This is a genomic window from Novosphingobium sp. GV079, from assembly GCF_003058045.1.
GTDB classification, from domain to species: domain Bacteria; phylum Pseudomonadota; class Alphaproteobacteria; order Sphingomonadales; family Sphingomonadaceae; genus Novosphingobium; species Novosphingobium capsulatum.
The window spans coordinates 57,672-173,014 of the sequence record NZ_QBUE01000001.1 but is presented as its reverse complement, the minus strand read 5'-3'; the positions used below and the strand labels follow the sequence as shown (position 1 = coordinate 173,014).

At 67.8% G+C, this 115,343-nt stretch carries 89 protein-coding genes (2 of these 89 cut by a window edge); 47 read left to right on the top strand and 42 right to left on the bottom strand.

What is annotated here, in order from left to right; translation table 11 throughout:
• Both C8K14_RS00680 and C8K14_RS00675 read left to right on the top strand, forming a co-directional pair.
• On the top strand, positions 1–17 hold the 3' end of the coding sequence (locus C8K14_RS00680) for an MFS transporter (protein WP_233250827.1). Its footprint begins 1,231 nt before the window's first position; only the last 17 of its 1,248 coding nucleotides appear in the window; its start codon lies beyond the left edge, outside the window; its stop codon occupies positions 15–17.
• An 8-nt stretch (positions 18–25) separates the two neighbouring features.
• Complete coding sequence (locus tag C8K14_RS00675) at positions 26–1,276, top strand: arsenic transporter (RefSeq protein WP_107715464.1); 1,251 nt, start codon at positions 26–28, stop codon at positions 1,274–1,276.
• Position 1,277: 1 nt separating this feature from the next.
• Here the strand turns inward: C8K14_RS00675 and C8K14_RS00670 are convergent, their stop codons facing one another.
• The 4 genes from C8K14_RS00670 to C8K14_RS00655 form a co-directional block, all read right to left on the bottom strand.
• Positions 1,278–2,276: an alpha/beta hydrolase gene (locus C8K14_RS00670; protein ID WP_107715291.1), complete on the bottom strand. Its 999-nt coding sequence runs from the start codon at positions 2,274–2,276 to the stop codon at positions 1,278–1,280.
• A gap of 34 nt (positions 2,277–2,310) precedes the next feature.
• The gene (locus C8K14_RS00665) at positions 2,311–4,674 is read right to left on the bottom strand and encodes a TonB-dependent receptor (protein WP_107715290.1); all 2,364 of its coding nucleotides are present in this window, start codon (positions 4,672–4,674) and stop codon (positions 2,311–2,313) included.
• Between the two features lie 190 nt (positions 4,675–4,864).
• Positions 4,865–5,854 carry a LacI family DNA-binding transcriptional regulator gene (locus C8K14_RS00660; RefSeq protein ID WP_107715289.1) on the bottom strand — a complete coding sequence of 330 codons (990 nt, stop codon included), beginning with the start codon at positions 5,852–5,854 and terminating at the stop codon, positions 4,865–4,867.
• 90 nt (positions 5,855–5,944) lie between these two features.
• A complete protein-coding gene (locus C8K14_RS00655) occupies positions 5,945–7,048 on the bottom strand; it encodes an alpha/beta hydrolase (protein WP_233250826.1) in 1,104 nt (367 codons plus the stop codon).
• A gap of 107 nt (positions 7,049–7,155) precedes the next feature.
• Here C8K14_RS00655 and C8K14_RS00650 point away from each other — a divergent pair, with 107 nt between their 5' ends.
• Positions 7,156–7,692 (top strand): DUF3237 domain-containing protein, encoded by a 537-nt coding sequence (locus C8K14_RS00650; RefSeq protein ID WP_107715288.1) that lies wholly within the window; start codon positions 7,156–7,158, stop codon positions 7,690–7,692.
• Here the strand turns inward: C8K14_RS00650 and C8K14_RS00645 are convergent, their stop codons facing one another.
• The 6 genes from C8K14_RS00645 to C8K14_RS00620 form a co-directional block, all read right to left on the bottom strand.
• Positions 7,693–9,420, bottom strand: coding sequence for a tannase/feruloyl esterase family alpha/beta hydrolase (locus C8K14_RS00645; protein WP_199223614.1), 1,728 nt, complete (start codon positions 9,418–9,420; stop codon positions 7,693–7,695).
• Between the two features lie 94 nt (positions 9,421–9,514).
• Complete coding sequence (locus tag C8K14_RS00640; protein ID WP_133726736.1) at positions 9,515–11,374, bottom strand: aspartyl protease family protein; 1,860 nt, start codon at positions 11,372–11,374, stop codon at positions 9,515–9,517.
• Positions 11,375–11,517: 143 nt separating this feature from the next.
• A complete protein-coding gene (locus tag C8K14_RS00635) occupies positions 11,518–12,054 on the bottom strand; it encodes a hypothetical protein (protein WP_233250825.1) in 537 nt (178 codons plus the stop codon).
• A gap of 147 nt (positions 12,055–12,201) precedes the next feature.
• Positions 12,202–15,192, bottom strand: coding sequence for a TonB-dependent receptor domain-containing protein (locus tag C8K14_RS00630; RefSeq protein WP_133726735.1), 2,991 nt, complete (start codon positions 15,190–15,192; stop codon positions 12,202–12,204).
• A 28-nt stretch (positions 15,193–15,220) separates the two neighbouring features.
• A complete protein-coding gene (locus C8K14_RS00625; protein ID WP_107715284.1) occupies positions 15,221–16,171 on the bottom strand; it encodes a FecR domain-containing protein in 951 nt (316 codons plus the stop codon).
• Entirely contained in the window at positions 16,168–16,773 is a 606-nt protein-coding gene (locus C8K14_RS00620; protein WP_062784214.1) for an RNA polymerase sigma factor, read from the bottom strand. The genes C8K14_RS00625 and C8K14_RS00620 overlap by 4 nt, the downstream gene beginning before the upstream one ends.
• 219 nt (positions 16,774–16,992) lie before the next feature.
• Between C8K14_RS00620 and C8K14_RS00615 the strand changes: the two genes are divergently transcribed.
• The 4 genes from C8K14_RS00615 to C8K14_RS00600 all read left to right on the top strand — a co-directional run bounded on the left by C8K14_RS00615 (position 16,993) and on the right by C8K14_RS00600 (position 21,839).
• Positions 16,993–19,827, top strand: coding sequence for a TonB-dependent receptor (locus tag C8K14_RS00615; protein WP_107715282.1), 2,835 nt, complete (start codon positions 16,993–16,995; stop codon positions 19,825–19,827).
• Between the two features lie 148 nt (positions 19,828–19,975).
• Positions 19,976–21,226 carry a histidine-type phosphatase gene (locus C8K14_RS00610; protein WP_233250824.1) on the top strand — a complete coding sequence of 417 codons (1,251 nt, stop codon included), beginning with the start codon at positions 19,976–19,978 and terminating at the stop codon, positions 21,224–21,226.
• Positions 21,227–21,304: 78 nt separating this feature from the next.
• The gene (locus tag C8K14_RS00605) at positions 21,305–21,511 is read left to right on the top strand and encodes a DUF2945 domain-containing protein (protein ID WP_028658256.1); all 207 of its coding nucleotides are present in this window, start codon (positions 21,305–21,307) and stop codon (positions 21,509–21,511) included.
• A 4-nt stretch (positions 21,512–21,515) separates the two neighbouring features.
• Positions 21,516–21,839: a hypothetical protein gene (locus tag C8K14_RS00600; protein ID WP_107715281.1), complete on the top strand. Its 324-nt coding sequence runs from the start codon at positions 21,516–21,518 to the stop codon at positions 21,837–21,839.
• On the opposite strand, the gene C8K14_RS00595 is transcribed toward C8K14_RS00600, so the two are convergent.
• From C8K14_RS00595 to iolC, 4 genes are read right to left on the bottom strand one after another with little or no spacing between them, the layout of a single operon-like run.
• A complete protein-coding gene (locus tag C8K14_RS00595; protein WP_233253881.1) occupies positions 21,836–22,249 on the bottom strand; it encodes a hypothetical protein in 414 nt (137 codons plus the stop codon). The two genes, C8K14_RS00600 and C8K14_RS00595, sit on opposite strands and share 4 nt — an antisense overlap.
• A gap of 6 nt (positions 22,250–22,255) precedes the next feature.
• Positions 22,256–23,173 carry a myo-inosose-2 dehydratase gene (gene iolE / locus C8K14_RS00590; protein WP_107715280.1) on the bottom strand — a complete coding sequence of 306 codons (918 nt, stop codon included), beginning with the start codon at positions 23,171–23,173 and terminating at the stop codon, positions 22,256–22,258.
• Entirely contained in the window at positions 23,170–24,993 is a 1,824-nt protein-coding gene (gene iolD / locus C8K14_RS00585) for a 3D-(3,5/4)-trihydroxycyclohexane-1,2-dione acylhydrolase (decyclizing) (RefSeq protein WP_107715279.1), read from the bottom strand. The genes iolE and iolD overlap by 4 nt, the downstream gene beginning before the upstream one ends.
• On the bottom strand, positions 24,984–26,888 hold the full coding sequence (gene iolC, locus C8K14_RS00580) for a 5-dehydro-2-deoxygluconokinase (protein ID WP_107715278.1): 1,905 nt from the start codon (positions 26,886–26,888) through the stop codon (positions 24,984–24,986). Before iolC ends, iolD begins: the two co-directional genes overlap by 10 nt.
• A gap of 157 nt (positions 26,889–27,045) precedes the next feature.
• Between iolC and iolG the strand changes: the two genes are divergently transcribed.
• A complete protein-coding gene (gene iolG / locus C8K14_RS00575) occupies positions 27,046–28,029 on the top strand; it encodes an inositol 2-dehydrogenase (RefSeq protein ID WP_107715460.1) in 984 nt (327 codons plus the stop codon).
• Positions 28,030–28,035: 6 nt separating this feature from the next.
• Here the strand turns inward: iolG and C8K14_RS00570 are convergent, their stop codons facing one another.
• The 3 genes from C8K14_RS00570 to C8K14_RS00560 form a co-directional block, all read right to left on the bottom strand.
• On the bottom strand, positions 28,036–30,387 hold the full coding sequence (locus C8K14_RS00570) for a GH92 family glycosyl hydrolase (RefSeq protein WP_199223612.1): 2,352 nt from the start codon (positions 30,385–30,387) through the stop codon (positions 28,036–28,038).
• 92 nt (positions 30,388–30,479) lie between these two features.
• A complete protein-coding gene (locus C8K14_RS00565) occupies positions 30,480–33,293 on the bottom strand; it encodes a TonB-dependent receptor (RefSeq protein ID WP_158271840.1) in 2,814 nt (937 codons plus the stop codon).
• 156 nt (positions 33,294–33,449) lie between these two features.
• Positions 33,450–34,370, bottom strand: coding sequence for a MurR/RpiR family transcriptional regulator (locus tag C8K14_RS00560; protein ID WP_107715275.1), 921 nt, complete (start codon positions 34,368–34,370; stop codon positions 33,450–33,452).
• 114 nt (positions 34,371–34,484) lie between these two features.
• On the opposite strand from C8K14_RS00560, the gene C8K14_RS00555 reads away from it, so the two are divergent.
• The 5 genes from C8K14_RS00555 (at position 34,485) to C8K14_RS00535 (ending at position 42,576) form a co-directional block, all read left to right on the top strand.
• Positions 34,485–35,882 (top strand): APC family permease, encoded by a 1,398-nt coding sequence (locus C8K14_RS00555; RefSeq protein ID WP_107715459.1) that lies wholly within the window; start codon positions 34,485–34,487, stop codon positions 35,880–35,882.
• Positions 35,879–36,814 (top strand): carbohydrate kinase family protein, encoded by a 936-nt coding sequence (locus C8K14_RS00550; RefSeq protein WP_107715274.1) that lies wholly within the window; start codon positions 35,879–35,881, stop codon positions 36,812–36,814. The genes C8K14_RS00555 and C8K14_RS00550 overlap by 4 nt, the downstream gene beginning before the upstream one ends.
• Positions 36,798–38,177 (top strand): hypothetical protein, encoded by a 1,380-nt coding sequence (locus C8K14_RS00545; protein WP_199224942.1) that lies wholly within the window; start codon positions 36,798–36,800, stop codon positions 38,175–38,177. The genes C8K14_RS00550 and C8K14_RS00545 overlap by 17 nt, the downstream gene beginning before the upstream one ends.
• 3 nt (positions 38,178–38,180) lie before the next feature.
• Entirely contained in the window at positions 38,181–41,078 is a 2,898-nt protein-coding gene (locus C8K14_RS00540) for a glycoside hydrolase family 2 TIM barrel-domain containing protein (protein WP_107715272.1), read from the top strand.
• A gap of 106 nt (positions 41,079–41,184) precedes the next feature.
• Entirely contained in the window at positions 41,185–42,576 is a 1,392-nt protein-coding gene (locus C8K14_RS00535) for an FAD/NAD(P)-binding protein (RefSeq protein WP_107715271.1), read from the top strand.
• 6 nt (positions 42,577–42,582) lie between these two features.
• Here C8K14_RS00535 and C8K14_RS00530 read toward each other — a convergent pair whose 3' ends face one another.
• From C8K14_RS00530 to C8K14_RS00510, 5 genes are read right to left on the bottom strand one after another with little or no spacing between them, the layout of a single operon-like run.
• Complete coding sequence (locus C8K14_RS00530) at positions 42,583–43,395, bottom strand: copper resistance protein B (RefSeq protein WP_107715270.1); 813 nt, start codon at positions 43,393–43,395, stop codon at positions 42,583–42,585.
• Positions 43,392–45,176, bottom strand: coding sequence for a copper resistance system multicopper oxidase (locus C8K14_RS00525; RefSeq protein WP_233250823.1), 1,785 nt, complete (start codon positions 45,174–45,176; stop codon positions 43,392–43,394). The genes C8K14_RS00530 and C8K14_RS00525 overlap by 4 nt, the downstream gene beginning before the upstream one ends.
• Before the next feature lie 4 nt (positions 45,177–45,180).
• Positions 45,181–45,759 (bottom strand): RNA polymerase sigma factor, encoded by a 579-nt coding sequence (locus tag C8K14_RS00520; protein ID WP_233250822.1) that lies wholly within the window; start codon positions 45,757–45,759, stop codon positions 45,181–45,183.
• A 14-nt stretch (positions 45,760–45,773) separates the two neighbouring features.
• Entirely contained in the window at positions 45,774–46,232 is a 459-nt protein-coding gene (locus C8K14_RS00515) for a periplasmic heavy metal sensor (RefSeq protein WP_107715268.1), read from the bottom strand.
• Positions 46,232–46,537, bottom strand: a complete 306-nt coding sequence (locus tag C8K14_RS00510; protein WP_107715267.1) for a hypothetical protein — start codon at positions 46,535–46,537, stop codon at positions 46,232–46,234. Before C8K14_RS00510 ends, C8K14_RS00515 begins: the two co-directional genes overlap by 1 nt.
• 160 nt (positions 46,538–46,697) lie before the next feature.
• On the opposite strand from C8K14_RS00510, the gene C8K14_RS00505 reads away from it, so the two are divergent.
• Positions 46,698–47,075 (top strand): copper resistance protein CopC, encoded by a 378-nt coding sequence (locus tag C8K14_RS00505; protein ID WP_107715458.1) that lies wholly within the window; start codon positions 46,698–46,700, stop codon positions 47,073–47,075.
• A gap of 346 nt (positions 47,076–47,421) precedes the next feature.
• Here C8K14_RS00505 and C8K14_RS22545 read toward each other — a convergent pair whose 3' ends face one another.
• The 5 genes from C8K14_RS22545 to C8K14_RS00485 form a co-directional block, all read right to left on the bottom strand.
• Positions 47,422–47,613, bottom strand: coding sequence for a hypothetical protein (locus tag C8K14_RS22545; RefSeq protein ID WP_133726734.1), 192 nt, complete (start codon positions 47,611–47,613; stop codon positions 47,422–47,424).
• 553 nt (positions 47,614–48,166) lie between these two features.
• Entirely contained in the window at positions 48,167–49,426 is a 1,260-nt protein-coding gene (locus C8K14_RS00500; protein WP_107715266.1) for a replication initiator protein A, read from the bottom strand.
• A 283-nt stretch (positions 49,427–49,709) separates the two neighbouring features.
• Positions 49,710–50,888 carry a ParB/RepB/Spo0J family partition protein gene (locus tag C8K14_RS00495; protein ID WP_107715265.1) on the bottom strand — a complete coding sequence of 393 codons (1,179 nt, stop codon included), beginning with the start codon at positions 50,886–50,888 and terminating at the stop codon, positions 49,710–49,712.
• Positions 50,889–50,952: 64 nt separating this feature from the next.
• The gene (locus C8K14_RS00490) at positions 50,953–52,155 is read right to left on the bottom strand and encodes an AAA family ATPase (RefSeq protein WP_028658115.1); all 1,203 of its coding nucleotides are present in this window, start codon (positions 52,153–52,155) and stop codon (positions 50,953–50,955) included.
• A gap of 288 nt (positions 52,156–52,443) precedes the next feature.
• Entirely contained in the window at positions 52,444–53,451 is a 1,008-nt protein-coding gene (locus tag C8K14_RS00485; RefSeq protein ID WP_107715264.1) for an MBL fold metallo-hydrolase, read from the bottom strand.
• Between the two features lie 266 nt (positions 53,452–53,717).
• Here C8K14_RS00485 and C8K14_RS00480 point away from each other — a divergent pair, with 266 nt between their 5' ends.
• Both C8K14_RS00480 and C8K14_RS00475 read left to right on the top strand, forming a co-directional pair.
• On the top strand, positions 53,718–54,416 hold the full coding sequence (locus C8K14_RS00480) for a hypothetical protein (protein ID WP_062784330.1): 699 nt from the start codon (positions 53,718–53,720) through the stop codon (positions 54,414–54,416).
• Between the two features lie 703 nt (positions 54,417–55,119).
• Entirely contained in the window at positions 55,120–56,715 is a 1,596-nt protein-coding gene (locus tag C8K14_RS00475) for a PAS domain-containing hybrid sensor histidine kinase/response regulator (RefSeq protein ID WP_233250853.1), read from the top strand.
• Between the two features lie 494 nt (positions 56,716–57,209).
• Here C8K14_RS00475 and C8K14_RS00470 read toward each other — a convergent pair whose 3' ends face one another.
• On the bottom strand, positions 57,210–57,848 hold the full coding sequence (locus tag C8K14_RS00470; RefSeq protein WP_062784258.1) for a response regulator transcription factor: 639 nt from the start codon (positions 57,846–57,848) through the stop codon (positions 57,210–57,212).
• On the bottom strand, positions 57,845–59,509 hold the full coding sequence (locus tag C8K14_RS00465) for a histidine kinase (RefSeq protein WP_158271839.1): 1,665 nt from the start codon (positions 59,507–59,509) through the stop codon (positions 57,845–57,847). Before C8K14_RS00465 ends, C8K14_RS00470 begins: the two co-directional genes overlap by 4 nt.
• 179 nt (positions 59,510–59,688) lie before the next feature.
• Here C8K14_RS00465 and C8K14_RS00460 point away from each other — a divergent pair, with 179 nt between their 5' ends.
• From C8K14_RS00460 to C8K14_RS00450, 3 genes are all read left to right on the top strand, one after another.
• Positions 59,689–62,115 carry a TonB-dependent receptor gene (locus tag C8K14_RS00460; RefSeq protein WP_107715457.1) on the top strand — a complete coding sequence of 809 codons (2,427 nt, stop codon included), beginning with the start codon at positions 59,689–59,691 and terminating at the stop codon, positions 62,113–62,115.
• Positions 62,116–62,268: 153 nt separating this feature from the next.
• On the top strand, positions 62,269–62,613 hold the full coding sequence (locus C8K14_RS00455; protein ID WP_062784262.1) for a helix-turn-helix transcriptional regulator: 345 nt from the start codon (positions 62,269–62,271) through the stop codon (positions 62,611–62,613).
• Positions 62,614–62,699: 86 nt separating this feature from the next.
• Positions 62,700–63,128 carry a hypothetical protein gene (locus tag C8K14_RS00450; RefSeq protein WP_062784264.1) on the top strand — a complete coding sequence of 143 codons (429 nt, stop codon included), beginning with the start codon at positions 62,700–62,702 and terminating at the stop codon, positions 63,126–63,128.
• Positions 63,129–63,130: 2 nt separating this feature from the next.
• On the opposite strand, the gene C8K14_RS00445 is transcribed toward C8K14_RS00450, so the two are convergent.
• Complete coding sequence (locus C8K14_RS00445) at positions 63,131–64,702, bottom strand: ATP-binding cassette domain-containing protein (protein WP_107715261.1); 1,572 nt, start codon at positions 64,700–64,702, stop codon at positions 63,131–63,133.
• Positions 64,699–66,366 carry an ATP-binding cassette domain-containing protein gene (locus C8K14_RS00440; RefSeq protein WP_107715260.1) on the bottom strand — a complete coding sequence of 556 codons (1,668 nt, stop codon included), beginning with the start codon at positions 66,364–66,366 and terminating at the stop codon, positions 64,699–64,701. The genes C8K14_RS00445 and C8K14_RS00440 overlap by 4 nt, the downstream gene beginning before the upstream one ends.
• 259 nt (positions 66,367–66,625) lie before the next feature.
• Here C8K14_RS00440 and C8K14_RS00435 point away from each other — a divergent pair, with 259 nt between their 5' ends.
• From C8K14_RS00435 to C8K14_RS00420, 4 genes are all read left to right on the top strand, one after another.
• Positions 66,626–68,206, top strand: a complete 1,581-nt coding sequence (locus C8K14_RS00435; protein WP_107715259.1) for a cytochrome ubiquinol oxidase subunit I — start codon at positions 66,626–66,628, stop codon at positions 68,204–68,206.
• A gap of 12 nt (positions 68,207–68,218) precedes the next feature.
• The gene (gene cydB / locus C8K14_RS00430) at positions 68,219–69,367 is read left to right on the top strand and encodes a cytochrome d ubiquinol oxidase subunit II (RefSeq protein WP_107715258.1); all 1,149 of its coding nucleotides are present in this window, start codon (positions 68,219–68,221) and stop codon (positions 69,365–69,367) included.
• Between the two features lie 12 nt (positions 69,368–69,379).
• Positions 69,380–69,490, top strand: coding sequence for a cytochrome bd-I oxidase subunit CydX (gene cydX / locus C8K14_RS00425; RefSeq protein WP_022674874.1), 111 nt, complete (start codon positions 69,380–69,382; stop codon positions 69,488–69,490).
• 229 nt (positions 69,491–69,719) lie between these two features.
• A complete protein-coding gene (locus tag C8K14_RS00420; protein ID WP_107715257.1) occupies positions 69,720–72,038 on the top strand; it encodes a TonB-dependent receptor in 2,319 nt (772 codons plus the stop codon).
• A gap of 65 nt (positions 72,039–72,103) precedes the next feature.
• Here the strand turns inward: C8K14_RS00420 and C8K14_RS00415 are convergent, their stop codons facing one another.
• The gene (locus C8K14_RS00415) at positions 72,104–73,408 is read right to left on the bottom strand and encodes an amidohydrolase family protein (RefSeq protein ID WP_107715256.1); all 1,305 of its coding nucleotides are present in this window, start codon (positions 73,406–73,408) and stop codon (positions 72,104–72,106) included.
• A 173-nt stretch (positions 73,409–73,581) separates the two neighbouring features.
• On the opposite strand from C8K14_RS00415, the gene C8K14_RS00410 reads away from it, so the two are divergent.
• Positions 73,582–74,940 carry an amidohydrolase gene (locus tag C8K14_RS00410; RefSeq protein ID WP_107715255.1) on the top strand — a complete coding sequence of 453 codons (1,359 nt, stop codon included), beginning with the start codon at positions 73,582–73,584 and terminating at the stop codon, positions 74,938–74,940.
• A gap of 16 nt (positions 74,941–74,956) precedes the next feature.
• Here the strand turns inward: C8K14_RS00410 and C8K14_RS00405 are convergent, their stop codons facing one another.
• The 4 genes from C8K14_RS00405 to ptsP are packed head-to-tail and all read right to left on the bottom strand — an operon-like array spanning position 74,957 to position 81,603.
• Positions 74,957–76,345 carry a carbohydrate porin gene (locus tag C8K14_RS00405; protein ID WP_107715254.1) on the bottom strand — a complete coding sequence of 463 codons (1,389 nt, stop codon included), beginning with the start codon at positions 76,343–76,345 and terminating at the stop codon, positions 74,957–74,959.
• Between the two features lie 45 nt (positions 76,346–76,390).
• A complete protein-coding gene (locus C8K14_RS00400) occupies positions 76,391–78,022 on the bottom strand; it encodes a PTS fructose transporter subunit IIC (protein ID WP_107715253.1) in 1,632 nt (543 codons plus the stop codon).
• A gap of 42 nt (positions 78,023–78,064) precedes the next feature.
• Complete coding sequence (pfkB, locus tag C8K14_RS00395) at positions 78,065–79,015, bottom strand: 1-phosphofructokinase (RefSeq protein ID WP_062786473.1); 951 nt, start codon at positions 79,013–79,015, stop codon at positions 78,065–78,067.
• Positions 79,015–81,603 (bottom strand): phosphoenolpyruvate--protein phosphotransferase, encoded by a 2,589-nt coding sequence (gene ptsP, locus C8K14_RS00390; protein WP_107715252.1) that lies wholly within the window; start codon positions 81,601–81,603, stop codon positions 79,015–79,017. The genes pfkB and ptsP overlap by 1 nt, the downstream gene beginning before the upstream one ends.
• A 162-nt stretch (positions 81,604–81,765) precedes the next feature.
• Between ptsP and C8K14_RS00385 the strand changes: the two genes are divergently transcribed.
• Positions 81,766–82,752 (top strand): LacI family DNA-binding transcriptional regulator, encoded by a 987-nt coding sequence (locus tag C8K14_RS00385; protein ID WP_107715251.1) that lies wholly within the window; start codon positions 81,766–81,768, stop codon positions 82,750–82,752.
• A 114-nt stretch (positions 82,753–82,866) separates the two neighbouring features.
• Positions 82,867–83,127 (top strand): substrate-binding domain-containing protein, encoded by a 261-nt coding sequence (locus C8K14_RS00380; protein ID WP_369974023.1) that lies wholly within the window; start codon positions 82,867–82,869, stop codon positions 83,125–83,127.
• On the opposite strand, the gene C8K14_RS00375 is transcribed toward C8K14_RS00380, so the two are convergent.
• Complete coding sequence (locus C8K14_RS00375; protein ID WP_107715250.1) at positions 83,124–84,296, bottom strand: acyltransferase; 1,173 nt, start codon at positions 84,294–84,296, stop codon at positions 83,124–83,126. The two genes, C8K14_RS00380 and C8K14_RS00375, sit on opposite strands and share 4 nt — an antisense overlap.
• Positions 84,297–84,781: 485 nt before the next feature.
• On the opposite strand from C8K14_RS00375, the gene C8K14_RS00370 reads away from it, so the two are divergent.
• The 3 genes from C8K14_RS00370 (at position 84,782) to C8K14_RS00360 (ending at position 88,224) form a co-directional block, all read left to right on the top strand.
• Positions 84,782–85,858, top strand: a complete 1,077-nt coding sequence (locus C8K14_RS00370; RefSeq protein WP_107715249.1) for a class 1 fructose-bisphosphatase — start codon at positions 84,782–84,784, stop codon at positions 85,856–85,858.
• A gap of 41 nt (positions 85,859–85,899) precedes the next feature.
• Positions 85,900–86,844, top strand: a complete 945-nt coding sequence (locus C8K14_RS00365) for a LysR family transcriptional regulator (protein WP_107715248.1) — start codon at positions 85,900–85,902, stop codon at positions 86,842–86,844.
• Between the two features lie 147 nt (positions 86,845–86,991).
• Entirely contained in the window at positions 86,992–88,224 is a 1,233-nt protein-coding gene (locus C8K14_RS00360) for an MFS transporter (protein WP_369974022.1), read from the top strand.
• 99 nt (positions 88,225–88,323) lie between these two features.
• Here C8K14_RS00360 and purU read toward each other — a convergent pair whose 3' ends face one another.
• Positions 88,324–89,211 (bottom strand): formyltetrahydrofolate deformylase, encoded by an 888-nt coding sequence (purU, locus tag C8K14_RS00355; protein WP_166643320.1) that lies wholly within the window; start codon positions 89,209–89,211, stop codon positions 88,324–88,326.
• A gap of 158 nt (positions 89,212–89,369) precedes the next feature.
• Here purU and C8K14_RS00350 point away from each other — a divergent pair, with 158 nt between their 5' ends.
• From C8K14_RS00350 to C8K14_RS00330, 5 genes are all read left to right on the top strand, one after another.
• Entirely contained in the window at positions 89,370–90,656 is a 1,287-nt protein-coding gene (locus C8K14_RS00350) for a sarcosine oxidase subunit beta family protein (protein WP_107715247.1), read from the top strand.
• Between the two features lie 15 nt (positions 90,657–90,671).
• Entirely contained in the window at positions 90,672–90,935 is a 264-nt protein-coding gene (locus C8K14_RS00345; protein WP_107715246.1) for a sarcosine oxidase subunit delta, read from the top strand.
• Entirely contained in the window at positions 90,932–93,811 is a 2,880-nt protein-coding gene (locus C8K14_RS00340) for a 2Fe-2S iron-sulfur cluster-binding protein (RefSeq protein ID WP_107715245.1), read from the top strand. The genes C8K14_RS00345 and C8K14_RS00340 overlap by 4 nt, the downstream gene beginning before the upstream one ends.
• Positions 93,804–94,298, top strand: coding sequence for a sarcosine oxidase subunit gamma family protein (locus tag C8K14_RS00335; protein ID WP_158271838.1), 495 nt, complete (start codon positions 93,804–93,806; stop codon positions 94,296–94,298). Before C8K14_RS00340 ends, C8K14_RS00335 begins: the two co-directional genes overlap by 8 nt.
• A 181-nt stretch (positions 94,299–94,479) precedes the next feature.
• Positions 94,480–95,838, top strand: coding sequence for an MFS transporter (locus tag C8K14_RS00330; protein WP_233250821.1), 1,359 nt, complete (start codon positions 94,480–94,482; stop codon positions 95,836–95,838).
• Here the strand turns inward: C8K14_RS00330 and C8K14_RS00325 are convergent.
• Entirely contained in the window at positions 95,835–97,418 is a 1,584-nt protein-coding gene (locus tag C8K14_RS00325) for an AMP-binding protein (protein WP_107715243.1), read from the bottom strand. The genes C8K14_RS00330 and C8K14_RS00325 overlap by 4 nt on opposite strands.
• Before the next feature lie 237 nt (positions 97,419–97,655).
• Here C8K14_RS00325 and C8K14_RS00320 point away from each other — a divergent pair, with 237 nt between their 5' ends.
• Genes C8K14_RS00320 through C8K14_RS00300 form a run of 5 tightly spaced genes read left to right on the top strand, consistent with a single transcriptional unit; the run spans position 97,656 to position 104,694 of the window.
• Positions 97,656–99,923 carry a TonB-dependent receptor gene (locus tag C8K14_RS00320; RefSeq protein WP_107715242.1) on the top strand — a complete coding sequence of 756 codons (2,268 nt, stop codon included), beginning with the start codon at positions 97,656–97,658 and terminating at the stop codon, positions 99,921–99,923.
• Positions 99,924–99,940: 17 nt separating this feature from the next.
• Positions 99,941–101,179 (top strand): cytochrome P450, encoded by a 1,239-nt coding sequence (locus C8K14_RS00315; RefSeq protein WP_107715452.1) that lies wholly within the window; start codon positions 99,941–99,943, stop codon positions 101,177–101,179.
• Positions 101,180–101,211: 32 nt separating this feature from the next.
• Entirely contained in the window at positions 101,212–102,096 is an 885-nt protein-coding gene (locus C8K14_RS00310; RefSeq protein WP_022676838.1) for a helix-turn-helix domain-containing protein, read from the top strand.
• Between the two features lie 7 nt (positions 102,097–102,103).
• Complete coding sequence (locus C8K14_RS00305; RefSeq protein WP_199223610.1) at positions 102,104–103,570, top strand: aldehyde dehydrogenase; 1,467 nt, start codon at positions 102,104–102,106, stop codon at positions 103,568–103,570.
• Between the two features lie 23 nt (positions 103,571–103,593).
• The gene (locus C8K14_RS00300; protein WP_107715241.1) at positions 103,594–104,694 is read left to right on the top strand and encodes an NAD(P)-dependent alcohol dehydrogenase; all 1,101 of its coding nucleotides are present in this window, start codon (positions 103,594–103,596) and stop codon (positions 104,692–104,694) included.
• A 12-nt stretch (positions 104,695–104,706) separates the two neighbouring features.
• Here the strand turns inward: C8K14_RS00300 and C8K14_RS00295 are convergent, their stop codons facing one another.
• A complete protein-coding gene (locus C8K14_RS00295) occupies positions 104,707–105,243 on the bottom strand; it encodes a TlpA disulfide reductase family protein (protein ID WP_022677949.1) in 537 nt (178 codons plus the stop codon).
• A gap of 195 nt (positions 105,244–105,438) precedes the next feature.
• Here C8K14_RS00295 and bchI point away from each other — a divergent pair, with 195 nt between their 5' ends.
• Genes bchI through C8K14_RS00275 form a run of 4 tightly spaced genes read left to right on the top strand, consistent with a single transcriptional unit; the run spans position 105,439 to position 109,209 of the window.
• Positions 105,439–106,434, top strand: a complete 996-nt coding sequence (gene bchI, locus C8K14_RS00290) for a magnesium chelatase ATPase subunit I (protein ID WP_107715240.1) — start codon at positions 105,439–105,441, stop codon at positions 106,432–106,434.
• Complete coding sequence (locus C8K14_RS00285; RefSeq protein ID WP_107715239.1) at positions 106,431–108,143, top strand: magnesium chelatase subunit D; 1,713 nt, start codon at positions 106,431–106,433, stop codon at positions 108,141–108,143. Before bchI ends, C8K14_RS00285 begins: the two co-directional genes overlap by 4 nt.
• Complete coding sequence (bchO, locus tag C8K14_RS00280; protein WP_107715238.1) at positions 108,140–109,033, top strand: alpha/beta fold hydrolase BchO; 894 nt, start codon at positions 108,140–108,142, stop codon at positions 109,031–109,033. The genes C8K14_RS00285 and bchO overlap by 4 nt, the downstream gene beginning before the upstream one ends.
• Entirely contained in the window at positions 109,030–109,209 is a 180-nt protein-coding gene (locus C8K14_RS00275) for a hypothetical protein (protein ID WP_022677068.1), read from the top strand. The genes bchO and C8K14_RS00275 overlap by 4 nt, the downstream gene beginning before the upstream one ends.
• 182 nt (positions 109,210–109,391) lie before the next feature.
• Here C8K14_RS00275 and C8K14_RS00270 read toward each other — a convergent pair whose 3' ends face one another.
• Both C8K14_RS00270 and crtD read right to left on the bottom strand, forming a co-directional pair.
• Positions 109,392–110,165 carry a hydroxyneurosporene dehydrogenase gene (locus C8K14_RS00270; protein WP_369974021.1) on the bottom strand — a complete coding sequence of 258 codons (774 nt, stop codon included), beginning with the start codon at positions 110,163–110,165 and terminating at the stop codon, positions 109,392–109,394.
• A gap of 65 nt (positions 110,166–110,230) precedes the next feature.
• Positions 110,231–111,787, bottom strand: a complete 1,557-nt coding sequence (gene crtD, locus C8K14_RS00265; RefSeq protein WP_107715237.1) for a 1-hydroxycarotenoid 3,4-desaturase CrtD — start codon at positions 111,785–111,787, stop codon at positions 110,231–110,233.
• 90 nt (positions 111,788–111,877) lie between these two features.
• Between crtD and C8K14_RS00260 the strand changes: the two genes are divergently transcribed.
• The 4 genes from C8K14_RS00260 to bchY all read left to right on the top strand — a co-directional run.
• Positions 111,878–113,017 (top strand): methyltransferase, encoded by a 1,140-nt coding sequence (locus C8K14_RS00260; protein WP_107715449.1) that lies wholly within the window; start codon positions 111,878–111,880, stop codon positions 113,015–113,017.
• A gap of 125 nt (positions 113,018–113,142) precedes the next feature.
• Positions 113,143–114,102, top strand: coding sequence for a chlorophyll synthesis pathway protein BchC (gene bchC / locus C8K14_RS00255; protein WP_107715236.1), 960 nt, complete (start codon positions 113,143–113,145; stop codon positions 114,100–114,102).
• Positions 114,099–115,085, top strand: coding sequence for a chlorophyllide a reductase iron protein subunit X (locus C8K14_RS00250; protein WP_028658065.1), 987 nt, complete (start codon positions 114,099–114,101; stop codon positions 115,083–115,085). Before bchC ends, C8K14_RS00250 begins: the two co-directional genes overlap by 4 nt.
• On the top strand, positions 115,072–115,343 hold the beginning of the coding sequence (gene bchY / locus C8K14_RS00245; RefSeq protein WP_107715235.1) for a chlorophyllide a reductase subunit Y. 1,273 nt of this gene lie beyond the right edge of the window; 272 of the gene's 1,545 nt are visible here — the first part of the coding sequence; it begins with the start codon at positions 115,072–115,074; its stop codon lies off the right edge, out of view. Before C8K14_RS00250 ends, bchY begins: the two co-directional genes overlap by 14 nt.

Sequence of the window (115,343 nt, the reverse complement as noted above, 5' to 3'; positions counted from 1 at the left end):
GCGCCGGGCGGCCATGACGGCGTCGATGCCAACTGCAACCGGCGCCATCTGGGCGATCGCCAGCCTTGCCACCGCCGGCGTGATCGCGCGCCCGATGCGCTGGCCCGAATGGATCTGGGCCGCCAGCGGCGCCGCATTGCTGGTGCTGACCGGACTGATGCCGCTGCCCGCCGCCGGCGCCGCCGTGGCCAAGGGGCTCGACGTTTACCTGTTCCTGACGGGCATGATGCTGCTGAGCGAGGCGGCGCGCCAGCACGGCGTGTTTGACTGGGTCGCCGCTGCCGCCGTCAACCACGCCGGCGGATCGCGCGCGCGGCTGTTCACGCTGGTCTATGCCACCGGCGCGGTGGTCACCGTGTTCCTGTCCAACGATGCCACCGCCGTGGTGCTGACCCCGGCGGTCTTTGCCGTGGCGCGCAAGGCGCGGGCAGAGCCTTTGCCGCTGCTGTTTGCCTGCGCGCTGATCGCCAATGCCGCCAGCTTCGTGCTGCCCATCTCCAACCCCGCCAACCTCGTGCTTTATGGCGGGCACATGCCGCCGCTGGGACCGTGGCTGGCGGCCTTTGCCCTGCCCTCGCTGGCGGCAATCGGCACCACCTATGCCGTGCTGCGCTGGTATTTCCGCCGCGATCTGGCCGGCACGTGCGCCGCCGTGGTGGAACGGCCCGCGCTATCGCGCGCGGGCAAGGCGGCAGTGCTGGCGATCGTGCTGACGGCCGGCGTGCTGCTCGCCGCCTCGGCGCTCGATCGCCCGCTCGGGCTGCCCACGGCCGTGGCGGGCCTGGCCTGCGCCATCGGCGTTTCGCTGTTCGCGCGGCAATCGCCGCTGGGCCTGGCGCGCCACGTGTCCTGGGGCGTGTTGCCGCTGGTCGCGGGCCTGTTCGTGGTGGTAGAGGCGGTGGATCGTACCGGCGCGATCGGCGCCTTGGCGCGGATGCTGTCGCAGGCCACGGCCCAGCCGGCAACGACGGCGCTGGCCGCCGGCACGGTGCTGGCGTTTGTGTGCAACATCATGAACAACCTGCCCGCCGGGCTGGTCGCGGCCGGAACGGTGGCCCTGGCACACCCGCCCCGCGTGGTCGTCGATGCCCTGCTGATCGGCGTCGATCTTGGGCCAAACCTGTCGATCACCGGCTCGCTCGCCACGATCCTGTGGCTGCAGGTGATCCGGCGCGAGGGCGAAGACGTGGGCTTTGCCACGTTTTTCAAGCTGGGCCTGATCGCGATGCCGCCTGCCCTCGCCCTCGCGCTGCTGTGCCGGGTGTTTCTGGCCTAGCCTAGCCCAGCTGGCGGTCGAGCCAGCTTGCGGCCAGGTTTGTCCACTGCCCGGCCGGCGCATTGGCCGGGCCGGTGCCAAAGCCGTGGCCGCCTTCCTCAAAGAAGTGCGCCTCCACCGGGCGGTGGGCAGCCTGCATCGCTTCGATGAACAGCGTGCTGTTCTGCCATGGCACGGCCGGATCATCGAACGAATGCGCCAGCATCACCGGCGGCGTCTGCGCGCCAACATGGCGCGCCGGCGAGCGCCGCGCGATCAGCGCCGCATCGGGATGATCGCCCAGCAAGCGGCTGCACGAATAGGCGTGGGTATAGGGCGGCTCCATCGCGATCACCGGATAGACCAGCACGCCGCAGGCCGGCCGCGCATCCAGACGGTCGATCGCATCGCCCGGCGCGAACAAGACCTCGTCATACCCGGTCAGCAGCGAAGCGGCGAGATGGCCACCGGCGGAAAAGCCGATCGCCGCCACTTGCGCCGGATCAAACCCGTGCGTGCCGGCCAGGGCGCGGATCTGCCGCATCGCGCGCTGGGCATCGGCCAGCGGCACATCGGCGCGCGGCGTCCAGCCTTCGCCGGGCAGGCGATAGACCAGCACGAACACGGTATAGCCCAGCGCGGTAAACCGCACGGCCACGTCCACGCCTTCGTTGCGCACCGAAACGAAGGTATAAGCCCCGCCCGGAATGACCAGCAGCGCGCGACCATTGCCTTGGTGCGGGCGGAACACGCGCAGTTCCGGCGCAGCCACGTCGGTCACGAACGTGGCCGCCAGATCGGCCGCGCGCCCGGCCGGGTGAAAGGTTCCACCCGGCGCCACGCGCCCCTGCCACAGCGGCACGGCCTCTGCCGCCTGCCACGCCGGCGGCAGGGCGCTCGCCCCGATCGGGGTTTGCAGCGGCGCGCGCGCATGGCCCGCCGCGGCATCGGCAAACGAACCGGCCATCATGGCGCCCCCCAACAGGCCCAGCATGCCCCGCCGGTTGATTGCATGGTCCATCGCCCTTCCCTTCGCACGTTCGCGCTTTCCAGCGTCAATACTTGAAGCCGATGCGAATGCCATAGGTGCGCGGCGGCGCATAGCTTGCCGTGGTCGAACTCCACACCGGCGTCACCAGCGTGGGAATGCGGCGATCTTCCAGATTGTTGACGAACAGGTTGACATAGGCATGGCCGCTGGCCTCGTCGAACTGCAGGTTGAGGTCGGTCTTGGTATAGCCATCGATCAGGCCCTGCGCGATGTTCTGCGCCGTGGCATAGCTGTGGGTCTGGTAATAGAAATCCACCGCCGGCGTGATCTTGGCGCCAGAGGCAAATGTGAACGTGTGGCCATAGCTGGCGCGCGCGCTGAACGTCGGGGCATTGGGCAGGCGCTTGCCGGTGTTGTCGGTCGTGGCGGCATTGATAGGCGCATAGCCCAGCAGCGGCGCAAAGATGTTGTACATCGTGTCGGCATAGAGCAGCCCATCGGGCGTATTGGCAAAGCTGCGGAACTTGGCGTCCATCAGCGAGATATAGCCCGAGAAGCGATCGGCCGAGGTCGGCCGGAACGTGGTTTCCAGCTCAACCCCGCGAATGCGCGCCTTGGCGGCATTGGTCGTCACCGCGATCGGCCCCTGCACCGGATCGACGATGATCGTCGAAACCTGCAGGTCGCGATAGTCCATCTGATAGGCGGTAAGGCCCACGAACAGGCGGTTGTTGAGCAGGTTGGCGCGCAGGCCCGCTTCATAGTTGGTCACGGTTTCAGGCGCATACTGGCGGAACGCAGCGGGGTTGGTGCTGGCCTGCAGGCCACCGCCGCGATAGCCGGTCGATACCGAGGCATAGCCGATCACGTCAGGCGTGATGTCGGCATCGAAGCCGATCTTCCAGTTCACCTTGCTGAACTTGGCCGCCGGACGGTTGCTGTCGTCGGTATAGGCGAGGGCAAAGGTCGGGCAGGTGGTGGAGCTGATATTGGCGCGCGTCACCGTGTCGCCCTGGCAGACCAATTGCTGCTCGCGCGAGAATACCTTGTCCCAGGTCGAACGCAGGCCCAGATTGATGCGCAGGCCCGCGACCGGCTTGAGCGTCGCCTGGCCGAACAGCGCCTTGGAACGGCTGCCCGTGCCCGAATAGGTGTTGACCACGTCCACCGCGCTGATCGTGGAAATCTGGTTGCCGGTGCCGGCCACCTTGGCGCCAAAGATGTTGTACACGCTGTTGAACGGTGCCGGCGCGGTGTTGCCGGCGTGCAGCAGGCGCTGGCCCGAGGGCTGCTTGTCTTCCGAGATATAGGCGCCGGCAACCAGCTTGATCGGCCCGCTTTCATAGTTCACGTCCAGTTCGTGCGACCAGGTCTGCATGCGCTGGTTGATGTATTCCTGCGAGAATACGCCGCTGGTTGCGGTCACGCCGTTGTTCTTGAGTTCGGAATAGCCAGCCAGCCAGGTCAGGCTAAGCGCGCCCGATGCGCGCCACACCATCTTCGAGCGCACGTCATAGCTTTTGACCGCCTGGCGATTGTTGGTCACCAGATCGAGGCCGGGATTGACCGCATCGCTCGGCACGATCACGCCCTGGCCAAACGTGCCGGCCTTGAGATCGGCATTGGGATAATAGGTATAGTTGCGCAGATAGACCGCCGGCACGGTGCTGTTGTTTTCGCCATAGGCGCCCGAAACGCGCCAGCTCAGGTTGGGCGTGATATCCCACTTGGCAGTGACGCGCACGGCCGAGAGATCGGTCTTGTCAAAGCGGTCGGTCTTGAACTGCGGGCCATAGCCGTCGTTGATCTGATGGAAGGCGGCAATGCGGATGCCGAACGTATCGGCAATCGGCAGGTCGATCGCGGCCTGGGCGCGGATATCGTTGAAGCGGCCATACTGCACGCTGGCGCTGCCACCCAGGTTGCGCCCCGGATCAGCGGTATTGATGTTGACGACGCCAGCCGTGGCATTGCGGCCATAGACCGTGCCCTGCGGCCCGCGCAGCACTTCGATCGAGGCCACGTCGAACACCGCCATGGTCAGCGCGGCGGAAAACGGATTGTAGATGCCGTCGATCTGCGTGGCGACGGTGGAATAGCCGCTGAAGCCGTTGTTGCTGCCGATGCCGCGAATGGCAAAGCCGTTCTGCGACAGCTTGAGCGAAGGCACCGTGGTGGCCAGCTGTTCGCCGGTGGTCAGCCCTTGGCGATCGAGCAGGCCCTGCGCGACCACGCTGACCGCGATCGGCGCCTTGCTGATGCGCTCGCTGCTCTTTTGCGCGGTAACGACGATTTCGGCGGGTGGCGTATCGGCCACTGCCTCGGGCGCGGCCTGCGGGGCGGCTTCCTGCGCCAAGGCGGTGGTGGGCGCCGTCAGGGCCAAAGCCAGGATGCCGGCCGAGCCGAGCAGGATGGTGCGATGGATCATGTGTCTCTCTCCCTGGTTGGATCGGCGCTGCACCGGCCGGGCCGGCGCGTGGTCGTCCGCGATTCGACGCTACGCCTACGCCATCATTTTCGTTTGCGCAATCGATTGCGCATCGATGCGCAAAAATTGCCTTGGCCGCCTTGGCGGGTGTCTCACGCTGTCACATTGGCTGTTTTCAGGTGGTTTGCGCTCAGGTTGACTGGCGCACCAGCAGGCGCGGCTCGATCCGCACCGAGGGCGCGTCTTCGCCGGCAATGCGCCGCATCAACAGATCGACCATGATCCGCGCCCCTTCGCGCAAGTGCTGGTCGATCGTGGTGAGCGCTGGCACGAGATGCCCGGCGATCGGCAGCCCGTCATAGCCGATGACCTTGATCGTGCCCGGCACGTCACAGCCCATTTCGGCCAGCGCCTTGAGCATGCTGGCGGCCGTCACGTCGGCGCCGGCAACGATGCCGTCGGGCATGCTGTCGAGCGCGCCCAGGTGCTTGGCCAGATCGCGATAGGCGGCATCGGGCTCGAAGTGCGAGGGCAGTTCCACCGGCGGCGGCAGGCCGGCAGCGGCCAGCGCGGCGCGCACCCCGGCCAGGCGCTCGCCAAATTCCACCCCCAGCCCCGGCCCGGCAAAAGCCAGCAGGCGGCACCCCCGCGCGATCAGGTGTTCGGCCGCCATCTGCCCGCCGCGGAAATTGTCCGATCCCACCGCGCAATGGCGCTGCCCTGGCATCTGCCCGCCCCACACCACCATCGGGCGATAGCGGCGGGCCATGCCCTCGATCACATGGTATTGATCCGATTGGCCGATCACCAGAATGCCATCGACCCGGCCGGTGCCGATGTAACGATCCAGCCAGCGCTCATCATCGGGCAGCACGCGCGAGAGCAGCAGGTCATAGCCATGCTCGACCAGGGCATCGGCGAGGAAGCCGATCATCGTGTTGAAGAACGGGTCAGACAGGTGCTGCAACGCATCGTGGCCCATTGGCACCACCACGCCCACGGTCATCGTGCGCTGGGTGCGCAGGTTGCGGGCGATGGCGTTGGGCTGATAGCCCAGCTTTTCCGCCAGGGCGACGATCCGGCTGGTGGTCTCTTCGCTGACCCGGCCCGTCCCGCTCAGCGCGCGGGATGCGGTTGCGGTGGAAACCCCTGCCAGTTCAGCAAATTGCTTGAGATTCATGTGGTCCGTTTCATCGTATCGCCGCTGCCGCCGGCACCATGGCGCGGCGGCTATCCCACGGCAAGGCCATGCCTGTGCCCAGGCGGGCGCCTATCCCGCCGGCTGGCCAAACGCGCGGCGCAAGGCCGCCAGCCGCGCCGCGATCAACCGGCGCGAGGGCGATGCATCGGGCACCACGCGGTCAAACCCGTGATAGGCGCCGGGGATCACCAGCAGTTCGGTCGGCACGCCGGCATCGGTCAGGCGCCGGGCATAAGTGATGTCTTCATCCACGAACAGATCGATCCCGCCCACCGCGATGAACGCCGGCGCCAGGCCGGCCAGGCGCGCACAGCGGGCCGGCACCCCGGCCGCCGGCACCGCACGCGATCCCGGCGTGGCGCCCAGGAAACTCTCCCAGCCAAAGCGATTGGCCTGCGCGTCCCAGCCCAGCTTGCCGATGCCCGGAGGCGGCATCACCGTGCTGCCGGTGCGATCATCGAGCATGGGATAGGTCAGTACCTGCAAGACCAGCGGCACCTCGCCCCGGTCGCGCGCCTGGATCGCCAGCAGGGCGGCATGGCCGCCACCGGCGCTTTCGCCCATCACCGCCAGCCGCCGCCGGTCGACGCCCAGCGCCTCGGCCTGGTCATGCAGCCAGCGCAGCCCGGCATAGGTTTCCGCCACCGATCGGGTAAACCGTGCCTCGGGCGCCAGGGTATATTCCACCGAGACGATCACGCAATCGAGGGCGTGGGCAAAATCCTGCAGATAGCCGCGCTCGGCCAGGGCGGAACCGGCCACGAACCCGCCGCCATGGGTGTGCAGGATCGCCGGGCGCGGGCCACCGCTGGCCCGGCTGCCGGCCCCGCTGCTGGCATTGATCACCTGCACCGTTACGTCGGGAATGCCTGGCCCCACCGCGATCTTGCGCGCTTCCACCGGCACATCGGCGCGCAGCGGCCCGGCCATCGCCGCCCCGCCGGCGCGCAGGATCGGCAGCCGCGCGGTGGTCAGCGGGGAAAGCTTGGCCCCCATGGCCAGGACAGTGGCCGCGCCAGCGCGCAACTCGGGATCGACGCCGGCGAGCGGATCGGCCGCCGCCGCGCTGGCAAAGTCCAGCCCGCCGATGCCCAGGCTGCTCAGGCCCATCCCACCCAGGCCAACCCCCAGCGCCACGCCACCCCGGCGCAAGACCGACCGTCTGTTGATCATCACCTTCTCCCTCGCCGTCGCGGCCATGCCATCTTGCATAAGGCGGCTATTTGCACAATCGTTTACTCAAACGCGCAAGAGCGCCATCCTGAAAGGCCCACCATCCGATGTTCGCAACCCTGTTACCACGCCTTGCCGCCCCGGCGCTGGCCCTTCTCGCCGCCCCTGTCGCTGCGCTGCCCGCCTTGGCCCATGCCGATGCGCCCATGGCACCGCCCCCCGTGCTGGAGCCGGCGTTCCGCGCGCATGTCCTGTTGGGCGAAAGCCTTGACGTGGGCCAGACGCCGCGCGGCGGGCGCAGCCTGGTGCGCATAACCGGGGGCACGGTCGATGGGCCCATGCTGCACGGCGTGGTGCTGCCTGGCGGGTGGGACTGGCAGTTGCACGGCGCGGGCGGCTGCATCGAACTGCATGCCGACTATATGCTCAAGGCCGCCGACGGGGCCGTGATCAACGTGGTCAACCACGCCAAGGCCTGCCCCGGCCCCCACGGCGAAAAGCCGCAGATGGTGGGCATGCCTATGTTCGAGGCGCCGCTCGGCCCGCAAGGCTGGCTCAACAGCGGCGCCTATGTCGCCACGGTCACCGGCGGCAATGACCCGGCCCACCCGGCCGTGGACATTGCCGTCTACAAGGTGCGCTGATCAGCGGCGGGCGGTCTTGGGTGGCATGGCGCAGGCCGTCACGCCGCCCTTGGTCTTGGCCACCAGCGGATAGCGGCACAGCGGCCGCTCCCGCCCGGGCCAGGGCGTGGCTGGGCCGGCCTTGGCCGCCAGCGCTTCGGGCGCCTTACCCTGCTCCACCCAATCGACCAGCGCGCGCAACGCGTCATAGCGATCGGTGGCCGGGCCGCCGGCGCAATGCGCCATGCCCGGCACCGGAAACACGCGGGCATAGCTGGCCGCACGCCCGCCACTGTGGCGATCGAGCGCGCGCCACCAGCCCAGCGTATCGTTGAGCGAAAAGACCGGATCGGATGCGCCATGCGGCACGATCAGGCGGCCGCCGCGCGCTTGGAAGCGATCGAGATCGGGCACATGCGCGCCCACGTCCTGCCAGGCAGAGCGCGGCCAGCCCGGCGCGGTGGCGGTCACCGCCGCGGCATCGCGCGCCGGATCAAACGCCAGTTGCGCCGCCAGGATGGCATCGGGGGCCAGCGGCACATTGCCCGGCGGCGTGGCAAACAGCACCACGCGCGATGGCCCGCCCAACACAACGTTGAGCGCCGGCACGCGACCATCCGGGCTGCCGGTCATCCAGATGCGCCAGCCCGGATCGAACCAGCCGGCATCCCAGCCAAAGCCGGGATAGATCTGCCGCCCGGCGCCATCGCGCACCCCGTCGTGAATCTGCTCCAGCGCGGTGACCTGGGCCGGGCTCAGTCCGGCGGCGCGCAATTGCGGCACAACCAGCGCGCTGGTGCAGCGCGCGCCATCGGCGACGATGCCATCCTTGGCACCATCCAGTCCGTCGCACGCCGCCAGGATCGCCTGGCGTACGCGCGTGCCATCTTCCACCGAAAAGGCGCGCGCAAGGTTCGCCACGCTGGGCGCGTCGCCGCGCGCGGCCAGCACGCCGCCCATCGCCTTGGTATTCCACGCCTCTGCCAGGGCGGCGCGCGGCAGGGCAAAGCCCGGCGCCGCAGCGACGATGCCGTTGTAGAGATCGGGCTCCTGCTGGGCCAGGACCATGCCTTCCTGCCCGCCCTTGGAACAGCCATAGAAATAGCTGAAGCGCGGATTGCGCCCGTAATAGGCCGCAACCAGCGCCTTGGCCGCCAGGGTTACCGGGCGCAGCGAAGCGCCGCCGTAATCGGCGCGGGCCTGGGGATCATGGGCAAAAGCCACCATGCCGCCGCGCGCGGGATCGGTGTTGGTGGCATTGTCATGCCCGGAATCCTGCGCCAGCACGGCAAAACCCTGGGCAAGCGCCGGTGCCTGGTCCATGCTGACCTTGCCGATCGCATCGCCCACCGTGCCGTTGGTGCCGCCCCCGCCCTGCATCAGGAAGCGCCCGTTCCAATCGCTCGGCAGGCGCAGGCGGAAGCGGATGGCATAGGCCTGGCCATCGACGCCACGGCGTTCGTGCATCACGCCTTCGACCTCGCAATGGGCTGGCAGCACGGCCTGGGTGGGCGGCGCGTCGGGTTGGCCCACCAGCGGCACGGCATAGCCCGCCGGGCGCCAGGTTGCCGCAACGATCCGCGTGCCGGCCTCGGGCCAGGCAACATGGCCTGGCTGGGTCAGGGCGGCGCAGCTATCACTGCCCAGCGGCGCCGGTGCAGCCGCGGCGGCATGGGCCAGCGGGGTGAACGCGAAAACCGACATGCCGGCCAGCAAGCCGCCAAGACAACGCAGGGACACGCGCATCATTACCTCTTCCCGCCCGATCGGGGCCTTGTCATATCGTAATGACACATAGCAGTTGATCGGGCCTTTGCAACGCAGTGGCCGCGCCTGTGGCGTCTTATTCGTCCTCGTCCTCTGCCTCGTCCGCGTCACCCGCAGGCGGCTTGGCCGGCGCGGCATGCGGCGCTGGCGGGGCGATCAGGCCATAGGCCCTGTAGCGCCGGTCGATGCGCGGCGCGATAGCGCGGGCGGCGGCCAGATCGGCCGCCCCGCCGGTGGCATCGCCGCTGGCATCGCGTGCCAACCCGCGCACGAACAGCGCCGCGGCCAGGCGCGGGTTGCTTGCCAACGCAGTTGTTTCGTCGGCAATCGCGGCGGCATAGGCCTTGCGCCGGTATTGCACCAAGGCGCGGGTATCGAGCATGGCCGGCTGCGGCCCGGCTTTCTTGATCGCCAGATCACTGTCCTTGAGCGCGCGATCGAGATCGGCATTGGCCAAGGCGCGGTTCCAGCTGCGCGCGTTGAGCAGGCTGGGATAGACCGAATCGTCGCGGTGCAGCGCCACTACTGCATCGATCAGTGCCAGCCCGTGATCGGCCGCGCCCAGCCGCTCATAGAGATTGACCACCTGCATCACATCGAGCGAGCCGGGGGGAAGATGCGCGGCCGCTGCATCGGTATCGGCGCGCGCACCGGCGCGGTCACCGGTGGCCAGCCGGAGCTGCGCGCGCCGGGTCAGCAGGCGGTGATCGGTAGGGCGGATCGCCAGGCCGGCATCGAGATCCTGGCGCGCCAGATCCAGCTTGCCGCTGCGCAGATAGGCATTGGCGCGATGCTCCAGCAGATCGGCCCGCGTCGGCGCCAGGCGCAGCGCCTCGGAAAAATCGGCAACCGCGCCGGCGGTATCGCCGCGATCCATCCGGCCAGAAGCGCGCCCGGCAAATTCGTCCGCCGTCTTGGGATCGGCCGTGGTTTCGGCCTTGCCCATGTTTTCCGCGCGGGTTTCCAGCCGCCCGATTTCGCCATCGGTCGTCGCGGAAAAAATCGGCCCGCCGTTATACGTCAGAAACATCAGCCTTTGCGCGCGCGACACGATAATGTGGTGCGACAGCAGAAAGTCGACGCCCAGGATCATGTCGGTCGAGCGATCGTCGTCGGCATCGTCGATCACCCGGATCGGGCTGTTGCGGATTTCCTCGCCCCCGATCGAGATGGTTTTGGTGCGCACGATCCAGCTTTCCCGCCGCTTCATGCCGATGCCGCCCATGCGCATCGAATTGACCACATCGGGCGCCGACATATCTATGCCAGCGCGCTCGGCCGCCCGGCGGCCCAGCAGAGTGGTGGGCGCCCCGGTATCGAGCAGGGCGTGCATCGACTGCCCGTTGATCATCACTTCGACGATGATGTGATAATCATGCTCGTCGGTCGGGCGAAACACGCGCGCCTCGCCCACCGACATGCCCTTGCCCCAATAGGCTAGGCTGATCCCGTCGCAGCCGCGCTCCTGGAACAGGTTGACCACGCCCTTGGCAAGATCGAACTCGGTGGTCTGCACGCCCAGCAGGTTGGCGCCGAGAAAGCCGTTGCCGGCATCGCTACCGCCCACCAGGAACTGCACGTTGTGCAGCGTGACATCCACGATGCCAAAATCACGCACTTGCGCCAGTTCGGGCGTCACCGTGCCGCCGATCCCGGTCATGTAAAACCCCATCGGCAGCGGCTCGGTCCGCAGGCCCAATTCCACGGCGCGGGCCTTGGGCATGAAGTTGAAGAACGCCCCGCTATCGAGCCAGACGCGGGTTTCCTTGCCGTTGACGGTTACCGGCACGCTGGCGCGGGTGTTTTCCATCACCACCGGCAGCTTGGCGATCAGGCCCACCTTGCACTTGTTCGCGCCCTCGGCATGGGCAGCGGGCGCGGCCAGGCCAGACACGGCAACCCACAGCCCTAAGCTGGTCAACAACACCCGATTCATGGTGGCATGCCCCTTGTCCAAGCGACACGCCGTTTGATCACGAATCCCGGCAAGCGGCCAGAGGCAAATAGCGCCAAATCAACCGTTTTTCCGGTTACATCGAAGCGTACCCGGCCCGCCCCGGGGCAGGCCGGGCCACCGCATTATGCCCCCGGGGCAGCCGCCTTGGTCGCCGCATCCAGTTCGGCGGCGGTCATCGAGATGAACAGGCCATCCGCACCCAGGCCAAACGCCGTCTTGGGCAAAGCGACTGCACCGGCGCTGCGCGCCACGATCACCTGGTCGCCCTTCACTTCCTTGACCGTGCCGATCGCGCCGCCGGCCTTGCCTTTCACTGCGGCGCCGGGAACCATCGCCGCTTCCACGGCCGCGCTCGCCTTCTGGTTGGCAGCGGCCACCTGTTCGTCGATCTGGGCCTTGGTCATGGCGATGATCGGACCCTTGGGCCCAGTGCCGATGGCGCTCTTGGGCAAAGTGGCCTTGTTGGTCCCGGTATCGACCACCACGGCATCACCGGTCATGCTCACGATCTTGCCCACTTCGCCGCCCTGCGGATCGAAGATGGTGCCACCCACGGCCACGGTTGCCGCAGCGTTCGCCGCCGGTGCGGTCTGGGCCTGGGCCAGCGCCGGAACACTGGTCATCGCCGCTGCTGCCACCAGGAAATGGAAAACCTTCACGTGTCGAACTCCCATCTTGCCATAGACTTAGCGCTCGACCGGAAAAACCCGGCCTGGTTTCGCAACCGGCCATCACCCGATGTGGTTCCCAAGATTGTGTCGACAATCTTTTTCCTGAAAAGAAAACGGACGCAAATTCGCGTCGTTTCAGAAGCCCGCCGACCAGGTCAAGAGCAGTTGCCGCCCGCCCAGGATCGTCTGCGGCACGGCGTCGCTATAGCGGCCGATCGTGGCGCGATAGGCGGTATCATCCAGCGCGTTGCGCAGTGCCAGGCGCAGCGTCTGCCGGCCCCAGTGCCGCGCCATGGCCAGGTCAACCTGGCGCGATGGGCGCACCCAGGTATCGAGCGCGCTGCCCGATAGCGGCGCGGTGCCGGCAAAGGTCGGCACGTCGATTCCGTATTCCTGGATGTAGGCGCCGGTCAGCCGGCAGGCGGCATCGGCAGACCAGCGGCCATCATCATAATGCAGCCGCAGCAAAAGGTTGCTGGCCGGGGCATATTGCGTGCGCTCCACCCGGTCGAGCGCGGGATTGTCGAGATGCACCGCGCTGTGCAGCAGCGTGAGATCAGCCGCAACGGCCAGATGGCGCAACACGCCAGCCACCAGGTCCAGCGGCACGGCCATGCTCGCCTCCAGCCCCAGAATCGTCGCGGTGCCGCCGTTTTCTGGGCGGATCAGGCGGATCGCGCGGTATTCCATCACGCTGGCCGGATTGTTGAGATCGTTGCCGGTATCATTGAGATAGCGCGCCAGGTGCTTGGCAAAGCCGCCCAACGCCAGGTGCAGCCCGCCCGGCCCCTGCCAGGCCACGCCCAGATCGGCATTGGTGCCGCGCACGGATTTGAGATCGGGGTTGGACAGCTGGATTTCGGTCACCCCCTGGCTGTCGCGCGTGGCGCTGCCACCGCCGGTAAGCTGATAGGGCGATGGCCGCGTCAGGCTGGTCCACAGCGCTGCATCGAACGTCCATTGCCGATCGGGCCGCCAGTGCAGCGTGGCGCTGGGCAAGAGCGCGGCATAGTGGGCCGACAGGTGGTTCCAGCCATAGGCCACGCCATCGGCCGGCACGCCATCGTTGCCCGCCAGCCAATAGCGCCCGCTCACGCCAGACCATTCGCCGCGCAGGCCCAGCGACAGGTCAAGCGCGCCCTCCCCCGCATCGTCATCCCCGCCCAGGTGCCGCGTCACCATGGCATAAGCGGCCAGGCGGTCTTCGTGCAGAGCATAGGCATTGGCGTTGCTGTCATCGATCGTGCGCGGCTGCACGCTGGCCCGGCCGATCGCACGCAGCAGCGCGGCATCGGCGATGGTCGGGATGGCATAGTCATAGACCCCGCGCAGCACCGGCCCGATCTGCCCATCGACCAGCCCGCTGTTGCCCAGCGTGGTGCCGGCGGGCAGCGTATCGGCATAGAGGAAATGCGCGGTCTCCCGGCTGCGCCACGATCGCAGCGCCAGGCCGCCAATCTCTGCCTGCCAGCCCGGCGCTGGGCTCGCCTGCACGCGCCAGTCCCCGCCCAGGCGGTGGTCCTGGCTCGTCTCGCTTTCGCGCTCCCCCTGGTTGTGCACCGGAAAGGCGAGTGGATTGGCGACCAACGCGGCATCGGCCGGGGCGAGCTTGAGCACGGGAAAGCCGCGCACATCGGCCACGTTGACCCCGCCGGAAAGCCGCGTGGTATCCGCGTCCCAGAACGAAATCTCGATATGGTCGGGTCGGTCGGTGCGGCCCAGCGCGGCAAACACGCGGGCCTGCGCCTTGGTCGCGCCAGCGTCCCACGCCAGCGCGGCCTGGGCCATGCCCAGCCGGTCGCGCTCGGGATTGGTTTCGAACCAATAGTGTGCATCGGCGCGCACGCTCTGGGTGCGCAGCAGGCCATCAGCCGTGGGCGTCTGGGCAAAGAACCCGGCGGCGCGGCCGCCCTGCACGCTGACCTGATAGACATCCTGGGCAATCGCGCGGCTTGCCCACATCGCACTCGCCGTCAGCGTCAGCCGGTCGCTCGCCCGCCACCCCAGCGACAGGAACGCGGTCTCTTCGTGCGCGGTGCCGCGCGTGACCTGTGCGTTGACCGAGGCGAGCAGCAGATTGGCCGCCGGGTCCAGCCCTGGCGCGCTGTTGCCCTGCGCATCGGTCAGGGCATAGGCCAGGTTACCCGATTGATAGGTCTGCTCCACGCTGGCGAAATGGCGCCGGCTCAGCGCCGCGCTGGCCACCAGCGCCAGCCGCCCGTCGGGCGATTGCCAGCCGAACCCGGCATTGGCGCCCCAAGTGCCGGCATTCTGGCCAAAACGCCAGGCCTGGTCATCGGCCCCCGCGGTCAGGCCCAGGCGCAGGCCCTGCGCGCGCGGCGCGAACGGCGCCAGGTGATCGATATCGAGCGTGCCGGCGATCGCTTCCCCCGCCAGCCGGGCATCGAGCACGCGGTGCACCTGCAGGCCCAGATCGGGCGCCAGGGCCATCAGCCCCAGTTGCGTGCCCCGGCTATAGGGCAGGCTTTGCGGTATCTCGATGCCGTCGATCCGCGTTTCGACATAGGCACCGGGCAGCCCGCGCATCGCCACGAAATCGCCCGTGGCGCGGCCCGCGTGGTCCACCCGGCCCATGGCCCCTTCCAGCGAGGTCGCCAGCGTGATGATGCCGGGCAGGCGGCCCAGCGCCTCGGCGATGGTGCGATCGGGCAAGCGGCGGATCTGCGCGCTGGCCAGGGCATCGGGCGTGTCTTCGGCCGCGCCGTCGCGCCAGGCCCGCGCCGCCAGCGAGGCTTCCACCACGATGGCGGTGCGATCCTCGATCATGGGTGGGGGCAGCGGTGCCACGGCCTGGCGGCGCGGTGCTGCGCGCAGGGACGCGGGCGGGCGCCGCCGCGGGGCAAGCCGCACGGCGCCGCCGGCCAGCCGCGTGGCCACCAGGCCATTGCTGCGCGCCAGGATGGACAAGGCCTGGTCAAACGTGGCGGCGCGCACGGGTGGCGCTTGCGCCCCGGCCACGTCGGCAGCGGCAAACAGGATGTTGCGCCCGGCCTGCCGCGCCAGCGCCAGCAAGGCCTGGCCCAGCGGCATGGCCGGCAGCACGATGCGCGTGGGCGCGTCGACGGGCTGCGCCGTCGCGGCCATGGCCGGAACGGGCGCGGGCACAAGGCACGCCGCGCCCAGCAAAGCGGCGCTAGCGGCGGAAAACCTCATACCCACGCTCGGTTCGGCGCCACGCCACAGGGTAGAGCGCGCCAACGGCATCGAGGAACTGCGCCACGTCGCCAAGGCGATAGGTGCCATAGACGCGCAGATCGCCCATCGCGGGATCGCGCAGTTCGATCGGCACGCCGCTCAATTGCGAAAACCGCGCCATCACCGCCGCCAACGGCAGATCCTGCGCCACCAGCCGCCCGTCGCGCCAGGCCAGCGCGGCATCGGCATCGATCGCGGCGATCGTGGCAGTATCGCCGGCAAGCGACACCTGCTGCCCGGGATGGGGCGTGGCGATCAAGGCGCCGCTGTGGCTGTCTTCGATATCGATCGCGCCGCGCGCCAGGATCACCGCCGTCTGCCCGGCGCGCCGCGCCACGGAAAACAGCGTGCCGCGATCGACCACGCGCACGTCACCCGCCGTCACCGCAAACGGGCGTCGCTCGTGCTTCACGTCAAACGTGCCTTCGCCATCAAGCGCAACCGACCGGCCCAGCAGGGTGGCGCGCATCGTCACCGCGCTGCCCGGCGTCAGCCACACCCGGCTGCCATCGGCCAGGGCAAAGCTGGCCATGCGATCAGCCGGCGCTGCCAGATACTGCTCGTGCACGGTCAAGGTCCAGGCGGCCACGGCAGCCAGGGCGGCGCAGGCCGCGCCCAGCAGTGGCCCCGCCACGCGCCAGCGCCCCGCACCGCGCGCGGCCGCGGGTTCAGCCAGGCGCGCACGCGGGCGCAGGCCACGCCCTGCCGCGGCACGCGGCGCCTCGCGCCAGGCGCGCTCGACCAGGTCCATCGCCGCGACATGCTCGGGCCGCTCGCGCAACCAGGCGCGAAAGGCCTGGCGATCTTCCTCGCTGCCATTGCGGGCGCGTTCCATCCAGCGCGCGGCCTCGGCCAGGATCGGGCTGTCGTGCAGGTTGGGCGCCGTCATCGCGCGGCTCTCCCGCCGCTGCCCCTGCCGCTACCCTCGCCCAGCGCCAGGCGCCCGGCCATGCGCGCCAGCGTGCGCTCCACATGGTGCGAAACCGCCTTGGGCGTAATGCCCAGCCGTTGCGCGGCTTCCTTGTGGCTCAACCCTTCCACCCGCACCAGCAGGAACGCATCGCGCGCCACTGGCCCGATCGCCTCGAGCGCATCGCCCAGCAGCGCCAGCTCCTGGCGGCCAGAAGCAATGCGTTCGGGCGCCAGGGCGCCATCGTCGACGATATGCTCGTCCAGCGTGGTATGGTGTTCGGACAAGCGGGCAGCCTTCCTGCGGTAACGGTCGATCAACAGGTTTGACGCAACCCGGCGCAGAAATCCCCGAATATTGGCAACAGGATCGGCTTCCGGCGTCGAAAGCACGCGCAGATAGACGTCCTGGACCATGTCGTCCAGGTCCTGCCCATCGCTCATGCGCCGCTTGAGATAGGCGCGCAGCGCGGCCATCTCGCCGGCACTGGTGGCCGCCTCCAGCTCTTCGGCGCGGCACGATGCCGCCCCCTGCGGCAGCTCTGGTGGCGGCGCATGACTATCCCCGTCGATGCTCCGCATGGTCGACCCCGTTCTTGCCATCATTGCCCCCCGGCGGCACCCGGCCAAACGCGCGGGATTGATCCCCTGGGGCACATGGCCGGGCGCCCTAGGCGGCAGGTGTGACAGCGCCGTGACAATCGCGCCATCAAATTTTTTCGGGGAATCGTGGGGCGGCGCTGCGTCCTTTCCAGCAGACCCGCCCGCCGTGGCTGGTCGTGTTTCCTAAAGGGGGAAAACATGCCCGTTTCGTATCTGCGCCCGGCCCTGCTCGCCAGCGCGCTGCACACCATGATCGTTCCCGCGCTGGCGCAACAGGCGCCGCTGCCCGCGCCCGATGCCACTGCCGGTTCCGCTGGCGATTCCGCTGGCGATGCTGCCACCCCGGCCGATGCCGAACGCGCCATCGTGGTGATCGGCACGCGCAAGCAGGCCGCCGATATCCAGTTCCAATCCTCGCACCCGATCTCGGTTCTGTCGGAAGAAGACCTGCGCCACACCGCCGTGCACAACGTGGCCGAGGCGCTGGGCCTGCTGCCCGGCGTCAACGTGGTCAACACCGGCTCGTCGTTCATCGGCGGCGTCGATGGCGCCTCGCGCGGGGAAGGCATGTATGTCGCCATCCGTGGCCTCAATTCCGAATACAACGTCAACCTGATCAATGGCGTCAACGTCGCCCAGGGCCAGCCCTACAGCCGCGGCGTGCAGCTGACCCTGCTGCCGCCCACGGGCCTCAACACGATCGTGCTCAACAAGGCCTCGCGCGCCGACATGGATGGCGATGCCATCGGCGGCACGGTGGACTTCCGCACGCCTTCGGCGTTCGACTATTCCGATCGCCTGCACGGCAGCGTGACGGCCTCGGGCCGCCTCGAAACCCGCGCGCGCACCTATGGCGACAGCGGCCTGGGCGGCGGCCTGGCGGCGGAAATCTCGTCGCGCTTTGGCCCGGGCCACACCATGGGCATCTACGTCAGCGGCTATTACGACAAGCGCACCTATACCAACAGCGAGATCCGCGGCGCGCAATCGGCGCACGACGATGGCAGCTGGGGCTATCTCAACGCGTCGGACAGCAAGGGCACCAGCTATCCCGGCCTCGATCCGCAGCGCAATGCCGCGCTCACCGGCTTTGACGCCGGCGTATCGAGCGGCAAGACCCGCCGCTTTGGCGGCAATGCCTCGCTCGACTGGCGCCCTGACGATACCACCCGCGTCTATCTGCGCGGCACCTATGCCAAGGCGCTGACCGAGCAGGATTCCACCCTGGCGCAGTTCAATGGCGGCACCAAGGCGTGGATTCTCTCGCCCGGCACCGATCGCTATGTCCTGACCGTGCCTTCGGTTTCGGTGCGCAACTACTTTGAAACCAACCCCGAAACCGCGATCCTGGCGACGGCCGCGTTCGGCGGGGAAAAGCAGCTTGGCGACTGGAAGATCGCGCCCGAGGTGTTCTACAGCGAAGGCCACAACAACCGCCCCAACCATATCGAGGCGTCGGCCCGCATCAACCAGTCCGACAAGTACACCAGCGGATCGAAGATCCCGCTCGGTGGCCAGTCGGTCGGCTATTCCGACAACTATCCGGTCGCGCTCTATAACCAGGCGATCTTCAACGCGTTCGACAATTCGGCCAGCGTGCTGCCCGCCCGCCGCGCCGGCCAGTTGACCGAACAGTTCAGCGGCCAGCGCAAGTGGGGCGGACGCCTCGATATCAGCCGCGATTTCACCGATGGCGGCCTGCTGCAAAGCATCGCCTTTGGCGCCAAGCTGCAAAGCAGCAAGCGCAACGTGACCAGCCGCGACTGGACGACCGACTATGTCGCCAACTATGTCGGCCACGCCGTCACCTGGGGGCAGCTGGGCCTGACCAACGGCACCTATGCCCACACCTATCCGGGCCTTTATGACTGGTCGCTGCCACGCTTCAACAAGACGGCGCTGTTCAACCTGTTCAACAAGTACCAGTTCGCCAACGAAGCCGATGGATCGAGCTACAACAGCTTCGACACCTGCGGTTCGCTCTATGTGAACAACTTCAACTGCGGCACGCTGTCGGGCCGTGAAACCGTGGCGGCGGCCTATGCCACGGCCACGCTCAAGGCCGGCAATCTGGAAATCATTCCGGGCCTGCGCTTTGAACACACCACGATCAACAACACCTATTGGGTCATGGCCTATAGCGGCGGCGTGGAACAGCCTGGCGCCTTTGCCAGCAACCGCACCACCTACAACGAACTGCTGCCCAGCCTGTTTGCCAACTGGCGGCCCAGCAGCACGCTGGTGGCGCGTGGCGACGTGTGGTTCTCCTACACCCGCCCGCCGTTCTTCCAGCTTGGCGGCAGCTCCACCGCGCGCACCGGTGACGATGGCAAGACCACGATCGTGCAAGGCAACCCCAACCTCAAGCCGATCCGCGCGATCAACGTCGACAGCTCGGTCGAATGGAACTTTGCCCCCTCGGGCCATGTCATGCTGGGCGGCTATTACAAGCGGCTGACCAACTATCTCTATGACAGCGGCACCACCCTGCTCAACACCGCCACCAACGACGGCACCAACCAGACGTTCATCACCCGTCCGCTCAATGGCGGCAGCGGCAATGTCTATGGCCTGGAATTCCAGGTGCAGAAAACCTTTGTCGAACTGCCCGGCGCGCTGCGTGGCTTTGGCATCGGTGCCAACCTCACCCGGCAGTGGACCAAGGTGGACATCGGCAACGGCGTGATGCGCAATATCCAGAACGCCCCTGATGTCATGGGCCAGGCGCGGGTGTTCTATGCGCTCGGCGGCTTCTCGATCGACGCCATCTACAACTACACCGGCGCTTATCTGGAATCCTACAACTACCTCGGCCAGCCCACGGGTTGGGACGATCGCTGGGTGCGCCCGGTCAAGCGGGTTGACCTGCACGCCGGCTATGACTTCGGCAATGGCCTCAAGGCCGATGTCTCGGTGGCCAACCTGTTCAACAACTACACCTACTGGGCCCACATCGGGCGCCACTCGCTGGCCATTTCCGACATCGTCAATTCCGGCACCACGGCGCTGGCCAGCATCAAGTACTCGTTCTGATCGCCTGATCCCCCGGGTCGTCCCTCACTGACCCGATCGCAAACTGGGGCGGCGGCGCGTTTATCGCGGCCGCTGCCCCTCTTTTTGCCGCGTCGCTTCTGTTTCACATTTGCCCCCGTTTCACATTTGCCAGGTAAGGCTGCCCGCCATGCTCGCTCGTGCCCGCTTCACCCCCCGCCTTGTGCTGTGCCTGCTCGCCGCGCTGATCCCGGCCATGGCGATCGCCCGCCCGGCGCCAGACAAGACTCCGCACTACCGCGTCGATCGCGTCGTGCTGCTCATCCGCCACGGCATCCGCGCCCCGCTCGATGGCGAAGCGGCCGCTGCGCCGCTGGCTGATCACCCCTTTCCCCACTGGGATACCCCGCCCAGCCAGCTTACCCCGCACGGCGCCCAGGCGCTCGGCCGCCTTGCCGATTACGAGCGCGCGCGCCTGGTGCGCCAGGGACTGTTGCCTGCCGGGGGCTGCCCGCAAGCCGGCAGCATCGCGATCTGGACCAACAGCAAATCGCGCACCATCGCCAGCGGCCAGGCCCTCGCCCAGGGCCTCGCGCCCGGTTGCCCGCTGGCTGTCGATCACCTGCCCGAAGGCCAGGCCGATCCGCTGTTCGACGCGCTCGATACGCCGGCCGGGCCATTCGATGCGCGCGCCGCTGCCGCCAGCATCAATGCCGAACTCGACAATGGCCGCGCGCTGATGGTCGGCATGGGCCCGGCCGTCGCCACGATCGAACGCGTGCTGGGCTGTCGCGCGCCCTGCCCGATTTCCACCCAGCCCAACCGCATCGCCCCTTCGGCCGATGGCAAGGGGTTGAGCCTGGCTGGCCCGATCGATCTCGCCTCGGGCACGGCGCAGGTGTTCCTGCTGCAATACACCGAAGGCATGCCGCTCAGCCAGGTCGGCTGGGGCCGGGCCAGCGCGGCCGACATCGCCACGATGTCTCCGCTCCACGCCCGGCTGTTCGATGTCTTTGCCCGCTCGGCCTATATGGCGCCGCGCGTTGGCGGGTTGATCGCGCGCAAGATCGCCGCCACGCTGACGGCACCGCAAGCCCCGGCGTTCAGCGTCCTCGTCGGCCATGACAATACCATCGCGGCGGTTACCGCGCTGATCGGCACCGGCTTTACCCTGCCCGGCTATGGCCGCAACGATCCCCCGATCGGCGCGGGCCTGCTGTTCGAACGCCTGGTCGATACGCGCACCGGCCGCCAGTTGCTGCGCCTGTCCTATCTGGCGCAATCGCCCGATCAGGCGCGGCGCCTGCTGCCCTTGCCGCAAGCGGGCGCCGGCGCGCCGCTGCATCCGCTCTCGCTCGGCCGCTGTGGCACCGCGTGCACGCCGGCAGGCTTTGCGCAGTTGATCGCCCGGCAAACCCGGGTGCTCGACCAGGCGAAATAGCCCCCTGCCCCAAGGGCCATACGGAACTGTAATTCGCAATGGTGGGTTCCTTTACCGCATATGGAAGAGGAACCCACCATGGCCGAAACCCTGCGCAAGGGCGCGAAAGTCAAATGGCACAGCAGCGGCGGCACCGCCCACGGCAAGGTCGTGCGCAAGGTGACCAAGCCGATGAAGATCAAGGATCACAAGGTCGCCGCCTCGCCCGATGATCCGCAGATCCTGGTGGAAACCGCAAGCGGCGCCCGCGCCGCGCACAAGCCCGCAGCGCTGGAAAAGGAATAGCGCCATGGCCGGGCAACACTTCACCCCCACGCTCAAGATGGCGGCCAATGCCAGGCGCGGATTGCGCCTGCGCGAAAAGTTTGGCCGCGGCGGCACGGATGTGGGCGTGCGCCGCGCGCACCAGCTGGCCGAGCGCCGCGATGTGAGCGAGGCTGACGTGAAAGCCATGGCCAGCTATTTCGCCCGCCACAAGGTGGACAAGCAGGGCGCGGCGCACCAGTGGAACAGCAACAGCGATCCCTCTGCCGGGTTTATCGCCTGGCTGCTGTGGGGAGGAGACGCCGGGCGCACCTGGGCGGAGGCCAAGCGCGCCAAGCTGGCGGATTAGGAATTGCTGCGCAGATAGCTGCTCGCCGCCTGGGCATCCTGCACGTCATAGGCGAACCACGTGCTCTGCGCGTGGTCAAACACCTGCACCACGCCATCGCCCACGCGCGCCTCGAAATGAGCGCCGCTGGCCCGATCAAAACCGCGCACCTGTTCGCCGTCGATGGTGAACGAAACGAAGGCCTTGCTGCCCTCGTCGTGGATTTCGGGCAGCGTGCCAGCAAAAGCCACATTGCGTTCGCCGTCAAAGCCCTGGACCTGGTCGCCGCGCCGCTCTGCCGCCACGCGCAGATCGCGGCCGGCGGCATGGTCAAACAGCCCGGCCACCGTCTTGCCGGTGGTGGAGGCAAAGGCGACGGCAGCGATCATGGCGCGGGTATCGGGGTTCATGCCCGCCGATGTCGCATGCATGGCGGCCTACTTCAACCCCTGCGCCCCCGCTCCCGCCGCCGGCCCCGCCGACATCCACAGCGCGCGCAGATGGGCCAGACCAGCGCGGGCATAGGCCGCTGGCGGCGCCAGCGCGGGGTCTTGTTCCGCCTCGATCACGATCCATCCGGCATAGCCGGTCGCGGCAAGCGCCGCGCAAACCGCGGCAAAATCCACTGCGCCATCGCCCGGCACGGTAAACATGCCGGCAATCACGCCATCGAGGAACGAGGCGCCCTGGCCGATCGTCTCGGCCGCCACCGCCGGGCGCACGTCCTTGGCGTGGACATGCACGACGCGAGCGGGATGATCGCGGATCAGTGCCGGCACATCGATTCCGCCCAGGCGCGCATGGCCGGTATCGATCACCAGGCCCACGCCCTCGCCCGTGGCATCGATCAGCCGCGCCAGATCCTGGGCATCCTCCACCACGGTGCCCAGGTGATAGTGATAAGCCAGGCGCAGACCGCGATCGGCGAGCCGCGCTGCCACGTCGTTCAGCATGGCGCCAAACGCGGGCCATTCGCTGGGCGCCAGGCGCGGCCGCTGGCGCAGCGGCGTGTGGCGCTGGCCGTGCACCGCGGCGCTGGTTTCCGCCAGGATGAACACGTCGCAGCCACACGCCGCCAGCAGCTTGGCCTGCGCCTCGATCGCCGCGCTTTCCCCCGCCAGGCCATGGGCAAGCAGGCTGCTGCCGTGCCATGCCCCGGCCAGCGCCAGCCCGGCCTGGTCCAGCGTGGCGGCCAGCACTGCCGGTTCGGCCGGAAAAATCCCGCCCCGTTCGATCCCGGCAAAGCCGATCGCCGCCGCATCGCCCAGGATCGTCTCCAGCGTGGTGCCCGCGCCCAGGCTGGGCAGGTCATCATTGACCCAGCCGATCGGGCTGACGCCCCAGCGCACGGTCATGGCCGCTGCTCCAGCGCTGCTTCATAGTCCGCGCGGGCGGCCTTCACCGCTTCGCGCGTGGAAATTTCCGGCACGGCCACGTCCCACCAGGCGCCGCCCAGATCGCGCCCGCCATCGGGATCGGTCTCGATCACCAGCACAGTGGGCCGATCGGCCGCACGCGGGGCCGCCAGTGCCGCTTCCAGCGCGGCGCAATCGGCCACCTTGTGCGCCACCGCGCCCAGCGCGCGGGCATGGGCGACGAAATCGATCGCCGGCAGCCCGTCCTCGCGCAGCGTGGCGAACGAGGCATTGCCGGTGCGCCCCTGCAGGCGATGGATGCAGCCAAAGCCCCGGTTGTCGAGCAGCACCACGGTAAACGCCACGCCCAGCGCCGCCGCGCTGGCCAGTTCGGAATTGAGCATCAGATAGCTGCCATCGCCCACCATCACCACCACATCGGCGGCGCGATCGGCCAGGGCAATGCCCAGCCCGCCAGCCAGCTCGAAACCCATGCAGGAAAAGCCGTATTCCACGTGATAGCGCCCCGGCGCCGGGCACGGCCAGAAGCGGTGCAGATCACCCGGCAAGCCGCCCGCCGCCGCCACGATCGTGGCATCGGGCCGGGCGCGCTGCACCGCGCCGATCACGGCCACGTCATCGGGCAGCGTGCCCGCCGACATCGGCCGATCGCGCGCCGCCTTGGCCGCCTGATGCCACTGCGCGGCCCAGGCGCCGGTCTGCTGCGCCCAGGCGGCAGGCACGGTCCAGCCGTCCAGCGCCTGCGCCAACGCATCCACAACCACGCCGGCATCAGCCAGCACCGGCTGCGCGCCATGCTTGGCACAGTCGTGCAGCGCCACGTTCACCTGGAACAGCTGCGCATCGGCGGCGAACAGGCGGCGCGAGCCGGTGGTGAAATCCTGCAAACGCGTGCCCAGCGCCACGATCACGTCCGCCTCGCGCGCCCCGTGGTTGGCCGCGTCGGTGCCAGTCACCCCGATCGCGCCCAGCGCGCCGGGCGCGGCATCAGGCAACGCCCCCTTGCCCGCCTGGGTTTCGGCCACCGGCAGCCCGGTCTGCGACGCCAGCGCCGCCAGCGCCGGTGCCGCCCCGGCATAGTGCACCCCGCCCCCGGCAATCACCAGCGGCCGCCGCGCCCCGCGCAGCGCCGCGACCAGCGCGGCCAGTTCGCGTGCATCGGGCGCCGGCCGGCGGATGTGCCACAGGCGCGGCGCCAGGAAATCGGCCGGCCAGTCGATCGCCTCGGCCTGCACATCCTGGCACAGCGCCAGCGTCACCGGGCCACACGCGGCCGGATCGGTCAGCACCGCCATGGCGCGGGGCAGCGCATCGATCAGCTGCTCGGGCCGGGTAATCCGATCGAACAGGCGCGAGACCGGGCGCAGGCAATCGTTGGCCGACACCGTGGCATCGGCAAAATGCTCGATCTGCTGCAACACCGGATCGGGCCGGCGCGAGGCATAGACATCGCCGGGCAGCAGCAGCACGGGCAGGCGGTTGACATGGGCCAGCGCCGCCGCCGTCACCAGATTGGTTGCCCCCGGCCCGATCGAGGTGGTGCACACCATCGCCCGCCGCCGGGCATGGGCGCGGGCAAAGCCGATCGCCGCATGGGCCATGCCCTGCTCGCTATGCGCGCGATAGGTGGGCAGGCGCGCGGGGTCTGCCTGCGCCAATGCCTCGCCCAATGCAGCCACGTTGCCATGGCCGAAAATCGCCCAGACACCGCCGAAAAACGGCACGCGCACGCCATCTTCCCCCACCACGTCCTGCGCGGCGAGCCATTGCACCAGGGCCTGGCCGGCGGTCAGGCGCAAGGGGCCAGCGCCTTGGCCCGCGCCCGGCGCCAGGTGGCGACCATGGCGGCGAAATTCTCGGTCAAACGCACCAGTGCGGTTTCATCATCGATCATGCCGGTAAACCATTCCTGCGCCACGTCTTGCCAGATCGCCCGCCCCACGGCAAAGCCCTTTACCACCCGGCGCGGCGCGGCTGCGGCAAAGCTGGCGGCCAGATGCGCCTGGCTGCTTTCCGCGCCCAAGACCACCACGCCGCGGCACCACGGATCAGCCTGCGCAATCACCGCCTCGATCGTCGACCAGGCGGCCGGGTCGTCGGTTGCTTCCAGCTTCCACCAATCGGGATAGATGCCCAGGGCATAGACATGGGCCATGACCCGCGCCACCGTATCGTGGTGCACCGGGCCATAGGGCGCGGCGATGATTTCCAGCAGCAGTTCGTGGCCAGTGCTGCGCGTGGCATCGAACAGGCGCGCCAGTTGGGCATCCTGCTCGGCGCGCAGATCGGCCGGATCATCGGGATGATAGCGCAGGTTGCATTTCACCGCATGCGGGCGCGGCCAGGATCGCAGCGTGATTGCCACATCGGCCCCGCCTTCAAAGCGCAAGGGACGCGAGCCGGAAATCTCGATCGGCCGCCCGATCCAATAGGGCGCATCGGCGGCCTGGGCCAGCGCGCGTGCGCCAAACCGGCCATCGAGCAACAGGCCGCAGGCGCGATCGCCGGCGGCGGTGCGCTCCATCGCCAGGCCGGCCAAGTCCTTGAACGTCGCCACCCGCGCCGCGTCACCGCCACCGCTCGCGATTAGGGTTTCGAACAGGCCGCGATGGTCGATCGCCAGGATGGTCAGCGCCTCGTCGGCCGGGGCGCGGGTAGTGGCCCAGTGCACCTGCTCCAGGCTGGCCGGGCTGCGCGCGCCCTGCCCGGCCATGAACGCGTCAAGTTCGGGCCAGGTCGGCATCGCCGGGGCGCAGCCATGGCGCGCCACCACGATCGCGCCACAGGCATTGCCCCAGGCCGCCGCCCGCGCCATCGGCTCTCCCCGCAGCCAGCCGCGCAGGAACCCGGCCATGAAGCCATCGCCCGCGCCCAGCACATTGGTTTCCGGCACAGCAAAGGCCGGCGCCACCAGGCCTTCGTCCAGCTCGCCCGGGATCACCCCTTCAAACACCACGCAACCCCTGGCCCCGCGCTTGACCACCACCGGCGCATCGGTCTGCGTGCGGATCAAGCGCAGCGCATCCAGCGTGTTGGTCGATCCGCCCAGGATGTGGATTTCCTCTTCGGTGCCCACCACCAGGTCGACCAGGTCGAGCACGCCCTGCAGCGTCGCGGTCACGCTGTGGCTCGGCACATAGCGATCCTCGCCGCAATCGCGCGGCGCCAGATCCCACAGCACCGGGCGGTAATCCACGTCCAGCACCACGCGCCCGCCCTGCGCGCGCATCAGTTGCGCGGCGCGGCGGCTTGCCGCGGCAGTCTGCGGCGTGGAAAAATGCGTGCCGGACAGCAGCACCGCTCCGGCCTGGGCGATCAGCGCGGCACCGATATCAGCCTCGCACAGCGCCATGTCGGCGCAATCCTGGCGATAGAAGATCAGCGGATAGGTGCCGTTTTCGCGAATGCCCAGCAGGACCAGCGCCGTCAGCCGCGCCGGATCGCTACGGACGCCGCGCGTATCCACCCCTTCGCGCACCAGTTCCTCGCGGATGAAGCGGCCCATGTGATCGCCGCCCACGCGGGTGATCAGCCCGGCGCGCAGGCCCAGCCGCGCCATGCCGATCGCGGTGTTGGTCGGGCTGCCCCCCACATACTTGGCAAAGCTGGCCATGTCTTCCAGCCGCCCGCCCACCTGCTCGCCATAGAGATCAACCCCGGCGCGGCCGATCGCGATGACATCGAGTGGCTTCATGGACGGCGCCGTTTCCCTGGCTGGTGAAGGTTGCCCCCGCTATGCCGCCAAGCGCGCGCTCTGGCCAGTGCCGCTCTTGTGCCGGCGCCCCAGTTTCGGCACAGACGCGCCAGACCACGTCGAAGGAACCGCCACGCCAAAGGAGCCGCCAGGCCTCATGCACACAATCGCTCTGCTGGGCGCCGGGCGTATCGGCGCCGTCCATGCCGCGCATATCGCCCGCCATCCCGGCCTGCGCCTGGCCGTGGTGGCCGATATCGATCCCGCTGCGGGGCAGGCCCTGGCCGATCGTCACGGCGCGCTGGCGCTGGCGCCCGAACAGGCGCTCGATCATCCGGGCCTTGCCGGCGTGGTGATCGCCAGCCCTACCGCGCTGCACGCGCCGCAAACGCTCGACGCTGCCGCGCGCGGTCTGGCCGTGCTCTGCGAAAAGCCACTCGCGCTTGATCTGGCCGTGGCGCAGGCGGCACTGGCCCGCCTCGACGCGCTGGGCGCGCGGGTGCTGATGGGCTTCAACCGTCGCCACGATCCCGATTTCGCCGCGCTACACGCCGCGCTGGTCCAGGGCTCGATCGGCGGCATCGAAACGCTGCACATCATCAGCCACGATCCCGCCCCGCCGCCACCGGCCTATGTCGCCACCTCGGGCGGGATTTTCCACGACATGGTGATCCACGATTTCGACATGGCGCGCTGGCTCTTGGGCGAAGAACCGGTGGAAGTGATGGCCGCCACGGCCTGCCTGATCGATCCCGCGATCGGCGCGGCGGGAGACGCCGATACCGCCAAGACCATCCTGCGCACCGCCAGCGGGCGCATGGCGATGATCAGTTCCAGCCGCCGCAGCGGCTATGGCTATGACCAGCGGATCGAGGCGTTCGGCGCGCGCGGCGCGCTGCGCGTGGGCAACGTGCCGAACAGCCGGGTGGAACACTGGGGGCCGGCGGGCGCCGCCGCCGCGCCGTTCATGGATTTCTTCCTCGATCGCTATGCCGCCGCCTTTGCTGCGCAGATCGCCCATTTTGCCCAGGTGATCGACGGCGCCGCGCCGCTGATCAGCGCGGCCGACGGGCTGCGCGCGCTGCTGCTGGCCCAGGGCGCACAGGAATCGGCGCGCAGCGGCGCGTTTGTCCGCGTCTAACCGGCATCAGCCCAGCGCGTTGCGCGGCGGGCGTGTTTCGGGCGCATGGCCGAAAGCGGGGTTGGGCCGGGTATCCATCTCGAACACCAGGTGCCCGCCGCGCGCCAGTTCGGCATGGCTGATCCAGCTGCGGTTCCACACCTGGCCGTTCCAGCGCACCTGCCGCACATAGACCGCTGCCGCGCTGTTGCCCGGTGCCTCGATCACCAGCCGCCCACCCGGCACAGCCAGTTCCGCCCGGTTGAACAGCGGCGAGCCGAACACCCACACGCCGCTGACCGGATCGACCGGATAGATCCCCAGCGCGCTCAGCACGAACCACGCGCTCATCTGCCCGCAATCCTCGTTGCCCGCCAGCCCATCGGGCGCGGCGCGATACATGCTGGTCAACAGGCTGCGCACCCGCGCCTGGGTTTTCCACGGAGAGCCTGACCAGGCATAGAGATAGGCCACGTGGTGCGATGGCTCGTTGCCATGGGCATATTGCCCGACCAGGCCAGAGACATCGGGCGGCGCATCGGCCGGCAGCGTGCTGTCGGCGGCAAACAGCGCATCCAGCTCGGCCTCGAACGCGGCATCCCCACCCATCAGGTCGATCAGGCCTTGCGGATCGTGCTGGGCCATGAACGTGGCCTGCCAGGCGTTGCATTCGGTAAAATCGCGCCAGTGGTTGGTATCGTGGCCCAGCGCGCGCGGATCGAACGGCGTGGCCCAGGCGCCATTGGCCAGGCGCGGACGGACAAAGCCGGTATCCTTGTCAAACAGGTTGCGCCAGTTGCGCGACCGCGCGCGCAGCGCCGTGGCATCCTCATGCGCGCCGGCCGCTGCGGCGATCGCGGCCATGGCCCAATCGTCATAGGCATATTCCAGCGTCTTGCTGGCCGCCTCGCGCACGGTATCGGCCGGGATATAGCCCAGCCGGCGATAGGGCTCCAACCCGCTGTCCTCCCGCTCGAACGCCAGGTGGCGCAGCGCCGGCCACAGCGTGGCCAGGTCCAGCCCGCTGGCGCCCTTGTTCAGCGCATCGGCCATCACCGCCACCGAATGCCAGGCGATCATGCAATGCGTCTCGATCCCCTGCAGCGGCCACACCGGCGGGCCGAACGGGCTTTCCAGCGTCATCCGCGCCAGGTTGCGGGCAAAGGCGGCATTGCGCGGCGCATCGACCAGGCTCAGCAGCGGGTGCAGCGCGCGATAGGTATCCCACAGCGAATAAGTGCTATAGTTCGCCTCGCCCGCCGGCAACGTACGCACCGCGCTGTCCATCGCGCGATAGCGCCCGTCGACATCGCAAAACAGGTTGGGCGCGGCCGCCGCGTGATAAAGCGCGGTGGCCATGATCCTGCGCTGATCGGGCGTGCCACCCGATACCTGCACGGCGCCGAGCCGCGTAGCCCAGGCCGCCCGCGCCGCGCCGCGCACGGCGGCAAAATCCCAGCCCGGCACTTCGGCATCGAGCGCCGCCAGCGCCCCGGCCACGTCCACGCCCGAAAGCCCGACCTTGACCAGGACCGGCGCAGCCGCGGCATCGGGCAGCATCACGGCGGCTTTCAGGTTTGCCCCGGCCACCTGCGTGGCGCCCTCTGGCAGCGGCGCATCGTTGCTGAACAGGCGCACTTGCGCCGCCGGGCGCGACAGGCGCAGCGCGAAATGTATCTGCCGCCCATCGGCCCACTGGTGCACGCGGCGGCTGCCAGTGATCAGATCGGGCGCGGCCAGATGCAGGCTCGCCTCGGTCACCTTGGTCGGGCCTGAGGGGTCATCGGCAATGCTCGCCTCGTCCGGCTCGTCCCGCGCGCCATGGGCCAGATCGATCAGCAGGTGCCCAGCCTGGGCAAAGTGATAGCGGTGCAGCCCCACCCGCGCCGTCGCGGTCAATTCCACGCCGATGCCGCTTTCGCGCAAGTGCACCGCGTAATAGCCCGGCTCGACCGTTTCATCGGCATGGTCAAACCGCTGCCGATAGCTGCCCTGCGGCTTGGCCCGCGTGCCGGGAGACAGCACCACTGGCCCGGTGCGCGGCACCACCAGCACGTCCATCAGGTCACCCACGCCTGTGCCGCTCAGGTGGTTGTGGGAAAAACCCAGCAGCGTCGTATCATCATGATGATAGCCCGAACACGCGTCCCACCGCGCATTGTCGGTATCCGGGCCCAGTTGGACCATGCCGAACGGCACCGTGGCCGCCGGCGTCACATGGCCATGGCCGCCCGTGCCGATCATCGGATCGACCAGGGCCAGCGCCGCATCGGGCGCGGCCTGCGAGAGCGCAGCGGCCTTTTGCGCGATCCCGCCGGCCAGCGTTCCGGCCAGGCCAGCCGATCCCTTGAGCATGTCGCGACGCGTGGGCTTCATCATCTTCTCCTGCTGCCAGGGCAGAAAAGGGGCCGGGCAGCCCCCTTCTGCCCGGCCCCTTCCCCGAAATACCGCCCGCAGGCGGGAAGGAATGATCAGAACTTCATCGTCGCCGTCACCAGCGAGGTGGTTCCCGAATTGACGATATCGGAAATCGCCAGGCTGTGCTGCCCGATGTGCGACCAATAGCTGGGCGTATTGAACAGGTTGGCGATCGACAGGTCCAGCTTGAACATGCGGCTGAAAGTATAGCCGGCATGCACGTCCACGCGGCTCACCGGGCGCACCCACACGTCGTCCCATGTCGCATTCTTGCCCAGCGTGTCGTAGATCGAGACATAATCGCCGGCATAGCTGTAGTTCACGTCGAGCGAGACCGGGCCCTTTTCGAAGAAGACCTGGCCATTGGCCATGACTTCGGGCGCGTTCTGGATGCGGTCCATGCGCGTGCCATCGCCCAGCACGTCAACCCGCGTCCACTGCCGCGTAAAGTTCACCGCCACGCCCAGGCCGGAAAGCAGGCCGGGCAATGCCGAAAACTTCTGCCGCGCCTGCAGCTCGATGCCATAGACATGGCCCGATCCACCGTTCTGCGGCTGATAGGTCACCGTGCCGGTGGTGACGCCGGCATTGCTGCCGGTCACGATCCCGGCGCTGCTGCCGTTGTCATAGATATAGTGCGCCAGGTGCTTGTAGAACCCGGCCAGCATCACGTGGCCGCCGCCCGGGATGGTCCATTCGCCCGAAGCATCGAGGTTGATCGCACGGATCGCCTTGAGGTTGGGATTGCCCTGGGTCACCGTGGTCACCCCGCCCGACACGCTGGTCGAAGCGCCGCCACCCAGTTGCAGGAACGGCGGACGGACATAGCTGGTCCAGGCCGAAGCGCGATAGACCGCCCCGCCATTGTCGCGATAGGTAAAGGCAATGCTGGGCAGCACCGCATCGAACTTGGCCTTGTTCGAACCGAACGCGCCGGTCGCGGTGGTGCCATTGTCGGTCGGCGTCACCCAGAACACGTTCTTGATGTCGGTGTGCTCGTACCGCACGCCCGGCACGATCTCGAGGTTGCCATACTGCAGCTGGCCCATGACATAGCCGGCCCAGACCGTCTCGTTGGCCTTTTGCGTGTTGCAGTTATAGCTGTTGATCGGGTTCGATCCGCAGGTATCGATCGTCGCGTCGGTCGCGCCGCCCAGCTGGTTGAACAGCGAGAAGACCTTGCCCTGGTCGATCACCGGCACCTGCCAGGTATAGCGCTTGGGCCAGACCGCCGGATAGATCTGCTTGATCACACCCAGATCGCCCAGCGTCGCGGCATTGCCATAGCCGGGCACGGTATAATCGCGGTTGGTGATTTCGCGGTGGCTGGTTTCCACGCGGAAGCCGGCCTTCAGGAACGTGAGATGGCCGCCATCGAAATCGAGCTTGAGGTCGATCTTGCCGCCGCCCTTGCGCTGGAAGCTGGTCTGCGGGGTATATTCCGGCGGGCCGCCATTGGCAGGCATGCCGCTGATATTGTTAAGCTGGTTGCGCACGGTGGCAGGCAGCAGCGGCACGGGATAGCCATTGTCATAGCCGAACAGGGTCGAGCCGCCATAAGCCACCGGAGCATAGCGCCCGGCCACTTCGATGTGGTTGGGCCGCGCGTTGCTGCCCCAGCTGTAGAACAGGCTGGGCGACACGGTCAGCTTGCCGGCGTGCTTGTCCATGCCCAGCTGCACGGTGCCGAGCGTGGCGATCGCCGGGTTGGTTTCATACCAGAACCGCGCCTGAACCGCGCCGATCACCGGGGCATAGGTGCCATTGCCCAGCGCCGTGCCGCTCGACCCGTCCTGCTTGTTGACGCCCACGATCTGGGTCAGCTGGCTGTTCTGGTCGGTCTTGGCGCGGGCATAGCTGGCGCGCAGATAGATCGAGGTATCTTCATCGGGGCGCCAGTCGAACGTGCCGTTGCCGCCAAAGCGTTCGGTATAGCCGCTCGACAGGCCGAAATTGGCCGCCGTCTGGATCAGGTTGGAAGCCGGATCGAGGGCCGGTGCGCTGTTACCGGCGGCATCCTGCACGGCAAAGTCATAGCCGTTGTCGCAGCAGCCCGATTCCTGCACGCCGCCCACCAGGCTGTTGGCAAAGTGGCGGATATCGTAAAAGCCGCTGACATAGACGCCGAACTGGTGATCCGCGCCGAACTTGCGCGAATAGTCCGCCCCCGCGTTCCAGCCCAGGCCGTTCTGGCCATAGGCGCGCGCCCGGCTTTCCACACGGCCGCCGATCGTTACCGACCCGCGCGAGTCCGCCGCATAGTCGAACGCCGAAGGGGTGCGGAAATCGATCGTGCCGCCGATCGCATCGCCCAGCATGTCGGGCTGCGAGGTCTTGTTGACGATGATCGTCTGCAGGCCCGACGGGGGCAGCAGGCTGAGCTGCACGCCGCGGCTATAGGGATTGCCCTGCGCCACCGACACGCCGTTGATCAGGTTGATGTTGTATTCGGAATTGAGGCCACGCACCGAAACGAACATGCCCTCCCCGCGCGAGGCGCCGTCGACGCCGCCGGCAAAGGCCGAACCGGTGTTCATCACGTTGATGCCCGGCACCATGCCCAGCGCTTCGGCGACGTTGTGCACGGCCGTATGCTCAAGATCCTGGGCGGAAATGACATTGACCGTGTTGGCCGAACGCATCTGCAGCGTTGCCGCCTGATAGCGGTTGCCCACCACCACGATGCCGGCGGCCAGATCCGCCTCGCTGCCGGTGGGAGTGCCCGCCGTCGCATCGGCCAGTGGCGCTGCCGATGCCGGCGCCGTGGCGGGAAGGGTTTGGGCGGTGGCCGGCGTTTGTGCCGCCAAGGCCAGCATCATGGTCGATCCGCTAAGCAGCAGACGCGACCGACAGAGCAATCCGATCATTTCACAAACCCCCATATCCCTCTCGCCACGTTTCGGGCGTTGAGCGTATGGAATGGTATTGCCCGTCTTCTGTCAATATGATTTTTCTGTTTCTAATATTTTTGATATAAAAATTTCAGAATTGCGACGGTCGCGCCACAGCAGGCCATCGCTTTGTCACGAGGCATCGCCGCCGCTGCCGGGTGCCCCTGCGGCCACGCTGCGCTGCTGGTCATAGGCCAGCCCCACCACCAGCGCCTGCGCCAGGCACAGCGAGGATGACAACGAGCGAAAGCCGCGCACTTCGGATTCGCGCACCAGCAGGGTCTGCGCCGCGCGCTTGGCAATCGGGCTCAGCAGGCTGTCGGAAATCGCCAGGACTTTGGCGCCCGCCGCGCAGGCCACTTCCACCGCGGACACCGTTTCCGGGGCATAGGAGTGATAGCTGATCGCGATCAGCACGTCGTCCGGCCCGATCGCGCGCAACTGCTGCGCCGCCAGGCCGCCCACGCCATCGACCAGCATCGTCGGCTTGCCCGCCTGCGGCACGGCATAGGCCAGATAGGCCGCCACCGGAAAGGCGCGACGCATGCCGACCACGTGCACCACGCGCGCCGCCGCGATCAGCGCCACGGCATTGGCCAGCCCTTCGCGCCCCACCATCGCCCGCGTGTTCTGCAGGGCCATGATGTCGCCCTCGGCAAATTCGTCGATCAGCGCGCCGATGCCGCCGGCCGAAACCGAATCCTCCACCGCCGCGCCAAACTGGTACACCCGCTCGCTATAGCCCAGCGCGCTGTTCTGCGCGATCAGGCTGTCACGCAGCAGGCGCTGCATCGGCCCTGCCCCGGTAAAGCCCAGCGCCTTGGCAAAGCGCACGATCGCCGATGGCTGCGTGCCCGAACGCTCGGCCAGTTCATTGAGCGTGAGTAGCGCCATATCTTCGGGATGATCGAGGACATAGCGGCCGACCTGCTGCAACACCTTGGTCATGCCGTCGTAACGCGCCAGGATCATGTCACGCAGCGCGTCGGCGCTGCCGGGCAGGCCATCGCCGTCTGCCGCAGCTTCGGGGGCATTGTCTTGCGAGGCGGTCATCGCTGTCTCCACTGTCCTGGCCGGTATATGCCAGTGGATCGGCGATGCAACATTTCATCATGGAATAAAATTTTCATATTGACGTAATCATGGCATTTCCTGATTAATATGCTGATGAGCACGGCACCCATCACCGCTATCGGCACGCCACCCGCTGGGCGGGCGCGCATGACGTTTGCCGGCGCGCTATCGGCCAACATGCTCAACATGATCGGCGTGGGCCCGTTCATCACCATTCCGCTGGCGCTGGCCGCCATGGGTGGCCCCCAGGCGCTGCTGGGCTGGCTGCTCGGCGCCGTGCTGTGCCTGTGCGATGGCTTCGTCTGGGCCGAACTCGGCTCGGCCCTGCCCCGCTCGGGCGGGTCGTTCCACTATTTGCGCGAGGCGTTCGGGCCGCAGGGCCTGGGCCGCCTGTTCGGCTTTCTCTACCTGTGGCAGACGCTGCTGATCGGGCCGATGTCGATCGCCTCGGGCACGGTGGGCATGGCCCATTATCTCACCTGGCTCGAACCGGGCCTGTCGCCCTGGACCCTGGCGGCGATCGCTGCCACGGTGTGCCTCGTCAACCTCGGGCTGTTGTGGCGCGATATCCGCGCGATCGGCGTGCTCTCGGTCGCCACCAGCGTGATCGTGATCGGCTCGTGCCTGTGGATCATCGCCTCGGGCGCGGTGCATTTCGATGCCGCCCGCGCCTTTTCCTTTCCGCCCCACGCCTTTGCCATCAACGGCGGGTTCTGGATGGGCCTGGGCGCGGCCACGCTGATCGGCGTCTATGATTATGGCGGCTACAACACGATCTGCATGCTGGGCGATGAAGTGGTCGAGCCGCGCCGCAACATCCCGCGCGCCGTGCTGCTGTCGATCCCGCTTGTCGCGCTGCTCTATATCGGGCTGAACCTGGCGATCCTGGGCGTGCTGCCCTGGCAGCAGGCGATGCATTCTCAGGCCGTTGTGGCCGATTTCATGGCCGCGATCTATGGCCCCACCGGTGGCCGCATCGTCACCGTGCTGATCCTCATCGCCAGCTGGGCCTCGGCGCTGATGAACCTGCTCGGCGCCTCGCGCGTGCCGTTTGCCGCCGCGCGCGCCGGTGATTTCCTGGCGGTGTTCGCCCGCACCAATGCGCGTGGCGATGTGCCGGCGGTCTCACTGCTGTTCATGGGCCTGGCCTCGGCCCTCGCCTGCCTGGTCTCGCTCGATACGCTGATCGCGGTGATGATCGTGGTGCAGACGATGTTCCAATATACCGCGCAATGCATCGCCGTGGTCCTGCTGCGCCGGCAGAACCCGCAGGCCGCGCCCGGCCAGTTCCGCATGCCGCTCTATCCCCTGCCGGTGATCATCACCCTGGCCGGCTGGGCCTATATCGTCACCACCGCGCGCCCGCTGCACATCCTCGCCGGGGTGGCGATGATCGCGGTGGGCAGCGCGCTGTTCCTCGCCATGGCGCGCCGCACTCGCCAGTGGCCGTTTTCGTCAGACAATTCCTTGCACAAGGCTTCTCGCCCATGACCGTCCGCTTCGATGTCGCCGTGGTTGGCGAAATCTATGTCGATCACATCTTCAGCGGCTTTCCCGCCTGGCCCCTGCCGGGCGAGGAAGTGACCACCGATGCCTATACCCGCGAAATGGGTGGCGGCACCATCGCCACCGCCTGCGGCCTTGCCCGGCTTGGCCGCAAGGTGGGCGTGGTTGGCCTGATCGGCGCGGATGACCGCGCCTGGTTCGAACAGCGCCTGGCCGGCTATGGCGTGGCCTTCGATGGCATCCGCATCGGCAATGGCTTTACCGGCACGACGATTTCGATCTCCACGCCGCAGGATCGCTCGTTCTTCACCCACATCGGCGTCAATTCCGCGGTCGGCGCACTGGCCATGGGCGATGGGCTGGCCACGCTCTGCGCCGCATCGCACGTCCACTTCGCCATGCCGGTGCCGCACACCGTGGCGCAAGTGGTGCTGCCGCTGCTCGCCGCGCGCGGGATCACCACCTCGCTCGACATGGGCTATCAGCCCGAATGGCTGGCCAGCCCGGTCAACCGCCCGACGATCACCCAGGTCGATTACCTGATGCCCAACGAGAAAGAGGCCGAGCTGCTGTTCGGCAGCACCGACGTTGGCACCTATTTCGACCACGCCGCGCGCATTGGCATCCGCAACCCGCTGCTCAAGCTTGGCGCGCGCGGTGCTGCCGCGCTCGACAATGGCGAGATCGTCCACGTGCGCCCGCCGGTGGTGCAGGCGGTCGATGCCACGGGCGCCGGCGATGCCTTCGATGCCGGTTTCATCGATGCGCTGCTCGATGCCGCGCCCTTGCGCCGCCGTCTCGAACGCGGCTGCATCACCGGCGCCCTTTCCACCCGCAAGCCGGGGGCGCTTGGCGGCATCCCCGATGCACAGGAGCTTTGGACTGTTCATGACCGCAACTATGCCCTCCACGACTGATCGCAAGCTGACCCTGATCGGCGGCGGCGGTGTTCGCACTCCGCTGGTCACCTTTGGCGTCAACGATGCCGCCCAGGCGCTGGGCGCGCGCGAACTGGTGCTGTGGGATCCCGATGCCGATCGCCTGGCGATCATGGCCGCGCTGGGCCGCGCCATCGTGCGCGCCGAAGGCGGCGATCTGATCGTCCGCGAGGCCACCAGCATCGAAGACGCGATCGAGGGCTCCTCGTTCGTGATGAACTCGATCCGCGTCGGCGGCATTGCCGGCCGCGCCGCCGATGAACGCACAGCGATCGAGCATGGCTTTCCCGGCCAGGAAACCACCGGTCCGGCGGGCGCTGCCATGGCGCTGCGCACCGTGCCGATCGCAATCGAGCAGGCCCGCCTGGTCCAGCGCCACGCGCCCGACGCGTGGATCGTCAACTTCACCAATCCGGCCGGCCTCATCACACAGGCGATCGCCAACCACACCGATGCCAAGATCGTCGGCATCTGCGATACGCCCACCGAACTGTTCCACAACATCGCCCATGCGCTGGGCGCCACGCTGGCCGACGTGGAATGCGATTATGTCGGCCTCAACCACCTGGGCTGGGTGCGCGGCATCCGCCTGCATGGCGAGGACGTGTTCGACCGCGCGCTGGCCGACGATGCCGTGCTTGACCAGCTCTATTCCGCCCCGGTGTTCGACAAGGCGATGATCCGCGCGCTGCGCCTGATCCCCACCGAATACCTGTTCTTCTATTACGAGCGCCGCCGCGCCCTGGCCAACCAGCAGCGCCACGGCTCCAGCCGTGGCACCGAGGTGGAGGCGCTCAACGTCACGCTGATCGAAACGCTGCGCGATCGCCTGGGCGCAGACGATGGGCCGGGCGCGATTGCCGCCTATGCCGCCTATCTCAACCGCCGCTCTGGTTCGTACATGAAGCTCGAGGCCGAAGGCGGCTCTGCCTTCGATCCCGAGGCGACGTTCAATATCGATCCGTTCCGCGTTGCCAGCGGCTATCACCGCATCGCCATCGACGTGATGAGCGCGCTGACGGGCGCCAAGCCCGCCACGATCGTGGTCAACACCCGCAACCACGGCGCGCTGCCCAACCTGCCGGCCGGCGATATCGTCGAAACCAGCAGCCGGATCGATGCCAACAGCATCACCCCGCTGCCTATCGCGCCGCTGCCCGATGTGGCACTCGGCCTGGTTCACGGCATCAAGGCCTATGAACGCGCCGCGATCGATGCGGCGCTCACCGGCGAACGGCCCACGGCGCGCAAGGCGCTGCTGATCCATCCCGCGATCGGCGAATGGGACCCAACCGGCGCCCTGCTGCACGATCTGCTCGATCCCACCTGCCAGCACTGTTGAGTGATGCTGTCGGCAAGCCGGCGCACGATCCTGGCCAGCACGGCGGCAATGGCTGCCGCGCTGGCCCGATCCCCGATCGTTGCCCAGGCGCTTGCCGCCCCGGCGGCGGGGGCGCCTCCACAGCCTGACAGTCCCCGCCGCCGGTTATCGCTTGAGGCAGACTGGCGCTTTCACGCCGGCGACATTCCCTTCGCCCCGCTGCGCGATCACGAAGCCGCCTATGCCCATGCCAAGGCGGGCAATGCCACGGGCGGCGCGGCGGAGGATTGCGACGATGGCGATTGGGCCATGGTCACCCTGCCGCACGATTTCGCGCTAGGCCAGGCACCCGATCCGGCGGCCAATCCCGACCAGGCCTATCGCCCGCGTGGCATTGCCTGGTATCGGCGCGGCGTCCTGCTCGATCCCGCCTGGCGCGACGGCGCGCTCGATCTGGTATTCGATGGCATCGCCACCAACGCCACGGTGTGGATCAACGGCACGCTAGCCGCGCGCCATTTCGGCGGTTACACCCCTCTGGTCATAGATCTGTTGCCCTTCGCCCGCTTCGGTGAAGAGCCCAACACCATCGCCGTGCGGGTTGACGCGCAAGACAGCGAAGGCTGGTGGTATGAAGGCGCCGGCCTCTATCGCCACGTCTGGATCGAACGCCGCGCGCCCGTGCACATCGTGCGCCACGGCCTGGTCGCGCGGCCCCATCCGCTGGGCCAGGGCGACGGCGCGGCGACGACCAGCGATTGGGCCGTTCCGCTCACGCTCGATCTCGCCAATTCCGGCGCGGCCGACGCCGCCGTTACCGTTGCCGTGCGCCTGATGGCGCCCGATGGCACGATCATCGCCACCGCGCAGGCCGCGCTCACCCTGCCCGCGCAAGGCCAGGCGCAGGCCGCCCTCACCCTCGCCGTGCCGCCCCCCCGGCTATGGTCGCCGGCCGATCCCGCCCTCTATCACCTGGAAACGCGCGTGCTGGCCGATGGCGTGCTTGCCGATCAGGAAAGCTGCGCGCTGGGCCTGCGCACCGTGCGGTTCGATGCGGATCGCGGCATGCTGCTCAATGGCGAGCCCTGCCGGATCAAGGGGGTCTGCGCGCATCAGGATCACGCCGGCGTCGGCGTCGCCGTGCCCGACAGCCTGTGGGACTATCGCCTGCGCCGCATTCGCGAGATGGGCGGCAATGCGCTGCGCACCGCGCACCATGCCCCCGCGCCCGAACTGCTCGAAGCGGCAGATCGTCTTGGCGTGATGATCCTGGCGGAAAACCGCACGCTGTCAGCCGCGCCCGATACGCTCGATGCCCTGGCCGCGCTGGTGCGCCTGGGCCGCAACCATGCCAGCGTCATCGCCTGGTCCTTGTGCAACGAGGAATCGATCCAGGCCAGCGGCATCGGCGTGGCCATGGTCACGCGGATGAAGGCGCTGGTCCGCACGCTCGATCCCACCCGCGCGGTCACCGCCGCGCTCAACGGCGCGATGGAGGCAGAGCCCAACATTGCCGACCAGCTCGATGTGGTTGGCTTCAACTATGGCCGTGGCGGCATCGATGCCTATCACGCCGCCCATCCCACCCGTCCGCTGCTCAGCAGCGAAGACACCTCGGCCCTGATGACCCGCGGCGTAGCGGCGGGCGATGCCGCGCGCCACGTGATCGCCGATGATGACACCACCGCCGTCCCCTGGGGTCAGACCAACAGCGCCGCCTGGGCTTTCATCGCCCAGCGCCCCTGGCTGGCCGGTGGCTTCCTGTGGACCGGTTTCGACTATCGCGGCGAGGCAACGCCGTTTGGCTGGCCCAGCACGTCGAGCTTTTTCGGCGCGATGGACCTGTGCGGCTTTGCCAAAAGCGGGTTTCACATCCGCCGCGCGCTGTGGAGCGCCACGCCGGTCATCGCGATCTGGCCGCACTGGACCTTTCCGGGGCAAGAGGGCCGCGCCGTGCCGATCCTGGTCGCCAGCAATGCTGATCTCGTGTCGCTGCACCTTGATGGCCGCGAACTGGCCCGCGCGCCGGTGCGTGATGGCGTCGCGCGGTTCACCCCGGTCTATGCTCCGGGCCGCCTGCTTGCCCAGGGCTGGCGCGACGGGCGCGTGGTCGCCAGCGCCACCTGCGTCACCGCCGGCGCGCCGGTGGCGCTGCGCCTGGTGCCCGATCGCCCGCGCCTCCGGGCCGAACGCCGCGATGCCGTGCCCGTCACGGTCATGGCGGTCGACGCCGCCGGGCAGCCCGTGCCCGTGGCGCAACATGGCTTTGCCGTGCACGTCGAGGGCGGGCAGATCCTCGGCCTCGGCAATGGCGATCCCAACCTTGCCCTACCCGAAACCCCAGCTGCCGATGGCCGCAACGGAGCCATGGCGCTGTTCAACGGGCTGGCCCAGGCGATCGTCTGCGCCGATGGCAGCAGCCCCCTGCAATTGCTCGCCACCGCAGCCGGTCTCGCCCCAGCGCGCTGCGTCCTGCGCGTCGATCCCGCCACGGTTGCCGCGCTGCCGGCCGTGCCCCCGGCGCAACCGCTCACCGAATGGCGCCAGGCGCCCTCCAGCGCGCAGCGCCCGGTGCCCGGCCAGCGCCTCGGCGATGGCGACATGAATTCGTGGGCCTGGACCAAGCCGGGCGCAACCCAGCCTACCGACCCTGCCGCGCCCTGGGTGCTGCTGCACCTGGCGTTCACCCCGCGCCGCGCCGTGGCGGCCAAGGGTGGCACCGTGCGCTTTGCCAGCGTCGTCGGCCGCGCCGAAATCTGGCTCGACGGCGTGCGCGTCGCGCGCAAGGCCGATCCTGCCGCTGCCCCACTGGCCATCCCCCTGCCACCGGGGAACGGCGAACGCTTGCTCGATGTGCTGTTCGATAACCGCGTCACGCCCGGTCGCTGCGGCCTCGCCGGCATGGTCAGCCTCGGCGCGTGAGCCACTTGGGGCCGCACCACGCCCCGCCCTGGCCACCGTTCATAGAATCGCTATTGACCGTTAAGGAAAAACTTGCGAGCCTAATATCAACTTGAAAGGTTGAGTTATGGCGAATCCGTTTCCGTTCCATGACTTGGCGCGGCGTGCCAGCCATGATGATCTGCCCGTGGCGATTATCGGCGGCGGGTTCAGTGGCACCTTGCTGGCCATCCACCTAGCCCGGCGCGGGGTGCGCGTCGTCATCGTGGAGCGTGACCCCCAGGCGCTGGCCCATGGTCTGGCCTATGGCGCCTGCGGGCCGCAGCACCTGCTCAATGTGCGCGCCGGCAACATGAGCGCCTTTCCCGACGATCCCACCCATTTCCTGCGCTGGCTGGGCCATGGCGAAACCGACGCGGCCAACCGCTTTGCCACCCGCGCCAGCTATGGCGCCTATATCGCCAGCCTGCTCGCCAGCGCCCGCGCCGCCATGCCCGATCGCATCACTATCGCGATTGCCAGCGCGCAAGGCGTCACCCCGCTGGGTGATGGCACGCTCCAGGTCGCACTCGATCAGGGCGCGCCGCTCCATGCCCGCGCCGTGGTTCTCGCCCAAGGCAACCTGCCGCCCCAGCGCCACCGCGCGCTGGCCGCCCTGGCACCGCCCCAGGCGCTGCCCGATCCCTGGGCGCCCGGCGCGCTCGATGCCATCGCGCCCGATGCCCGCGTGCTGCTGCTCGGCACCGGGCTTACCGCGATCGATGTGATCCAGTCGCTTGAGGCGCGCGGCCATCGCGGGCCAATCGTCGCGCTGTCGCGGCGCGGCCTGGTGCCGCGCGCGCATGCCGCCAGCGGCCCGGCGATTTCACCGCAGCCGATGCCCGCCGCGCGCGGCAGCGCCTTGCTGCGCCACATTCGCGCCCGCGCCCGCGCCGTGGGCTGGCACCATGCCATCGATGAACTGCGCCCCCATACCCATGCCTTGTGGCAGGCACACGATGGCGCGGCCCAAGCGCGCTTTCTGCGCCATGCCCGCCCCTGGTGGGACGTGCATCGCCATCGCATGGCCCCGGCCATTGCCCAGCGGATCGAGGGGCTGTGCGCCGCCGGGCGCCTGCTGGTCGTGGCGGGCAGCCTGCAACAGGTCGTGCCCGATGGCGATGATGGCATGCTCGCGCAATGGCGTGCCCGCGGCAGCGATGCGGTGGCCACGCTCGCGGTCGATCACGTCGTGGTCTGCACCGGCCCCGGCGGCGATCCCGCGCAAAGCCGCGATCCCCTGCTGCGCAGCCTGCTGGCCGCCGGCTTGGCACGCCCCTGCCCGCTGCATCTGGGCCTTGATGTCGATGATCACTGGCGCCTGCGCGATGCGCGCGGCCGCGCCGCCTTGCCCATTCACGCCATGGGCGCGCTGTCCAAGGGCCTCAACTGGGAAATGGTCGCCGTGCCCGATATCCGCCTCCAGGCACAGCGCCTGGCCGCTCACCTGGTCGCGGCGCAACCCGCTGTCGCCGCCTGATCGCCCTCACCACCACAAGCGCACTCCGGCCAGCGCGCGCACGGCGCTGGCGCGCGCTCCCACCGAACGCGCCGCACGTGCGCTGCCGCCCAGGCTGCGTTCCCAGCCCAGACCTACATAAGGCACGAAATTGCGCTTGATTTCATAGCGCAGGCGCAGCCCGCTCTCGATGCGGTTGATCCCCGCGCCCTCGCCCAGATCGGGCAGGCTTTGCGCCGCCCAATCCATTTCCAGGCGCGGCTGCACCACCAGGCGCTGGGTCAAGCGCTGGTCATAGCTGGCCTCGGCCCGGCCGGTCAGCTCGCCCCGCGTCGACAAGAAAACCGATCCTTCCACGTCAAACCAATAGGGCGCCAGCCCTTCGATCGTCAGCGCGGCATGGGTGCGCCGCTGGCCCGTGCCCAGCAGGCCCCGGTCCAGATCCTGCTTCACCCCGGCGCGCATGTTGAACCACGGGTCCAGTGCATGCAGCCAGCCTGCCTGCACCTCGGCACGGTCCACCCGCCCGGCAAAGGCCCCTTCCCCGCGCGATTCCAGCGCCAGGCGGTCGCTGTCCCCACCCCACCAGCCCTTGGCTTCCCAGGCATAATCGCCGCCGCCGCGCGTCTCCAGCTGGTCGATCATCACCTGGCTCACCGCCATGCCGCCGTTCTCGTGCACCAGGGCCGCCCGCGCGCGCGCCATCGCCTGCGGATCGAACAGGGCATCGGCGGCATGATCGCTCGGCGGCGGCGGCGGAGCCGCAGCGTCCTGGGCCCGCGCCACGCCGGTGCCGCTCATCACCACCGCCAGCGCGATGGCCAGACCGCGCCGGCTCATGCCGCCTGCTCGCGCACGGTCACCATGCGAAACATGCCGGCATGCATGTGCAATAGCATGTGGCAGTGAAACGCCCAATCGCCCAAAGCATCGGCGGTCAGGTCGAAACTCGCCTTGCCACCGGGCAGCAAGTTGACCGTGTGCTTGCGCGGCGCCGCCTCGCCCGCACCGTTCACCAGGTCAAAGAAATGGCCATGGATATGAATGGGATGGGGCATCATCGTGTCGTTGATCAGCGTCACCCGCACCCGCTCCCCAGCGCGGAACGCCAGGGGCGCGGGGTTCTCGCTCAGCTTCACCCCGTCGAACGACCACATGTACCGTTCCATATTGGCCGTCAGGTGCACATCCAGGTTGCGCGTGGGCGGCGCCTGCGGGCGCGGTACGGCGGCCTTGAGATCGGCATAGGTCAGCACGCGATGGTCCACGTCTTCCAGCCCGGTGGGCCGATCCGCCAGGCGATCGGCCGGCGCGGCAGACAGCGTCGCCACCCCCGGCCCCAGGCGCATGCCCGGCGGCGCGAGGGACTTGTCCCGCATCTTCATCCCGCCATGGCCACCGTGCATGGCATGCCCGCCCTGCCCCGGCGCCGGCATCGGTGCCGAAAGGTCCAGCGTGCCGGCGGCCATGTCCATGCCCGTCATGTCCATGGCGCCCATGCCCATGTCACGCATGGTCAACAGCGGCCGCGCGCGCAGCGGCGGGATCGGCGCTGCCGTGCCCGCAGGCGCGCCCAGTGGCGCCAGCGTCGCCCGGCACTGCCCCGATCGATCGATCGCTTCAGCAATGATCGCAACGGGTTGCGCGGATTTTGGCTGCACCAGCACGTCATAGGTCTCGGCAATGCCAATCTGCAATTCATCGGTGTCCACCGGCACCACATCCTGCCCATCGGCCGCCACCACGCGCATCGGCACGCCCGGCAACCGCAGGTTGAAATTGGTCATCGCCGCGGCATTGATCACGCGCAGCCGCACCGCCTCGCCCGGCACAAACGCCCCGGTCCAGTTCGCCGCGCTGTCGTGCCCGTTGATGCAATAGGTATAGGTCGATCCGGTCACATCGGCGATGTCGGTCGGGTCCATGCGCATGCGGCCCCAGTTCAGGCGCTCGCCCAGGGGCTGGTCGCGGCCGGCCAGCAAGCCCGCCAGGGTCTGCTGCTGCCGATTGTAGAACCCGCCCTGCTGCTTCAACCGCTTGAGCAGCACGTGCGGATGCACGTCGGTCCAATCGTGCAGCATGATCACATGCTCGTGCGCCGTCTCAGTGGTGGGCACGGCCGGGTCGATCACGATCGGGCCAAACAGGCCCATCGCCTCCTGCATCCCGCTATGCCCGTGATACCAATAGGTTCCTGCCTGGCGCACGGTAAACACGTGGTCAAAGCTCTGCCCCGGGGCAATGCCGGGATAGCTGATGCCTGGCACCCCATCGAACTGGAAAGGCACCAGCAGTCCGTGCCAGTGGATCGAGGTATCCTCGCTCAGGCGGTTGTGCACGCGCAGGCACACCTGCTGCCCTTCGCGCAGGCGGATCATCGGCCCCGGCGTGGTGCCGTTGACAGTGATCGCATGGCCGCTGCGCCCCCCGACGCGCACGGTGGCTTGGTCGATCACCAGTTCGATCAGATCACCCGACAGCGCGGTTGCTGGCGCGCCCATCGCCCCCTCGGCCATGCCCGGCATCATGCCAGCCATGGCGGTGCGCGCGCGTGCCAGATCGGGCAAAACACCGCCCAGCCCGGCTCCAGCCAGTCCCGCCAAAATCGTGCGCCGATCCACTCTATCAGTCCTTTTCGCCAAGCTGTTGTGCAAGCTTCTTTCTTGCGCGGTAAACTCTTGTTTCAATTGTCTTTTCGCTAACATCCAACATCATGGCAACCTCGCGCTGCGGCATCCCTTCCACGCCATGCAGCACGATCGCCTCGCGCAGCGGTTGCGGTAGGGTATCGATCGCCCGCGTCATGCGTGCCAGATCGGCACGCCCCGCCGCTTCGCGCTCCGGCCCTGGTGCGCTGTCCGGCACGTGCTCTACGGCGGCCTCGCCCTGCCCGCGCCAGCCCAGAAATAGCCGCCGCACCGCCTGCCGCCGCCGCCAGTCGCGCCCCTTGTTCAGGGCAATGCGCGCCAGCCACGCCGCCAGCGGCCGCGCCGGATCATAGCGGCGCAGCGCGGCAAAGGCGGCGATGAACGTATCCTGCGTCACGTCGAGCGCGGCATCGGCCTGTCCGGTCTGCGCCCAGGCCACGCGATGCACCACGGCGCGGTGACGCGCCATGAGCTGGCGATAGGCCTGCTCGTCGCCCACCAGCGCGGCGCGCACCAGGGCGGCATCATCGGCCTCGTCCAGAGGGTCATCACGCACCGCCGCGCGGCCGCTCAGGGCCGCTGCGAAGCGCTGGACGCAGGGGATTGCATCAGGGCCGCCACCATCGCCTGGTCGAACCGCGCCTGCTGATCGGGGCGCAGCAGCGCGCGCATGGCAAACAGGTGCTGCAGGGTTTCCTTCTGCAACATGCCCATGGCCGCATGCGAGCGATCTACCGCCGCGGCCACGCGCGGGCCATAGCCGCGCTCGGCAACGATCGCCTGGGCCAGATCGCGGTTATCCTGCGCCATCTGCGCGCCATAACGGGCCTGCGCGGCGGCATAATCGGCCTCCAGGCGCGCCATGGCCTGTTCCTGCCCGGCATCGAGCGCCAGATCGCGGTGGATCAGCGTGTGAAAGGCGTTTTCCGCAGGCTGCGCGGGCTTAAACAGCATGCGCCCCACCCCCACCCCTGCCAGGGCCGCTGCAAAGGCCAGCAGGGCCACAAACACCATCTGGCGGGCGCCCATCACCCCGCCCCCATCAGCACAACCGAGGGCGCCTGTGCGGGCAAGGCCAGGGGGCTCACCAGCCTGGCAGGCTCATGACGCGGGCCAAAGGCATGCCAGGGCTGCTGGGCCACTCCGCCCGCCAGGCCAACCACCAGCGCCAGCGCCCCGGTCCAGGCCAGTTGCCGCCGTGCCTGCACGCGTGCCTGATGACGGTGCAGCCCGCCGATCACCGCCTGTTCCAGCGCCGCCCAATCCGCCACGCCGTCTGCCCGCCTGGCCGCTGCATGGCGCAGCCCGGCCAGCCCTTGCTCCACACTGCCCATTGCCCGCGCTTCTCCTGTCCTTGCCCTGCCTGCCCCTCATACGCACCGGAGTTGCTTGCCCCTCATCCCGTCGCCACATTTTTTTGCACATCGGCCAAGGGGTGAGGATCAGCGCTGCGTATCAGAGGGCAGCCCCGTTTCGAAAGGATCGTCGATGTTCATGCGCCATGCTGCCCTTCCCCTTGCGCTTGTCGCGTTCTGCGCTGCCGCCCCTGCTCTTGCCCAACCGGCATTGACCGCCGCCAGCCCCTCGGCTGATGCGGTGGTCAGCGCGCCAACGGTCATCACGCTGTCCTTTACCGAGGCGGTGGCCGTGCCGCCCTCCTCGCTTGCTCTGGTGATGACCGCGATGCCCGGCATGGCCAACCACCAACCGATGAAGGTCACCGGCTTTGCCACCGCCCTTGCTGAGGAGGGCAAGACCCTCAAGGTTACCCTCCCCCGCGCCCTACCGGCCGGCACCTATCGCCTGACCTGGCATGCCGGCTCCAGCACGGGCGAAAGTGCCGATGGCAGCTACAGTTTCACGGTGAAATAGGAAACTGGCGCAAAGGCCTCTTCAAGCCGCTGAAAAACATGAGATTTCCTACTTCGGCCGGTTTTGCTCCCTTTTCGCGCAAAGCCGGCCGAAATACGTTTGCGGCTCTGCGCGGCTCAAATTCAGGCTATCGTTCTAAAAAGAATGGATAATTCTGATAGCGCCCAGTTCCGGCTCGGCACCCGCGTCTATCGCTGACCGTATGAATGCGTTCAGTCCGTGGGCTCACGCAGGTTTGATCGACATGCGGTGGCGCCTTGCGCCCTTCCCCCATTTCAACTCGTCAAAAGACACTTCTAGCGGGTTAGATCCTGTTTAGAGTCGTTAGACAAGTTAAGCGCCGCGCTCACTCGCGCGAATCGCCAGAGTTTCGCGATTCGCCTGCAATGCGCTGTTCCTGATAGATCGACGTTCCGTTCCCGATGGATCGAAGCATCGTTCCCAAAGGATCGATCCCCCGTTCCCGATGGATCGAAAGGCCGTTCCTAAAGGATCGAAACACGCGTTTTGCTGTTCCCGAAGGGTCGATCTTTGCCATCAGGCGGGCGGTAACCGCGGCGGATTGAATTTCTTTTCGGGAACGCAGTGCTTTGAACGTTCAATCGCTGTGGATGATTTCACCGGTGTGACGAGAGGACCAACCGCGCACGACACTTCGCGAACGGCGGTTGCATGCAACAGCACGCGACACGTTCTTTCGAGAACGGCATTTGAGCATTGGTGAGTTTTGCGAACGCCGCCAACCGCACTTGCATTGCTGTCATGCTGTGTGGATGGCTTATCCCGCGCGTCGCTAAAGACGAACCGGGCGAAGGCAGAAAGCTGGACCCCGGATCACGTCCGGGGTGACGCAAGTGATGACATAGGGGGGCGCTGCCTTGGTACTGCTCCCCTCCCCTCCCCTCCCCCGCCCCTTCCTGTCATCAAACGTCTGACGGCAGGTGTGCAAATCGCTGCGACTCAGGCCAACGCACCTGCAGGATTACCCGAGGCTGGATTAGCGTCGTTCGTAATGGTGGAGGTAAAGCGCGATCACGGTGTCGCGCTGGGGCCCGCTCCGTGCGCATGGGGCACGGAGCGGGCGGCGCTGGTCAGCGCAGGGTGTGGCGGTGCTTTTCGTGATGGCGCTTGGCCCAGCCGATGAAGGCGCGCTGCCAGTCGGCCGGGGTGCGCGCGGGGTCGGCCGAAACCCAGCGTTCAAACTCGGCATGGAGCGCCTGGAAGTCCCAGCCCGGGCAGGTTTCACGCAAGTGCGCCAAGGTTTCATCGGTCATGAAACCGCGCGTGGCGGCGTGGCTGAGGCCGGCGATGGTCGAGCGGATTAGGCTGCGTGCGTCGACGGTCACGGGTGCTGGCACGGAAGGCGCTACATGATCCGCATTGCGCGATGCCGGCTTGGCTGGCGAAGTGTGGGCCACGAGCGGAGCTGCTGGCGCAGGTGCGGGTGAAGGTGCGGCAGTGACTGCGGGCAGGGGGGCAGGTCGTTTCCCCGGGGAAACGACTTCGGCGCCATCCTTGCCATCGACGCGGCGCATGCGCAGCAGCGGCTCGCCGGCCTTGCCCGCTTCAACGCTCAGCGCATAGCCGGGGAGGGCGTCCTTTTCCGCCAGCTTGAGAATCTCGAATTTGAAACGGCGATATTCGCCTTCTGCCCCGGATTTCTCGAACAGCGTGGGCATGGCGATGGCAAAGCCTTCCTCGCCCGCGCCACCGGCATGCTTGCGCGCCACTTTGTAGAGCCAGCGCTCGCGCCCGCCGGTGATGTTGAAGTAGGCGCGATCGATCGCCAGAACGCCGCCCTGCATCATCACGCCTTCCCAGAACCAATTGGACAGCTCCAGCGTCATGCCCTTGGAGCGTTCGGTGCGCTCGTCCACCAACTGGGTCCAGCCATCGAGCCAAGAGAACGTGGCCTCGCGGCGGTTTTCGGCGCGGATGTTGGTCTTGATCGTGGTGGCAACCAGGCGATCGAGCGCCTGGCCAAGCAATTCGTAGGCGCGGCCGGTGGTGGGGCGCCCGATCGCGCGCAGCAGGTCATAGGGCATAATGGTGAGCTTGCGCGGCACATCGTTGACCCCGCGCCGTACCATGTCGGCCAGAACGCTGGCACAGTAGATCAGGATGTCAGCGTCCCAGATCGTGGCCATGCCATAATCGGGATTGCCCGAGACGTGGACCCATAGCTTGCCATCGGGGCTGGTGTAATCGATCGGCTTGGTGCGCTTGGTCTTGGCCAGCGAAAAGAACGGGCGCTCCATCATCTCGCGCTGATCGCGCAAGGGCATGTCGGCCACGTAGGGCAGGAAGACGTCAAAGCGTTCGCTGCTGACGGAAGGTTTGCTGCGAGTCATGCGATGCCGGAGTGAGGGGAGGAGGGAAGGGCGGGTGACAACACCGCCAACCGGTACTGGCGTGGGCCAGCCCGGGGCAAGATGCGGTGGCGATGAAACGTGTGGAGGGCGACGCGCACGATCGTCAGCGCGCCAAGCACTGGCGGCGGACGGAACGCGTCACGCGAGGTTTGCGGGATAACACATGCGTCAGCGAACGGCACGCTGCGCGCGCCGTTCGCCAGGGGAGGGGGGTGCCAGGGAAGGGGCGGTGTTTCCCCGGGGAAACGGGGAAACGATGGCCTCACCGCTGCATGCCCTTGCCTTGGGCTTCGAGTGCGTCGAGCGCGGCGCGCACTCCTTCGATTAGGTCTTCGGTAGTGGCGCCAGTGCCGTTGTGCAGCTTGATCGTCACGCCCTGGCGCCCGGCCGACAGCACCGATACGGCGCGGCGGCCGCTCATCGGCGCGTCCCAGCTGAACAGCGGGCCCGATGGGCTGTTGCCGGCCGTGGGCGCAGCCAGCAGGCGCTTGAGCACTTCGGGGGAGGGCACCGTCGGCCGGCCAGTGCTGCGGGCGGCGTCCTGCTCCCGCGCAAGTTGTCGCGCTTCCTTGAGGATGGCGACCTGGGCGTTCTTGTCATCCAGCGCCTGGGCAAGGGCATAGCCGGGCTTGAGCTGGACATCGGCGGGGGAGGCAAAGGCGGCGACAATGGCATCGGGGATCGTTGCGACGCGCAGCATCTTTGATAGCCAACCCTTTGAAAGTTTTAGCCTTTCTGCCATCCGCGTGAGGTGGTTGCCGTAATGGTCCTTGAGCGCGAGCGCATAGTTGCGCGCGCGTTCCAGGTCAGACACGTCCTTGCGGGCGCGGTTTTCCAGATCGGCGAGGCGGAAAGCCGCTTCGTCATCGAGCTGGGCCACCTGGGCCAGGAACTGGAACTGGGGATAGGAATTGGCGCGCAGCCAGGCGATCGACCAATGGCGCCGCGTGCCGGCGATGACCTCGTAATCATAGGCCGGATCGTTTTCGATGCGGCGCACCACGGCGGGCACTTTCTGGCCGCCTTCGGCGATGATCGAATCGATCAGTTCGCGGCAGGATTCCTCGCTCAGATGCGCATAGGACCGGGCATTGCCTGCCCATACCCGCACCCGCGCGGGATCGAGCAGCAATTGCGTGACCTGGCGCACTTCGCCGCTGGCGACGCGGGCCAGCGCGCTTTCGCGGTTGAGCAGCGTGGTGCCGCGCAACGGGCCAAGGCCTGGCGCGGCCTGGCGCGGTGGGGAGGCCGGGGCAGGGGACACAGGCGGCGTCGGGGCAGGCTTGGCCTGCGCGGCCGGCACGGGCGCTGGTTCGTCCGCCACGCCGGATGGACGCGGCGCGGGCGTGTTGTCGATCACCACCGGCGCAGGGGCGGTGTCTGGCGTTTCTTCGTCTTCCGCCAGCAGCGCGGCGAGGTAATCGGATTGCTTGCGCGCCATGGCTTAGAACCTTGCGAAGGGCGGGAACGAGGGGAGGGAAGCGGCGCAGCGGCGGGCGGCGTGATCAGGCATGAAGCACATCCTCTTCCCGCGCCGGGGCAACGCGACCCCAGCCCGCGCGCACCAGCTGTTCGAGCTGGCCCAGCGCCTCGTCGAGGTTGGCGCGGCAGCGCTTGTGGGTCTTGGCTGTGCCGATCGGCTTTTCCAGTTCGTAGATCGTCATCATGCGCAGGGCGGCGTGGCTGATTTCCGCGCTTTCCAGGATGGGAACGGGCAGGAGCGCCGGGCCAAAGGTCTGCTCCATGATGGTGCGCACCATGGCGTGGCTGGGGTCGTTGCCGTCAAACTTGGAGCAGATCAGGCGAACAAACTGATAATCCACGGCAATTCCCGCTTCAACCAGCTGCGCGATAACCTGGTCCATCATCGAGAGGAACTGCACGGTGGAGCAGAAATCGGGCGTGGTGGCGGCCAGCGGCACGAGCAGCGCATTGGCCGCCTGCATCACCGCGAGCGAGATCGTGCCGAGTGCGGGCGGCGGATCGAGGATCACCACATCATAATCGCGCGCCAGATCGAGCAGCCCCTGCTTGAGCTTGCGAAACCGCGCCGCCAGCACCGATTGGCCATCGGCGCCGGCCGCGGCCAGTTCGTATTCCACGTCGAACAGTTCAAGGTTCGACGGAATCAGATCGACATTGGGCCAGGGCGTACGCTTGACCGCATAGAGCAGATCGGCCTGGGTCGGGTCGATCGACAGGTAGGGGTAGAGCGTTTCCTCGCGCGTGATGTTGAAATGCGGGTTGAAGCCGAACAGCGTGGTGGTGGTCGCCTGGCTGTCGCAATCGACCACCAGCACGCGATAGCCCTGCACCGCGAAATAGTGAGCCAGGTGAGTGGTCACGGTGGACTTGCCCACGCCGCCCTTGAAATTCTGCACCGCGATCATCGCCGGCACGTCGTGCGGCCCGCGCGTGGGCATGGCGCCCAGCACTTCGCGCATGTGGAGCATTTCCTGCACGCCATAGCCAATGCGCCGGCCATTGTCGCCCGACGGCGGGGGCGGCAGGCGCCCATCGTCCTCGGCCATGCGGATGCGGTTGGTGGAACAGCCCATCAGCTGCGCGGCTTCGGCAATGCCAAAGCGCACGTTGAGTCCCTTGCGGCTTTCGGGCAGAAAGGCCTTGCGCCGCAGGCGCTCGATCATTCGTTCGCCGGCCTGGGCCAGATCGCCGATTTGCCCCACGATTGCACTGCTATCAGCCATCATTCGCCCGTTTGAAGCTGTTGATGGGTATGCATAGCAAATTTCATTCAATTGAGCAACGCGTGGCTTGGCAATCTCTCGCGCGCGCAAAAAGACCGCAGCATGCATCCCTTGACCGGCTTGGGCGCCGTTCGGCATGCTTTTGCGATATCCATTTATCTATCTGATATTAAGCGCTATTTATGAAAATCGAACGGATGCACCGGCGCTCGCTCGTTCAAGCAAGCTTTTGGCGAACGGTCGAATTTGCCGGCCGGGGGGCGCATCGGCGGGGCGCCTGGGCGAGAATCACGGCAGCGGCCCGCGTGGCGGAATGTCGATCGCGTCACCGGGATGGAGCGCGCGAAACCGGCCCGGTGCCACGCCTTGCGCGGCCAGCGCGGCATCGAGCTGGCGCAGGGGATCATGGCGCGGTTCGTCGGTCAGCTTGAACGTGCCCCAATGGATGCCGAGCGCCCATTGCGCGTCGAGATCGTGCATGATCTGCACCGCTTCGGCCGGATTGGTATGCTGCGCCGCCATGAACCACCGCGGATCATAGGCGCCGATCGGCAGCAGCGCGCAATCGACCGGGCCAAACTGCTGGCGTAGCTGGCGAAAGATCGCGCCCGTGCCATAGCCGGTATCGCCCGCGAAATAGATCGTGCGCCCCGATGCCTGGATCATGAACCCGCCCCACAGCGCCATGCGGCGATCGCGTGGCGAGCGGGAGGACCAGTGCAGCGCCGGCACGAGATGCGCCAGGGCCTGCCCGGCGGCATCGAGCGGGTGGGCTTGCTCCCAATCGAGCGGCGCCAGGCGTGCGTGGCGGATGTGGCGGCGCACGATGCGATCGTTGCCCAGCGGCGTGATGATCAGCGGCGCGTGGGCGCGGTGCAGGGCCTTGAGCGTGGCCACGTCAAGATGATCATAATGGTTGTGCGAGAGCAGCACGGCATGGATCGGCGGCAGATCGGCCAAGGCGACGCCGGGCGCCGTCACGCGGCGCGGGCCGGCAAAGCTGACCGGGCTGGCGCGCACCGCCCAGACCGGATCGGTCAGGATGTTGAGCCCGTCGACCTGGATCAGCACTGTGGCATGGCCTATCATGGTCACGCGCAGGCCGGCGACGGCCATTTCGGGATGGGCTGGCACCACCGGCACATGGCGCGGCCAGGCATGGCGCGGCGCGCTGCGCCGCCAGCGCAGCACATCGCCCAGGCTGCGGTCGGTTTCCGGCTCGCCGGCCAGGTTGCGGAAGCGCAGCCCATCGAAATGATCGCTGATCGGGCCATGGTAATAGGGATTGCGCGGCATGAAGCCCTTTCGCGGCGGGGAAACCGGCGGAGTTGGACAAGGGACCTGGCAATTGGGAACGGCCTGCCGCGATTTCCAGGGGGCGGGCGCCCGATTGCCATTACCCGGCATTGCAATGCAGGGCCAAGTCGGTATGGACTGGCATTGCGTCGGTGCCGTGCCTTGTTTCTTGCGGGGTGGCATTTCCCCCCTCATGCTCGCCCCGGTGGATGGCTGCGTGCTGCCACTCGCCCCGGGCCGGGTCGTTGCCGCGATTGGAATATTTCTTGGTCCAGACCACGCTTGCCCCGGTGCGGGACGAGACGATCCGCCTTATCGACAAGGCGCGCCTGCCCGATGGCGGCGAACTGCTTCTGCTGCAGAGCGGCGACAGCTTTTCGATCGAGCTCGATGATGAAGAGCTGATGGGCAATACCGACCATGTTTCGGAAGAGGCGCTAGCGCTGATGACTGCGCAGCGCCTGGGCCGCCACGATGCCGCGGTGCTGATCGGCGGGCTGGGCATGGGCTTTACCCTGGGCGCCGCGCTCGATGCCTGGGGCCCCAAGGCGCGCATCCAGGTGGCCGAACTGGTGCCCGAAATCCTGACGTGGGCGCGCGGGCCGCTGGCTCACGTCATGGCCGGCAAGCTGGATGATCCGCGGGTGAGCGTGACGCTGGGCGATGTGCACGACGTGATCGCGCAAGGGCGCGGCGCCTATGATGCGATCCTGCTCGACGTCGACAATGGCCCCGATGGCTTTGTGCAGAAGCAGAACGACCGGCTCTATGCCGCGCCGGGCCTGACCGCGGCCTATGCGGCGTTGCGCCCCGGCGGCATCCTGGCGATCTGGTCGGCCGATCCCGATGGGCAGTTCACGCGTGTGCTTTGCGATACCGGGTTCGATGTGGAAGTGGAGTTCGTCCCGGCCTATGAAGGCGCCAAGGAAGATGAGCACTGCCTGTGGTTCTGCCGCCGCGATTGACGAAAGCGCGCCCGGCCTGATCCAGCTGCCGGATTAAATTCCTTCTTTCCGAAAGGTTGGGCACGTTTCCGCCAGCGGTGCGTTGCGCTGGCGGGGGCCTATCTTGCCCTTGTCGTGACCAACACCAGGCAAGCAGGGAAACACCGTGAATCAACCGGCACTCGAGACTCTTTCCCGCGCGGAACTGGAGGCAGAAGTGCTGCGGTTGCGGCAGGCCGGCGTGGTGTCGGGCGATGCCGCCGATGCCGCCGATGCCCACCGCCAGGCGCTGTTCGAGGCGATCGACGACGGTTTTTGCATCATCGAGTTCTTTGATGGCCCGCATGGCCCGATGAGCGACTATCGCCATATCGAGGCCAACAGCGGCTATGAGCGCCATACCGGCATTGCCGGCATTGTCGGCAAGACGCTACGCGATATCGCTCCGGCCGAGGCCGATGGCTGGCTGGCGCTTTATGGCGAGGTGCTGCGCAGCGGCGAGCCGGTGCGGTTCGAGCGCGAGTTCGTGACCGCCGAGCGCTTTATCGAAGTATCGGCGCGGCGCGTCGGGCCGGCCAGCAATCGCCAGGTTTCCGTGCTGTTCCGCGATATTACCGCGCGCAAGGCGCAGGAGGCGGCGCTGCGGCGGAGCGAGGCCCTGGCGCGCGACAACGTGCAGCGGGTGCAACTGGCGCTTGCCGCTGGCGCGATCATCGGCACCTGGATGTGGGACATCCCGAACGGGCAGGTGGCCGTGGATGAAGGCTTTGCCGGCGTATTCGGCTTGCCGCCCAGCGCTGACCCGGTGAGCTATACCATCGATCGCCTGCTCGAGGCCGTGCACCCCGACGACAAGCCCGGTGTCGATGCCGCGATTGCCGCATGCCTGGCCGATCTGGGGCACTATCGCCACCAATACCGCGTCAGGGGCCACGAGGGCCGCTATGCCTGGGTCGAGGCGGTGGGCCGGGTGGAAGCCGATGCGCAGGGCCAGGCCCGGCGTTTTCCCGGCGTGCTGCTGGACCTGGAGGCGCGGCGCGCGGTGGAGGCCGAGCGCGACCGCGTGACCGACGAACTACGCCGCCTGACCGATACGCTGGAACAGCGCGTGGCCGATCGCACCGCGGAACTGATGCACGCCGAGGAACAGCTGCGCCAGGCCCAGAAGATGGAAGCCGTCGGCCAGCTGACCGGCGGCTTGGCGCACGATTTCAACAATCTGCTGGCGGGCATTTCCGGCTCGCTGGAAATGATCGGCACGCGCCTCGCCCAAGGCCGCTTTGCCGAGGTGGAGAAGTATCTGGCCATGGCCCAAGCGGCCGGTCGCCGTGCTGCTGCACTGACCCATCGCCTGCTGGCCTTTTCGCGGCGCCAGACGCTCGATCCCCGGCCGACCGACATCAACGATCTGATCAACGGCATGGCCGATCTGGTGCGGCGCACGGTGGGGCCGGCGATTGCGGTGGAATGCGTCGGGGCGGCGGGGCTGTGGACCGCGCTGGTCGATGCCAGCCAGCTGGAAAACGCGCTGCTCAACCTGTGTCTCAACGCCCGCGACGCCATGCCCGATGGCGGCCGCATCACGATCGAGACGGCCAATCGCTGGTTCGATGCACGCAGCGCCGACGCCCACGAAATTCCGCCGGGCCAGTATCTCTCGCTGTGCGTCTCTGACACTGGCGTGGGCATGTCGGCCGATGTCATCGCCAAGGCGTTCGATCCGTTCTTCACCACCAAGCCGCTGGGGCAGGGCACGGGGCTGGGCCTGTCGATGATCTATGGCTTTGCCAAGCAATCGGGCGGCCACGCGCGGATTTATTCGGAGGAAGGCAGCGGCACCACGGTGTGCATCTACCTGCCGCGCTATTACGGCGCGGAACAGGCGCAGGGCGAGCTGAGCGGGCACTTCACGTCGGCTTCCGATCTCGCGCCGGCGCCGGGGCAAGGCACCGTGCTGGTGGTGGATGACGAGCCGCTGGTGCGCATGCTGGTGGTGACCGCGCTGGAAGACATGGGCCATCATGTGCTGGAAGCCGAAGACGGCGCGCAGGGGCTCAAGATCCTGCAATCGGATGCGCCGATCGACATGCTGGTGACCGACGTGGGCCTGCCCGGCGGCATGAACGGCCGCCAGATGGTCGACGCCGCACGCAGCCACCGGCCCGCCACGCCGGTGCTTTTCATCACCGGCTATGCCGAGAACGCGATCATCGGCAGTGGCCATCTGGAGCCGGGGATGCAAATCCTGACCAAGCCCTTTGCCGTGGGCGATCTGGAACAGCGCGTGCGCACGATGTTGACTGGGCGTGAGGACGGCTGAGGCGCGGGCAGGTGTGGGCGAATTTGCAGCTGTGGAGATGAACGAGATTGGCGGGAATTCGCCTTTGCCATCTCCAACTCCGTCATTCCCGCGAAGGCGGGAATCCAGCGACTGCTGCGCGAGAAAGACAGATGCCCAGTTTTTGCCAGCACCCCGCAACTGGATTCCCGCCTTCGCGGGAATGACGAGGGAATGGGCTAGAAGTGTGGTTAGCCGACTTTACGCCGTCGCATTTGTAAGTGGCGCTTCAACCATGCCAGAGCGAAACCGACGGGTATTGAAACAGCGATCAAGAAAGCGAATGAAAGCGGCCATGACCAGCCTTGCTTTCTCGCAAAAACCACGATGGAAAATGTAAGGAAGACGCTGACAATCTGAAAAACGTAGTCGGAGCGCAGGGGTTTCCGTTTGTGCATTGGCAGTTAAATGCATGAGCAATCCCATGTCAGCAAGTGTGCGTATGCACCCACCGGCATTTGCCCATGCGCCCAAGATCACGGGCGCGGGTGGGCTCCGGTCTTGACCAGCAGCGCCAGTTCGGTGCGGTTGGCCACCCCGAGGCGGTCATAGAGGCGGTGGAGGTTGATTTTTACCGTGCCCTCGGTCACGCCCAGGCTATCGGCGATATCGCGGTTGCGCAGGCCGGCGGCGACGCCCTCGGCAATCTGGCGGTCGCGATCGGACAAGGCGGCCATGGCGTCTTCGCCCGTGGCCGCAGGGCGCGTGGCGGCGGCAAAGGCGCGCTCCATCAGGTCCATGGCAATGGCGCGCTCTCCGGCCATGACGGCGGTGATCGCCGCTTGCAGTGCGCCGGGCGGGGCATGCTTGAGGACGATGGCATTGACCCCGCGTTGCACTGCCGCCACCAGGCTGGCATCGTCGAGTTCGGCCGCCAGGATCAGCACGGGCAAGGCGTCGCCGGCATCGCGCAGCGCGGAGAGAACGCCCACGCCATCGGGCGCGGGCATGCGCAGATCGACGATCGCCAGATCGGGCCGGGTCTGGGCAATGGCGGCAAGCGCAGCCGCGCCATCACCGACCGAGGCAACGATCTCGTGTCCCAGGCGGCCCAGCACCTGTTCCAGCCCGGCGCGCAGGAAGGCGTGATCGTCGGCAACGAGAATGCGGGTCATGACAGGTCCAGCGGCAGAGTGAAAAGCAAGCAAGTGTGGCCGGCACGCGTTTCCAGCGCAAACGAACCGCCCAGTGCGGCGGCACGCGTGGCGAGCGAGGCGGGCAGGGCATGGGGCGGCGGCCCGGCAAAGCCTTGGCCATCATCGCCGATCGCCAGGCACAGCGCGCCATCGCGTTCGGCAAGATCGATGGTGATGCTGCGCGCCTGGCCATGGCGCACGGCATTGGCGACGCCCTCGCGCACCAGGTGCTGGCATTCATAGACCAGCGCGGTGGATACCGGCAGCGGTGCGGGCGCTGGCGTGGGCGAGATGGCCACGTGCCAGTGGCGCGCCAACTGGCGCGCCAGCGCAGCGATTTCGGCATGGATATCGCGCTGGCCGGGCAGAATCTGCCCGTGCCGCAACTGCGCGATGATGGCGCGCACGTGGTCCTGCTCGCCCGCGACGCTCTCGCAGATTTCGGCAATGGCGTGGCTGGCGGGCGTGGCGGGGTTTTCCCCCTGGTCCAGCCGCAGCGCTTCCAGGCGAAAGCGCGCGCCGGCCAGTGTCTGCACCACGCTGTCGTGCAGGTCGGTGGCGATCTGGCCGCGCAAGCGGGCCATGGCCACTTCGCGGGCGAGGGCGCGGGCTTCCTCGTCGTCCAGCGCGGCGGCCACTTCGCGGGCGAGGGCCTGGGCGAGGAACAGGTCATCGGCATTGAGGCCGGGCATGCCATAGAGCACGAGCTGCCCGCGCCCGGTGCGCCCGGACAGCGGGATCGAGAGGCCTTCGTCTTCCGGGCCGGCCATCACCAGGGCGGGCCACTCGGGGTGGCTGCGCGCCACCAGGCGGCCTGATGCGGTAAGGCACAAGGCCCGCCCGCGCGTGCGATCGAACAGCATCGGCGTGGCCTGCGGCGGGGGCAGGGGCGGGATGGCGGCAGGCCGCGCCGCACTGCCGGCGGCATGGACGCGGGGATGTGGTTCTGCCGTGGCGGCCCAGGCCAGGAGGCCGCCCTGCGCCTGGCACAGGCCCATGGCATAGGCCAGGACCTGGGCCGGCAGCACGGCGTCGTCGCCCGCGTCCCCAGGCAGCGAATCCGCCGGGTCAAGGCGCGGCAGGGCGGGGCGCTGCCGCCCCTGGACAAACCAGGCGAGCAGCAGCGACAGCACGCCCAGCGTACTCAGCCGCCGCAGGAACTTGGTGGTATCGATCGGCACGCCGGCCCAATCGACCGCCAGCCCCGCCACGAGAAAACAGAGCGCCAGCCCCACGGCTGCCAGCATGGCGTTGCGCCGGCTCCATCGCGCCAGCGAGGTGAGCGTGAGGAACGCGTAGAACGTCATGAACGCGCTGAAGAAATCGAACGTGACGGCTTCTGTCGCGGCGAGCCCGATCAGCATGGTCAGCGCATCGATGAAAAAGGCCACGCCGCCGAGGCGAAATTCGAACCACCAGCTGCGCCAGGCGATGGCCAGCATGACCAGGGCAAAGACCAGATAGCCTTCGAACAGGAACGCCGGCTGCGTGCCGCCGAGCACGGCATGGGGCGGCGCGATCCACAGCCACAGCGTGAACAGGCACGCGATCAATGCCCGAATCGCGGCAAGAAACAGCCCGGAGCGCGAGCGCACGCCAGCAGCGCCCATGCCATGGTGTGGTGATGTGGCCCCGGTCATGGCGGCCTCCATGCCACGATCGCCGCGCGGTTCAAAGCCGGTGGTCAAGACGCGGCGTGATTGTGATGGTCTGTCACACAAGTGCAATTATCGATGGGTACTGGCCCCGTAACGAAAGATACAGACTCGTTGCGGAGGAGTGCACAGTGACTTACCCCAAGGCCGCCCTGGCCTCGTCGATGATGGTGCTTGCCTGGCTCAACGCCGGTGTGGCGCATGCTGCCGAAGCACCGGCCGCTGCGCCCGCAGCCGCTGAAGCCGCGCCCGATGCATCGGCCAGCGCCGATAGCGGTTCGCGCCTCTCTGAAATCGTGGTCACCGCAACCAAGCGCGAGACCAACCTGCAGAAGACCCCGGTGGCGATCTCGGTGGTGAGCGACCAGCTCATCAAGGACCGCCACGTGCAGAGCCTGATCGACCTCGCCGATGGCGGCGTACCGTCCTTGCGCGTCGCCACGTTCGAAGCGCGCCAATCGGCGCTGACCGTGGGCATTCGCGGCATCGTGCCGTTCGACCAGAACCAGACCGCGCGCGACACTGGCGTGGGCGTCTATATCGACGGCGTCTATCTTGCCCGCTCGCAGGGCCTCAATGCCGCGCTGTTCGACGTGCAGCGCATCGAAGTGCTGAAAGGCCCGCAGGGCACGCTGTTTGGCCGCAACACCGAAGGCGGCGCGGTCAGCATCGTGACCAAGGACCCGACCGGCCAGTTTGACGGCCGCTTTTCGGCAGGCGTGGGCAATTTCGGCAGCCACACCGTGGAAGGCCACCTCGACCTGCCCGAATTCAACAACATCGCCATCAAGATCGACGGCGTGCAGCAGCACCAGGACCCCACGGTAAAGAACCCACTGGCGGGCCAGGCCGGCTGGAACCAGTATGATCGCACCGGTGGGCGCATCTCGGCCAAGTGGACGCCGATGCCCGGTTTCTCGGCGATCGTTTCCTATGACAAGGCCAAGGACGAAAACACCCCGAACTACAGCCAGCTGATCACCTACAACCCGCAGGGGCGCACGGTTGGCCAGTACATCCAGAATCCCAATGGCAACGGCAAGTATATCCTGGTGGCGCCCGGCACCACCTCGGCATGCTCCTCGTGCATCGCGCCGCTTTCGTCGCTGATGACGCCCACCGGTGACAACCGGGTCAAGGTGGCGCCGATCGGCGTGCCGCAGCAGCCCAGCGTCGACCGCACCGAAGGTACCTCGCTGCACCTCAACTATGACGTGGCGCCGCACATGCAGCTGCGCTCGATCACGGCATGGCGCACGGTTTCGACCGAGCAGTGGGACAACTCAGGCGGCGCCGCGCGTACGATCTTTGCGCCCAACACCGGCTTCTCGCGCTACAGCCTCTCGTATCTCAACCAGCGCCAGTTCAGCCAGGAACTCCAGCTCGTCGGCAGCCTGCCGCAGGTGGATTACGTGCTGGGCGCCTATTACTTCAACGAACGCGCCCAGGAACAGGCATCGACGCCCTCGTCCAACACCTGGAACGTCGATGGCACCGGCTATACCATCAACAGCGAAACCGTGGTCGGCCCCGTCACCTCGTCCAACCAGGGCTGGGCGATCGGGCAGCAGTTCCTGCAGCGCGCCAGCCAGGCCTTTGCCAAGAGCTATGCCGCGTTTGGCCAGGCGACGTTCACTCCCGATGCGCTGGGCGACAAGCTGCACCTGACCGTGGGCGGCCGCTATACCCACGACAAGCGCGACGGCACGCTCTATCTCGTGCAGGGCGCGGCAACCAACTATCAGTTCCACGAAAGCGTCAGCCGCTTTGATCCGCTGGTCGTGGCCGCGTTTGACCTGACCGACAATATCCACGCCTATGCCAAGTATTCGACCGGCTATCGCGCCGGTGGCGCCAACGACCGTTCGCAGACCTTTGCCGCGTTCGGCCCCGAAGCGGTCAAGGCCTATGAAATCGGCACCAAGATGGACCTGATGGACCACCGCGTGCGCCTGAACCTGGCGGGCTACATGATGGACCGCACCGGCACCCAGACCGATTTCGACAACGTCGATACGCGGCCCTATCTCGACAATGGCCTGCCCAACCCGACGTTCAACCTCCACACCGAGGAAACCCGCAACGCGCCGGGCACCTCGCGCATTCGCGGCGTGGAAGCCGACCTGACGGTGCAGGCAGCCGAGGGCCTGACGCTGAGCGCGTCTTACGCCTATACCTATACCCACATTCCGGCGACGGCGAACCCGTTCCTCAACAACCAGCTCTATCAGGTCTATGTGGTCTATACGCCGGCCAACGCGGCGTCGGGCGCGATCGACTATGCCCTGCCGGTCAATGCCAATGGCAGCGAACTGCGCGTGCACCTCGATGCCAACTATGCCGATCCGCAGTACAGCTTCCAGAACGAATCGGTGAAGACCGACTCCAGCTTCGTGGTCAACGGCCGCATCGCGCTGGCCTCGGTGCCGCTCAATGGCAGCGCCAAGGCGACGTTCTCGGCCTGGAGCCGCAACCTGTTCAACACCACCTACATCTATCGCCGTTCGGGCGCCAACGATGCGGTGCTGGGCGATTATGGCAACTTCAACCCGCCCCGCACCTTTGGCGGCGAGATCGCCATCAGCTTCTGATCACAACGAAATTCCGAGCCCTCACTGGGCGGGCAGTTCCACCGTGGACTGCCCGCTTTTTTTTGCCCGTTTTCCAGCCCGTTTGGGCAGAATCGCGCCAAATTCCGGCGGTGTCTTGCCGTGCGGGCGGTTTGCCCTATTTCGGGAGGTGCGATGAAACCGACCGATCTTTCCCAGCTCAAGGCCAATGCCGCGCACATGGCCGGCCGTCTCAAGGTGATGAGCCATCCCGAGCGGCTGCTGATGCTGTGCCGGATGGACGAGGGCGAGGTGAGCGTGACCGAACTGGTGGCGCTGACCGGGCTGTCGCAATCGGGCGTATCGCAGCACCTGGCGCTGCTGCGCGGCGAAGACGTCGTCGCCGTGCGCAGCGAGGCGCAGGTGCGCTGGTACAGCCTGAAGGACCCGGTGGTTTCGGGCCTGATCCACGCGATGTGCGTGATGTGCGAAGCTGGCGCGATCAGCCAGCAACATTCTGCCCAGCAACATTCTGAATGAGAGACGACAGCCAGTTCAAGTTTGCGGCAGCGGCCGCGTCATAGCGTGTCTTCCGGGACGACAAGACCCGAGGTGGGAGACACAAGATGAAGACCATTCGCATTGCCGCCATCATGGCCGCCGCGCTGACCATTGGCGGCACGGCCGCGCAAACCGCCCAGGCCCAGGCCTGGGGCGGATATAACCAGGGCTATGGGGGGCAGGGCTATGGCGGCGGCTATTACGGCGGCGGTGGCGACTGGCAGGGCCGCCGCATGGCTTTCATCTGTTCGGGCCAGCGCGCCCATGGCCTGGAAGCGCGCCTGCGCCACGAGGTGGACGAAGGCGATATCGATCCGCGCCAGGCCGGCCGCATCCACGATGCGATCGACGATCTCGAAGGGCGCCAGCGCAATGAATGCGGCGAGGGTGACTGGCGCTCGGTCAACCGCATCGCCATGCGCTATGACCGCATCGAAGGCTGGATCAACGCCTCGGCCCATCAAGGCGGCGGCTGGGGCGGGCGTGGCTGGTAAGGTCAGCCGAGCGCAATGGCCTGTTGCGCCAGGCTGGCCATCGCCGGGCGATGGCTGACCAGCAGCAGGCCGGTGCCGGTCTGATCCAGCCAGGCGGCCAGGCGCTGGTGCAGCCGCGCCTCGGTCGCCAGGTCCAGCCCCTCGCTCGGCTCGTCGAGCACGAGCCAGGGGCGGCCTGACAGCAGCGCCCGCGCCAGGGCAATGCGCCGGCGCTGCCCACCCGACAGGCGCGCGCCATCGCCGCCCAGCCACTGGTCGAGACCGTGGGGCAGGGCGGCCACCACGTCATCGGCACAGGCCACGTGCAGCGCGGCCTGCATCGCGGCGCGATCGATGCCGGGCCGCGCCAGGGCGAGATTATCGGCCACGGTACCCGCGATCAGCGGCGCTGCCTGGGGCATCAGCGCAATGGCCGGCCGCACCGCTGCCAGGCCCAGGTCGCGCGGATCGTGCCCGTCGATCGCCAGCGCCTGTGGCGCATCATCGCGCAGGCCAGCCAGCGTTTCGACCAGCCGCGTCTTGCCCGCGCCCGATGGCCCGGCGATCAGCACCCGCGCCCCGGGTGCCAGGGTGGTGCCGGCAATGGTCAGCGTGGGCCGCGCCGCCAGCACTGGCGCGGGCTGCGCCGTGGCCAGGGTGGCGCCCGCCTGTTCCAGGCGTTCCTGCGCCAGGCGGGTATCGGGCGCATTGGCATCGTGCGCGGCCAGTGCGCTCCACGGCTCCAGCGCGGCCATGGCCGCCAGGAGGGCGAGGGCCAGCAGCGGCGCGGTGCCTTGGGCCATCAGCACGATCGCCGCCAGCGTCACCGCCGCGATCAGCGCCTGTATGGCAGCAAGCCAGGCTTCGGCCTGGGCCACGGCGTGGTGCGCCCGGCATTGCGCAGTGGCGCGCTCGTGCAGCGCCTCGGCCAGGGCGGGGGCCAGGCCATAGACGGCGATATCGATCGCCGGTGCGGCCATTTCGGCATAATCGGCGGCCAGTGCGGCATGGGCGCGGGCGCGCTCGGCCTGGCGCGCGGGCAACAGGCGCGTGGCCATCGCCGGGCCGGCTACGCGCATGGCTGCCAGGCCCGCGGCCAGCACGATCAGCGCCGCCACGCCCAGCGCCAGCGCGCAGGCCAACGCGACGATTGCGGCCGCCCACGCCCCTACGCGGGAGACACGGCGGATCGCGGCGTCTTCCAGCAGATCGACATCGCGGCCAAAGCGCGCCGCCATTTCCCCGCTGCGCCCGGCCTCGCGCCCGGAAAGCGCCGCCTGTGCAATGCGGGCAAACAGGCCGGCGCGCACTTCTGCCAGGGCAAACAGCGCGGCGCGGTGGCCCAGCATGCGTTCGCCATAGCGGCTGGCAGTGCGGCCGATCGCGGCGGCACGAATGCCCGCGCTGGGCAGGAGATAGTTGAACGCGGTGACCGCCGCTGGCCCACCCAAGCCCGCCAGCGCTGCGCCCGCCAGGAACCAGCCAGCGGTGGCGAGCAGGCCCACCCCGGCGAGCGCAGCTATGATCGCGCAGGCCATGGCCGCGCGCAACACGCCGCGCTGGCGGGCAAGCGGCGCTTGCAGCAGCGCGATCATGCCGCGTTCCTGGCGGCGGGCGCGTCAACCGCGCAGCAGGTCTGTGCCAGGGTGGCCAGATCGGCATCATGGGTGGCGGCCACCACCAGGCGGTCTTGCGCGCAGCGGGCCAGTACGGCGCGCACCGCCGCCGCGCTGGCGGGGTCGAGATCGGCGGTGGGCTCGTCCAGCAGCAGGATCGGCCGGCCCGACAGGATCGCGCGGGCGAGGCCAATGCGCCGCCGCTCTCCGCCGGAAAGCCCGGCACCGCGATGATCGATCGCCATGGCAAGGCCGCCGCGCCGCGCCAGCATCGGGCCCAGACCAAGCTGCGCCAGAAGATCGGCTATCGCGGCGTCATCGGGCTGCGCGCCCGTGCGCCCGAGCAGCAGGTTGCTGGCGAGGGTGCCCGGCAGCAGCGACACTGCCTGCCCGGCCCAGCCGATCAGGGCAATGGCCGCGTCGCCAGGCCAGGGTGCCCCGTCTGCCACGATCTGCCCTTCGGCCAACGGCGCCTGCCCGGTCAAGGCAAGCAGGAGCGAGGATTTGCCGCTGCCGGTGGCGCCGGTCACGGCATGAAGGCCCGGCCCACGCCAATCCCAGGTGAGCGGGCCGATCCGCGTGCCATCGGGATAGGCGATCACCACATCGGCGCCGTGCAGGTGGCGCGGCGTTGCCGTTGCCGGTTGCGCTGGCCGTTCCGCGATCGGCGCGGCATGGGCCAGCGCCTGGTCGATCGCCGCCAATGCCGCCTCGCCGGTCTGCTTGTCGTGATAGGCGGCGGCCAGGCGCCGCATGCCGAGATAGAATTCGGGCGCCAATGCCAGGGTATAGAACGCGCGCGCCAGGGTGAGATGCTCAGGCGCGGGGAACGGCAGCAGGCCGAGCAGGGCAAAGCCGCAATAGACCGCGACCAGCGCCACGCAGAGCGCCGCGAAGAATTCGAGAATGGCGTTGGAGGCAAAGGCCACTGCCAGCACGCCCATCGTGCGCCGCGCCACATCCTGCGTCGCCATGGCCAGTTGCCGACCGATGCGCTCTTCCGCGCCGGATGCCAGGATCAGCGGCAGATGGGCGATGCGATCGACGAACAGGCCCGAGGCACGCTCCAGCGCGCGATGCTGCGCCTGCGCGCGGCGTGCCGCCATACCCCCGGCCAGGATCAGCCCGAACACGAAGGGCACCAGCGTGGCCAGCATGATGGCGGCCGAAACCCAGCTGGCCGGCGCGACGGCCAGGGCGATCAGCAGCGGCCCCAGCGCGCTGGCCCCGCGCAACGGCAGGAACCGCGCGACCAGCCCTTCGGTGCGATCGACGGTATCGACCGCCAGGTGCACGTCTTCACCCACCAGCGCCGCGCGCGCGGTGCGGCTGGGCAGTAGCGCCGGCCACAGCCGCTGGCGCAGGCCGTCTTGGAACCGCGTCGCAGCGGCCTGCCCGGTCAGCCGCGCGCGGGCCAGCGCCAGGGCGCGCCAGGCGCCACCCGCGAGCAGCAGCGTGGCCGCCGGCCAGGCCGGCAGCGCGCCATCGGCGCGCGACGCCACCGCCCAGGCCAGGCCCGCCGCAACCGGAATGGCACCGGCGCTGTCAGCCAGCCACCAGGCGGTGGGGCGCGGGTTGCGCGGAGGGCGGGTCGCCGGGCGGGAATCGCGGGCAGGTGCGGCCTTGTGAGACAATCTGTCCATCTTCTTATAACAGGAAATCGTGATATAAACGGTAATCGATTCGAGGAAACCCGCGTTTTGCCCGGTTTTCCTTTTCGTAATCGGCGTTTGCGCCAATTAAACCGGCGCTGGATTGATCGCCGTCAAAATGCTGCGGCGCAGCGGGGGCTAAGGGCGGTGGCGTGCCCCTGTCGCGCTTTTGGCAGGGCTTCTCCCGATCGTGTGGCCTGCCGCCGATCGGCAGGGCCCGACGGGGAGCCATAGCAGAGGGAACGCGGCCATGGACATGGCAGTCATCGAATTATCCCGCCTTCAGTTCGCGCTGACGGCCATGTACCATTTCCTGTTCGTGCCATTGACGCTTGGCCTGTCGTTCATGCTGGTGATCATGGAGAGCATCTATGTGATCACCAAGCGGCCGATCTGGCGCATCATCACGCGCTTCTGGGGCAAGCTGTTCGGCATCAACTTTGTCCTGGGCGTGGCCACCGGCCTGACCATGGAATTCGAGTTCGGCACCAACTGGGCCTATTATGCCCACTATGTCGGCGATATCTTCGGCGCGCCGCTGGCGATCGAAGGGCTGATGGCCTTCTTCCTCGAAGCGACCATGGTGGGGGTGATGTTCTTCGGCTGGGACCGCCTCAGCCGGCGCCAGCATCTGGCGGTCACGTTCATGGTGGCGCTGGGCACCAATCTTTCGGCGCTGTGGATCCTGATCGCCAATGGCTGGATGCAGAACCCGGTGGGGGCCACGTTCAACCCCGAAACCATGCGCATGGAAGTGACCGACTTTTCCGCCGTGCTGTTCAACCCGGTGGCCCAGGCCAAGTTCGTGCACACGGTCAGCGCCGGCTATGTCTGCGCGGCCACGTTCGTGATGGGGGTTTCGGCGTTCTACCTGCTCAAGGGCAAGTGGACCAACGTGGCGCGCCGTTCGATGATGGTGGCAGCCGCGTTTGGCCTGGCGTCCTCGCTCTCGGTCGTCGTGCTCGGCGATGAAAGCGGCTATACCCTGACCGACAACCAGAAGATGAAGCTCGCCGCGATCGAGGCGATGTGGGAAACCGAACCGGCGCCGGCCGCGATCACGCTGGTCGGTCTGCCCGACGTGGCGGCGCGCACCACGCATTTTGCGGTCAAGGTGCCCTATGTCATGGGCCTGATCGGCACGCGCAGCCTGACCGGCAAGATCGACGGGATCGAGGAACTGGTGCTGCGTGCCGACGGGCGCATCCACAGCGGGCTGATCGCCTATGACGCGGTGGAGCGGCTCAAGGTCAACCGCACCGACCTTGCCGCCCGCGCCGCGTTCGAGGCGCACAAGCAGGATATCGGCTTTGCCATGCTGCTCAAGCGCTATGTCGCCGATCCACGCCGCGCCGATGACAAGCTGATCCTCAAGGCCGCGTGGGACACCGTGCCCAACGTGCCGGTGATGTTCTTCCTGTTTCGCGGCATGGCGGCGCTCGGCTTTGGCTTCATCGCCTTGTTCGGTGCGGCATTCTGGTGCGCCTCCACCTGCCGGTTCCGCCGGCGCTGGTTCCTGAAACTGGCGGTGGTGGCGATCCCGCTGCCATGGCTGGCGATCGAGGCGGGCTGGGTGCTGGCCGAGATCGGCCGCCAACCCTGGGCCGTCGATGGCGTGCTGCCCACGTTCCTGGGCGCCTCCTCGCTCACCGTCCCGCAGGTCTGGGCCACGATCGTGGGCTTTACCGCGCTTTATGGCGGGCTTGCCGTGATCGAGGTGCGGCTGATGCTGGCGCAGATCCGCAAGGGGCCGATCGAACACCACGACACCGACGATCAAGACGCAACGCAACCCCTGGACGCGGGCTTTGCCCCGCTGCCGGCAGAATAAGGGGCAAGGGCCATGCATATTCCCCTCGATTACGAAACCCTGCGGGTCATCTGGTGGGCGCTGTTGGGCGTGCTGCTGATCGGCTTTGCCCTGACCGATGGCTATGACCTGGGCGTGGCGGCGCTGCTGCCGTTCGTGGGGCGCAGCGATGCCGAACGCCGCCTGGTGATCAACGCCGTGGCGCCGCATTGGGAAGGCCACCAGGTGTGGCTGATCCTGGGCGGTGGGGCGATCTTTGCCGCCTGGCCGTTCGTCTATGCCGTCAGCTTTTCCGGGTTCTACCTGGCGATGTTCCTGGTGCTGGCGGCGCTGATCCTGCGGCCGGTGGCGTTCAAGTATCGTTCGAAAAAGCCCGATCCGGCCTGGCGCACGCGGTGGGACTGGGCGCTGTTCGTCGGTGGCTTCGTGCCCGCGCTGGTCTTTGGCGTGGCCGTGGGCAATGTTCTGGCCGGCGCGCCATTCCGCCTCGATAGCGATCTGCGCATGACCTATGAAGGCAGCCTGCTCGGCCTGTTCACTCCGTTCACGCTGCTGACCGGGTTGCTGTCAGTCACCATGCTGGCGCTGCATGGCGCGGGCTGGCTGGCGATCAAGATCGAGGAAGGGCCAGTGCTGAACCGCGCCCGCGCCATTGCCCGCGTCGCGGCGATTGCCAGCATCGCGCTGTTCGTGATCGGCGGAGTGATGGTGGCCAAGGGGCACATGGGCATGGCCCTGGCCGGCACGGTCGATCCGCAGGGGCCTTCGAACCCGCTGCTGTCCGCCAGCGTGGCCACGCCCGGCGCCTGGCTGGCCAACTATGGTGCGCACCCCTGGATGATCGCCGCGCCGCTGCTCGGCCTGGCCGGGCCGATCGTGGCGCTGTGGGGCATGGCCACGCGGCGCGGCGGGGTGAACTTGGTGGGCACCGCCATGGCCACCACCGGCATCATCGCCACCGTGGGCTGCTCGATGTTTCCCTATATCCTGCCGTCCTCGATCGATCCGCGCTCCAGCCTGACGGTGTGGAATGCCTCGTCCAGCCATCTCACGCTGTTCATCATGCTGGTGTGCACCATCGTGTTCCTGCCGATCGTGCTGGCCTATACCGCCTGGGTCATGACCCTGCTGAGCGGGCGCATCACCCTGCGCGATGTGCGCTCCAATCCTGATTTTTACTGAAAGGACGTCGCCATGTGGTATTTCACCTGGGTGCTCGGTCTGGGCCTGGCCGTGGGCTTTGGCATCATCAACGGGCTGTGGCACGAATTCAATTCGCCGATCGACGATGACCCCGCGATTTGACCGTAAAGCCTGATGCGCCGCGCGGTTGCGCGTGGTGACAGAGACCTGAAAACGCGGCGCCCGGCCTTGGCCTGGCGCCGTTTTTCGTTGCAGGTGCAGCAACTTGGCAACAGATCTTTGCGATATGATGCGGTGCTTGCGGATTCAAAGTTGAAAGTCGGTTCACCTTTCAGTATTGTGCCCTCACCAAGCGACGGCAAGGCAAGACCGTCGCGCCAAGGAGAGGACCATGGCCCTGACCGCCAGCACCCGCATTCGTTCGATTTCCGCCATTCTGTTTGCCGGCGTGGCGCTGGGCGCGCTGCCGGCCCCGGCCCTGGCGCAGGACACCAGCGACGCGGCCGCGCAGGCTGGCGCCGCCAGCGACGGCGAGATCATCGTCACTGCCCGCCGCCGCAGTGAAACGCTCAATTCCGTGCCGATCGCCATCACCGCGTTTTCCGGCGATGAACTGCAGGCCAAGGGCGCCGGAGACATCACCGCGCTGGCCGACGAAGTGCCCAACGTGACGCTGGAGCCTTCGCGCGGGACCAACTCGACGCTGTCGGCCTTCATTCGCGGGGTGGGGCAGCAAGACCCGGTGTCCGGTTTCGAACAGGGCGTGGGCATCTATCTCGACGATGTCTATCTCAACCGCCCGCAGGCCGCCGTGCTCGATATCTATGACGTGGAGCGGGTGGAAGTGCTGCGCGGGCCGCAGGGCACGCTCTATGGCCGCAACACCATCGGCGGCGCGATCAAGTATGTCACGCGCAAGATCGACGATGCCTTTCACCTGCGTCTGCGCGGCACCTATGGCAGCTATGACCAGGCCGATGGCGTCGCCACGGTCAGCTCGCCGCTGACCAGCGATGGCGTGCTGCGCGCCAGCGGCACCGTGGCGCGGCTGACGCGCGGCGGCTTTGGCCGCAACCTGACCACGGGGCTTTCGAACTACAACAAGGATATCTGGGCCGGCCGTGGCACGGTGGAAGTGCACGGCACCGATTTCTTCGCGCGGCTCACCGGCGATTATACCCACGATATGTCCAACCCGCGTGGCGGCCACCGCGAAATTCCCGGCCAGCTGACCGGTGCGCCGGTGCTGGCCAACGTGTTCGACACCCAGGCCGGGCTCAACAGCCCCAAGCAGGACGTCAAGGCCTGGGGCTGGTCGCTGTTCATGGAAGCCAAGCCGACCGACCACCTGACGCTGCGGTCGATCACCGCGTTCCGCAAGGATGACAGCGCCTCGCCGATCGATTTCGATGCCACCGCCTCGCAAGACGTCGACGTGCCGGCCTATTACCGCAACAAGCAGTGGAGCCAGGAAATCCAGCTGCTCTACAACTCGGGCAAGTTCAACGCGCTGCTGGGCTATTACTATCTCTATGCCACGGCGCTGACGCAGTTTGACGTGCGGCTGTTCACCACCGTGCCGGGGCTGGCGGCGTTCACCGGCGCCAATATCCGCACCGATACCTCGGCCGCGTTTGCGAACCTCAGCTATGATTTCAGCGATCACCTCAGCCTGGAAGCGGGCGGGCGCTATACCTGGGACAAGCGCTATGCCCAGATCCTGCGGCAGAACTACCTGGGTGGCGGCTCGCCGGTGTTTGGCGGAGCCGGCGTGGCGTTTGGCGCGCCCAGCACCAATTTCCTGGGCAGCGCGGACTACAAGAAGTTCACGCCGCGCGTGTCGCTCAACTGGAAGCCGAACACCGACAACACCGTCTATGCCAGCTTCAGCCAGGGCTTCAAGGGCGGCGGGTTCGATCCGCGCGGGGTGGGCGTCAATGCGCCGCCGGGGATGACCCAGGGCGAATTCCTCAGCTTCCGCCCGGAAAAGGTCAACAGCTATGAACTGGGGGTCAAGACCCGGCTGTTCGACCGGCGCCTGTCGCTCAACCTCGCTGCGTTCCGCATGGACTATACCGATGTGCAGATCCCCGGCTCGGTGGCCTGCACGGTGGGCGGGCTGCCCAGCTTCTGCGGGGTGGTGTCCAACGCCGGCAAGGCGCGGATGCAGGGCGTGGAAGCCGAAGGGCGGCTCAAGCTGGGCGGCTTCACGCTCAATGGCTCACTTGGCTATATCGATGCCAAGTACCTGAAATACATCACGCTGATTGCCGGCCAGCCGACCGACGTGGCTGCCTATCGCAAGGTGCAGAATACCCCGGCGTGGACCGGCAGCGCCTCGGCCAGCTATTCCATTCCGGTGGGCACGGGTGCGGTCGACGTGACCGGCGGTGTGTCGTGGAAGAGCAAGACCTATCAGTTCGAAGTGCCCAACCCCTATCTCGACCAGCCCGGCTATGCCCTGTTCGACGCCAGCGTGTTCTACCGCGCGCCGGGCGGGCGGTGGACCTTTGGCGTCTATGGCAAGAACATCCTCGACAAGCGCTACAAGACCTCGGGCTATACCTATGTTGCCGGCAATCCCACCACCGGGGCGCTGACCTATACCCCGGCGGGCAACCTGATCCCGACGCTGGGCAAGGAAGGCGTGCTGACCACCTACTGGGGCAATCCGCGCCAGGTCTTTGCCACGGCCACGCTCAACTTCTGAGTTCAGCACCTGCAAAAGGGGGGGATGGGGCCGGGCAGCCCCATCCCCCCTTTTTGTCATGGCGATCAGATGCGCGGCTCGCCGTGATCCTTCACCACGCGGCCGCCCTGCATGACAAAGCGCACGCGCTGCAGTTCGGTGATATCGGTCATGGGGTCCTTGTCGGTGGCGACGATATCGGCAAAGGCGCCCGGGCGGATCGCGCCGATGCGGCTTTCCCCGATCAGGTTGGCCGCGCCCACGAACGAGCTGCGCAGCACGTCGGCCACGGGCATCCCGGCCTTGACCATCAGTTCGAACTCGTGCCCGTTCTGGCCATGGTGATAGACGCCGGCATCGGTGCCGAACGCGATCTTCACGCCCGATTTCCACGCGGCATAGAGGTTCTTGGCCATGATCGGCCCCACCGCCAGCGCCTTTTCCGCCATCGACGGGCCAAGCAGCTCGGGATGCTTCTGCGCCATTTCCACCACCGTGGCCCCGGCGATCAGCGTGGGCACCAGATAGGTCCCATGTTGCTTCATGATCGCATAGCTGGTCGGGGTGGCATAGCTGCCATGCTCGATCGAATCGACGCCGATCGCGCTGGCATGATCGATCGCCTGGGCGCCATGGGCATGGGCTGCCACGCGCAGGTGCAGGGTGTGGGCGGTATCGACCACGGCCTTGATTTCGGCGTCGGTCATCAGCTGGGCCTGGGGATCGTCGCCCACGCTGGCGACGCCGCCCGAAGGCACGATCTTGATCAGGTCGACGCCGTCGCGGAAATGCTCGCGCACTTTCTTCACCGCCTCGTCCGGCCCGTCGACAATGCCGTCCTGCCAGCCGGGCTTGGTCAGCGCCGCGTCAAAGCCATTGGCCGGATCGGCATGGCCACCGGTGGGGCCCAGGATGCTGCCCGAAACCCACATGCGCGGGCCGGGGATCGTGCCCGCCTTCTGCGCGCGCTTGAGCGCCACGACCACGGCGGTATCCCCGCCCACATCGCGCACCGAGGTGAACCCGGCCAGCAGGGTGAGGCGGGCATTGCCCACGCCATCGAGCGTTTCGTCATAACCGCTGTGCGTCACGCTTTGCAGCAGGGCGTTGCCCTTGGTGAGATCGGACGTGAGGTGTACGTGCGCATCGATCAGGCCGGGCATGACCGTGCCTTGCGACAGGTCGATCACCTCGGCCCCGGCCGGGGAAACAAAGCCATCCTGCACCGCGGTGATCTGGTCATCGTGCACCACGATCGAGACCTGGCTGCGTTCGCCAGGGTTGATGCCATCGATCAGGTGCCCGGCATGAATGACATAGTCGCGCGCCATGGCGGGGCTGCTGGCCAGCGTGAATGCCAGCGCGACACCGGCCAGCAAGGTCTTCTTCATTGGCTAAGCTCCCCTGAAATGAATGGCTTGGTTGTTGTGCTTGCGGCACAGCCCTGCCTGTCACGCTAGCCAAGCGGGGCGCCGTTTGGCAAGCTGATGGGGCAAAGAGGGCACGATCGGGCAAGACTGGCGCTGCAAGCGTCGGGTTCGGCCTGTCAGCAAAAGGAACCGTGATGGCTTTGAACCGCATTCTTCGCCGCCGCCTGGCACGGGCCACCGGCCTGGCACTGGTGCTGGCCGCCGTGCCGCAGGTGGCCCAGGCCGCGCCGCTCGATCCGGTGGCGGCGCGCGCGGCGATCGATGCGCAGCTCGCAAAAATCTATCCCTCGCTCGATGCGCTGTACAAGGACATCCACCAGCATCCCGAAGTCGGCTTTCAGGAAACCCGCACCGCCGCCTTGCTGGCGGCGCGGATGCGGGCGCTGGGCTTTACCGTGACCGAGCATGTCGGCCAGACCGGGATCGTGGCGGTCTATCGCAATGGCGATGGCCCGGTGGTGCTGGTGCGAACCGAGCTGGACGCGCTGCCGCTGGAGGAAAAGACCGGGCTGCCCTATGCCAGCCATTATCAGCAGACCATCGATGGCAAGCTTACCCCCACCGACCACGCCTGCGGCCATGACAGCCACATGGCCTGGTGGGTGGGTACGGCGCAGACATTGCTGGCGCTCAAGGACAAGTGGCACGGCACGCTGGTGTTCATCGGCCAGCCGGCCGAGGAAAAGGCCGGCGGCGCCAAGGCGATGCTGGCCGATGGCCTGTTCACCCGCTTTCCCAAGCCCGACTATGCCTTTGCCGCCCATGTCGGCCCGGATGTGGCCGGGCATGTGACGGTCAAGCAGGGCGCGGTCAGCTCTGCCTCGGACTCCGTGATCGTCACCTTCCATGGCCAGGGCGCGCATGGCTCGATGCCGGACAAGAGCATCGATCCGATCGTGATGGGCGCGCACTTTGTCGATGATGTGCAGACCGTGATCAGCCGGCAGAAAGACCCGCAGAAGTTCGGCGTGATTACCGTGGGCGCGTTCAATGCCGGTTTCGTGCCCAATATCATTCCCGATACCGCCGTGCTCAAGCTGACGCTGCGATCCTACGATCCCGATGTGCGCAAGCTGCTGCTCGATGGGGTGAGCATCACCGCGCGCGCCGTGGCGAGCATGGCCCGCGCGCCCGAACCGGGGGTTGACCATACCGAGGCGACGGCATCGGTAGTCAACGATCCCGCACTGGCCGGGCAATTGGCCGGTATCCTCAAAACCGCGCTGGGCGATGCCCAGGTGGCGCTGGTGCCGGCGATGATGCCTGGCGGCACAGCGAGCGAGGACTATTCCGAATACGTCAACGCCGGGGTGGCCAAGTCGGTGTTCTTTGGCCTGGGCGGCAGCGATCCGGCGATGCTGGCGCGGCTCAAGGCCGAGGGCAAGCCGGTGCCGGTCAACCATTCGCCATTCTTTGCCCCGCAACCCGAACCAACGATCCGCGCCGGGGTGGAAACGCTGACCCTGGCGGTGCTGGGCGTGGCGGGGAACTGATCCCCGCCACTGCACGTCAGCGCCCGAAGAAGGTCGGGCCGTCGAGCGTGAACTTGAAACCGAACACCAGCGCATCGCGGGTGTTGGTGGGGTTGAACGGCGCCCCGGTGTTATCGGGGTGCAGCACATATTGCACGTTGGGCGAAATGCGCAGGCCCGGCACCACATCGGCGCCATAGGCCAGTTCCATCATCACCTCGTGGCGGTGCACGTTGTCTTCGCCGCCGGCGGCCAGGCGCGCGGCGCGCATGCGCGCCATCGCCAGGTCGGAAAAGCGCTGGTCATTGATGACAAAGCCCAGCGTATCGGTGTCGCGCCCCTTGAACGTGCCGGTCTGGACGATCCCGAAATCGAGATAGCGGCTTTCCTCCACCTGGCCCGACAGGTTGGTCATCGCCACGCCAAAGATCGAAAGGCCGCGCCGGCTTTGCGGATCGGGCCGGGTCAACTGCTGGTCAAAGCGGGCATAGATCCCGCTGCGCCCGTGCAGCGTGCGTGCCGGGCGCCCGGTGAGAATGGCGATGCCGCCGGCATCGTCGCGCAGCGGATCGGCATAGTCGGCGCGGTCGAACCAGCCGCCCAGAATATAGTGGCCGGGCAGGCGGGTCTCGCCCTTGTCATCGGCATAGCCTAGTTCCCACGGCACGATCACCCCCGTGCGGTTGGCCGAGGAGAAGTTGAAGCCATCATCGTTCCAGCGCTTGCGATCGGGGTTTACTTCATAGACCCCGGCATGGGCGAACCAGCGCGGTGCCACCCACAGCTTGGCCTGGGCCATCCAGCTTGACGCCGGGAAATAGGTGAAGTTGCTGTTCTTGAACACGAAGGTGGGGTTGCCGCAGGTCGAATTGGTCTGGAACAGGCAATAGAGCGGCGAATTGAGGAAGTGGATGTTGGCCTGGCTGCGCCCGGCCTCGATCACCAGGCGATCGTTGAGCAGCTTCTGCTCCCAGGTCAGGATCGCCAGGTGGGTGTTCTGCGTGCCCCACACTTCCTGGACCGAGGTATTGTTGCCCAGCGCAATGCCCGACAGGCTCTTGCCGTGGCGGTTGGTCACGGCAAAGTGGATCGTGGCGCCACTGATCCCGGCGATGCGATCCATGTCGAGATCGGCACCCACATAGACCTGGCCGGTATAGGCGCTCTTGCGCGCCAGGCCGCCGGTCACGTTGCCGGCGGCTTCTCCGGTATAGCTCCATTGCAGCGTCACGCCCTGGTCGGCCAGCGGTTGCAGTGGTTGGCGCGCGGCGGGCGCCTGCCCGGTTGCCGGAAGCGTCGCTGGAAGCGTTGGCGGGGGCGGGGGAGCGGCATCATCGGCCAGCGCCGGGGCGGCAGAGGCGAGGAGAGCAGGCAGCACGAGGGCAAGGGCGCCTGCGCGGCAGGCACCATGGGGCAGGGCGAACATGGGTTTTGCTCCTTGCGGCCGGGGGCTGGCCGCATGTGAAAGGGTTCAGGCGGTGGCGGGCAGCGCCGTGGTTTCTTGGGCAAGCGGGCGGCGCAGCAGCCCGGCGAGCAGCGCGGTGGTGAGCGTGCCGGCGGCGATCGCCACGGCATAGGCGCCAAGGTGGGTCACCGCGCCGGGGATCGGCAGCACGAACACGCCGCCGTGCGGCACGCGCAATTCCACGCCCATCGCCATCGAAATCGCCCCGGCCAGGGCCGACCCGGCAACGAAGGCCGGGATCATGCGCAGGGGATCGCGCGCGGCAAAGGGGATCGCCCCTTCGGTGATGAACGCCAGGCCAAGCACCGCCGTGGCCCCGGCGCCATCGCGTTCCTCTGCCGAAAAGCGGTTGCGGAACAGGACCGTGGCCAGCGCGATGCCGAGCGGCGGGGTCATCCCGGCGGCCATCGTTGCAGCCATGGGGGTATAGACCTGGCTGGCGATGAGGCCGACCGAAAAGGCATAGCTCGCCTTGTTGACCGGGCCGCCCATGTCGAAGGCCATCATCGCGCCCAGGATCAGGCCCAGCGCAATGGCGCTCGATCCCTGCATGCCGCGCAGCCATTCGGTCAGGAACGAGAGCACCGCCGCCACCGGCGTGCCCACGGCATAGACCATCAGCAACCCGGTCAGCAGCGTGCCGAGCAGCGGCAGGATCAGCATCGGCTTCAAGCCCGCCAGGTTGCGGGGCAGGCGGATCGCGCGGTTCAGCGCGTCCACGCCATAGCCGGCGATGAAGCCCGCGACGATCCCGCCGAGAAAGCCCGCGCCCTGGCTGGCCGCGATCATGCCGCCGATCATGCCCGGGGCAATGCCCGGCCGATCGGCAATGGAATAGGCGATATAGCCCGCGAGTGCCGGCACGATCAGGGCAAAGCCGCCCTTGGCGCCGATCTCGAACAGGGTGTGCGCCAGGGTGCCGGCGGCGGCATCGTCGTTGGCGTGAATGCCGCCCAGGGCAAAGGCCAGCGCGATCAGCAGGCCGCCCGCCACCACGAACGGCAGCATGAACGATACCCCGGTCATCAGGTGCTTGTAGGGGCCGGTGCGCTCGGCTTTGGCCGGCGCCGCGGTTTCTTCACCGCCTGCCTGCACGCTTGCTTCGGCCAGGGCGCGGGTGATCAGCGCGGCGCCGCCGGTGATGGCCGGCTTGGTATTGCTGGCAAACACGCGCTTGCCGGCAAAGCGGGCGCGATCGACTTCGCGGTCAGCGGCGATGATCACCACGTCGGCCTCGGCAATTTCCTGCGCGGTGAGCGGGGTGCCGGCGCCTACCGAGCCTTGCGTTTCCACGCGGATGGCATGGCCCAGTTCAGCAGCGCCCTGTTGCAGCCCTTCGGCCGCCATGAAAGTGTGGGCGATGCCCGTGGGGCACGAGGTGATGGCGACGATGCGCGTTGGGGTGGCTTCAGCGGCCGGAGCGGCGGCCAGGCCAGCCAGCACAGCGGCGGGATCGGCCAGCACGGCATCGACCGGGACCACCCGCGCGGACGGATCGGCCAGCGGCGCGGCATCGTCGAGGGCAAGCTGCACCTCGACGTCGAGCCCGGCCTCGCGCGCGGCCTTACGCAGCGCCTCGGCGGCGAGCACCGCTTCCACATCGCGCCCCGGCGCGGCGATCAGCACATGATGTTTCATGGTCAAACCCAATCCCAAGGTCATTTCTGTTGTAGCCGCGCGTTACGGACGCGGGCCGATGATCACGTCTTGCGCCAGCGCCATGACGCTGGCCTTTTCCGGCAGGTTCGGCCCGGCCATGCCGAGCTTGGCCACGGCAAAGGCGGTGGCGAGCCGCGCGGTTTCCGCCAGGCCCAGCCCGGCGACATGCGCGGCGGCGAGGCCTGCCACCATGGCATCGCCCGCACCCACCGTGCTGGCCACGCCCAGCGGGCCGAGCGGGGGCAGGGCAAGCTGGGCATGGACCGCGCCATCGCCGGTCACGAACAGTGCGCCCTGGCTGCCCATCGACACCACCACCTGTTCCACCCCGCGCGCATGCAGCGCCCGCGCCGCAGCGAGCACGGCAGTGCAATCGGGCAGCGCCTCTCCGGCCCAGGCGGCCAGTTCATCGCGGTTCGGCTTGATCACGTGTGGCAGCACCGGCGCGGCCAGCGCGCGCGCCAGCGGATCACCACTGGCATCGAGCAGCACGTGCACGCCCTGCCCACGCAGCCGCGCCACCAGCGTGGCATAGCAGGCTGGCGGACAGCCGGGGGGAAGGCTGCCCGCCAGAACCACCATGTCACCCGGCGCGGCCATGGCCGTCAGCCCGTCGAGCACGGTGGCAAGGGTTTCATCGGTCACCGCCAGGCCATCGAGATTGATGTCGGTGGTATCGTCAGCATCGACCAGCTTGAGGTTGACGCGCGTGGCGCCATCCACCCGCACCATGGCATCGGTGATCGGCTTGGCGGCAAACAGCGCCTCGAACGGGGCGGCATTGTCGCGGCCGAGCAGGCCATGGGCGGAAACCGGGGTACGCCAATCGGCCAGGCAGCTGGCCACGTTGATGCCCTTGCCCCCGGCGTTCTGGCGCACGCCACGGGCGCGGTGGACCTGGCCGGGCACCAGGCGATCGAGCGTGATCGTCTCGTCGATCGCGGGATTGAGCGTGAGGGTATGAACGCGCATCAGGCCGCTCCTGCATCGAGCGCGCGCACTTGCGCGGCGCCGGGTTGGGCCAGGGCGCGGCGCGCCAGGTCTTGCAGATCAGCCAGGCTGGCGCCGCGCAGCCGCGCCTTCACGGCGGGAATGTCGCGCGGGGTCATCGACAGTTCGCTTACCCCCAGGCCGGTGAGCAGCGCCGCGCCGAACGGATCGCCGGCAAGACCGCCGCACACGCCCACCCAGCGGCCGTGGGTGGCAGCGCCTTCCACCGTCAGGGCGATCAGGCGCAGGACGGCGGGGTGCAGGCTGTCTGCCTCTGCAGCCAGATCGGGGTTCTGGCGGTCGATCGCCAGGGTATATTGCGTGAGGTCATTGGTGCCGATCGAAAAGAAATCGGCATGTTCGGCGAGCGCCGCAGCCTGGACGGCGGCGGCCGGCACTTCGATCATGATGCCGATCGGCACGGCAGGCGCATCCAGCTCAGCGCGGATTTCCTCGCAGCGGGCGCGAAGCCGCTGCAATTCCCAGGTTGAGGTGATCATCGGGAACATGATCGACAGATCGCCGCCCTGCTTGGCGGCGCGGTAGAGCGCGCGCAGCTGCGGATCGAGCAGGTCGGGCCGGCGCAGCAGCAACCGCGCGCCGCGCACGCCCAGGAACGGGTTTTCCTCGGTCGGCAGGTCCAGATGCGGCACCTGCTTGTCCCCGCCGATATCCAGCGCGCGCACGATCAGCGGGCGGTGGCCGTCCGGCCCGTCACCCAGCGCAGTGATCATCGCGCGATAGATCGCTTCCTGTTCGTCCTCGCTCGGCGTGTCGCCGCGCTCCAGGAACAGGAACTCGGTGCGCATCAGGCCGACGCCCTCGGCGCCTTCGGCCAGGGCAAAGGCCACCGAATCCGGGCGGTTGACGTTGGCGGCGATGGCCACCTGATGCCCATCGGTGGTGATCGCCGGGCGGCTGCGCTCGGCCTCTTGGGCGCGGCGGCGCGCGGCGATGCGATCGATCCACCCTTGCGCGCTGGCGATGTCTGCCGGCGTGGGATCGAGCCACACGCGGCCAGCATCGCCATCGACGATCACCGTGGCCCCGGCGCCCAGCGCCAGCAGGTCATTGCCCAGCGCCACGACCGAAGGCAGCCCCAGGGTGCGCGCCAGGATCGCGCTGTGCGAGGTGGGCCCGCCCAGCGCCGTGGCGATGCCCGCCACTTTGGCGGGATCGAGCGTGGCGGTGTCGGACGGCGAAAGATCGCCCGCCAGCAGCACGCACGGCGCCGCATCTGGGCCATCGGGCAGGGTTTCGAGCGATCCCGCCGCCAGCGCCGGATCGATCGCGGCCAGCACGCGGCGGCCCACATCGTGCAGGTCTGCCGCGCGCGCGGCGAGCACAGGATTGCCCAGCGCGGAAAGCTGCCCGGCAATGCGGCTGACAGCCTGGTGCCACGACCACGCCACGCCATGGCCCTCGACCATGAGCTGGCAGGTCAGCGTGATCAGGTCGGTATCATCGAGCAGGTCGGCCTGCGCCTTGAAGATCGCCGCATCGCCCGCGCCCAGGCGGCGCGTGGTATCGTCGATCAGCGCGGTCATCTGCGCGCGGGTGCGGCGCAGTGCCTCGTCCAGCATGGCGCCGCCTCGGCCCAGATCCACTGGTTCGTCCGGCACCGTGAGTTCGGCGGCGGCAACTACATGGACGCGGCCGATCGCCAGGCCCGGGCTGGCCGCCACGCCCGCCAGCATGGCCAGCGGCGTTTCCGGTTGCCAGCCCTTGCCGCCATTCTGCGCGGCAGCGGCAGCGACCTTGGCGGCGGCACGGGCCGCGTCTTCCTTTTCCCGCGCGGTCAGGCGGCGGGCCACGGCCAGGAACTGGTCCACCGCGGCGCGGCCCTGCGGGCCATCGGCCGACACGGTGATCGTGTCACCCTGCTTGAGGCCGAGTTGCAGCAGGGACACCAGGCTTTTGGGATCGGCGCTGTCATTGCCGTGGCGGACGCGCAGCGCGGCGGGCGCGGCGCGTGCCGCATCCATCCAGGCAGAAGCGGGGCGGGCGTGGAGGCCTGCGGGATAGTCCACCGTCCACTGCGCGCTGTGGGCCAGATCGGCCACTGGCGCTGCGGATGTCGGGGCTGCGCCATCTTCGCCCAGGGCGCGGGCAATGGCATGGGGATCATCGCTGGCGATCAGCGCGGCCAGGCGCACCTCGTCCTGGATCAGGCGCGTCAGCCGGCGCAGGATGGCGATGTGGCTATCGGAACTGGCGGCAATGCCCACCACCAGCTGCGCGGTTTGCCCGGGGTTCCATTCCACCCCGTCGCGCAGTTGCAGCACGGCGATGCCATCGCGCCGCACCAGGCCCTTGTCTTCGCCCAGGCCATGCGGGATCGCCACGCCTGCGCCCAGGAACGTGTTGGCCACGTCCTCGCGGCGGACCATGCTGTCTTCATAGCCCGGCGCCACGCATCCGGCCGCCACCAGCATCTGCCCGGCCTGGCGAATCGCGTCTTCCTTGCTCGTGGCCGTGGCGGCGATGCGCACCAGAACGGCATCGCCAGCGGCTGCGCCATGTGGCGCATCTTCGGGCAAAATCGCGGGGTTGGGCTGCATTTCGCGCATCTCTCCTGGGGCCATTGGTCGGCGAGCTTGGGCCGCCGCTGTGCATTGAGAAAACGTTTTCTCATGAATTTTGTCAAGAGGCTTGCGTAAATGGCCGGATTGGGGCCATGCTTGCCGCGAAAACAGGCTGCAAGGCCGGGGGTTTGGAGAGAACGTTTTCTGATGGCGGTGGGGATCAAGGATGTGGCGCGGGTGGCCGGCGTTTCGGCCGCCACGGTTTCGCGGGTGCTGGCGGGCAAGGCGGTGGATGCCGCCATGCAGGCGCGCGTGCTCGATGCAGTGAAAAGCACCGGCTATCGTCCCAACCTGGCGGCGCGGCGGCTGCGTTCGCGGCATTCCAACGTGATCGGCCTGATCGTCGCTGATATCCGCAACCCGTTTTTCACCGCCGTGTCGCGCAGCGTGGAAACCGTGGCGGCGGCGCGCGGCATGCAGGTGATCTTGTGCAACACCGATGAAGACCCCGCGAAAGAGGCGATGTACCTTGACCTCATGCACCAGGAACGCGCCGCCGGCGTGATCCTGGCGCCTTCGCGCCAGCGCGTGGCGCGCACCGAATGGCCGGGGGGAGAGCGCCCGGTGGTCCTGATCGACCGCGCCATTCCCGGCGCCGATCTCGATTGCGTGCTGCTCGACAACGAACGCATGGCGGCCGTGCTGGTGGAGCATCTCCACGCCCAGGGCCATCGCCGCATCGCCGGCCTGTTCGGCGCGATGAGCACGACCGGCCTGGAACGCCGCGCCGGGTTCGAGCGCGCGGCCAAGGCGCTTGGGCTGGAGACGCAGGCGATCGCCGTGCCCCACAGCGCCGGCGAGGCCGAGCGCGCCCTGGCCGGCCTGCTGTCTGGCCCGCAGCGTCCCGATGCCGTGGTGGCGAGCAACGGGGTCATGCTGCTCAACGTGCTGCGCACCCTGCGCGCGCAGGGCCTGTCGGTGCCCAACGACATGGCGCTGGCCGGGTTTGACAACAACGACTGGATGGATTTCGTGGGCCAGGGCGCCAGTGGCGCGGGCGGGATCAGCGTGATCGAGCAGCCGGTGGAGGAAATCGGCCGCACTGCCACCACCATGCTGCTCGACCGGTTGGACAATCCGCGGGCGCCCACCCGCAAGGTGGTGCTCGCGGGCAAGTTGGTGGCGCGAGGTTAGACCACGACAACCTCGCGGGAAGGGCGGCGCACGCGGCTGGCTAGGCGCGCGCCAAGTTCCATCCCCGGACGCTCGACCAGGCGATCCGATGCCGTGGTGGCGAGCAACGGGGTCATGCTGCTCAACGTGCTGCGCACCCTGCGCGCGCAGGGCCTGTCGGTGCCCAACGACATGGCGCTGGCCGGATTTGACAACAACGACTGGATGGATTTCGTCGGCCAGGGCGCCAGTGGCGCGGGCGGGATCAGCGTGATCGAGCAGCCGGTGGAGGAAATCGGCCGCACTGCCACCACCATGCTGCTCGACCGGTTGGACAATCCGCAAGCGCCCACCCGCAAGGTGGTGCTGGCGGGCAAGTTGGTGGCGCGGGGCTAGGCCACGACAACCTCGCGGGAAGGGCGGCGCACCCGGCTAGCGAGGCGCGCGCCAAGTTCCATCCCCGGACGCTCGACCAGGCGATAGGCATAGCGTGCCACGGTCACGATGACGAAGAGGTAGAGCACCGTCACGCCATCCATGATGAACGGCGATTGCTTGATCGTGGCCAGATCAGTGCCGGGCACCACGGCGGGCGAGTGCAGCAGCTTGGCCACGACTTTCAGCACGTTGGCGACGACGAAGGCGATGAAGAAATGCACCATGTAGATCGAATAGGAGGTGCGGCCGAGGAACAGGCAGAACGGCTTTTTGAGGAGCTTGGCAACCGCGCCATCTTCGAACGACACGGCCGCGATCACGAACAGGAACACGATCGGCCCCACCAGGAACAGGCCATAGCCCGCGCCGAAAGTGAGCATGGCAAAGGCCGCCGCGATGGCGACGATCTGGAACGGCGTGGCCGGAATGCGTGAGAACGTGCCACGATAGTTCCACAGCGCCACGCCGATGAAGAACGAATAGATGCAGCGCGGTAGAAACGCATAGAAGCCCGGTTCGCCATCGGCATGGATCAGCCAGGCAAGCCCAAGCGCGATGGCAGCAAACTGGCACAGCCGCACGTGCCGCTTGGCCAGGAGCAGGATCAGCGCGAACAGGACATAGCTGACCAGCTCGACGCTGATGCTCCAGCTCGGCCCGTTCCATTCCGATCCGGGAATCGGCAGGAAGCCGTTGAGCAGGAAGAAGTTGGCTGGAACGCCCGACAGTGTGCGATTTTCGCTGAACGGCGGGCGGGCCAGGGGCAGCGCGATCTTGTGCGAGAGAATATAGAGCGTGGTTTCCGCGCAGAGGAACGCGGCCAGCATGACGAGATGTAGTGGCCAGACCCGCGCAATGCGCTTGATCGCGAAAATCTTGAAGTCTTGCTGGTTATGGATCTTGTGCTGATAGGCGCAGGCGATGACGAAGCCGCTCAAGACAAAGAAGAATTCCACGAACAGGAATGAATTGCGCACATAGTGCCAGAAATAGATGTGGCTGCCCACTTGCAGGTGATGCAGCGCCACCGACAGCGCCGCGAAACCGCGCAGGCTGTCGATCGCTTCGAAACGATGGGGCGAGGGCCTGCTGCTGATGGCGACGTTCGAGATTGGCTCTTGTGCCATGGTCTAGCGATCCTGAAAGGGGGCAGGGATCAGTCGCGTCTCGGCCCTGTTGGGCGAGATTGCGGCAGGGCCATTTGCAAAGCATGCAAATAAAGGCCGATATGGCGTTCAGAATTGCTGATTATTATTTTTTAAAATCATTCCGATATAGCAGTTTTATAAGTCAAAGCCGATGACGGTCACAAGACGTGCGGCGGAAACCTGTAAAAAAGTTCATGTTGTTTTGGAAATATTCAGCAATGTTGCTGATGTGGGCGGCATAATTCCAAGTGCATGACGATTTTTTAATACCGAGGTCATGCGTTTTTGCGGCCTTGCCGGCGCTTCGTCTCCCGCAACGTGCGCTTGGCCGCACGCGCCGCAGGGGGCAGGCAGCACCGCTGGGCGCAAATCATGCCCTTTCGTCTTCGCATTTGCACAAGACTTGGCCTAGAGAGGGCCGTATCGCCCGGCCAGGCCGGGCCCAGGCAGGAGAGATTCGCCCGATGAGCACCCAGACCCCCGTGATCGACAGCGCCCCCGCCGCATCTGCGGCGCCCGCGCCCAATCCGCAATCGGGGCAGCCGGTCACGCTCACCCGCTTTCTGATCGAGCAGCAGCGGCGGCCGGATTCGCCCTGTCCGCCGCAGTTGCGCCTGTTGCTGGAAACCGTGGCGCGCGCCTGCAAGGCAATCAACTTTGCCATTTCCAAGGGCGCGCTGGGCGATGTGCTGGGTTCGCTGGGCAGTGAAAACGTCCAGGGCGAAGTGCAGAAGAAGCTGGACGTGATCGCCAACGACCTGCTGCTCGATGCCAACGAATGGGGCGGGCAACTGGCCGCGATGGCGTCGGAAGAAATGGAATCGCTGCATCCCATTCCGGGCCGTTTCCCCAAGGGCGAATACCTGCTGGTGTTCGATCCCATCGACGGGTCGAGCAATATCGACGTGAACCTGTCGGTCGGCACGATCTTTTCGGTGCTGCGCGCGCCCGAGGCCTGCGCCGGGCGCGACGTGGCCGAGGCCGATTTCCTGCAGCCCGGCACCAGCCAGGTGGCGGCCGGCTATGCCATCTATGGCCCGCAGACGCTGCTGGTGCTGACCGTGGGCACCGGCGTCTATGAATTCACACTGGACCGCGAGATCGGTTCGTGGCGGATGACCGACGGGCCGATGCAGATGCCGCGCGGCAACCGCGAATTCGCCGTCAACATGGCGCGCCGCCGCCAGTGGTCGCCGCACGTGGCGCGCTATATCGAAGAGCGCATTCAGGGCAGCGAAGGCCCCCTGGGCGTGGATTACAACATGCGCTGGCCCGCCTCGATGGTGGCCGACGTGCACCGCATCATCAAGCGCGGCGGGATTTTCCTCTACCCGGCCGATCACCGCAAGGGCGGCAGCGCGCGCCTGCGCCTGCTCTATGAAGCCAACCCGATGAGCATGCTGATCGAGCAGGCCGGCGGCGCATCGAGCAATGGCCATGCGCGCATTCTCGATCTGGTGCCCACTGGCCTGCACGAACGCGTTGGCGTGATCCTGGGCGATCCGGAAGAAGTGGCCGCCGCCAGCGAGCCGCAGGGCTAAGCGCCGGGGCTGGCGCGCACGGCGGCGGCGGGGGCCGGGCCATGGACATGTTCGCCGCGCTGCAGGCCTTTGTGGCCGTGGTGGACGAGGGTGGCTTTGCCCCGGCAGCGCGCCGCGCCGGGCAGGCCACGTCATCGTTCACCCGCCATGTCGATGCGCTCGAAGCGGCGCTGGGCACCCGGCTGTTGACCCGCACCACACGCCAGGTCAGCCTGACCGAGGCGGGCGAGGCCTATTACCCGCGCGCCCGTGCCATCCTCGATACCCTGGCCGAAGCCAACCGCACGGTGCGCGAGGGGCCGGGCGCGGCGCGCGGGCTGTTGCGGGTGAGCCTGCCGGTCAGCTTTGCCAGGCTCCATGTTACCCCGATCCTGCCCGCGTTCATGGCGGCCCATCCCGATATCACGCTCGACGTAGTGGTGACCGACACCCCGCTCGATCTGGCGACGCAGCGCATAGACGTGGCCGTGCGGCTGGGCGCGCTCGATTCCTCCAGCCTGGTGGCGCGGCGGCTGGCGCCGCAACGCCGCCTGGTCTGCGCCAGCCCGGCCTATCTTGCCGCGCATGGCACGCCCCAGGTGCCGCAGGACCTGGCCGATCACGCCTGCCTGACCTTTGCCTTTGCCGATGGCGAGCGGCGCTGGCGGCTGACCCGCGACGGCCAGCACGAATGGGTGCGCGTGGCCGGGCCACTGCGCACCAACCACGCCGATACGATCCGCGAAACCGCACTGGCCGGGGCGGGACTCGCGCTCTTGCCCACCTGGCTGGTGGGTGAAGACGTGGCGCAGGGGCGGCTGCGCCCGGTGCTGGCTGAGTGGCACGGCGACATTGCCCGCCCCGGGGCGCCGCCGCCGGGCGATCCCGGCATCCACGCTCTTTACCTGCCCGATCGGCGCGGCATGGCCAAGGTGCGCCTGCTGGTCGATTTCCTGGCCGAAAACTTTGGCACGCCACCCTATTGGGAGCGTGGCTTGCCGGGCTGAGCTTTGCCCGGCATCATTGCGTGAAATGCAATAGTGCGTGCCACTTGGGGCAGATTATCATTTGCCGGCCAATGGTGCATAGGGGGTGCAACCAAGCCCGGCAGCAACCGTTTCCCCCCGGCCTGCCCCTGCACGAGAGCCCTGATCATGTCGGACACCATCCTTGCCGGCGCGTCCGCGCGCCAGGCGTCTCAGCCATCGGCGCAAACGCCACGCCCGGTTCTGGGCAATGCCCTGATCCTGGCGATGGCCGCCACCACCGGCCTCGCCGTCGCCAATATCTATTACAATCAGCCGATGCTCGGCCTGATCGAGACCAGCATGCCCAGCGGGCTGACCGCGCTGGTGCCCACGGTCACCCAGCTGGGCTATGCCCTGGGGCTGTTCCTGCTGGTGCCATTGGGCGACCGGGTCGAGCGGCGCGGACTGATCGTGCTGCAATTCCTGCTTCTCTCCGTTGCGCTGGTGCTCGCCGCCGTCGCGCCCACGCCCGCGCTGCTGCTCGGTGCCTCGCTCGTGCTTGGCGCGCTGGCCACCGTGGCACAGCAGATCGTGCCCTTTGCCGCGCACCTGGCCCCGGCCGAACGCAGCGGTGCGGTGATCGGCAAAGTCATGGCCGGGTTGCTCTGTGGCATCCTGCTCAGCCGCACCTTGGCCGGGTTCGTGGCTGAACATGCCGGCTGGCGTGCGATGTTCTGGCTAGGCGTGCCGCTCGCGCTGATCGCCGCGGCGATCCTGCGGGCGATGCTGCCCACTTCGCGCGCCAAGGGTGACCACCACGGCGAAGGGCCGCGCTATGCCCAGCTCCTTGCCTCGCTGTGGCACCTGTGGCGCCGCCACCGCGCGCTGCGCCTGGCGACGCTGACGCAAGGCCTGCTGTTTGCTGCGTTCAGCGCGTTCTGGAGCATTCTCGCCCTGCGCCTGGCGCAAGTGGGCCAGGGCGCGGGTGTGGCCGGGCTGTTTGGCGTGATCGGCGCCGTGGGCATTCTCGCCGCGCCGATGGCCGGGCATGTTGCCGACCGGCGCGGGCCCCATGCCACGATCGTGGTGGGCGTGGCGCTGATGGTGGTGGCCTGGATTATCGCCATGACGTTCTCGGGCGTGGTTGGCCTGGCGCTGGCCTGCGTGGTGCTCGACCTCGCGGTGCAAAGCGCGCTGATCTCGCACCAGCATATCGTCTATGCGCTGGACCAGGGCGCCCGCGCGCGGCTCAACACGCTGTTCATGGGCGGCATGTTCCTGCTGGGTGCGGCTGGCTCTGCCCTGGCGGCACTGGCCTGGCACGGCGCGGCCTGGACCGGGGTGAGCGTGCTGGGCCTGTCGCTGGGCCTGGGCGCGGGGCTGGTCAACTGGCTGGCGCGGCGTCCGCAGGAAGCATAAAAGAATAATAATTACAGATGTATATGTGATTTCCCCGGGGAAACCTTGCGGTTTCACCGGGGAAATCCAGTAAAATGCTGCACTGCACAATAATGCGGTTCAGCCAAACACGATGGTCTTGTTGCCAACGACCATCACGCGCCGTTCGATATGCCACGACACCGCGCGGGCCAGCACCTGGCATTCCACGTCACGGCCCAGCGCCACCAGCGTGTCGGGCGCATGGACATGGCTGACGCGGCGTACGTCCTGTTCGATGATCGGCCCTTCATCCAGGTCGGTCGTGACATAGTGCGCGGTGGCGCCGATGATCTTCACCCCGCGCTCGTGCGCCTGGTGATAGGGTTTGGCGCCCTTGAAGCTGGGCAAAAAGCTGTGGTGGATGTTGATGCAGCGCCCCGCCACCTTGGCGCAGAGCATCGGCGAGAGAATCTGCATGTAGCGCGCCAGCACCACCAGATCGGGCTGCGTCTCGTCGATCAGCGCGGCAAAGCGGGCTTCCTGCGCGGCCTTGCCATCCGGCTTGGTCGGCAGGTGGTGATAGGGCAGGCCGCTCCACTCGACAAAGCTGCGCATGTCATCATGGTTGGACACCACGCCGACGATATCGACCGGCAGCAGCCCGGCGCGCCAGCGGTGCAGCAGATCGAACAGGCAGTGCCCGAATTTCGATACCGCCAGCAGCAGGCGCGGGCGTTGGGCCATGTCGTGCAGCGACCAGTCCATGGCAAAGCGATCGGCGATCGGGGCAAAGCGCTGGCGCAGCGTGGCCACATCGGGCAGCGGTGCGCCATCGCCGGCAAACGCCGTGCGCATGGCGAACTGGCCCTTGGTGCCGTTGTTGAAATGATTGGATTCGGTGATCGTGGCCCCCTGTTCCGCCAGGAAGCCGGCCACCGCCGCGACGATGCCGCGCTGATCGGCGCAGCGCAGCAAGAGGACCTGACCTGGCATGGCCAGCGCCCCCGGATCAACAATTCCGGTCATGCTTTGCATTCCCCCCGGCGGGCTGGCCGCGTGCCGCCCGCGCTTTCACGCCCTGCAAAGACCGGTCGTCAGGCGTTTTTGGCAAATCACATTTTCGGCCATGGGGATGACATTTTTAGACGCGACGGGATCGCCCTGCGCCACTTACCCATGATGGCGTGACAGGAACCCGATCAACCCGTTGGCCGCACGGCCGCTATTCCGCGCTGGCCTTGCTGCGTGGCGCGCTGGGCGGCCATCGCCACTGGGGCCGTGCCTGGCGCGCGGCAGAGCCCCGGCCGAGCTATGACGTGGTGATCATCGGCGGCGGCGCGCATGGCCTGGCCACGGCCTATTACCTGGCGAGCCAGCACGGTATCCGCAATGTGGCGGTGGTGGAAAAGGGCTGGATCGGTGGCGGCAACACCGGCCGCAACACCACGATCGTGCGGTCCAACTATCGCCAGGCCCCGCTGCAGCGTCTGCTCGAGCATTCGCTCACGCTGTGGGAAGGCCTGTCTGACGAACTGAACTACAACGTCATGTTCTCGCCGCGCGGTGCGCTGTTCCTGGGCCATTCCGATGCCGACATGACGCGTCTGGCCGAACGCGGCGATAGCTTGCGCGCGATGGGCATCGATGCCGAACTGATGGACGTGGACGCGGTGCGCCGCCTGGTGCCGCTGCTCGATTTTTCCCCCCATGCGCGCTGGCCGATTCAGGGGGGGATGATCCAGCATCGCGGCGGCACTGCGCGGCACGATGCCGTAGCCTGGGGCTATGCCCGCGCGGCCGACAACCTGGGCGTGGACGTGATCGAGAATTGCGAGGTGACCGGCTTCGTTCGCGAGGGCGACCGCGTGACCGGCATCGAGACCACGCGCGGCAGAATTGCGGCGGGCAAGGTGGCAATCTGCGTGGCGGGCAACAGCGGCCATGTCGCGGGCCTTGCCGGGCTGCGCCTGCCCATCGAAAGCCACACACTGCAGGCCTATGTCACCGAGCCGGTCAAGCCGATGATCGACACCGTGATCATGTCGCAATCGCTGCATTGCTATATCTCGCAATCCGACAAGGGCGGGATCGTGGCGGGCGGCGATCCCGATGGCTTTCCCAGCTATGCCCAGCGCGGCCAGCCGGTGCGGCTGGAAGATGCGATCGCCCAGGCGATTGCCCTCGTGCCCGCGCTCAGCCGGTTGCGGATGGTGCGCTGCTGGTCGGGCGTGACGGACATGAGCTTTGACGGCTCGCCGATCATCGGCGACCTGCCGCTGCGCAACCTCTATATCAACGGTGGCTGGTGCTATGGCGGGTTCAAGGCGACGCCGGGATCGGGGCATCTCTATGCCCACCACCTCGCCACCGGCCAGCCGCACCCGATTGCCGCGCCGTTCGACCTGGCGCGCTTTGCCCAGGGGCGCACCATCGACGAAGCGGGCGTTGGCCCGATGCCGCAGCACAGATAAGGGGGAGACCAGGCCATGATGCTGATCGATTGCCCCCATTGCGGGCCGCGCGCGCAGGAAGAGTTTACCTATGAGCGCACGCGCGACAGCGTGGTGCCGCTCGATGCCACGCCGGCCGCGGCGATGGCCACGCTCTATGCCCGCGCCAATCCGCGCGGCGAGGAAGACGAGATCTGGCGCCACACCCTGGGTTGCCGTGGCTGGCTGGAACTGCGCCGCCACCGCATGACCCATGCCATCGTGGCGGTGCGCCCGCTGGCCCCGGCGGTGCTGCCATGAGCGGCGCTGCGCTGACGTTCACGTTCGACGGCAAGACCTATGCCGCGCGGCCGGGGCAGACCCTGGCGGCGGCGCTGCTCGACAACGGCGTTGCCGTGGTGGCGCGCAGCTTCAAGTATCACCGCCCGCGCGGGATCATGGCGGCCGGGGTGGAGGAACCATCGGCGCTGGTCACCGTGGGCGAAGGCGGGCGGGCGGAACCCAATACCCGCGCCACCGACGTGTTCGTCTATCAAGGCCTGGTGGCGCGCAGCCAGAATGTCTGGCCCAGCCTGGCGTTTGACGTGGGCGCGATCAATGGCTTGGCATCGCGACTGATCCCGGCAGGCTTTTACTACAAGACCTTTTTCGGGCCGCCGCGCCGCTGGATGGTCTATGAGCGGTTCATCCGCAAGGCCGCTGGCCTGGGTCCGGCACCGGCCGATGCCGATCCCGACAGTTTCGACCACCGCGCCGCGTTTTGCGACGTGCTGGTGGTGGGCGCCGGGCCAGCGGGCCTGGCTGCCGCACTGGCCGCGACGCAGGCGGGCCAGCGTGTGATGCTGGTGGAGCAGGACGCGCTGCCCGGCGGGGCGCTGCTGCGCGAGGATGTGCGCATCGATGGCGTGGCGGGCGGCGATTGGGCCGCGCAGGCCGTGGCGCAGATTCGCGCGGGCGGCGGGCGCGTGCTCCTGCGCGCCACGGCGACCGGCTATTGGGATGGCAACCTGGTTTCGGTGGTGCAGCGCCTTGCCGAGCCGGGGCAGGTGCCGGCGGCCGCTGCGCCGGTGCAGTGCCTGTGGAAAGTGCGCTGCGGCAAGGTCTTGCTGGCCACCGGCGCGATCGAGCGGCCGCTGGCCTTTGGCGGCAACGACCGCCCTGGGGTGATGCTGGCGCAGGCCGTGCGCGCTTACGTGCGGCGCCATGGCGTGGTGCCGGGGCGCCGCGCGGTGGTGGCGACGAGCAATGACGATGGCTATCGCACCGCCTTTGCACTCGCCGATGCCGGGGCGCAGGTGGTGGCCGTGCTCGACAGCCGCCCCGCGCCTGACAGTGCCATCGTCGAGCAGGCGCGCGGCCGCTTTGCCGTGCTGACCGACGCCCGGCCGATCGATACCCGCGCGCGGGGCCGGCGGCTGGCGACGGTGATCGCGCAGGTGGGCGGCGGCGAACAGCGCATGGCGGCAGATCTGCTGGCGATGTCGGGCGGTTTCACCCCGGTCGCGCATCTGCACAAGCAGGCCGGGGGCGACCTGGCGTGGGACGCGGCGGCCCAAGCCTTTGTGCCCGGCACGGCGCGGCAGGCGCAGGCCAGCATCGGCGCGGCGGCGGGCGGGCACGACCTGGCCGCGATCCTGGCGCAGGGCTGGGCCGCGGGCAGCGGCGGGGCGCCGCGCGGCTTTGCCGTGGACGATCCGCTGGGCATGGGCACGCCGGCCGGCGCCGCAGCGGTGCCGCAGGCCGCGCGCGGCAAGGTCTTTGTCGATTTCCAGAACGATGTGACGCTCAGCGATATCGATCTGGCCTGGCGCGAAGGCTATCGCTCGGTCGAGCATCTCAAGCGCTATACCACGCTGGGCATGGGTACCGACCAGGGTAAGACCGGCAATATGGCGGCGCTCGCCCGGCTGGCGCAGGCGCAGGGCGTGGATATTCCCCAGGCCGGGCTAACCACGTTTCGCCCGCCCTATACCCCCACCACGCTAGGCGCGTTTGCCGGGGCGGCGGTGGGCGAGCATGCCGGGCCAGTCCGGCGCCTGCGCCTGCACCAGGCGCACGATGATCTGGGCGCGGCGTGGCAGCCGGTGGGCTATTGGTTTCGCCCGCGCAGCTATCCGCGCGCCGGGGAAAGCCTGGGCGTGGCATCGCTGCGCGAGGCGCGGATGGTGCGGCAAAGCGTGGGCATGGTCGATGTTTCCACGCTGGCCACGTTCGAGGTGAGTGGCCCGGATGCCGCCGCGTTGCTCGAAATGGCCTGCGCCACCACGATCGGCCGCCTGGGGGTGGGGCGCGGGCGCTATACCGTGATGCTGCGCGAAGATGGCCTGGTGATGGACGATGGCACCGCCTGGCGCCTGGCCGAGCAGCGCTATCTCCTGACCAGTTCGACCGGCGGGGCAGACCGCATGGCGCAGCACCTGTCGTGGTTGCGCAACGTGATGGTGCCGCATTTGAAGGTCAGCGTGGTCAACGTGCAGGAGCATCTGGGCGCGGTGGCGCTGGCCGGGCCACAAGCGGCGCGCGTGCTGGCCGGGCTGACCGGGGCCGAGGCACCCGCGCACATGCGCTGCACCCGCGCGGTGCTGGCCGGGGTGGACGTGCTGATCCTGGCGGCAAGCTATAGCGGGGAGCGCGCGTTCGAGGTCTATGCCCCCGGGCACCAGCTGCGCGCGGTGTGGGATGCGCTGCACGGCGCGGCGGTGGCGGCGGGCGGCGGCGCCTATGGTCTGGATGCCATGGACCACTTGCGCGTGGAAAAGGGCCACGTGGTGATCGGCGCCGAAGTGGACGGGCGCGTCAGCGCGCAGGACATTGGCCTGGGCGGCATGCTGCGCAAGAGTGGCGGTTTTGTCGGCTGGCAGGGGCAGCAGCGCCCGGCGATCGCCACGGCCAGCGGGCGCCGCCAGCTGGTGGGCCTGACGGTGATCGGCAGCCAGGCCCTGCCCGAAGGCGCCATGCTGGTGACGCAGGAAGGGCTGGAACCATTGGGCCATGTGACCACCGCCGCGCCGCGCGTGGCGGGTGAGGGCTGGATCGGCCTGGCGCTGTTGATCGATGGCACGGCCCGCCATGGCCAGGAACTGCTGGCCTGGTCGGCCACGCGGAACCTGCGCGTGCCGGTGCGGGTGTGCGATCCGGTGTTCTATGACCGTGAAGGGGCGCGCTATCGTGATTGAGCTTTCGGTCCACGATGCCGCCGATGTGCTGGCGCTGGAGCTGTGGGATACGGCGGGCGCGGCGGCGGTGGCACAGGTGTTGGGCTTTGCGCTGCCGGCTTCGGGGCGCAGCGCTGGCGATGATCACCTGCGCGCCATGCGTTTTGAACCGACGGTGTGGCTGGTGGAAGGCGCCGCGATCGACCGCGCCGCGCTGGATGTGGCCGTGGCGGATCATGGCGCGGTGACGCCGATTGGCGGCGGCCTGGTGCGGGTGCGGCTGGTGGGTGCCGGCTGGCGCGGGCTGCTGATGCACGATGGCGTGTTCGATGCCGAAAATCCCGCGTTTGCGCCGGGCTGCACGGCCGCCACGGTAATCGCGCATGTGGCGGTGCGCCTTAACGTGGTGGCGCCCGATCGCTGCGACGCGCTGGTGCCGGCGAGCCTCGCCGATGGCCTGATCGCGCGCTGGCGCGAGGTGGCGGCAAGGGTAGATACGCCGGCATGACCCTGGCACTCCGTTCGCCCTGAGCCTGTCGCAGGGCGTGTGGCGCGGCGCCTAGGCCAGGGGGGCTTCGACAAGCTCAGCCCGAACGGTGACGGGGAGTGATGAATTGATCGCTCAGCCCGAGCGGAAAAAGCGTGTACGAGCAGGCCAGTATGCAATCGGCCGCCGGGGAGAAAAGACAATGCGCGATGGTGAGGCAATGCTGGCCCCGGTTCCGCCCGTGACGGGTGCGCGCGGGCCTGCGCCTGTGGCATCGGCCCGGCAATGGTATGTGCTGGTGCTGCTGTCGCTGGTCTATGCGATGAACATTGCCGATCGCTATGTCATTACCACGGTGATGGAATCGATCCGGCTCGATCTCAAGCTGACCGATTCGGGTGTGGCCCTGCTCACCGGCGTGGCGCTAGCGCTGTTCTATGTGACGATCGGCATTCCGGTGTCGGCGCTGGCCGACCGCTTCAACCGGCGCAACATCATTTCCGGCGCGCTGCTGCTGTGGTCGGGCCTGACCATTCTGACCGGGCTGTCTGCCACGTTCGGGCAGATGCTGCTGGCGCGCATTGGCGTGGGCATCGGCGAAAGCGGTGGCACCCCGCCATCGACCTCGATGCTGGCAGACTATTTCCGGCCGGCGCAGCGACCGGCGGCGCTGACCGTCTATGCCCTGGGGTCGTGCCTGGGGGCGTGGATCGGGGCAGACGTGGCCGGGCGCGTGGCCGATCTCTATGGCTGGCGCCACGCGTTCCTGGCGCTGGGCGTGCCCGGCGTGGTGCTGGCGGCGCTGATTTTCCTGACCGTGCGCGAGCCGCGCCGCGGGGCGATGGATGCGCCGCGTGCAGCCGATACCGAGCCTGCCGCGCCGCGCCTGCCCTTGTGGCGCGCGCTGGCGTTCCTGCTGCGCCAGCGCGCCACCATGCATCTGATGATGGGCGGCGCGGTGACGGCGCTGTGGGGCTGGGGCCTGATGTGGTGGACGCCCACCTATCTGCAGCGCGCCTATGGCCTGACGGCGGGCCAGGCGGGAGAGATTCTGGGGCCGATGCACCTGATCGCCGGCAGCCTGGCAACCGTGGCCACGGCCGTGCTGATGGCCAGCAAGGCCATGGCCGATCCGCGCCGCGTGCTGATCCTGATGGCGGTGGTGGTGGCGGTGATCACCGTGCCATCGTTCTTCATCTTCTGGACGCATGATCTGGGCGTGGCCAAGCTGTGTCTGTGGCTGTTCGTGCCGGCGATGTATTTCTACATCGGCCCTTCGTTTGGCCTGTTGCAGAACGTGGTGCCGGCGCAGATGCGCGCCACGGCCTGCGCGCTAACGCTGCTCATGGCCAATATTGCCAACCTGGTGATCGCGCCGCAGTTCGTCGGCCTGGTCAGCGACCATATGGCCGGCGGCCATGGCGCCGATGCCGCATCACTGCGCATTGCGCTGCTGATCCTGGCACCCACCGGCCTGTGGGCCGCGTGGCATTACTGGGCCGCGACGCGCAATATCCTGGCCGAACAGGCGCGCGCCACGGCCGGTGACCACGCCGCCTAACGCGGGTTTGGCGGCGCGGCGGCGCGCAATTCGGCGATCAGGCTGGCTTTCATCAGCTTGCCGGTGGGTTCGCGCGGGAGAGTGTCGCGAAACAGGATGCGCTTGGGCGTCTTGATCGCGCCCAGCCCGGCGCGGGCAAAGGCGGTGATGCTGGCGGCCAGGGCATCGTCGGCCACCACGCCCGGCGCAGGCTGGATCACGGCGACGGCCACTTCGCCCAGATCGGCATCGGGCGCGCCGACCACGGCGACATCGGCCACGGCTTCATGGCCGATCAGCAGGTTTTCGATCTCTTGCGGGTAGATGTTGACCCCGCCCGAGATGATCATGAAATGCTTCCGATCGGTCAGATAGAGGAACCCATCGGCATCGAGATAGCCGATATCGCCCAGCGTCGCCCAGCCATGGGGCGAAAGCGCGGCGGCGGTCTTGGCCGGATCGTTGTGATAGGCAAAGGCGGGGCCATTGGCGAAATAGACATTGCCCGGCGTGCCGATGGGCAGTTCATGGCCATCATCGTCAAGGATATGCACTTCGCCCAGCACGGCGCGGCCCACTGATCCGGGATGGCTGAGCCATTCGGCGGCGCCGAGCGCGGTGATCCCGCAGGTTTCGGTGCCCGAATAGTATTCGTGCACGATCGGCCCCCACCAATCGATCATCGCCTGCTTGACCGTCACCGGGCAGGGCGCCCCGGCATGGATCGCCGCGCGCAGCGATGACAGATCATGGCGCGCGCGCTGCGCCGGATCGAGCTTGAGCAGGCGCACGAAATGGGTGGGCACCCAGGTGCCATGCGTCACGCGCCAGCGCTCCACCAGGGCGAGCGCGGCCAGGGCATCGAACTTTTCCATCACCACCACGGTGCCGCCGAGGCGGTGGATGGTCATCGCCCAGCGCAGCGGCGCGGCGTGATAGAGCGGCGAGGTGGAGAGATAGACGGTGTCTGCCGCCATGCCATAGAGCGCCTGCCCCATGCTCACCAGCGGCGTGGGATCACCCAGCACGCCATCGGGCAAGGCCGGCTTGACCCCCTTGGGCCGCCCCGTGGTGCCCGAGGAATAGAGCATGTCGGCGCCCGGGCTTTCATCGCCCACCGGGGCAGCGGGCATGGCCGCGGCCAGTGGCGCCCAGCCGGGCAGGCCATTGCCGCCCGCGCCGGTCAGCAGCACTGTAACCGCCGTGCCTTGCGCGGCGAGCAACTGCGCCACCTGCGCCGCCAGAGGGGCCAGGGCATCGGCCACGACCAGCAGCTTGGCGCCGCTGTCGGCGACGATATAGGCAGCGTCTGCCGGGCTGAGCCGGGTGGAGATGCTGGTAAGATAAAGCCCGCTGCGCTCTGCCGCCCAGCCAATGGTGAACACCTCGGCCGTGTTGTGCAGCATGACCGCGATCACGTCTCCGCGCGCCAGGCCCAGCCGGCGCAGCGCCTGCGCGCCCTGGTTTGCTGCAGCCTCGAGTGCAGCATAGGTCAGCACGGGCGGCTGGCCGGCCGTGGCATCGGCAAAGATGCAGGCGGCCTTGTCGGGGCTGGTCTGGGCGTGGGCGCGGGGGTGAAACACCGGTGATTCCTCTTCCATGACGGGCACCGGGGTCGCTGCCCTGGCCGTTGCCACCGACAAGCCGCTCCACGCGCGATCAGGCAAGCGCAGAGCAGGAAATGCACAAATCGGCGACAACCACGACTAAAGCCAGTGCCGCGCCGCGCGGCTAGAACAGGCCAATGAGGACGGCGGCCCAGGCACTGGCATAGTGCCGCTGTCTTCACGCCAACAACAAGAATGACCCGGCCCAAGCAGGACGGGAGGAGAGGAATCATGAAGGCATCTGCCCGCGCGCAGTTTCACGTCTTGGCCAGCCTTGCCGCGCTGGCCGCCGCCACCGCCGCGCCGCGCGTCGCGCTGGCCCAGGATGCCCCCGCCGCCCAGGATGCTGCACCCACGCCGGCGCCGGCCGTTGGCGAAATCGTGGTGACGGCGCAGCGCCGCGCGCAATCGGTGATGGACGTGCCGCTGGCGATTTCGGCGGTTTCGGCGCAGGGCCTGGTGGCCAAGGGCGTGACCAATTCGGCCAACCTCGCCCAGGCGGTGCCCAATCTGCAGGTCAGCACCAATTTCGGCGCGGCGCAGCCCAATTTCTCGATGCGCGGCATTTCGGTGGCCAACGAATACAATTCCAACCAGGTTTCGCCGGTTGGCGTCTATATGGACGACGTCTATCTCGCCGCGCGCGCCAGCCATGGCATGGGCCTGTTCGATCTCGATCGGGTGGAAGTGCTGCGCGGGCCGCAGGGCACGCTGTTTGGCCGCAACACCACCGGCGGGGCGATCAACTTTATCACCCGCACGCCCTCGCTTTCGGGCAGCAATGGCTATGCCGAAGTGGGCTATGGCAACTTCAACACCTTTACCGCGCAGGGTGCGGCCGAAACCACCCTGGCCGATGACCAGGTGGGCCTGCGCGCCGCGATCAACTATGTGAAGGGGGACGGGCAGATCCACAATGTCTATCCCGGCGGCCGCGATGCGATGAGCCAGGATACCCTGCAAGGCCGCGTCGCCCTGCGCATCAAGCCGACCGGTTCGGGCCTCGACATCAAGATCCGCGCCTATGCCGGGCGCGACAATCCCGTGGGCGCCGGCACGATCGGCCTGCAGGCGGCCCGCACCGGTCTGGGCTTCTTCGAGGTGAACGAGAAGAACCTGGGCGATTTCCGCACCCGCGCCTGGGGCGTTGCCGCCAACGTTTCCTATGAACTCTCGCCCGCTGTCACGCTTACCTCGATCACTTCATACGATGGTGGCAGCCTGGACATGGGGCAGAATGCCGATGGCGCGCCGGCCGATATTCTCTTCATCAACTGGAAATCCAATTTCCGCCAGTTCGCCGAAGAAGCGCGCGTCAACTATTCGTCTGACAAACTCAAGCTGGTGGCGGGCGTGTTCTATGGCTGGGACCGCACGATCACCGACAACGATTTCAACATCGGTAGCGCGCTGGCGCCGGGTGTGAACGGCGGCTTTTTCCAGCACTTTCGCCAGAGCCGCTTTTCCATCGCCGGGTTCACCCAGGGCGATTACAGCCTGACGCGCAGCCTCACGCTGACGCTCGGCGGGCGCTACACCTCGGACAAGGCGCGCTATCGCGATGGCTATGCCTATCTCTTTGCCGGCGGGTTCGGCGCGGGCGAAACGCCGCTGGCCACGACTGTGCCATGCGCAACCGGGCCGGGCACCTGCGCCTATGATCCCAACGCGCGCTACAACCTTGATGGCAACAACAACGCCTTCACCGGCCGCGCCGCGCTCAGCTACAAGTGGGACAGCGGGCTGCTCGGCTATGTCAGCTATAACCGGGGCTATCGCTCCGGCGCGTTCAACGGCGGTTCCTATACCTCTTCGGCGGGGATCAACTTCGTCAAGCCCGAGACGGTCAACGCCTATGAAGTGGGGCTCAAGGGCCGGCTGTTTGACCGCACGCTGTCGTTCTCGACCGCGGCATTCTATTACGACTATTCCAACCAGCAGCTGCAGGACACGCGCCCCGGCCCGGTTTCGATCCTGGTCAATGCGCCCAAGTCGGAAATCTATGGCGCGGAAGGCGAGTTTACCTGGACGCCGAGCACGCGCTTTTCGATCAACGGGTCGGTGGGCCTGCTGCATGCCACGTACAAGGAACTGACGCTCCAGGGCACCAACCTCGCCGGCAACGACCTGCCGTTTGCCCCGCACGTGACCGCGCAACTCGGTGCCGATATCGTGCTGCTCGACAATGGGCCCGATCGCGTGACGCTGTCGCCCAACGTGGCCTATGCCGGGCACCAGTATTTCACGCCGTTCAACCTGACCAATGCTGCCGGCACGGCGCAGAACAACGCCGAATTGCAGCAGGACGCCAATGCCAAGGTGAACGGCCAGATCACCTGGCAGCACGCCAACCTGCAACTGCGGGCATGGATCAAGAATGCCTTCAACGCGCGCACCTATGCCTATGGGCTCGATCTGCGCGGCGCGGGCTTCCCCTACAACTTCCTGGTGCAATCGGCCCCGCGCACGTTCGGCGCCAGCGCCAGGGTCACGTTCTGATGCAGGATACCCCGGCCATGACCACAGCGACCAGCACCCGGCCCGATTTCAAGAACCCCGATCTCTATGTAGCCGGGGTGCCGCACGACCTGTTTGCCCAGGTGCGCGCGGATGAGCCGGTCTATTGGAATGCGGAAGCGGACGGGCCGGGGTTCTGGGCGGTCTTGCGCCATGCCGATATCGTCGAGGTATCGCGCCAGCCGCTGCTCTATTCCTCGGCCCATGCCAATGGCGGCCACCGCATTTTCAACGAAAACGAGGTGGGCCTTACCGGGGCGGGCGAAAGCGCGATCGGCATTCCGTTCATCTCGATCGATCCGCCGGTCCACACGCAGTATCGCAAGTTCATGATGCCGGCGGTTGCGCCGGGCCGCCTGGCCGGGATCGAAGAGCGCATTACGCAGCGCTGCCGCGCCCTGCTCGATGCCATCCCGCTGGGCGAGCCGGTGGACCTGGTCCAGGCGCTGTCGGCGCCGCTGCCGCTGATGACGCTGTGCGAGCTGTTCGATCTGCCGCCCGAGATCGGCTGGCATGACCTTTATGACTGGACCAACGCCTTTGTCGGCGAGGATGACCCCGAGTTTCGCCAGAGCCCGGAGCAGATGGCGCAAGTGCTCGGCAGCTTTTTTGCCCTGATGCAGGCCCTGTTCGACACGCGCCGCCACCAGCCCGGGGCAGACCTGGCGACACTGCTCGCCAATGCCGAGATCAACGGGCAGCCGGTGCAGTTTCGCGATTTCGTGGGCAACATGATCCTGGCGCTGGTCGGCGCCAACGAGACGACGCGCAATTCGTTGAGCCACACGGTGGTGAACTTTGCCGCCCATCCCGCGCAGTGGCAGATGGTGCGCGATGATCCCGCGATCCTGGCCACGGCGGTGCGCGAGATGGTGCGCCACGCCAGCCCGGTGATGCACATGCGCCGCACGGCCACCGCCGATACCGTGCTGGGCGGCCAGGCCATCGCCAAGGGTGACAAGGTTGTGCTGTGGTACACCGCCGCCAACCGCGACGAAAGCGTGTTTGCCGATCCCGACACCTTTGACATCACGCGCGGAAATATCCAGCATCTGGCATTCGGCAGCGGCCAGCACGTGTGCATCGGTTCGCGGCTGGCCGAGATGCAATTGCGGGTGGCGTTTCGCCTGCTGGCGGAGCGGGTCAAAGGGTTCGAGCTGGTTTCGGCCCCGCGCCGGTTCCGTTCCAACTTCATCAACGGGCTCAAGAACCTGGACGTGACGCTGGTGGCAGGATGAAGCAGGCGGCACCGCATGGCGGGAGAGATGGGATGCAGGAATTGCCGCGTTTCAATCCGGCGGGCACCAACGAGGCGATCATTTCCGATGCGCTGGGGCGGGGGCCGGACATGCAGCTGGGCTCGCGCGAGGATGGCTGGCAGCTGTGCCGCTGGCGCCAGTTCGTCGGCTCCTACACCGTGCCGGCCCTGCCCGAGCCGCTTTATACCATGCATATCGCCGGGCAGCAGCACAACCGCACCTGGCTCAACGGCGGGTGGAGCGAGCACGCCTCGATGCCCGGCTGCGCCACGATCGTGCCCTCGGGCCAGCAGACCGGCTGGCTGGTGGATGGCGAACTCGACGTGGTGACGCTGAGCGTGTCGTCGCAGCAGTTGCAGCGCGCGCCGGCGGCCGACCAGTTCCGCACCATGCGCTTTGCCTTTTCCGATCCGCTGGGCGCGGCGTTGACGCGGCAGGTCTTGTCCGAACTCTATGCCCCGCAAAGCGCTGAGCGCGAGGTCTATATCGGCGCGCTGGTCAATGCGCTGAAAGCGCATATCCTGCGTGGGGCCAATTCGGTGACGGCGCAGGATATCCCGATTTCCTCGTTCTCGTCCTATCGCATCCACCATGTGATGAACGCGATCCTGCAAAAGCCCGAAGCGCAGCATTCGCTGGAGGAAATGTCGGCCGTGGCGGGGCTGACGCCCTCGCATTTCTGTCGCGTGTTTCGCAAGGCCACCGGCCTTTCGCCGCACCAGTATGTGATGAAGACCCGCCTGGATAAGGCGCAGCAGATGCTGCACCAGAGCGACCTTTCCATCGCCGCCATTTCCGAAAGCCTGGGCTTTACCAGCCAGAGCCATTTCACCCGCGCCTTTCGCCAGTTCACCGGCGAGGCGCCGAGCGATTTCCGCAAACGCACCAGGAATTGAACGCCTCATGACGATGCAGCCCGGCTTTGCCGATCTTGCCCTGCCGGACCTGCGCCTGCGGGTGGGAGACGATATCCTGCCCGCGACCGGCGCGGTCGATGTGGAAGACCCGAGTACCGGCGCCACCGTGGCGCAAGTGCCGCTGGCCGGCGATGCGGCCGTTGACGCCGCCGTAGCTGCCGCGCGCGCCGCGCTGGTGGCGCCGGCCTGGCGCGACCTGGCCCCGCTGGCGCGCGAGCGGCTGCTGCACCGCCTGGCCGATGCGATGGAGGCAGACCTGCCGCGCCTGGCGGCGCTGGAAGCGCTCGATACCGGCAAGCCGCTGACCATGGCCGAAACCGTCGATGTTCCTTCGGCCATCGCCTGGCTGCGCTGCTATGCCGGGTGGCCATCCAAGCTGGCCGGGCGGGCGGGCACCTTGAGCGCCACGCCGGGGGACTATCACGTCTATACCCGGCGCGAGCCGGTGGGCGTGGTCGCGGCGATCACGCCGTGGAATTTCCCGCTGGTTCTGGCGATGTGGAAGATCGCCCCGTCCCTGGCGGCGGGCTGCACGCTGATCCTCAAGCCGGCAGCGGAAACCCCGCTGTCGGCGCTGCGCCTGGCCGAACTGGCCCGCGCGGTGGGCTTTCCCCCCGGCGTGTTTACCGTGCTGACCGGCGATGGCGCCACGGGTGCGGCGCTATCGCGCCATCCCGGCGTGGCCAAAGTGGCGTTCACCGGCTCCACCGCCACGGGCGGCGCGATCCTGGCGGCGAGCGTGCCCGATTTCAAGCGCGTGACGCTGGAACTGGGCGGCAAGTCTCCTTCCATCGTCTGCGCCGACGCTGATCTGGCCAAGGCGATCCCGCAGGTGGCGATGGGTTGTTTCTTCAACAGTGGGCAGATCTGCTATGCCGGGTCGCGCGCCTATGTGCACCGCTCGATCTATGACCAGGTGCTCGATGGGCTGGCCGATGTGGGCGCCGCGCTGCGCCTGGGGCCGAGCGCCGATCGCGAGAGCCAGCTTGGCCCGCTGGTGAGCGCGCGGCAGCAGGCGCGTGTGGCCGGCTTTGTCGCGCGCGCACGGGACGCCGGCATTGCCGCGGTGGAACGCCGCGTGACACTGCCGGAAACCGGGCATTTCCTGGCGCCGACCGTGCTGCGCGATGTGCCACCCGATGCCGAGGTGGCACGCGAAGAGGTGTTTGGCCCGGTCTTGGCAGTGACCGCGTTCGACGACCTGGACGAGGCGATCGCGCTGTCCAACGACAGCGCCTATGGCCTGGCCGCGCATGTGTGGACGCGCGACCATGCCACCGCGCACCATGCGGCAGCGCGGCTGGAGGCCGGCACGGTCTTTGCCAACTGCATCCTGGTGGCCGATCCCGCCTTTCCCTTTGGCGGGATGAAGGCATCGGGCATCGGCCGCGAAAACGGCAGCGAAGTGCTGGACGCCTATCTCGAACCCAAATCCGTGATCATGGCGCTGTAAGGCGCCGCGAAAGGACGATGCCGATGAAGATCACCGCAGCCCTGGCCGTGGCGCCGCACAGCGATTTCAGCGTGGAAACGGTGGACCTGGGCGCGCCCCAGGCCAACGAGGTGCTGGTGCGCATTGCCGGGGTGGGGCTGTGCCACACCGACCTGGTCTTTCGCGATCAGTTCGTGCCGCTGCCGCTGCCGGCCGTGCTGGGCCATGAAGGCGCCGGCGTGGTGGAAGCGGTGGGCAGCGCGGTGACCGACCTGGTGCCCGGCGACACGGTGGTGCTGGGCTTTTCCAGCTGCGGGCACTGCCCGCGCTGCGCCGAGCATCTGCCCAGCTATTGCCGCGAGTTCGTGCCGCGCAACTATGCCGGGGCGCGGCCCGATGGCACCAGCCCGATCAGCCGCGATGGCAGCGCGGTAACGGCGGTGTTCTTTGGCCAATCCTCGTTCGCCAGCCATGCCATTGCCGATCGGCGCAACGTGGTGAAAGTGGCGGCGGGCGATGACCTGGCGATCATGGGGCCGCTCGGCTGCGGCCTGCAGACCGGGGCCGGCGCCGTGCTGCGCTCGCTCGATTGCCCGGCGGGCAGCACGCTGGCGGTGTTTGGCGGCGGGCCAGTGGGCCTGGCGGCAGTGATGGCCGCGCGCTATCGCGGGTGCAGCCGCATCATCCTGGTAGAACCAGTGGCGGCGCGGCGCGCACTGGGCGTGGAGCTTGGCGCGACCGACGTGATCGACCCGGGCGCGGGTGACGTGGCCGCCGCGATCCGCGCGCTGCTGCCCGATGGCGTGGATTTTGCCGTGGAAAGCAGCGGCCGGGTGGCCGTGATGGAAACAGCATTGGCGAGCCTGGCCAGCCGGGGCGCGCTGGGCCTGGTCGGCGTGCCGCCGCGCGCCGAAGATGCCCTGGCGATCAACATTGCCGGCATGATCACGTTCGGCCATCGCGTGATCGGGATTATCGAGGGGGACAGCGACCTGCAGGGCTTCATCCCCGAACTCGTCGCGCTTTATCGCGCCGGGCATTTCCCGTTCGATCGGCTGATCAAGGCCTATCCCCTGGCGCAGATCAACGAGGCCGTTGCCGCGCAGCATCGCGGTGAATGCGTCAAGGCGGTGCTGATCCCCTAACCCTACGGCGCTCTAACCCTGGGGCGGCGCCTCGCGCAGCAAGGGGACCAGCACGTTGTTGAGATCATCGAGATCGAAGGCGCCGGCCTTGGCATAGCGCACCACGCCGGCGCGATCGATCACGAAGTTGGTCGGCACGCCGGTGAGTGGGGCATAGGGCCCCTTGAGCGTGCGCACCGCCGGAATGTGCATGACCGCAAACAGCTTTTTCAGCTGGTAATTGGGCAGTGAATCCTCGGTCGTCACGGCAAACACGCGCAACCCGTGCTTTTGCTGCAGGGCATAATATTGATCGAGCAGTGGCAGTTCCGCCTTGCACGGGCCGCACCAGGTGGCCCAGAAATTGAGGACCACGACCTGGCCTTTGAGGTCGGCGAGCGACAGCTTGGTGCCATCGATCAGGCGCAGGTCAAACGGCGGGGCGGGCTGGCCGACCACGGGGTCTTTGGCCAGTGCCGGCGCGGTTGGCGCAAACGCCGTGGCGGCAAGCAGCGCGGCGGCGCCAGCCATCGCCAGGCGGCGCGGAACGGCAAAGCGGATCGGCATCATCTCGGTTCCTGTCGGTGCGCGCGGTGCCGGTGCCCCCGGTCGCCCGCGCAGACTGTCACACCGGGCCGATTGTCGCCAGTCTTGCCGCTGATATTCCCACCGTTTCGGCATAAATCTCGTCCCGCGCGGATGGGCGCGGCAAGCATGGCGATTTTGCTTGTTCTTACACTCATTGATGTCCAGAGTGTTGGACATATGGCCCGCTTCCCTTTCTCTGCGATCGTCGGCCAGGACGAGATGAAGCTGGCGCTGCTGATTGCGGCGGTCGATCCGGCGATCGGCGGGGTCATGGTGTTTGGCGATCGTGGCACGGGCAAATCCACCGCCGCACGCGCGCTCGCGGCGCTGCTGCCGCCGATCCTGGTGGTGGAGGGCTGCCGCTTTGGCTGCGAAACGCCAGGCCAGTGCCCCGGGCCGTGCACGGGCGGCAAGACCGTGCGCCAGGCGGTGCCGTTCGTCGATCTGCCATTGGGCGCGACCGAAGACCGGCTGCTCGGTGCGCTTGACCTGGAACGCGCGCTGCGCACGGGCGAGCGGGTCTATGAACCCGGCCTGCTGGCGCGCGCGCATCGCGGGTTTCTTTATATCGACGAAATCAACCTGCTGGAGGATCACCTCGTCGACCTGCTGCTCGACGTGGCGGCATCGGGCCAGAACGTGGTGGAACGCGAAGGCCTGTCGGTGCGCCATGCCGCGCGCTTTGTCCTGATCGGCAGCGGCAATCCAGAAGAGGGCGAATTGCGCCCGCAACTGCTCGATCGCTTTGGCCTGTCGGTGGAAGTGCGCACCCCGCGCGCGATCGATACGCGGGTGGAGATCATGCGCCGCTGCGCCGCGCACGATGCCGATGCGGCGGCGTTTGCGGCGCAATGGGCGCAAGAGGATGACAAGGTCTTGCAACAGATCGCGCGCGGGCAGCGGCGGCTGGCGCGGATCACCGTGCCCGATGCGGTGATGACCGATGCGGCGCTGTTGTGCAGCGAACTGGGCGTGGATGGCCTGCGCGGGGAATTGACACTGATGCGCGCCAGCCGCGCGCTGGCCGCGCTCAAGGGCGCCAAGCTGGTACGGCGCGAACATCTGGTGGCGGTGGCGCCGCTGGCGCTGCGCCATCGCCTGCGCCGCGACGTGCTGGATGAAAGCGGATCGAGCGCGCGGATCGAACGCGCGCTGGCCGAACACTTGTCATGACCGGCGGGCTGGCGGATGCGCTCCTGGCAGCGCGCCTGCTGGCCCAAAGCCCCACGGCGCTTGGCGGGCTGTGCCTGCGCGGCGGCGGCCCGGCGCGCGATCTGGTGACGCAGGCGCTGGCTGCGCTGTTGCCGCCTGGGACGGCGTGGCATCGCCTGCCCGGCCATATCGATGAAGAGCGGCTGTGCGGCGGCACTGATATTGCTGCAAGCCTCGCAAGTGGCACGCTGGTGCACCAGCGCGGCCTGCTGGCGGCGGCGCACGGTGGGGTGCTGGTGGTGCCGATGGCCCAGGGCCTGCGTGCCGATATTGCCGGACGCGTGGCCCAGGCCATGGATGGCGCGGGCGGGCCGATCCTGGTCTTGCTCGATGATGGCACAGCGGACGAACCGCGCCCGCCGGCCGCGTTGATGGAGCGTATTGCGTTTGATATCACGCTGGATGGGCTGCGGCCGGCTGACTTGGCAATGCCTTTCCCCGTGGCAGATACGGCACAACCGAGCGTTCCTGCGCCCTATGACGCGGCACTTGCTGCGCTGGCGGCCGCCGCCACGGCGCTGGGCATCGCCTCGATGCGGCCGATGTTGCAGGCCGCCGCCGTGGCGCAGGGCCATGCCGCGCTGGCGGGGCGCGCGACCGTGAATGCTGAGGATGTGGCGCTGGCCGCGCGGCTGGTGCTCTCGCCCCGCGCCACGCAAGTGCCGCCCGAGAGTGCGCCGCCCCCTGATGCCCCGCTCGATATGCCGCCCGAGCAGGAGCGCGACACGCGCGATGGCGAGCAGGAGGGCGAGGGGGCAGAGATTCCAGAAGATCTGGTGATCGAGGCGGCACGCGCGGCGATCCCGCGCGACGTGCTAGATCGCATTGCCGCCGGGCAGGCGGGTCGGGCCAAGACCGGTGGCGGCGGTGGCTCGGGGCAACGCTTGCGATCGGGCCGGCGTGGCCGGCCGCTGGGCGCGCGGCCTGGCCTGCCCGGTGGCGGGGCGCGCCTGGCCCTGATCGACAGCCTGCGCGCGGCCATTCCCTGGCAACCGCTGCGCCAGCGCGATCCCGCGCCCGATGGCGCCGGGCCGATCCGCTTTCGCCGCGACGATCTGCGGGTGCGCCGGTTTGAGGAGCGGCGCACCACCGTGACGGTGTTCTGCGTCGATGCCTCGGGCTCTACCGCGATGGCGCGCCTGGCCGAGGCCAAGGGCGCGGCCGAGCTGATCCTGGCGCAGGCCTATGTCAAGCGCGCGGAAGTGGCGGTCTTGGCGTTTCGCGGCGAGGGGGCCGAGGTGCTGTTGCCGCCGACCCGCTCGCTCACCCGCGCCAAGCGCGCGCTGGCGGCGCTGCCCGGCGGCGGCGGCAGCCCGCTGGCGCATGGACTGGTCCTGGCGCGCCAGCTGGCAGAGGCGGTGGCCGCGCGCGGTGGCACGCCGATCCTGGTGTTCATGACCGATGGCAGCGCCAATATCGCGCTCGATGGTGCGCGCGGCCGTGCCCGCGCGCAGGATGATGCGCAGCGCGCGGCCCGCGCTATTGCCGTGGCCGGCCACGATGCCGTGGTGATCGATATCGCCGCGCGTCCCCGGCCGGAGGCAGCGGCCCTGGCCCAGGCGATGCGCGCGCGCTATCTGCCCTTGCCCTGCGCCGATGCCCGCGCGCTGCATGCCGCCGTGGCCCAGGCGACTGCGCCAGAGCCGGCGCTACGCCGGGCGCGGGCATGAGCAGCGGGCCGCGCTGGGCCGTGGAGGGCCGGAACTGGCCGCATCGCGCCGCCAGCCGCTTTGTCGAAACGCCAGGGCTGACCTGGCATGTACAGCAGATGGGCGATGGCGCGGGGCCAGTGGCGCTGCTGCTGCACGGCACCGGCGCGGCCACGCATAGCTGGCGCGATGTGATGCCGCTGCTGGCGCGTGATTATACCGTAGTGGCGCCCGATCTGCCCGGCCATGGCTTTACCCAGGGGCGCCCGCAAGGCGGGCTGACACTGGTGGCGATGGCGCGCGCGGTGGATGATCTGCTGCGCGCGCTGGGCCAGGTGGCGGCAGTGGTGGTGGGCCATTCGGCCGGCGCGGCGATTGCCCTGCAACTGGTGCATGGCCGCGGCGATGGCGTGCCGGTGGTGGGCCTCAACCCCGCGCTGATGCCGTTTTCGGGCCTGGCGGCGCAGCTGTTTCCCTCGCTGGCGCGGATGCTGTTCGTCAACCCGCTGGTGCCGCGCATGCTGGCGGGCATTGCCCGCCTGCCGGGAGAGCCGGAACGCTTTCTGCGCCGCGCCACCGGCTCTGCCCTCGATGCCCAGGGCCTGCGCTGCTATGCCGCGCTGCTCGGCAATGCCGGCCATTGCGGCGGGGCGATGGAAATGATGGCCAGCTGGGATCTCGACACCCTGAGCCGCACTTTGCCGGCGATTACCGCGCCCGTGCAGCTGGTGCATGCGCGCGGCGACGTGGCCGTGCCCCTGGCCTCGGTGGAAAAGGCTGCCGCCCTGCTGCCCCATGCACGGCTGGAGGTACTGCCTGGGCTGGGCCATCTGGCGCATGAGGAGCGGCCCGACCTGGTCGCGGCCTTGATCCACGCCCATGCCCGGCAACAGCGGGAGACCGTGGGATGAGTGGATGGAGCCAACATTTCGGCTGGGTGGAAATCGTCTTTACCGCCGCGATCGCCATCGGTTTTGGCGTGTGGCAGCTGTGGTCAGTCAACCGCGAAATCCGCCATGACCGTGCGCGCAAGGCCGAGCAGGAGCGGGCGGATGCCAGCGATGATGGGGCGCCGCCGGCTGTTTGAGCAAAGATTTCGCGCAGAGGCGCAGAGGCGCCGAGAAAATCTGAATCTCCGCGCCTCTGCGCCTCTGCGCGAACCAAATTATGTTCGGCACTGCCCGTCGTAGACGTGCGCGCGTTGCGTCAGAAGAACAGCTGGACCCCGGATCAAGTCCGGGGTGACGAAGAGCTATGTGTAACCCTGGCCTATTCCACCCGCGGAATGCGATAGGGCAGCATGAATTGCACGATCGGCGAGGAGAAGCGATCCATGTCGAGGCTTTCCTGGACCGAGACGACTGGTTCGCCCAGCAGGGTGGAGCGCAGGGTGGAGCGGGAATAGAACGGGGCGTCTTCCCAGGTGCGCACCACGCTGGCGTGGCCGCGATCGGCGCGGGTCTTGCGTTCCATTTGCCATAGCGTGTTGGGCAGGGGCGCCACGGGTGGCAGTTCGGCCTCTTCGTGCGGGGTGCCATCGGCGGCAAAGCGCAGGGCGCTGGCAAAGGGGCGGCCGTCGCGGCGGATGCCCTCGTAGAACACGAAGGAGCCGTGGCGGCCATGGGCGCGTGACCAGTGCCAGACGCGGAAGCCCTGTTCCAGTGCCTCGCTGCCGAAATTGGAATCGAGATAGGCGCTGCCCTGCCAGGCCAGCCCGGGCTGCTGCATCGTCACCTCGATCCGCGCGCGTGGGGCAAGGCAGTGCCAGCGGTGCCGGCCTTCGGGGTCGAGCGCGAAGGCCTTGGCGTTCATCGCCTCGGGAATGACGCGCACGCGCCCGGCCACGCGACGCTGCCATGGCACGCCGACGCGCTTGTCCATCTCCTCGATATCGATTTCCAGCGCATTGCCGGTCCAGCGCATGGCACTGGGGCCGATCTGCAGGCAATCGGCGTCGCGCCGCACCGCGCCGCGTCCGCGCTCGGTCATCGTCCAGCGCGCGCCGGGGCCATAGAGCGCGACGTTGAGCGCGCAGTGATCCAAGGGCGTGCCCCGGCCACTTTTCTTGTAATAAGGGGAAAACACGCTGCCGATGAAGGCGATGATCGTCAGCCCGTGGCGCCCGCACTGGCTGATGGCATCGACATACCACCAGCCATAGCCACCGGGTGGAATCGCCGCATCGAAGCGAGGTCTTGCAGCACTGCCCGGCTCGCCAACCGTGCCGACAAGGCGGCCATCGGCACCCCCGCTCCGGGGTGGGTGCTTCCACCCGCGCAATAGAGCCCAGGGATCCGGGTCCGCGTGCCCTGCCGCAGGAATGACGCCGCCCAGCCGTGCGAGGCCCGTCCATAGATCGCTCCGCCCGTCGAGGGCAAAAAGGTCTCGAACTCGTTCGGCGTCAGCAGGATGCGGGGACAATCCGTTTCCAGCTCCAGCCCGCAGCGGCGCAGCGTCTTGCGCATGGCCAAGGTGCATTGGTCCCTCTCCTTTTCGCTATAGGCGTGGCTGTCGCCGTTGGCCGGGGCATTGACGATGATCTGCAGGCGCTCGCGCCCGCCGGCTTGCGCAGTGGTGCCATCGCGATCCTGCGCGCAGACATAGACGCTGGGATCGGCGGGCGGGCGGCCGCCGCGAATATCGCTGAATTCGCGCGGGTAATCGGGCGAGAACAGCACGTTGTGCCGTTGCAGGGGGAAGCCGCTGGTTTTGGCATGGGCGAGCCAGACCATGGCCGAGAGCGAGCGGTGACGCACGCCGTGGCTGCTGACCGCCATGGCGCCGATCGGGCCAAGGCGCCCGGCAGCAAGCGCTTCGGGATCGGCATTGGTGATCACGGCATCGGCTGGCACATGCTCGCCATTGGCAAGCACCACGCCCGAGGCGCGGCCATTGTGCGTTTCCAGCATGGCCGCACCGGTGCCAAAACGGAACTGCGCGCCATGGCGCTGCGCCAGGTTCATCAAGGCCTGGGCCAGGGCGCTGATGCCGCCATCGATCAGCCACACGCCCTGCGCCTCGACATGGGCGATCAGCATCAGTGTGGCCGGCGTGGCAAAGGGCGAGGAGCCGCAATAGGTGGAATAGCGCGCGAAAAGCTGACGCAGCCGTTGATCGGCAAAGTGCTCGCCCAAGACCTTCCACAGGCTTTCATAAGGGCGGATGGCGAGGAGATCGCCCACCCGCCACAGCCCGATGCGCCACATCAGCGAGGGCGGCCAGGCGAGCTTTGATCCGCGCAGCATGGTGGCGTCGAGAATGCCGTGGATGCGCGCCGCCTCTGCCCGGAAGGCGCGAAAGCCAGCTGCTGCCGCCGCGCCGGCAAAATCGCCGATCGCTTCCTCGCTGCGCGCGGGATCGGCATGGAGATCGAGCTGGCCGTCCCCGTCCCAGGCATGGCGGGCGAGCACCTGGGCGCGGCGGATCGTGACATGATCGGCCAGGTCAGCGCCGCAATCGTGGAAGATATCGGCAAACACATCGCGCAGGGTGAACACGGTGGGGCCGGCATCGATGCGCACGCCATCGACGGCCAACTGCCGCGCCTTGCCGCCCGGATGCCCGGCCTTTTCGATCACGGTCACCGCCAGGCCGCGCGCGGAGAGCAGCGCGGCCGCTGCCAGCCCGCCAATGCCTGCGCCGATGATCGCAACCCGTGCCGCCATGCGCGTCGTGCCCCTTTGTGAAAGGAATCACCCCCGGGAATAGGAATTGATCTTTACACCAATGATGTCCATTAAAATAGACATATGGAAATGTCCACAATTCCAGACCAATTGGACCCGCCGTCTGCCGTGGCGCCTTGGCGTCGACGGTGGACGGCGTGGCGCAATGGCGTGCTGGCCAGCCCGCGCTTCCAGTTCTGGGCGGCGCGGCTGCCAGGGATTGCGATCGTGTCACGCCGCCGCGCGGCGCAGGCGTTCGATCTGGTGGCGGGCTTCTGTTATTCGCAGGTGCTGATGGCGGCGGTGCAGGTTGGGCTGCTTGATCTCTTGCGTCGCGGGCCGTGCAGTGCAGATGACGTGGCGCTGGCCAGCGGCCTTTCGCCCCAGGCCGCGTTGCGCCTGGTGCGCGCGGCGGCTGCGCTCGACCTGGCCGAGGAAGTGGCACCGGGGTGGTGGATGCTGGGGCAACAGGGCGCCGCCCTGCAGGCCAATCCCGGCGCGATCGCGATGGTGCGCCATCATGCGCTGCTCTATGCCGATCTGGCCGATCCCGTGGCGCTGCTGCTGCGCGACCGGGCCATGCCCACCGCGCTATCGTCGTTCTGGCACTATGCCCAGGATGCCAGCGAACACGAGGCGGCATCCTATTCCGCGCTGATGGCGGCTTCGCAGGCGATGGTGGCGCAGCAGGCGCTGGCGGCCTATCCCTTTGCCCGGCATCGGCGATTGCTCGATCTCGGCGGTGGCCATGGCGCCTTTGCCAGCGCAGTGGCCAAGGCCTGTCCGGCGCTGGAGGTGGGTGTGTTCGATCTGCCGCCGGTGGTGGCCGGCGCCGGCGCCTGGCTGGATGCAGCGGCGATGCGCGGGCGCATCGCGTTGCATGGCGGCGATTTCTTTCGCGATCCGATTCCGCCGGGCCATGATTGCATCACGCTGGTGCGGGTGCTGCACGATCATGATGATGATGCCTGTCTGGCCCTGCTGCGCGCCGCGCGCCAGGCGCTGGTTCCGGGCGGGCGACTCGTGGTGGCAGAGCCGATGGCCAAGACGCCGGGCGCGGCCGCGATGGGTGATGCCTACTTCGGATTTTATCTCTGGGCGATGAATGCCGGGCGCCCGCGCAGCGCGGCCGAATATGGCGCGCTGCTCAAAAAAGCCGGATTTCCGGGGTGGCAGCGCCATCGCACGGCATATCCCGTGGTTGCCAGTGTGGTTGTCACGTGTAGATGACACTTAAAAACGTCAAGATAGATTGACGTATGTCAAGGTTGGCGTATGGTGATCCTTGCCGGAACGTACCCGCTTTCGGGTGAACGCGACGGGGTCTGACCGACCGTTGGGAGAAGGACCGGGGCATGGATGCGCTGGCCGTCATACTCGAAGCACCCAGGTGCATTGCGCTACGCAAGCTGACGTTGACCAGTTCGGTCGCCGGCAACGGCGCAGTTCTCGGCCCGAGCGACGTGGTGGTCGATATCCGCTGGAGCGGCATCAGCACGGGCACCGAAAAGCTGTTGTGGTCGGGTGAAATGCCGGTCTTCCCCGGCATGGGCTATCCGCTGGTGCCTGGGTATGAGTCGCTGGGCCGCATTGTCGACGCCGGGGCCGAGGCGCAGGGGCGCATTGGCGACTGGGTCTTTGTGCCGGGCGCGGCCTGTTATGCCGATGCGCGGGCGCTGTTTGGCGGCACGGCGCAGCGCGTGATCATTCCCTCGGCACGGGCCTTTCCCGTGGCCGAGTCGCTGGGCGCCGATGGCGTGCAGTTTGCCTTGGCGGCCACGGCGCTGCATGCGCTGCAAGGCGGCGCGGCGCCCGATCTCATCATCGGGCATGGCACGCTTGGGCGCCTGCTGGCGCGGTTGACCATCGCCATGGGCGCGCCGGCGCCCACGGTGTGGGAACGCAATGCGGTGCGGCGCGAGGGTGCCAGCGGCTATCGCGTGATCGCGCCCAAGGACGACGATCGGCACGATTACGCCACGATATACGACGCGAGCGGCAATGCCGATTGCCTGGACCAGCTGATCGCCCGGCTGCGCCACGGCGGCGAAGTGGTGATGGCCGGCTTCTATGCCAACCGCCCCAGTTTCGATTTTGCCCCCGCATTCCGGCGCGAGGCGCGCTTTCGCATCGCCGCCGAATGGCAGCCGGCCGATCTGGTGGCGGCGCGCGGCCTGATCGACAGCGGGGCGTGCAGCCTGGCTGGCCTGGTCAGCCACATGCGCCCGGCGACCGAGGCCAAGGACGCCTATCCCGAAACCTTCCTCGCCGCCGACTGCCTCAAGATGGTTCTCGATTGGAGCGCTTGCGCATGACCTTGCTGAACACTGCCGATGCCCTGCGCGCCGAAGCCGCGATCGAGCCCGATGCCCCGCACACGGGCGAGGTTACCAAGCAGACCCAGGTGATCGCGATCTATGGCAAGGGCGGATCGGGCAAGAGCTTTGCCCTGTCCAACCTCAGCTACATGATGGCGCAGCAGGGCAAGCGCGTGCTGCTGATCGGGTGCGATCCCAAGTCTGATACCACCAGCCTGCTGTTTGGCGGGCGCAGCTGCCCCACGATCATCGAAACCTCTGCCGCCAAGAAGCTGGCGGGCGAAGAAGTGCGCATCGAAGACGTGTGTTTCCAGCGTGATGGCGTGTTTGCCATGGAGTTGGGCGGACCGGAAGTGGGCCGTGGCTGCGGCGGGCGCGGCATCATCCATGGGTTCGAACTGCTGGAAAAGCTGGGCTTCCATGATTGGGGGTTCGACTATGTCCTGCTCGATTTCCTGGGCGACGTGGTCTGCGGTGGGTTCGGCCTGCCGATCGCGCGCGATATGTGCCAGAAGGTGATCGTGGTCGGCTCCAACGACTTGCAATCGCTCTACGTTGCCAACAACGTGTGCAAGGCGGTGGAATACTTCCGCAAGATGGGCGGCAATGTTGGCGTGGCCGGCATGATCGTCAACAAGGATGACGGCACCGGCGAAGCCGCTGCCTTTGCCGATGCCGTGGGCATCCCGGTGCTCTGCGCCATTCCCGCCGACGAAGACATTCGCCGCAAGTCGGCCAATTACCAGATCATCGGCCGGCCCGATGGCCAGTGGGGCAGCCTGTTCGAAGATCTGGCGGTCAATGTTGCCACCGCGCCCGCGCAGCAGCCGCGCCCGCTCGACCAGGATGGCCTGCTCGGCCTGTTCTCACCCGAGCAGGTGGGCGGCGATGTGGTGCTGCGGCCGGCCACGCAAGCCGATATGCGCGGCGCCGCCTTTGTCCAGAAGCCCTCGCTCGAGGTGATCTATGACGAGGCTTGACGCACCCGCGCCGCCGGCCGCGCGCCAGGCAGACCGCATCGCGCTCGATCCGCCGCCGGCCAGTGGCGGGGGCTGCCATGCCGATGCCGGCGTGCTGCGCGCGGCGACGGACCAGGCCCAGGGCAGCGCGCTGCTGGAACGCTATGCTGCCGATTATCCGGTGGGGCCGCACGATCAGCCGCAAAGCATGTGTCCGGCGTTCGGCTCGCTGCGCGTCGGGCTGCGCATGCGCCGCACCGCTACGGTGCTGTCGGGCTC

Coding starts and splice junctions, on each gene's coding strand:
- C8K14_RS00675 (WP_107715464.1), top strand. CDS start 26: ATGCCAACTGCAACCGGCGCCATCTGGGCGATCGCCAGCCTTGCCACC.
- C8K14_RS00670 (WP_107715291.1), bottom strand. CDS start 2,276: ATGGACCATGCAATCAACCGGCGGGGCATGCTGGGCCTGTTGGGGGGC.
- C8K14_RS00665 (WP_107715290.1), bottom strand. CDS start 4,674: ATGATCCATCGCACCATCCTGCTCGGCTCGGCCGGCATCCTGGCTTTG.
- C8K14_RS00660 (WP_107715289.1), bottom strand. CDS start 5,854: ATGAATCTCAAGCAATTTGCTGAACTGGCAGGGGTTTCCACCGCAACC.
- C8K14_RS00655 (WP_233250826.1), bottom strand. CDS start 7,048: ATGATCAACAGACGGTCGGTCTTGCGCCGGGGTGGCGTGGCGCTGGGG.
- C8K14_RS00650 (WP_107715288.1), top strand. CDS start 7,156: ATGTTCGCAACCCTGTTACCACGCCTTGCCGCCCCGGCGCTGGCCCTT.
- C8K14_RS00645 (WP_199223614.1), bottom strand. CDS start 9,420: ATGATGCGCGTGTCCCTGCGTTGTCTTGGCGGCTTGCTGGCCGGCATG.
- C8K14_RS00640 (WP_133726736.1), bottom strand. CDS start 11,374: ATGAATCGGGTGTTGTTGACCAGCTTAGGGCTGTGGGTTGCCGTGTCT.
- C8K14_RS00625 (WP_107715284.1), bottom strand. CDS start 16,171: ATGACGGCGCCCAACCTGCACGACAGCCCGATCCTGGCCGAGGCCGCG.
- C8K14_RS00620 (WP_062784214.1), bottom strand. CDS start 16,773: ATGCGGAGCATCGACGGGGATAGTCATGCGCCGCCACCAGAGCTGCCG.
- C8K14_RS00615 (WP_107715282.1), top strand. CDS start 16,993: ATGCCCGTTTCGTATCTGCGCCCGGCCCTGCTCGCCAGCGCGCTGCAC.
- C8K14_RS00610 (WP_233250824.1), top strand. CDS start 19,976: ATGCTCGCTCGTGCCCGCTTCACCCCCCGCCTTGTGCTGTGCCTGCTC.
- C8K14_RS00605 (WP_028658256.1), top strand. CDS start 21,305: ATGGCCGAAACCCTGCGCAAGGGCGCGAAAGTCAAATGGCACAGCAGC.
- C8K14_RS00600 (WP_107715281.1), top strand. CDS start 21,516: ATGGCCGGGCAACACTTCACCCCCACGCTCAAGATGGCGGCCAATGCC.
- C8K14_RS00595 (WP_233253881.1), bottom strand. CDS start 22,249: ATGCATGCGACATCGGCGGGCATGAACCCCGATACCCGCGCCATGATC.
- iolE (WP_107715280.1), bottom strand. CDS start 23,173: ATGACCGTGCGCTGGGGCGTCAGCCCGATCGGCTGGGTCAATGATGAC.
- iolC (WP_107715278.1), bottom strand. CDS start 26,888: ATGAAGCCACTCGATGTCATCGCGATCGGCCGCGCCGGGGTTGATCTC.
- iolG (WP_107715460.1), top strand. CDS start 27,046: ATGCACACAATCGCTCTGCTGGGCGCCGGGCGTATCGGCGCCGTCCAT.
- C8K14_RS00570 (WP_199223612.1), bottom strand. CDS start 30,387: ATGATGAAGCCCACGCGTCGCGACATGCTCAAGGGATCGGCTGGCCTG.
- C8K14_RS00565 (WP_158271840.1), bottom strand. CDS start 33,293: ATGATCGGATTGCTCTGTCGGTCGCGTCTGCTGCTTAGCGGATCGACC.
- C8K14_RS00560 (WP_107715275.1), bottom strand. CDS start 34,370: ATGACCGCCTCGCAAGACAATGCCCCCGAAGCTGCGGCAGACGGCGAT.
- C8K14_RS00555 (WP_107715459.1), top strand. CDS start 34,485: ATGAGCACGGCACCCATCACCGCTATCGGCACGCCACCCGCTGGGCGG.
- C8K14_RS00550 (WP_107715274.1), top strand. CDS start 35,879: ATGACCGTCCGCTTCGATGTCGCCGTGGTTGGCGAAATCTATGTCGAT.
- C8K14_RS00545 (WP_199224942.1), top strand. CDS start 36,798: ATGCCCTCCACGACTGATCGCAAGCTGACCCTGATCGGCGGCGGCGGT.
- C8K14_RS00540 (WP_107715272.1), top strand. CDS start 38,181: ATGCTGTCGGCAAGCCGGCGCACGATCCTGGCCAGCACGGCGGCAATG.
- C8K14_RS00535 (WP_107715271.1), top strand. CDS start 41,185: ATGGCGAATCCGTTTCCGTTCCATGACTTGGCGCGGCGTGCCAGCCAT.
- C8K14_RS00530 (WP_107715270.1), bottom strand. CDS start 43,395: ATGAGCCGGCGCGGTCTGGCCATCGCGCTGGCGGTGGTGATGAGCGGC.
- C8K14_RS00515 (WP_107715268.1), bottom strand. CDS start 46,232: ATGGGCGCCCGCCAGATGGTGTTTGTGGCCCTGCTGGCCTTTGCAGCG.
- C8K14_RS00510 (WP_107715267.1), bottom strand. CDS start 46,537: ATGGGCAGTGTGGAGCAAGGGCTGGCCGGGCTGCGCCATGCAGCGGCC.
- C8K14_RS00505 (WP_107715458.1), top strand. CDS start 46,698: ATGCGCCATGCTGCCCTTCCCCTTGCGCTTGTCGCGTTCTGCGCTGCC.
- C8K14_RS22545 (WP_133726734.1), bottom strand. CDS start 47,613: ATGGCAAAGATCGACCCTTCGGGAACAGCAAAACGCGTGTTTCGATCC.
- C8K14_RS00500 (WP_107715266.1), bottom strand. CDS start 49,426: ATGACTCGCAGCAAACCTTCCGTCAGCAGCGAACGCTTTGACGTCTTC.
- C8K14_RS00495 (WP_107715265.1), bottom strand. CDS start 50,888: ATGGCGCGCAAGCAATCCGATTACCTCGCCGCGCTGCTGGCGGAAGAC.
- C8K14_RS00490 (WP_028658115.1), bottom strand. CDS start 52,155: ATGGCTGATAGCAGTGCAATCGTGGGGCAAATCGGCGATCTGGCCCAG.
- C8K14_RS00485 (WP_107715264.1), bottom strand. CDS start 53,451: ATGCCGCGCAATCCCTATTACCATGGCCCGATCAGCGATCATTTCGAT.
- C8K14_RS00475 (WP_233250853.1), top strand. CDS start 55,120: ATGTGGGACATCCCGAACGGGCAGGTGGCCGTGGATGAAGGCTTTGCC.
- C8K14_RS00470 (WP_062784258.1), bottom strand. CDS start 57,848: ATGACCCGCATTCTCGTTGCCGACGATCACGCCTTCCTGCGCGCCGGG.
- C8K14_RS00465 (WP_158271839.1), bottom strand. CDS start 59,509: ATGACCGGGGCCACATCACCACACCATGGCATGGGCGCTGCTGGCGTG.
- C8K14_RS00460 (WP_107715457.1), top strand. CDS start 59,689: ATGATGGTGCTTGCCTGGCTCAACGCCGGTGTGGCGCATGCTGCCGAA.
- C8K14_RS00455 (WP_062784262.1), top strand. CDS start 62,269: ATGAAACCGACCGATCTTTCCCAGCTCAAGGCCAATGCCGCGCACATG.
- C8K14_RS00450 (WP_062784264.1), top strand. CDS start 62,700: ATGAAGACCATTCGCATTGCCGCCATCATGGCCGCCGCGCTGACCATT.
- C8K14_RS00445 (WP_107715261.1), bottom strand. CDS start 64,702: ATGATCGCGCTGCTGCAAGCGCCGCTTGCCCGCCAGCGCGGCGTGTTG.
- C8K14_RS00440 (WP_107715260.1), bottom strand. CDS start 66,366: ATGGACAGATTGTCTCACAAGGCCGCACCTGCCCGCGATTCCCGCCCG.
- C8K14_RS00435 (WP_107715259.1), top strand. CDS start 66,626: ATGGACATGGCAGTCATCGAATTATCCCGCCTTCAGTTCGCGCTGACG.
- cydB (WP_107715258.1), top strand. CDS start 68,219: ATGCATATTCCCCTCGATTACGAAACCCTGCGGGTCATCTGGTGGGCG.
- cydX (WP_022674874.1), top strand. CDS start 69,380: ATGTGGTATTTCACCTGGGTGCTCGGTCTGGGCCTGGCCGTGGGCTTT.
- C8K14_RS00420 (WP_107715257.1), top strand. CDS start 69,720: ATGGCCCTGACCGCCAGCACCCGCATTCGTTCGATTTCCGCCATTCTG.
- C8K14_RS00415 (WP_107715256.1), bottom strand. CDS start 73,408: ATGAAGAAGACCTTGCTGGCCGGTGTCGCGCTGGCATTCACGCTGGCC.
- C8K14_RS00410 (WP_107715255.1), top strand. CDS start 73,582: ATGGCTTTGAACCGCATTCTTCGCCGCCGCCTGGCACGGGCCACCGGC.
- C8K14_RS00405 (WP_107715254.1), bottom strand. CDS start 76,345: ATGTTCGCCCTGCCCCATGGTGCCTGCCGCGCAGGCGCCCTTGCCCTC.
- C8K14_RS00400 (WP_107715253.1), bottom strand. CDS start 78,022: ATGAAACATCATGTGCTGATCGCCGCGCCGGGGCGCGATGTGGAAGCG.
- pfkB (WP_062786473.1), bottom strand. CDS start 79,015: ATGCGCGTTCATACCCTCACGCTCAATCCCGCGATCGACGAGACGATC.
- ptsP (WP_107715252.1), bottom strand. CDS start 81,603: ATGCGCGAAATGCAGCCCAACCCCGCGATTTTGCCCGAAGATGCGCCA.
- C8K14_RS00385 (WP_107715251.1), top strand. CDS start 81,766: ATGGCGGTGGGGATCAAGGATGTGGCGCGGGTGGCCGGCGTTTCGGCC.
- C8K14_RS00380 (WP_369974023.1), top strand. CDS start 82,867: ATGCTGCTCAACGTGCTGCGCACCCTGCGCGCGCAGGGCCTGTCGGTG.
- C8K14_RS00375 (WP_107715250.1), bottom strand. CDS start 84,296: ATGGCACAAGAGCCAATCTCGAACGTCGCCATCAGCAGCAGGCCCTCG.
- C8K14_RS00370 (WP_107715249.1), top strand. CDS start 84,782: ATGAGCACCCAGACCCCCGTGATCGACAGCGCCCCCGCCGCATCTGCG.
- C8K14_RS00365 (WP_107715248.1), top strand. CDS start 85,900: ATGGACATGTTCGCCGCGCTGCAGGCCTTTGTGGCCGTGGTGGACGAG.
- C8K14_RS00360 (WP_369974022.1), top strand. CDS start 86,992: ATGTCGGACACCATCCTTGCCGGCGCGTCCGCGCGCCAGGCGTCTCAG.
- purU (WP_166643320.1), bottom strand. CDS start 89,211: ATGACCGGAATTGTTGATCCGGGGGCGCTGGCCATGCCAGGTCAGGTC.
- C8K14_RS00345 (WP_107715246.1), top strand. CDS start 90,672: ATGATGCTGATCGATTGCCCCCATTGCGGGCCGCGCGCGCAGGAAGAG.
- C8K14_RS00340 (WP_107715245.1), top strand. CDS start 90,932: ATGAGCGGCGCTGCGCTGACGTTCACGTTCGACGGCAAGACCTATGCC.
- C8K14_RS00330 (WP_233250821.1), top strand. CDS start 94,480: ATGCGCGATGGTGAGGCAATGCTGGCCCCGGTTCCGCCCGTGACGGGT.
- C8K14_RS00325 (WP_107715243.1), bottom strand. CDS start 97,418: ATGGAAGAGGAATCACCGGTGTTTCACCCCCGCGCCCACGCCCAGACC.
- C8K14_RS00320 (WP_107715242.1), top strand. CDS start 97,656: ATGAAGGCATCTGCCCGCGCGCAGTTTCACGTCTTGGCCAGCCTTGCC.
- C8K14_RS00315 (WP_107715452.1), top strand. CDS start 99,941: ATGACCACAGCGACCAGCACCCGGCCCGATTTCAAGAACCCCGATCTC.
- C8K14_RS00310 (WP_022676838.1), top strand. CDS start 101,212: ATGCAGGAATTGCCGCGTTTCAATCCGGCGGGCACCAACGAGGCGATC.
- C8K14_RS00305 (WP_199223610.1), top strand. CDS start 102,104: ATGACGATGCAGCCCGGCTTTGCCGATCTTGCCCTGCCGGACCTGCGC.
- C8K14_RS00300 (WP_107715241.1), top strand. CDS start 103,594: ATGAAGATCACCGCAGCCCTGGCCGTGGCGCCGCACAGCGATTTCAGC.
- C8K14_RS00295 (WP_022677949.1), bottom strand. CDS start 105,243: ATGATGCCGATCCGCTTTGCCGTTCCGCGCCGCCTGGCGATGGCTGGC.
- bchI (WP_107715240.1), top strand. CDS start 105,439: ATGGCCCGCTTCCCTTTCTCTGCGATCGTCGGCCAGGACGAGATGAAG.
- C8K14_RS00285 (WP_107715239.1), top strand. CDS start 106,431: ATGACCGGCGGGCTGGCGGATGCGCTCCTGGCAGCGCGCCTGCTGGCC.
- bchO (WP_107715238.1), top strand. CDS start 108,140: ATGAGCAGCGGGCCGCGCTGGGCCGTGGAGGGCCGGAACTGGCCGCAT.
- C8K14_RS00275 (WP_022677068.1), top strand. CDS start 109,030: ATGAGTGGATGGAGCCAACATTTCGGCTGGGTGGAAATCGTCTTTACC.
- crtD (WP_107715237.1), bottom strand. CDS start 111,787: ATGGCGGCACGGGTTGCGATCATCGGCGCAGGCATTGGCGGGCTGGCA.
- C8K14_RS00260 (WP_107715449.1), top strand. CDS start 111,878: ATGTCCACAATTCCAGACCAATTGGACCCGCCGTCTGCCGTGGCGCCT.
- bchC (WP_107715236.1), top strand. CDS start 113,143: ATGGATGCGCTGGCCGTCATACTCGAAGCACCCAGGTGCATTGCGCTA.
- C8K14_RS00250 (WP_028658065.1), top strand. CDS start 114,099: ATGACCTTGCTGAACACTGCCGATGCCCTGCGCGCCGAAGCCGCGATC.